This is a genomic window from Pseudonocardia sp. Ae717_Ps2, assembly GCF_001932475.1.
In the GTDB taxonomy this organism is placed as follows: Bacteria; Actinomycetota; Actinomycetes; order Mycobacteriales; family Pseudonocardiaceae; genus Pseudonocardia.
On record NZ_MCIS01000001.1, the window covers coordinates 1,290,682 to 1,404,150 of the forward strand.

Below are 113,469 nucleotides of genomic sequence, written 5' to 3' on the forward strand. Positions count from 1 at the left end.
GGACTCGAAGGCGAACCCGACCGCCCAGACGAGCACACCGAGCACGGTGACGGCGACCAGCCATCCCGTCGCCGCGCTGCCGTACTGGGCGAGCTGCACGGGCAGCGACACGACCCACATCACCGCACCCTGGGTGAGGTAGACGCGACGGCCGATCGCACCGCGCTCGCGCAGCTCCACGTACCGCCGGTCCTCCGGCTTCCCGTGGTTGCGCCGCGCGATGTGCCGGGCCAGCCGCCCGCCCCACACCGCGACGAGCACGACGACCAGGGCGCGCCGCCAGCCGTCGCCCGTCGGGTCGAGGGCCGTCGCGGTCACCGCGGTGACCAGCGCGACCCACACGAACCCGAGGCCCCAGACGACGTCGACGCCGTCGTGCCTGCCGCGCCGTACCCCGATCGCGTAGGCGAGGGCCATGAGCACGGCCACGGCGACGGCGGTGACGCCGAGGTTGACGGCCCACGCGGCCCAGGGGAACGGGTTCACGAGATCATGCTGTCGCGGCCGGCGACGGCGCGCCCGCCGGGGCGTGCCCGACGGCCGGGTCGAGCCCCAGGATCCCGGTGCGGCTGCGCGGCAGACCGGAGGTGCCGTCGGCGCCGGGGCGCACGGTCAGGATCTGGTGCACACCCATCCGGTTCTCCTCGAACGCCAGCGCCGCGCCGGCCAGGTACAGCAGCCAGATCCGCCACTGCTCCGCACCGATCATCCGGATCGCGATCTCGCGGTGGGCCTGCAGCGTCTCCAGCCACGGCCGGACCGTCCACACGTAGTGCTCGCGCAGCGAGTGCACGTCCACCACCTCGTGCCCGGCCTGCTCCAGGAACCCGAGGGTCTCGCCGAGCGGGCGCATGTACATGTCCGGCGCGACGTAGGCCTCCATGAACGCGCCGCCGCCGGGTGCGGTGTTCGCCCCGACCGAGCCGCGCGACATCTGCTGCAGCAGCAGGCGTCCGTGCGGGCGCAGCATGCGGTGCAGCTGCGCGGCGTAGACGCCGTAGTTCTCCTGGCCGACGTGCTCGCCCATCTCGATCGAGGCGACCGCGTCGAAGGGCTGGTCGGAGATCTCGCGGTAGTCCTGCAGCCTGATCTCCACCCGCTCGGACAGTCCAGCCCGGCGGACGCGCTCGACGCCGTAGTCGCGCTGCTGCGCCGACAGGGTCACCCCGGTGGCGTGCACGCCGTAGTGCTCCGCGGCGTGCACGAGCAGCGACGCCCAGCCGCAGCCGACGTCGAGCAGCCGCATCCCCGGCGCCAGGCCGAGCTTGCGGCAGATCAGGTCCAGCTTGTCGCGCTGGGCGTCGACGAGGGTGTAGTCGGGTCCCTCGTCGCGGGTCCAGTAGCCGCACGAGTACGCCATCTGCGGGTCGAGCAGGAAGGCGTAGAACTCGTTCGACAGGTCGTAGTGGTGGCTGATCGCGTCGCGGTCGCGGCGGCGGCTGTGCCGCCGCCCGCCCAGACGGGCCTCCGACGACGGCGGCCGCGGCGGCGGGCCGACGGCGCCGAGCCGGGCCGCGGTGCCCAGTGCCCCCAGCTTCTGACGCAGGTCGAGCCGCACGGCACCGGTGCCCGGCCGGGCGAGCGCCCAGAACCGGGACAGGCCGTCGGCGATGTCGCCGTCGAAGGACAGGTCGCCGGAGACGAACGCCCTGGCCAGGCCGAGCTCGCCCGGCGCCCACAGCAGCCGGCGCAGGGCCCGGCGCCGGTGGACGATCACCGTCGGCGGGGTCGGGTCGTCGGGCGTGCCGGTCCGCCCGGCCTCGCTGCCGTCCCAGGCACGCAGCCGCACCGGGAGCGGGGCGCGCAGGACGTCCTCCAGGAGCGAGGCGAGGCGCTCCGCGGGGGTGGTGGTCATGGGGCCTCGATTCAGCTCGATTCAGAAGGACGGGCGGCGCTGCAGCGAGAACTGGAAGACGTCGAGGTAGCCGACGCGGAAGCCCGCCTCGCAGTAGCCGAGGTAGAACTCCCACATCCGGCGGAACGTCTCGTCGAAGCCGAGCGCCTCGACCTCGTCCCACCGCTCGAGGAAGCGCGTGCGCCAGTGGCCCAGGGTGCGGGCGTAGTCGAAGCCGAGGCTGCGCCGCTCGGCGACGTGCAGGCCGCCGGTGTGGTCGGCGAGGTTCTGCTCGATCGCCTCGACCGACGGGATGATCCCGCCCGGGAAGACGTACTTGTGGATCCAGGTGTAGTCGTCGCGGGCGACCATCATCCGGTCGTGCGGCATGGTGATCGACTGCAGGCCGACCCGCCCGCCCGGCTTGAGCAGCCGGTCCAGCGCGGCGAAGTACGTCGGCCAGTACTCGACGCCGACGGCCTCGATCATCTCGACCGACACGACGGCGTCGTAGGAGCCCTGGGCCTCGCGGTAGTCGCGCAGCAGCACCTGCACCCGGTCGGCCACGCCCGCCTCGGCGAGCCGCGCCTCGGCGAGGGTCTTCTGCTCCTGCGAGATCGTCAGTGTGGTGACCCGGGCGCCGCGCTGCGCGGCCCGCGTCGCGAGCCCGCCCCAGCCCGTTCCGATCTCCAGCACGTGCATCCCGGCCCCGACGCCCGCCATGTCCAGGATGCCGTCGATCTTGCGTTCCTGGGCCAGGACGAGGTCGTCGGAGCCGTCGGCGAACCAGCCCGCGGAGTAGGACATGGTGTCGTCGAGGAACAGCGAGAACAGCTCGTTGGACAGGTCGTAGTGGCGGTGGATGTTCTCCCGCGACCCCTCCACCGAGTTGACCTCGGCGGTGGGCCGGCGGGCCTCGGCGAACCGGCGGCCCAGCCGCTGGAGCGCCGGTGGGATCAGCGTCGACAGCCGGGACGCGAACGGGGTCAGCAGACCGGGCAGGTCGCTGGTCGTCCAGTCACCCACCATGTAGGACTCGCCGAACCCGATCTTCGAGTCGGCGCCGAGCCGGTGGAAGAGCGCCGACGGCCGCTCGATCCGCATCACCGGGGAGTCCGGGCCGCCCGACCCGATGCGCTCCCCACCGGGGAACACCACCCGGACCGGCAGCGACCGGACGGCGTTGCGGAACAGCGACTCCGCGATCCTGGCCTTGACCGGGGCCACGGGCGGCGTCGCCAGCCCGGGCCACACTCCCTCGTTGGGGCGGGGGACGGCGTGGGTGCGGGGCCGGACGCCGCGCGCCCCGCCGGTCACCGGCACGGCGATCCCGTCGTGCTGCATCGTCATCGCGAGAGCCCTTCCTGAGGCAGATCCTGTACGGGGTGTTCGTCGGGCAGGCCCGCGCGGTTCTGTGGTGGACGGGCCGGTTTCGGCACGACCGGGAGCCGGGTCCACAGCGCGATGCCGTGCCGCCGGATCAGCGCCGCGGTCCGCTGGGTGACCAGCGGGCGCCGCAGCACCGTGCGCGCCACCTGCCGGGTGGTCGCGGGCCTGCGGGTCCCGGCCAGGGTGGCGACGAACGCGGGCGCGCCGTCCTGGTGCAGCGTGATCGCGATGCCGAGCCGGTCGCCGGGTTCGGGCAGGCGCATCGCGTAGTGGCCGTCGACGGTGAGGAACGGCGAGACGTAGAACTCCTTGTCCACGCTCGCCCGCCCCGACGGGTCGGGGTGCAGCAGGTAGCAGTGCCGTTCGCCGTAGGTGTTGTGCACCTCCGCGATCACGCAGGCGAGCGTGCCGTCGGCGCGGTGGCACCAGAACACCGAGATCGGATTGAACACGTAGCCGAGCACCCGGGCGTGGGCGAGCATCAGGACCCGGCCCCCGGCCAGGTCGATGCCGTGCGCGGCCAGGTAGGTGTCGACGTTCTCCCGGATCCCGCGACCGGGGTCGCCGAGGTGGTCGCGGGACTCGAAGCGGGCGAACGGGCGCAGCCAGAACGGCAGCCGCGGCAGCGCGTCGAGGTCGACGAGCCAGTAGTAGATCGGGTGCGAGAACGACGACTCCAGGTCGCGCCGGCGGGCGTGCCGCACCTCGGCGTCGTACAGCGCCGGGGTGCTCACCAGCTCACCCCGAGCGCGCGGGCGGCGCGTACCCCCGAGGCACAGCCGTCCTCGTGGAAGCCCCAGCCGTGGTAGGCGCCGGCGAAGGCGGTGACCGGGGTGTTCAGCTCCGGTAGGCGGCGCTGCGCGGCCACCGAGCCCGGCGTGTACACGGGGTGCTCGTAGGTCATCCGTGCGACGACGGCGTCCGGCGCGATCCGCCCGGCGCCGTTCAGCGTGACCACCCAGTCGTCGGGGTCGGTGAGGCGCATCAGCCGGTTCATGTCGTAGCTGACCAGCACCGGAGCCTGGGCGGAGTCGGCGCAGGCCGGCTTGAGGTAGTTCCACGACGCCCGGGCGCCGCCGCGGCGCGGCAGCAGCGAGGTGTCGTGGTGCAGCCAGGTCTCGTTGCGGGAGTAGGTGAACGCCCCCAGCACGGCCCGCTCGTCGGCGGTGGCGTCGTCGCCCAGGACCGCCAGCGCCTGGTCGGGGTGGGTGGCGAGCACGACGTGGTCGAACGCGGCGACGGTGTCGGAGTCGTCGCGGACCTCGACGCCCGCGGCCGAGCGCACGACCGAGCGGACCGGTGTCGCGGTGCGCACGGCCGGGAGCTGCTTGACGACGCGCTCGACGTAGGAGCGGGACCCGCCGGTGACCGTCCGCCACTGCGGCGAGCCGCCGATCCCGAGCATGCCGTGGTGGTCGAGGAAGGTGAACAGGTAGCGCGCCGGGTAGTCCAGCGACAGCGCCGCGCCCGCCGACCACACGCAGGACACCACCGGGATCATGAAGTGCTGGACGAAGTAGCGGGAGTAGCCACCGATCGCGAGGAACGCCCCGAGCGTCACGTCGCCGGCGGAGGACTCGGCCAGGACCCGGCGGGCGTGGCGGTGGAACCGGACGACCTCACCGAGCATCCGCAGGTAGGCCGGCCGGGCCAGGTTCGACGCCTGGGGGAACAGGCCACCCAGCTTGCGGGCACCGGCGTACTCCAGCCCGCAGCCGTCGCAGCGCACCGACATGGACATGTCGGAGTCCTGGGTGGCCACGCCCAGCTCGCCGAACAGCCGCAGCAGGTTCGGGTAGGTGCGGTCGTTGTGGACGATGAAACCCGAGTCCACGTGGGTCGTCCCCCCGTCCGACGAGGCCAGCTCGTGGGTGTGGGCGTGCCCGCCGGGGCGGTCGTCGGCCTCGTACAGCGTCACGTCGTGGCTGCGGGACAGCAGGTGGGCGGCCGTCAGACCGGACACCCCGCTGCCCACCACGGCAACGGTCGGACGCGCCTGCACTGCACTCACCTGTGGACTCCTTCGAGCGCGACCCGCAGCCCGGCCGGGGCGGGTTCCGCCATGGCGTTCGAGATGACCGGGTCCCGGGGTTCGGCCCCGAGCTCGCCGAGTGCGAAACGTCGCACCAGGGAGGTCCAGTCACCGGCGCGGCGGAGCATGGGGTGGCCGTCGCCGAGGACGTCGAAGCGGGCGACCCGGTCGGTCACCGACCGGGCGTGCAGGGCGTAGGCGTAGGACGCGGCGGGGTCGGTCATCCGGTCCCGGTCCCCGTGCGCGATCAGCACCGCGCGCCCGGCGAGCTGCTCGACCGGGTCGGATCCCTCCAGCCAGGGGGCGAGCCCGCACACCGCGACGACACCGGGCGCGCCCGCCGCCCGCAGCACCGCACGGCCACCCATCGAGTGCCCGACGAGCACGATCGGACGCCCCGGGTAGCGGCGGGCGAGCTCGTGGACGGCCCACTCGGCGTCGCGGTAGGCGTCCATGGCCGGGCCGTTCCAGCCCCGCACCCGGTAGCGCAGCAGGTGCACCGCGACGCCCGAGCCCAGCTCGGTCCGGTGGCCGCGCCCGCCGCGCTCCAGGGAGTGCGCGAACGGCAGCATGCGCAGCAGCGCCAGCCCGCGCCGGGCGGGGGCGGTGGAGTGCGACTTCCCACCGTGGGCGACGAGCACCACACCGGCGGGGTCGGGGTGGCGGTCGCCGGCGTTCTCCAGCCACGGACTCGGATCGGGCACGGGGCGCCTCGCAGGGGACGGGGTGCACGGGGCACCGGGACGGTCTCGGCGCGTGTTCGTCCGGCGGCCCGGTGGTGGCCGGTCGGTGGGACCGTCCTCACATCGGGTCGGCCCGGACACGGCCCGCGGCCGGTGCGTACCCGTCGACCCTAGATCGGGCCCCGGTACCTTGCTCGTCGAGACATCTCGGCGCGCGGGCCGCTCGAACGAGTGAGGTGCACATCACCTCGGGTGGTCACGGCGTGGGTGGGTAGGACCACGGACGCACCCGGCCGCGGGAGGCGCGAAGATGTGCGTGCGCCCGGGAGCCGGGCGCCGCGGACGGGCGGGGAGAGGACGACGACGATGGGCGTGCCACCGGAGCTGACGGTGTGGCAGAAGGTCGTGGCGACGGTGCGACGCCGGCGTCGCGGGTCGGGTTTCTGGTTCGGCCTCGCGATCGCGGTGATCTGGCCGTTCGTCGTCTTCGGGACCCGGCTGGGCTGGCGCGGTGCGGAGCACCTGCCGCGCACCGGCGGCGCCCTGCTGGTCGGCAACCACGTCTCGTTCTCCGACCCGATCTTCGACATCGCCTTCGGCACCGCGCACGGCCGGATCCCGCGGTTCCTGGCCAAGGGCGAGCTGTGGTCGGTGCCGGTGGTCAAGTGGGTGCTCGGCCACGGCGGGCACATTCCGGTGTACCGGTCGTCGAAGCGGGCGTCGGAGTCGTTCACCGGCTCGATCGACGCCCTGGAGCGCGGGGAGATCGTCGCGATCTACCCGGAGGGCACCTACACCCGTGACCCCGAGCACTGGCCGATGAAGCCGAAGAACGGCGTCGCCCGGATCGCGCTGCGCTCCGGCGTCCCGGTGATCCCGATGGCGAACTGGGGCACCCAGGACTTCCTGCCCGCCGACGGGAAGCCGGCGCCGTTCCCGCGCAAGCGCGTCACGGTCGCGCTCGGCCCGCCGGTGGACCTCTCGGAGTTCGTCGGGAAGCCGCTGACGAAGACCACCCTCGACGCGGCCACCGCGAAGATCATGGACGCGGTGACCGGGCTGCTGGAGGAGCTGCGCGGGGAGACCCGCCCGGCGACGCCCTACGACCCGCAGGCTCGGCCGCGTCCGGAATCACCGGGCGAGCCGGCGGACCCGGCGCAGCGGGCGGCGTCCTGACCCGGCCCCGCGGGTGGCATCTCGTTGGTAGCCTGATGGTATGAAGGCCTCCATCGACAATGCCGGGCGTCTGGTGATCCCGAAGCAGCTGCGGGACCGCCTCGGCCTGGTCCCGGGCGAGGTGGATGTCGAGGCCGACGGTGCGGACCTGAGGGTCCGTCCGGTCGCGCAGGACACCCTGGCGGAGGAGGACGGCTGGCTCCTGGTCCCGTCGTCGGGAACTCCTCTCACCGACGACGACGTGCAGCAGCTCCGTGACGCCGACCAGCGCTGACCCGCAGCTGCTCGTCGACACCAGTGTCGCGGTGGCGCTCAGTACCGCCGACCACGAGGCACGGGCGGCATGCCGATCCGTCGTCGAGGGACGACGGATCGGCCTGTCCGGTCACGCGGCGTTCGAGACGTTCTCGGTGCTCACCCGGCTCCCGGCGCCGAGCCGCCGCACCGTCGCCGCGGTCGCGACGCTGATCCGGCACAACTTCCCGCACACGGTCTTCCTGTCGCCCGCCGCGTCCGCGGAGCTGCTCGACCGGCTGGCGGGCACGGGGGTCTCCGGCGGGTCGGTCTACGACGCCCTGGTCGGTGGCTGCGCCGCGTACGCCGGGGTTCCCCTCGTGACCCGTGATCGTCGTGCGCTCGGCACCTACCGGGTGCTCGACGTCGACGTCGTCCTGGTGACCTGAGCCGTCAGATCTCCAGCCCCAGAAGGGCGTTCTCGATGACCTCGGGCAGCGCCGGGTGGATCCAGTACTGGCCGGTCGCGATCTCGGTGACGGTCTGGCCGAAGGCCATCGCCTGGATCAGCTGCTGGACCAGCGTCGATGCCTGCGGCCCGAGCAGGTGGGCGCCCAGCAGCCTGCCGGTGCCCTTCTCCGCGATCAGCTTGCAGATGCCGGTGCGGTCCTCCATGGCCCAGCCGTAGGCGACGTCGCCGACGTTCTGCACCTTGACCGCGATGTCGAACCCGGCGTCGCGGGCCTCGGCCTCGGTCAGGCCGACCGAGGCGATCTGCGGCTCGGTGAACACCGCGGCCGGGACGAGGTCGTGGTTGGTGGTGCGCAGGTCGTCCGGGTGCGCCAGGTTGTGACCGACGATCTTGGCCTCGTGGTTGGCCACGTGCTTGAGCTGGTGCGGGGAGCTCACGTCGCCCAGCGCCCACACCCCCGGGGCGGAGACGCTGCGCTGGTACTCGTCGACGGCGACCCGGCCGTCGGCGTGCACGGTCACGCCACCGCGGTCCAGATCCATCCGGTCGCCGTTGGGCACCCGGCCGGTGGCGACGAGCAGCGTGTCGGCGACGACGGTGGAGCCGTCGTCGAGGGTGATCTCGACCTCGCCGGGGCCACCGCTGCCGTCGCCGGACAGCGCGGTGACCTGGCGTCCCAGCCGGCAGTCCCAGCGGGCGGTGGCGATCTCGGTGAACCGGTCGGACAGCGTGTGGTCGAGGTGGCGCAGCAGCTTCGGCCCGCGGGCGATCACGGTGACCTCGGCGCCGAGCGCGGAGAACACGTGCGCGAACTCCGACGCGATGTAACCGCCGCCCAGGATGGCGAGCCGGCGCGGCACGTCGTCGACACGCATCACGGTGTCGGAGGTCTCGAACGGCACACCGGCCTCGGCGACCAGCGGCGGGATGCTCGGCCGCGACCCGGCGGCGATGACGATCCGGTCGCCGCTGACCGTGACGGTGCCGGAGCCGTCGGTGCGCTCGATGCCCAGCTCGCGCTCGCCGGTGAAGCGGGCGTGCCCGAAGTACACGGTGACGTTGGGGCTGCGGTCCACCCGGTAGGAGCGTCCGCCCTCGGAGATCGGGTCGATCCGCCCGAACACCCGGTCCCGGATGTCGGTCCAGCGGATCTTGTCGACGGTGCCGTCGACGCCGTAGGTGTGCGCGTGCCGGATGGTCTCGGCGACGTCCGCGGCGTAGACGTACATCTTCGTCGGGATGCAGCCGACGTTCAGGCAGGTCCCGCCGAACACCCCGTGCTCGACGAGCGCGACGTCGAGCCCGGCGAAGCGTTCGTCGAGGAAGGTGTTTCCGGAACCGGTGCCGATGACGACCAGATCATGGTGGGCCACGTCGCGAGGCTAACCGCTTCCGCGGGTCGGCGGCGTTCTGGTACCCCTCTGGAGATGACCGTCCCCACACCGGCCGCGGCGGCGGCCCCCACCCTGCACCGCGCCTGGGCCGCCGACCTCGACCCGGCCACGCTGTACGCGCTCCTCGCGCTGCGCACCGCGATCTTCGTCGTCGAGCAGGAGTGCCCCTACCAGGAGCTCGACGGGCGTGACCTCGAACCACGGACCCGGCACCACTGGCTGGCCGAGGGCGCGACGGTGGTCGCGACCCTGCGGCTGCTGGCCGAGCCCGGCGGGGTCATGCGGATCGGCCGGGTGTGCACCCGGGCCGAGGCGCGCGGGCGCGGGCTGGGGCACCGGCTGATGGACTCGGCGCTCGCCGAGGTCGGCGACCGCCCCTGCGTGCTCGACGCCCAAGAGGTCCAGCAGGTGTTCTACGCCCGGCACGGTTTCGTGCCGGCGGGGGAGCGGTTCGTCGAGGACGGCATCCCGCACGTCCCGATGGAGCGCCGTCGCTCCTGAGCGGGGCCCGGCCCGCGGCCCGTGTGCGCAGGTCCGGCGGGGACCGTGCGGCGCACGACCGGACGAGGGGCGTGCTCCGCGCGTCGCCGTCGCCGGGGCGCCGAGTGCGCGATACTCCCGCGCGTGCTCCGACCGAGGGTGCACGAGCGGACACGCTGGGAGAGGAAGGCGGAACGGATGAGCGAGGACCGACGGGGCGGCGACTCCCCGGCCTGGGGGCGGGTCGGACCGGCGGACCCGACGGCGGACCCGGCGACCCATCCGGCGCTGCGCACGCCCGACCCCACGGCCGAGCAGCCGACCGTGGCGGTGCCGGTGGAGGGCGGACCGGACTCCGAGGCCACCACCGAGAAGCGCGCGATCCCGCACACCCGCGCCGGCGGGCTGTGGGCCGCACTGATCCTCTCGGCGGTCGTGCTGATCTTCCTGCTGGTGTTCATCCTGCAGAACACCGAGCCGGTCGCGATCACCTTCCTGTGGATGACCGGGACCCTGCCGACCGGGGTGGCGCTGCTGTTCGCCGCGATCGCCGGGATCCTGCTGGTCGCCGTGCCCGGGACGGGCCGGATCCTGCAGCTGCGCCGGCAGGCGCGGCGGGGCTGACCCGCACGGGTCGCGGCCGGGTGAGGCGGCCGCGACCCGGGGGAGGTCAGCGCCGGCGGCGCGGCCGGTCGGAGCGCGCGGCCCCGCCCGCGGCCGGGCGACGGCGCGGGGTGGGCTTCGGCGGCTTGGCGACGATGATCGGCTCGCCGGATGGCTCCTGCGCACCGGTCACACGGACCAGGTCCGGGTGCCCCGGACGGACCGTCGAGACCTCCGTGGAGACCCCGGCCTGGCGGGTGAGCAGGTCCACCTCGGCTCGCTGCTCGGGCATCGCCAGCGTCACCACGACGCCGTCCTCCCCGGCCCGGGCGGTACGCCCGGCACGGTGCAGGTAGGCCTTGGGGTCGGCGGGCGGGTCGACGTGCACGACGAGCCCGACGTCGTCGATGTGGATGCCGCGGGCCGCGACGTCGGTCGCGACGAGGACCGGCACCGCGCCGGAGCGGAAGTCGTCGAGCGCGCGGTTGCGCTGGCTCTGCGAGCGGCCACCGTGCAGCGGCCCGGCGGCGACGCCCTCGCGACGCAGCACCCGCACCATCCGGTCGGCGCCGTGCTTGGTGCGCACGAACAGGATCGTCCGGCCCTCCCGGGCGGCGATCTCGGCGACGACGCGGGGCCGGTCGTCGCGGTCGACGACGAGCACGTGGTGCTCCATCGTCGCGACGCTGCCGGTCGGCGGGGCGACCGAGCGGGTCACCGGGTCGGTGAGGTGGCGCCGGACCAGGGTGTCGACGTCGCCGTCGAGGGTCGCGGAGAACAGCAGACGCTGCCCGTCGGCCGGGGTGCGGTCGAGGATCGCGCGGACCTGGGGCAGGAAGCCCATGTCGGCCATGCGGTCGGCCTCGTCCAGCGCGGTGATCGTGACCTCGGACAGGTCACAGGTGCGCTGCTGGAGGTGGTCGGACAGCCGGCCCGGGGTGGCGACCAGCAGGTCGATCCCGCGCCTGAGCTCGGCGACCTGCTTGTTCATCGACATCCCGCCGACGATGTCGGTCACCCGCAGGTCGACCGCCTTCGCCAGGGGCTTCAGTACCTCGACGACCTGGGTGGCGAGCTCGCGGGTCGGGACCAGCACCAGACCGCGCGGAGCGGTGGGGCGGGAGCGCTCCCCGGCCAGGCGGGCCAGCAGCGCGAGCCCGAAGGCGAGGGTCTTGCCGGACCCGGTCTGGCCGCGTCCGAGCAGGTCACGCCCGGCGAGGGTGTCGGGCAGCGTGGCCGCCTGCACCGGGAACGGGGCGGTGAAACCCTGCTCGGCCAGCGCCGTGGTCAGCCGCTCGGGCAGGCCCAGCGCGGCGAACGACGGCATGCCGTCCTCGGGCTCGACCCACTGCGGCTCCGGCTCGGCCTTCGGCGCGGCGACGGCGGCGCGGGCCGCGGCCGGACGGGACGCGGCGCCGCCATTGCCACCGCCACCGCCGCCGCGGCGTCCGCGGCGGGAGGCCGGACGGTCGCCGTTGCGCTGGGAGGACCGGGCGGGCCCGCGGTCGACGCGGCTGCCGTCCTGCAGGTGCTCGCGGCGCTCGGCGCGGTTGCCGGTGCCGCCGTCGCCGGAGCGCTCGCCCCGGGCGGTGCGCTCGCCGCGGGGAGCGCCGGAGCGCTCACCGCGGGCGGGGCCGCCGGTACGGGCGCCCCGGGCCGGACGTGCGGCGTCGCGGCGGTCGTCGTCCCGGGCGGGACGGTCGCGGCGGTCCTCGCCACGGAACTCGCCGCGGGTCTCGCTGCGGAACTCGGTGCGGCGGTCGTCGCGTCGGGTCGACCCGCGCTGGGCGCCGCCGTCTGCGGACGGCCCGGACGGGCGGGTGGCCCGCCGACGGGCGGGACGGTCGGTGGCGGTGCCGGCGTCGGACGACGGCGGGCGGAACTGCGGCCTGGTCAAGACAGGTCTCCTCGAGAACGTGGCACGTCCTGCGGAGACCTCGGGGGAGGTGTGCTCGGCCGACGGGCCCGGGCGCGGCAGGTGCGTCGTCGCGGTGCGCGCTCCGTGATGGAAGGGCTCGGCCCGGTGACAGAATGCCCGGGCGCTCGTCGATCGACACTACGCCCCGCGCCCGGCCCGGACGACGGCGGGACCTCCTCCGCCCGCCGGGATGCCGCCCGTGGTGTCCGGGCCGCACCCCGGCGACCGGGGTCGACCGTCAGCCGATCCGGGAGCGTTCCCGCAGGTCCGACAGCAGGTCGGCGGGGGCGGCCGGGTCCAGCCCGTGCGCGACGAACCACTCGCCGATGCGTCGCACGTCACGGTCGAGGAACTCCGGTCCCTGCGGGTTCCCGACGACGTCGACCACCTGCGGCAGGTCGATCAGCACCGCCCTGCCGCGGTGGACGAGCACGTTGTAGGCCGACAGGTCGCCGTGCGCCCACCCGAGATCGGCGAGCACCCCGAGGGCGTCGACGAGGTCGCCCCACAGCGCGGCCAGCTCGTCGGGGTCCGGGCGCAGCGCGGCGAGCCGGGGCGCGGCGCGCCCGTCGGCGGTGCCGAGGAACTCCAGCAGCACCTCGGTCCCGTCGACCGAGACGGGGTAGGGCACCGGCGCCCCCGCGCCGTGCAGCCGGGCGAGCGCGGCGAACTCCGCCGCCGCCCACTGCCCGGCGATGAGGTCGCGGCCCAGCACGGTGCGCCGCGCCATCGCGCGGGTCTCCCGGGAGCGCCGGACGCGGCGCCCCTCCAGGTAGCCGGCGTCGCGGTGGAACATGCGGTGTGCGGGGTCGCGGTAGCGCTTGGCGGCGAGCAGCACCCCGTCGTGGCCGGGGAGGCCGCGTTCGACGAGGTGCACGTCGGCCTCCTTGCCGGTCTTGAGCACCCCGCGCTCGTGGTCGACGGCGCCGGCGTCGGTCACCAGCCAGCCGGGGCGGGGGTGCGGACCGCGGGACCCGGCGGGCAGCCCGGTCCAGGTGGACCAGCGGTCGGCACCGCCGGGGATCTCGGCGGTGTCGGGGTCGTGCCCGGCACGGCCGTCCAGGTCGAGCGCGGCGGTGTCGGCGCGGCCGGGACGGGGGCGGGGCTCGTCGTCGTCATTGTGGTCGTCGAAGCGGCGGCGACGGCGGACGGGATCGGGACGGTCGGAGGAGTACACGTGCGGCTCCGGAGGCAGCGAGGGGTGCCGCGCGGAGCCGGTCCTCAGGGACCGGTCGTGCCGCGCGACGGGGACGGTGCGGTGGGGCGCGCGTTGCGCACCCGGACACGACGGACGGCCATCGGTACGCACCTCCCCGCTCGCACCGCGCGGTCCTGCCGCGCCACCGGTCCCTCCGGCCGGTCGTGACCCTGCCGGACGCCGCCCCGGCCCGCCACGGGTTTTCCGGGGTCCTCCGCGCCGCCGGCCGACGGCGGCCGCCACGCGTGCCGGCCGGGCCCGGCCGCACCGTCACGACCGCACCGTCACGGCCGCACCGTCACGGCCGGGCCGGCACGACAGCGCTGCCCGCGGTCACGACCGGGCCGTCACGACCGGGACCGTCACGACCGGGACCGGCACGACCGGGACCGGCACGACCGAGGGCCGGCACGGCGGGCGTGTCCCCGGCTCCGGGGCCGGGGTCAGGCCGGGATGACGAGATCGAGGTGGTTGCCGTCGCGTTCCACCAGGTGCCCCGCCCGCCGCGCGATCCGGGCCACCGCGCCGGCGTCGGCCGGCTCGGCCCGCGAGGTCGCCAGCAGCCGCGCCAGGCCGCCCTTGTGCGACTTGTTGTGGTGGCTGACCACCGAGCGCGACCCGTCCGGGCGCTGGGCCAGCACGTTCACCGTGACCGCGCCGGGGACCGTGCCGAGCGCGGCGTAGCCGCCCGAGCGCAGGTCGACGACGAGCTCGCCGTCGGCGATGCGCGCCAGCAGCGGGTCGAGCGCCGGGCGCCAGCGCGCCGCGAGCGTGCCGGAACCGGGCAGCTTCGAGCCCGCCGAGAGCCGGTAGGGCGGGATCGGGTCGTCGGCGGAGAGGAGCCCGAACAGCGCCGAGCACACGGCGAGCCGGGACCGGGCGCGGTCCCGGGTGGCGCGGGTGAAGGACCCGGCGTCGAGGGCGTCGTAGAGCACCCCGGTGTAGCGGTCCAGCGCCGGGAGGGTCGGGTTCGTGCGCAGCGCGGCGTTGCGGTCGATCTCGGCGTCCTGGCGCTGGGAGACCCCGAGCGCGGCACGCGCGGCCGGACGGTCGCCGGCCAGTGCGACGAGTTCGTCGCAGAGCTCCGTGCGGACGGGGCCGAGGTCGGCGTCGTGGGAGAGCGCGGTGAGGTCGAGCGGCGGGCCGTCGCCGCCGTCACGCTTGGTCTCCGAGGGCGGCAGCAGGACGAGCACGGCGCCACAGAGTAGTGATCACCGCGGACGGCCGTTGTGCCCGCCGGGGGACCGCACTACGTTCGGGTGTGTGACCTGCCTGGTGGCGCGCATCCACGTCGACTGCATGCGGATCACGAGCGCGTCCTGTCGCCCCTGTCGCTGACCCGCGCTCGTCCGAGGGCCCACGTACGCGTCCGCCCCGCCACAGTCCTGTAGCTACCCCTGTAGCCGCCGCGATCGACCGACCCGGGCACGGCCCGCCTCGGCACGCTCACACCGGCGGTCGACCCGAAGAGGAGTCCCACCGTGACCGACCCCGACATCACCGCCAACTGGTCGTTCGAGACCAAGCAGGTGCACGCCGGCGCCGCACCCGACCCGACCACCAACGCCCGGGCGACGCCGATCTACCAGACGACGTCCTACGTCTTCCGCGACACCGACCACGCCGCGAACCTGTTCGGGCTCGCCGAGTTCGGCAACATCTACACGCGGATCATGAACCCCACCCAGGACGTGCTGGAGCAGCGCGTCGCCGCGCTGGAGGGCGGGGCCGCGGCCCTGGCCGTCGCGTCCGGGCAGGCCGCGCAGGCACTGGCGATCCAGAACATCGCCGAGGCCGGGGACCACATCGTCTCCAGCGCCTCGCTCTACGGCGGCACCTACAACCAGTTCCACTACACCTTCCCGAAGCTGGGCATCGAGGTCACCTTCGTCGACGACCCGGACGACCTGGAGGAGTGGAAGGCCGCGATCCGGCCGAACACCAAGGCCCTCTACGGCGAGACGCTGGGCAACCCGCGCGGCAACATCCTCGACATCGCGGCCGTCGCCGGCGTCGCGCACTCCGCCGGGGTCCCGCTGATCGTCGACAACACCGTCCCGACCCCGTACCTGGTGCGGCCGATCGAGCACGGCGCCGACATCGTCGTCGAGTCCCTGACCAAGTTCCTCGGCGGCCACGGCACCTCGGTCGGCGGCATCATCGTCGACTCCGGGAAGTTCGACTGGGTCGCCAACAAGGACCGGTTCCCGGGCCTGACCAGCCCCGACCCGAGCTACCACGGCGCGGTGTTCACCGACGCCGTCGGCCCGATCGCCTACATCATCAAGGCCCGCGTGCAGCTGCTGCGCGACCTCGGCCCGGCGATCTCCCCGCAGAACGCGTTCCTGATCCTGCAGGGCATCGAGACGCTGTCGCTGCGCATCGACCGGCACAACCAGAACGCCCAGGCGCTGGCCGAGTGGCTGGAGGGTCGCGACGAGGTGGAGAAGGTCCACTACGCGGGCCTCCCGTCGAGCCCGTGGCACGAGCTGCAGAAGAAGTACCTGCCCAAGGGCGGCGGCGCGATCGTGGCGTTCGAGCTGCAGGGCGGGGTCGAGGCGGGCAAGAAGTTCGTCAACGCCCTCGAGCTGCACAGCCACCTCGCCAACATCGGCGACGTGCGCAGCCTGGTCATCCACCCGGCGTCGACCACGCACAGCCAGCTGTCGGCCGAGGAGCAGATCGCGTCCGGGGTCACCCCGGGCCTGGTCCGGCTCTCGGTCGGTCTGGAGGGCATCGAGGACCTCAAGGCCGACCTCGACGCCGGGTTCCGCGCCGCGAAGGGCGCATGAGCGCGGATCTGATTACCTGGTGTCCGTGAACGACATCGAGCCCCCTCCCGCCAGCGGTGCCTGGCGGGAGGGGGACGACCCCGGCCGCCGCCGGTTCCTCGACCTGCCGGCGCCGCTGAAGCTGGCGGCCGGCGGGGAGCTCCCCGGTGTACGACTGGCCTACGAGACCTGGGGCGAGCTCGCGCCGGACGGCTCCAACGCCGTCCTGGTTCTGCACGCCCTCACCGGCGACGCGCACCTGGAGGGCCCGGCCGGCCCCGGGCACCCGACGCCGGGCTGGTGGCCCGGGCTGATCGAGCCGGGCGGCCCGCTGGACCCGGCGCGCTGGTTCGTCGTGGCGCCGAACGCGGTCGGCGGCTGCCAGGGCAGCACCGGTCCGGCGTCGCGGGCCCCGGACGGCCGGACCTGGGGCAGCCGGTTCCCGACGGTCACCGTGCGGGACACCGTCGCCGCCGAGCAGTACCTGGCCGACGCGCTCGGCATCGACGCGTTCGCCTGCGTGATCGGCGGCTCGATGGGGTCCATGCGCTCCCTGGAGTGGGCGGCGACCGAGCCCGACCGGGTACGGCGGCTGTTCCTGCTCGCCGGGCCCGCGGCGTCGTCGGCGGACCAGATCGGCTGGGCGAGCCCGCAGATCCAGGCCATCACCTCCGACCCGCACTGGCACGGCGGCGACTACCACGACACGCCCGAGGGGCCGTGGCGCGGACTGGGCGTCGCCCGGCGGATCGCGCACCTGTCGTACCGGTCGGGCGTCGAGCTGGCGACCCGCTTCGGCCGGGACCCGCAGCCGGGTGAGGATCCGCTCGACGGCGGCCGCTACGCCGTGGAGTCCTACCTGGACCACCACGCGGACAAGCTGGTGCACCGCTTCGACGCCGCGTCCTACGTGCGGCTGACCCAGGCGATGAACCACCACGACGTGGGACGCGACCGGGGCGGGGTGGCGTCGGCGCTGTCGCGGGTGAGCGCCCGCACCTACGTCGCCGGTGTCACCTCCGACCGGCTGTACCCGCTCGCCGAGCAGCAGGAGCTGGCCGACGGGATCCCGCGCGCCGACCCGCTGAAGGTGATCGACTCCCCGTACGGGCACGACGGGTTCCTGGTGGAGACCCCGACGGTCGCCCGGATGCTCGGCGAGCTGCTGGACGAGGCGGTCTGAGCCGCTCGGGCCGGGGCGCGCGGGCCCACCCGTGCACCCCTGCCCGACGTGGGGCTCAGCCCAGGTTCTCGCCGTAGACGCGCTGCACCCGCATCGTCATCAGCACCCGCCGGTCCCGGACCATGACCTCGCGGTACTCGTCCCAGTCCGGGTGCTCCCCGGCGGCGGCCCGGTACCAGTCGACCAGTGCCTGCACGGCCGGTCCGTCGGGCGAGTCGTCGGGGCCGACGAGCTCGACCGGGCCCTCGGCCGTCGCCCACGAGCGGCCGTCGGCGCTCTCGACCGACAGCGCCGCCCGCGGGTCCCGCCGCAGGTTCGCGGTCTTCGCGCGCCCCTCGGTCATCGACACCTGCACCGTGCCCGCCGCCCGGTCGTAGTACGGCGTCACCGGCGACAGCTGGGGCATGCCACTGCGCTTGATCGTCGCGAGGACGCCCTGGCGTGCCCCCGCGAGCAGCTCGTGCTGTTCGTCTCCCATGCCCCGAGTCTGCCCGCTCCGGAACCGGGATGAGGAGCTCCGGGGTCCCTCGCTACCCTTCTGCAGGTGTTGACCCGGATGTCGTCGCTGTTCCTGCGCACCCTGCGTGAGGACCCGGCCGACGCGGAGGTGCCCAGCCACAAGCTGCTGGTCCGCGCCGGCTACGTCCGTCGCGTGGCCCCGGGCGTGTACTCCTGGCTCCCACTCGGCCTCACGGTGCTCCGCCGCATCGAGAACGTGGTGCGCGAGGAGATGAACGCCATGGGCGCCCAGGAGATCCAGTTCCCGGCGCTGCTGCCGCGCGAGCCCTACGAGGCGACGAACCGGTGGACCGAGTACGGCCCCAACCTGTTCCGCCTGCAGGACCGCAAGGGCGGTGACTACCTGCTCGGCCCGACCCACGAGGAGCTGTTCACCCTCACGGTCAAGGGCGAGTACTCGTCCTACAAGGACTACCCGGTCATCCTCTACCAGATCCAGAACAAGTACCGCGACGAGGAGCGGCCCCGCGCGGGGATCCTGCGCGGCCGCGAGTTCCTCATGAAGGACTCCTACTCGTTCGACCTCACCGACGAGGGCCTGTCCGAGTCCTACCGCAAGCACCGCGACGCCTACGTCAAGATCTTCGACCGGCTCGGGCTGCGCTACGTGATCGTGTCCGCGACCTCGGGCGCGATGGGCGGCTCGGCGTCGGAGGAGTTCCTGGCCGAGTCCGAGACCGGCGAGGACACCTTCGTCCGCGGCCCCGGCGGCTACGCGGCCAACGTCGAGGCCGTCACCACGCCCGCGCCCCCGGCGATCCCGCTCGAGGGGCTGCCCGCCGCGCAGGTGCACCACACCCCGGACACCCCGACCATCGCGTCGCTGGTGGACTTCCTCAACGCCAACACCGAGCGCACCTTCACCGCGGCCGACACGCTCAAGAACGTGCTGGTCAAGACACGGCAGCCGGGCGCGACCGAGTGGGAGCTGCTGGGGATCGGCGTTCCCGGGGACCGCGAGGTCGACATGAAGCGCATCGAGGCGTCGCTGGAGCCGGCCCAGGTCGAGCTGCTCGACGAGGCCGACTTCGCCCGGAACGCCTTCCTCGTCAAGGGCTACATCGGCCCGGGCGCGCTGGCCACGAACGGCGTCCGCTACCTCGTGGACCCGCGCGTCGTGACCGGCACCGCCTGGGTGACCGGCGCGGACAAGGCCGACCACCACGTCGTCGACCTCGTCGCGGGCCGGGACTTCACCCCGGACGGCACGATCGAGGCCGCCGAGGTCCGCGCCGGGGACCCGTCCCCGGACGGCACCGGGGTGCTGGAGGCCGCCCGCGGCATCGAGATCGGGCACATCTTCCAGCTCGGCCGCAAGTACGCCGACGCCTTCTCCCTCGACGCGCTCGGCCCGGACTCCAAGCCGGTCCGGATCACGATGGGCTCCTACGGCATCGGCGTCTCCCGGCTGGTCGCCGCGATCGCCGAGCAGTCCCACGACGACTCCGGCCTGGTGTGGCCGCGCTCGGTCGCGCCGTTCGACGTGCACGTCGTCGTCGCGGGCAAGTCCGCGGAGCTGCTGGAGGGCGGCGAGGCCGTCGCCGCCGAGCTGGAGGCCCAGGGCCTGTCGGTCGTCCTCGACGACCGCAAGGCGAGCCCCGGCGTGAAGTTCGCTGACGCCGAGCTGATCGGGGTCCCGACGATCGTCGTCGTCGGGCGGGGGCTCGCGGAGGGGAAGCTGGAACTCAAGGACCGGGCCACCGGCGAGCGGAGCGAGATCGACCGCGCCGGCGCCGCGGAGCTGGTCGCCGGGATCGTCCGCGGGGCCTGAGCCGCACCGCCGCCGCACGGAGCGGGTCCCTCGCCGGAGGGGCGCGCTCCGTGCGTTCCGGGGTCAGCCGGGGCGGACCGCCGAGGCGGCCAGGTCGGTGAGCGCGGAGCGGGGCACCGCGTCGCCGGGGCCGCCGCCCACGTCCGCCGCGACCACCAGCATCGCGACACCGACCGAGCCGTCGCGGGCCTGGGTCCGCGGCACCGCGAGCACCCCGACCGCGCCGTCGGTGCGCACGGTGGCCTCCACCCAGGTCCCCGGCTCGTCGTCGCCCGGGCGTGGCCCGGGCGGCCCGACCGCCACCTGCGGGGCCGAGCCGGCGTAGGCGGACTCCCCGGCGCCGCGGGCGAAGGCCTGCGCGGCCTGCTCGACGCTCGTCCCGGCCGGGACGGCGACGAGCGCCGCGGCGGCGACCCCGCGCGGTGCGGCGCCGACGGGGCAGTCGCCCGCGGCGAAGGGCGGGGCCTCGGCGAGCCGGGCGAACGGCACCCCGAAAACCTCCAGCGCGGGCGCCCCGGGTGCCGGAGCGGTCCATCCCGGCGGGGGCGTGACCGCGAACGCGGCGGGCTCCACGGCCGGGGGCGGGGCGGGCGCAGGGACGGCCGGGGTGGCCGGGCGGATGCCACCGAGCCCGGCCGCCGCGCCTGCCACGACCAGCACGGCGACGGCGGCGGCCAACGCGGGACGCAGCCGTCGCCCGGAACCGGGGGAGGGCCCGCCCTGCCGCGACGACATCGCGGCAGCCGGGCGGTCGGTCGTCGTCCGGCCGGAGGTCACCGGCGCAGCGTACGGCGCTGTCGTCCGACCCCGGCGCGGCGTTCCGACGGGCGGCGGGCCGCGGTCGCCCGGCGGTCCTGAGCAGGTGCCGCGGGGCCTCAGCCCGGCAGCAACGTCAGCCGCACCGACCGCGTCGGGTTGTCCACGTTGGTGTCGACCAGGCAGATCGACTGCCAGGTCCCCAGCGCGGGCCGGCCGTCGATCACCGGGACCGTCGTCGACGGCGGCACGAACGCGGGCAGCACGTGGTCGCGACCGTGCCCGGCGCTGCCGTGCCGGTGCCGCCAGCGGTCGTCGGCGGGCAGCAGCTCGCGCAGCTGCGCGAGCAGGTCGGAGTCGCTGCCCGCCCCGGTCTCGATGACCGCGATCCCGGCCGTCGCGTGCGGCACGAAGACGTTGAGCAGGCCGTCGTCGGCACCGCAGTCGGACAGGAAGCGTTCGATCCGGTGCGTCAGGTCCACGACCGTCTCCTCGGAACCGGTCCGGATCTCGATTAGCTCGCTGTACACACCCCGAGACAGTAGGACCGTCGGTACGGTCGGGCAGCGTGGACGACTCGGTCACCTTTGCCGGATGGGAACTGCCACACCGGCCCGGCTACCTGAACACCGCGAGCATCGGCATCCCGCCGCGACGGGCGTCGGCGGTGGTCGCCGACGTCGTGGCGCGGTGGGCCGTCGGCGGGACCTCGCCGAAGGACTTCGACGACGCCGTCGAGACGGCCCGTGCCGGGTTCGCCGCGATCACCGGGGTGCCGGCCGCCGACGTCGCACAGGGCGCCACGACGTCCGGTCTCATCGGTCCGCTCGCCGCGTCGGTGCCCGAGGGCACCCGGGTGCTCGTCGCCCGGGGCGAGTTCTCCTCGGTGACCCGGCCGTTCGCGGTGCAGGCCCACCGCGGGGTCCGGGTGACCGAGGTGCCGCTCGCCGAGCTGGCGGCACACGCCGCCGACCACGACCTCGTCGCGGTGTCGGTGGTGCAGTCCTCCGACGGCGCGATCGCCGACGTCGACGCGCTGCTCGCCGCCCGCGCCCGCAGCGGCGTGCGGCTGCTGTTCGACGTCACCCAGGCCGCCGGATGGCTCCCGCTGCGCATGCACGACGCCGACGCCGTCGTCGGGTCGGGGTACAAGTGGCTGCTCGCGCCGCGCGGCACCGCCTGGCTGGCCCGGCGGCCGTCCTGGGTCGACGGACCGCCCACCGGGGCGCGCTGGCCGGAGCCCACCCCGCACTCCGCGGGCTGGTACGGCACCCGGGACCGCTGGGGTGGTGGGCTCTACACCCCGGACCCGCCCGCACGGCCCGGACCGGCCGGGGGCGAGGAGGCCCCCGTCTGGTTCGCCCATGCCGGCGCCGCGGTGACGCTGCCGTGGCTGGCCTCGCTCGACCCCGAGGCACTGCGCGCGCACTGCGTCGGCCTCGCCGACGGCCTGCGCGAGCGCCTCGGGATGCCACCCGCCGGGTCGGCCATCGTGTCGGTGCGCGCCGAGGGTGCGGCCGACCGGCTGGCCGCGGCCGGGATCACCGCCGCCGTACGCGACGGAGCCGCCCGGCTGGCGTTCCACCTGTCGACCACCCTCGACGACGTCGAGGCGGCCGCCGCCGCGCTCCGTTGAGCGTTGCCGAGCGGCGCGCCCCTCAGCTCCGGCCGGGGAACACCGGCACGACGGGGGACCGCTCGGTGACCCCGCGCCAGTACGCGAGCCGGCCGGTGCACTCGACCATCGCCTTCAGCCCGGCCTCGCGCAGCGGGACCGACGACGACCGCTCGGTCACCGACCGCCACGCGGCGATCGCGTCGGTCTCGGCCGACACCAGCAGCGCCCCGGCCGACACGCCGTCGACGACGGGCTGCGGGGCCGCGTACGCCGGCTGCGCCGAGACCGGCCGCTGCCCGATGTCGGACAGGGTCTGGGTGATCTGGCCGCGCAGGGTGGTGTGGGCCTCGATGTCGCCGCGGGCCCGGGTCGCCCACTCCGGCGGGATGAACGCGAGCGCCATCTTGTACGCCCACAGGGCCGCGTGCTCGCAGGCGAGCGCCCGCTGCAGCGCGTCGACGGTGACCTGGGGGACCTGGGGCTCGTCGTCGGAGGACTGCCGCGGCAGCGGACCCGCGCTCATGCCGGGGCCCCGGTGAGGATCGCCGCGTAGGTGGCGCAGCAGGCGGCGACCTCGGCGACCAGCCCCACCTGCAGCGCCGAGGCGCGGGGGACGACCTCGCCCGCGCTGCGGGCCGACCCGGCGACGGCGTCGCGCACCGCGGCGAGGTCACCCGACGGTGGCGTCGCGGGGGAGGCGATCTGGCCCGGGGTGCGCCCGCCCGCCTGGTCCAGCGCGGCGGCGTGCTCCATCCGGGCCGCGCGCAGCGGCTCCAGCCGGCCCGCGAGCGACGGGTCGCCGGTCACCGCGGCGACGATCAGCGCGGCGTCGGAGCGGGCGGCGTCGGCGAGCGCGAGCAGGGCGTCCGAGGCGTCCTGGGTGCGTGTGGTCGCGCGGGAGCAGCCCGCCAGCGGCACCGTCGCGGCCACCGCGGCCGCGGTCACCAGCACCTGGCGTCGGGTCGGGCGGACACGGCGGGGGCCGGTCACCGACGACGGGACCGGCGACGACGGCGGCCCGGTCGGTGACATCCGGGGGGACACCCCGGGTGACACCCGGGACGACACGGATGGCTGGCGGTCGTTCACGTCGGGTCATGCTGCCAGCACGCGCCGGGCCGCGCGGCACCGACCGTGCCCGCACGGGCCGCGGACGACCGCCCGCCGGCGGGCCACCGACCGTCGGCCCGCCGGGCGGACGCGCTAGGCTCGTCGGCCGTCCCCACCGTCACCGGCACCGCTCGGTCCCGTCCGGACGCGTCGCGGTGTGCGGCGCCGCTGTCGGATGCCGTCCGCGAGCGTCCGACGTGCCCGCCCACCGGCGGTCGCGACACCACGATCGACCCCAACCGGAGCCCTGCCGACCGGTCGTCACCCCGGCAGGCCCCCCACACGAGGAGAGTCACCCGATGCGCAGTCCGGACCCCGCACAGCTGGCAGACCAGCTGCGCGGCGTGCTCGAGCCGGTGGTCCACGGGGCCGGGCTGGAGATCGACGCCGTGGAGGTCCGCTCCGCCGGGCGACGGCACTCGGTCAAGCTCGTCGTCGACCTGCCCGAGTCCTCGCCCGAGACCGGCATCGACCTCGACGTCATCGCCCGGCTCAGCCGTTCCGCGGCCGCCGAGCTGGACCCGCACGAGCACCTCATCGAGGGTTCGTACACGCTCGAGGTGACCTCGCCCGGGATCGACCGGCCGCTCACCGAGCCCCGGCACTGGCGGCGGGCCTACCTGCGCCTGGCGCGGCTCACGCTGACCGACGGCTCCGTCGTCGACGCCCGGGTCGGCCGGCTCGACGGCGACACGGTCGCCGTCGCGGTCCCCGGCCGGAAGTCCCCGGAGCGGCGCGACATCCCGCTCGCGGAGATCCGCCACGCCCAGGTGCAGGTCGAGTTCAAGCCCGCCCCGCCCGCGGAGACCGCACTGCTCGACCCGGACGCGCTGTCCGGCAGCACCGACGGGGCCGACGGGGCCCCCACGAACCACGACGGCCCTGACGGCCCTGACGGCCCTGACGGCCCTGAGGGCACTGCCCGCGACGAGGAGAACCGGTGAACGTCGACATCCCCGCGCTGCGCGCGATCGAGCGGGACAAGGAGATCCCGTTCGAGACGGTCCTCTCGGCCATCGAGACGGCGCTGCTCACCGCCTACAAGCACACCGACGGTCACCACCCGGACGCCCGCGTCGACATCGACCGCAAGAGCGGTGTGGTGCGGGTCATGGTCCGCGACGCCGCCGACGCGTCCGAGGACGGCACCCCCGGCCCGGAGTTCGACGACACCCCGGACGGCTTCGGCCGGATCGCGGCGACGACCGCCCGCCAGGTCATCCTGCAGCGGCTGCGCGACGCCGAGCACGAGCGCACCTACGGCGAGTTCTCCACCAAGGAGGGCGAGGTCGTCGCCGGCATCGTTCAGCGCGACGCGCGCGCCAACGCCCGCGGCGTCGTCGTGGTCGAGCTCTCCGGCGGCACCGAGGCCGTGCTGCCCGCCGCCGAGCAGGTGCCGGGCGAGGTCTACAAGCACGGCGACCGGATCCGCTGCTTCGTCATCGGTGTGAACCGCGGCCCGCGGGGCACCTCGATCACGCTCTCGCGGACCCACCCGAACCTGGTGCGCAAGCTGTTCGCCCTGGAGGTGCCCGAGATCGTCGACGGTTCCGTCGAGATCGTGTCGGTGGCCCGTGAGGCGGGGTTCCGCTCCAAGATCGCGGTGCGCTCGACCCGCTCCGGGCTCAACGCCAAGGGTGCCTGCATCGGTCCGATGGGCGCCCGGGTGCGCGGCGTGATGGGGGAGCTGGCCGGTGAGAAGATCGACATCATCGACTGGTCCGAGGACCCGGCCGAGTTCGTCGGGAACGCGCTCTCGCCGTCGAAGGTGGTGTCGGTGACGGTGCTCGACGAGCGCGCCCGGATCGCCCGCGTCGTCGTGCCGGACTTCCAGCTGTCGCTGGCGATCGGCAAGGAGGGGCAGAACGCCCGTCTGGCCGCCCGGCTCACCGGCTGGAAGATCGACATCCGCAGTGACGCCGACCCGCGCGACCCGGTCACGCCCGACGGCGGGCCGGCCGACCCCGCCGGAGAGCCGTCCTGACCGACGGAGATCAACAGCAGGGGTCGGGCGAGGGAATGCCCGACGACCGCCCTGCGCTACACTCGTCATCGGCCCGCGGTCGCGGACCGTCGCCCACGCACACCCGGTCGGTTCCGATCCGGACCTGTGTGGGGTGCCGGACCCGGGAACGGGCCGACGTACTGTTGCGGGTGGTCGTGGAGAACGGACGTTGCATTCCGGATCCGCGCCGCCGTCTCCCCGGACGGGGTGCCTGGTTGCACCTCTCGACGGGGTGCCTGGACAAGGCCGAGCGACGCTCGGCGTTCGCCCGGGCGTTACGCGTCCGTTCGGCACCGGACGTCACCGCCGTCAGGCGGTGGCTGCAGGAGTCGCACGACCCGCTGGGGCTCGGGAACCTCTCGGACCCGTCATCGGAAGAAAGCAAGGTCGACCAGTCATGAGCCAGCAGTGAAGATCGCACCATGAACGTGCTTCGACACTAGGTTCGAGGTCGAGCGGGATGCTGCCGCCCGGCCTCCGGTCAGGATGAGGAGAGCAGTGGCAGGCAAGGCCCGCGTGCACGAGCTCGCGAAAGAGCTCGGAATCAGCAGTAAGCAGGTCCTCAGCAAGCTGCAGGACCTCGGGGAGTACGTGAAGTCCCCCTCCTCCACCGTGGAGGCCCCGGTCGTGCGCAAGCTGCGCGACGCGATGGCCTCCGGTGGTGGCCCCGCCGGCGGCCAGCGCCGCGGTTCCGGCGCGCCCGGTGGCGGTCGTCCGCGTGCCGGTGGCTCCGGCGCCCCGTCGCCGTCGCGCCCGACCCCGGGTGCGGCCCCCAAGCCCGGCCCGCGTCCGGGTCCGCCGGCCCCCGCGACACCCACCCCGGGTGCCCCGTCGCCGTCGCAGCCCGCGGCGCGCACCGACGCCCCGAAGCCGGGACCGGCCGCGCCCAAGCCCGGCCCGCAGGCCCCGGCGGCTCCGGTTGCCCCGGCCGCCCAGACTCCCGCCGCGGCCGCCGAGGCCCCGGCCGCGCCGAAGCCCGCCTCGACCCCCCGTCCCGGTCAGGGCCAGGGCGGCCAGGGCGGTGGCGCCCCGCGTCCCTCGGGTCAGCCCGGTGAGCGTGGTGCCCGTCCGGGCCCGCGCCAGCCGCGCGTCGGCAACAACCCGTTCGGCGTCGGCCAGGGTTCGCCCAAGCCGGGCCCGCGTCCCGGTGCGCCGCAGCCCCAGCAGGGCGGTGGCCAGCAGGGCGGCCGTCCCGAGGCTCCCGCCGCGCGTTCCGGTGAGGCCCCGCCGCGTCCGCCCCGTCCGGGCGGCGCTCCGGGTGCGGGCGGTCCCCGTCCGAACCCGGGCAACATGCCTCCGCGGCCGAACCCGGGCATGATGCCCGCGCGTCCGGCTGCCGGTCGCCCCGGAGCCGGTGCCGGTGGCCGTGGTGGCCCCGGCGGCGGTCGTGGTGGCCCCGGTGCCGGTCGTGGTGGCCCCGGTGGCGGTCGTCCCGGTGGCGGTGGCGGCGGTTTCCGTCCCGGTGGTGGCGGTCCCGGTGGTCCGCCCCCGGCCGGTGGTGGATTCCGCGGTCGTCCCGGTGGTGGCGGTGCGCGTGGTCACGGCGGTGCCGCGGGTGCGTTCGGCCGTCCCGGCGGTCCGGCCCGCAAGGGTCGCAAGTCGAAGCGGCAGAAGCGCCAGGAGTACGACGCCATGGCCGCGCCCTCGGTGGGCGGCGTCCGCCTGCCCAAGGGCAACGGCGAGACGATCCGGCTGCCGCGTGGCGCGTCGCTGACCGACTTCGCCGAGAAGATCAACGCCAACCCGGCCTCGCTGGTACAGGTGTTGTTCCACCTCGGTGAGATGGTCACGGCCACCGCGTCGGTCTCGGACGAGGTCCTGGAGCTGCTCGGCCAGGAGATGAACTACCGCGTGCAGGTCGTCTCCCCCGAGGAGGAGGACCGTGCGCTGCTGGAGTCGTTCGACATCGAGTTCGGTGACCCGGGCGACGAGGACGCGCTCGAGGCCCGTCCGCCGGTCGTGACCGTCATGGGTCACGTCGACCACGGTAAGACGCGGCTGCTGGACACGGTCCGCAAGGCGAACGTCCGCGAGGGCGAGGCCGGCGGCATCACCCAGCACATCGGCGCCTACCAGGTCGCGGCCGAGCTCGAGGGCGAGGAGCGGCTCATCACGTTCATCGACACCCCGGGTCACGAGGCGTTCACCGCCATGCGTGCCCGTGGTGCGAAGTCCACCGACATCGCGGTCATCGTGGTGGCGGCGGACGACGGCGTGATGCCGCAGACCGTCGAGTCGATCAACCACGCCCAGGCGGCCGGTCTGCCGATCGTCGTCGCGGTCAACAAGATCGACGTCGAGGGTGCGAACCCGCAGAAGATCCGTCAGCAGCTCACCGAGTACAACCTGGTGGCCGAGGAGTACGGCGGCGACACCATGTTCGTCGACATCTCCGCGAAGCAGGGCACCAACATCGAGGCCCTGCTCGAGGCGATCCTGCTGACCGCCGACGCGGCGCTCGACCTGCGGGCCAACCCCGAGATGGAGGCGCAGGGCGTCACCATCGAGGGTCACCTGGACCGCGGTCGCGGCCCGGTGGCCACCGTGCTGGTCCAGCGCGGAACGCTCCGGGTCGGCGACTCGGTCGTGGCCGGCGACGCCTCCGGGCGTGTCCGGCGCATGGTCGACGAGCACGGCCAGGACGTCACCGAGGCGCTCCCGTCGCGCCCGGTGCAGGTCATCGGTCTGACGTCGGTGCCGGGTGCGGGCGACACGTTCCTCGTCGTGGACGAGGACCGGGTGGCCCGCCAGATCGCCGACCGGCGCCGCGCCCGCGAGCGCAACGCCGAGCTGGCGAGCCGTCGCAAGCGCGTCAGCCTGGAGGACCTGGACGCCGCGCTGAAGGAGACCAACACCCTCAACCTGATCATCAAGGGTGACAACTCGGGCACCGTCGAGGCGCTCGAGGAAGCCCTGATGAAGCTGGACGTGGGTGAGGAGGTCGAGCTGCGGGTCATCCACCGCGGCGTCGGCGGCATCACCGAGGGCGACATCAACCTCGCCATCGCGGACAACGTCATCGTCATGGGCTTCAACGTCCGTGCCGAGGGCAAGGCCACCGAGCTGGCCAACCGCGAGGGCGTCGAGATCCGCTACTACTCGGTGATCTACCAGGCGATCGACGAGATCGAGGCAGCCCTCAAGGGCATGCTCAAGCCGGAGTACGAGGAGGTCGAGCTGGGCCGCGCCGAGGTCCGCGACGTCTTCAAGTCCTCGAAGTTCGGCACGATCGCCGGTTGCCTGGTGATGAGTGGGGAGATCCGCCGGAACGCCCGGGCGCGCCTGCTGCGCGACTCGAAGGTGATCCACGAGAACCTCCCGATCTCGTCGCTGCGCCGGTTCAAGGACGACGTGGTCGAGGTCCGCGAGGGCTTCGAGTGCGGTCTGACGCTCGGTACCTACAGCGACATCAAGGTCGACGACGTCATCGAGACGTTCGAGATGCGGGAGAAGCCGCGCGACTAGCGGTTGACGAACGCGCTCCGACGGGGCGGCCGGTCACCGGCCGCCCCGTCGGCGTCAGTGGAGGTGTGTGTGTACGTCGGCTCCCTGGAGTGTGACGTCCTGCTCGGCGACGTCCGGTCGCTCAAGCAGAAGCGGTCGATGGTCCGTCCGCTGCTCGCCGAGCTGCGCCGGTTCGAGGTGGCTGCCGCCGAGGCCGGCCACCTGGACCTGCACCGGCGCGCGCTGATCGGGGTGAGCTGTGTGGCCGCCGACACGGGCCACGTGCACGCCCTGCTGGAGCGGTGCGAGCGACTCGTCGCCGCCCGTCCCGAGCTGGAGCTGCTGTCCGCGCGGACACGGCTGTTCGGCCCGGACGACGACTGACCGCCGCCCCGCTCGGGCGCGGCGCAACCCCGCGACCCGTGCCTAGACTCGGGCTCGCACGACCCGGTGGAAGGAGCAGGACATGGTCGACCAGGCCCGCGCCCGCAAGCTCGCGAAGCGGATCTCGCAGATCGTCGCGGAGGCCCTCGAGCACGAGGTGAAGGACCCGCGGCTGGCGATGGTGACGATCACCGACACCCGTGTCACCGGGGACCTGCGCGAGGCGACCGTGTTCTACACGGTCATGGGTGCCTCGCTGGAAGAGGAGCCGGACACCGCGGGCGCCGCCGCGGCGCTGCAGAGCGCGAGCGGAGTGCTCCGCAGCCGGGTGGGGCAGCAGACCGGGGTGCGGCACACGCCGAGCCTCGCGTTCGTGCTGGACGCGGTGCCGGACACGGCCCGCCGGATGGAGGAGCTGCTGGCGCGCACCCGCGCCTCCGACGAGGAGGTGGCCCGGCTGGCGGCCACGGCGTCCCCGGCGGGGGACCCGGATCCGTACAAGGCGCCGCGGGAGACCGACGACGAGTGACCGGCGTCGTGCACGAGACCGTCCCGGGCCCCGGTCCGGTCGATCCGGCCGGGGCCGCGGCAATCCTGCGCCGGGCCCGTGACGTGCTCGTGGTCGGGCACGTCCGGCCCGACGCGGACGCCGCGGGCAGCGCCCTGGCCCTGGCCACGGCGCTGCACCGCGCGGGCACCCCGGTCACCGTGTCGTTCGGTGGGCCGGACCAGGTGCCGGCCGCGCTGGTCGACAGCCTCGATCCCCACGGGCTCGTCGTCGCCTCGGTGGACGCGCCGCGCTCGCCGGACCTGCTGGTCTGCTGCGACATCTCCGCGGCCCGTCGGCTCGGGGACCTGGAGCCGGTGTTGGACACGGCCGGGTCGTCGCTGGCGGTGGACCACCACGCGTCGTTCGCGGCGTTCACGGACCGGTACCTCGTCGACCCGGGGGCCCCGGCGACGGTGACGCTCGTCCGGGAGGTGCTCGCCGAGCTGGGCACCCCGTTGGACGCGGTCCTCGCCCGGTCGCTGTTCGCGGGGCTCTACACCGACACAGGCGGTTTCCGGCGCGGCGGTTCGGACGCGCTCCGGCTGGGCGCCGAGCTCGTCGACGCCGGCGTCGAGCCCGCCCCGCTGCTGCGGGACATCGGGGGACCGGTGCCGTTCGCGTGGCTCGCGGCGCAGGCCACGGTGCTGGCCGGGGCCCATCGCGAACCGGGCGTCGCCGCCGGGGCGGACCTGGTGTGGGCCGCCGTCGACGTGGCGACCGCGGCCCGGTTCCGGGACCGCACGGTGACGCTGGTCGGGTCGCTGCAGGCCGCGGCCGGGGGCGGGGTCGCGGCGTTGCTGACCGAGACGGCGCCGGGTGAGTGGTCGGTGTCGCTGCGCGGCAGCGGTTCCCCGGACCTGTCCCGGGTGGCGACGGCGCTCGGTGGCGGTGGGCACGCCGGTGCGGCCGGGTTCGAGCGCGCCGGCACCCGCGACGGCATCCTGGCGCTGCTGCGTGCGGAGCTGGCCCGCTGAGAACGCCCGGTTGACCGGGTTCATCCCGGGTACACGGCCCCGACATCACGACCGGGTACACCTCGGGGCGGTCCGGCGTCACGGCGTCGGGGCACGTAGCGTGTCCCGCGAGACCAGGAGGTGTGCGGTGCGATCCGAGCCCGCTGCGGCCCGCGGGGGCGACAGTCACGGCAACGCGTCCAGCGGGTGGCCGGAGTTCCTCCGTGCCTGGCTGCGCAACCCGGCCCGGGTGGGTGCGGTGTGGCCGAGCTCGCCGCGGCTGTCGGCGAAGCTGGCCCGCATCGCGCCGGGGCACGGCGCCCCGGTCGTCGTCGAGCTGGGGCCGGGCACCGGCGCCGTCACCACGCAGGTCAGCAGGCGGCTGCCCCCGGAGGGGCGGCATCTCGCCGTCGAGCTCGACCCGGGCATGGCCCGCTACCTCCAGGAGCGCCACCCGGGCGTCGAGGTCGTGAACGGCGATGCCCGCAAGCTGGGGGCGCTGCTCGCCGAGCGGGACATCACCTCGGTCGACGCGGTGATCTCCGGGCTGCCCTGGTCGCTGTTCGACCGCGTGATGCAGCAGGAGATCCTCGACCAGGTCGTCGGGGCAGTGGGGGAGACCGGCGCGTTCGCGACGTTCGCCTACTCCCACACCCTGCCGATGCCCTCGGCGCGGCGGTTCAAGGCGACTCTGCACGACACGTTCGACGAGGTCGTGATGACCCGGACGGTGTGGCGCAACCTGCCGCCCGCGTTCTGCTTCCTCTGCCGCCGCCCTCGTCGGTGACCCGGCCCGCCCCTCTCGCGGGCGGGCCCCGTGACATCCTCCGGCTCGCCCTGCCCGCTCTCCCGGTGCTGGCGGCCGAGCCGCTGTTCCTGCTGGTCGACACGGCCGTCGTCGGACGGCTGGGTGGGCTGCCGCTGGCCTCGCTCGCCGTCGCGGCGGTGCTCTTCGCGCAGGTCACGACCCAGCTGACGTTCCTGTCCTACGGGACGACGGCGCGCGCGGCCCGGTTCTACGGCGCCGGGCGCCGCTCGGCCGCGGTGACCGAGGGAGTACAGGCGACCTGGCTGGCGCTGGGCGTCGGGCTGCTCGTCGTCGCGCTCGGACAGCTCGCCGCCGCACCGTTGGCGGGGCTGCTCGCCGGGGACCCGGCGATCGCCGAGGGCGCGGTCTCGTGGCTGCGCATCGCCCTGCTCGGTGCCCCGCTGGTCCTGGTGACGCTGGCCGGCAACGGGTGGATGCGCGGGGTGCAGGACACGCGTCGTCCGATGTGGATCGTGATCGGCGGCAACCTGCTGTCCGCGCTGCTCTGCCCGCTCCTGGTGCACGGGGCGGGGGACTGGGCGGGCTGGGGGCTCGAGGGCTCGGCGATCGCGAACGTCGCGGGGCAGGCCGTCGCGGCGTCGCTGTTCCTGCGGGCGCTGGTCGTCGAACGACGGCGCGCCCCCGCCGGTGACCCGGTCCGCTTCGCCCCGGACACCGCGGTCCTCCGCTCCCAGGCGACGATGGGCCGCGACCTGATCGTGCGGTCGCTGGGGTTCCAGGCCTGCTTCCTGTCCGCGACGGCGGTGGCCGCCCGGTTCGGGTCCGAGTCCGTCGCCGCGCACCAGATCGTGCTGCAGCTGTGGGTGTTCCAGTCCCTGGTGCTCGACGCGGTCGCGATCGCGGCGCAGTCGCTGGTCGGGGCCGCCCTCGGTGGTGCTGCCGGCGAGCAGGGTGCTGCCGGCGACCGTGCTGCTGACGACCGTTCTGCCGACGACCGCGCCGGGGGCGACCGTGCGGACACGGGTCCGGCGCGGGCGCTCGCCGCCCGGGTGACCCGTTACGGCCTCGTGCTCGGCTGCGGGTTCGGCGTGCTGTTCGCCGCGCTCTATCCCGTCCTGCCGCCGGTGTTCACCCGCGACGCGGCCGTCCTCGCGGCGATCCCCGCCGCGTGGTGGTTCTTCACCGCGCTGCAGCCGATCGCCGGGGTGGTGTTCGCCCTGGACGGTGTGCTGCTCGGCGCCGGTGACGCGGCCTTCCTGCGCACCACCACGCTGCTCGCCGCACTGGGCGGGTTCCTGCCGATGATCTGGCTGTCCCTGCTGTTCGGGTGGGGGCTGGCCGGGATCTGGACCGGGCTCGCCGCGTTCATGGTGGTCCGCCTGGTCGCGGTGGGGCTGCGGGCACGGTCGGGGCGCTGGGCGGTCCCGGGGGAGATCCGGGCCTGACCGTCCGACCTGCTGCACCCCGCGATGTGGCCCTCCCCGGGCTGCGGGCCCCGGTGGCTCGGTGGCCGGCCTGCTCGGCCCGCAGGAGATGTCCGCCCGGTCGCCGGGGTCGTCGGCCTCGGCCGGGCAGGACGAACGAGTCCGCACCCCTCCGTCGCCGCGACGGGGCCCGTTCGCCGCGGTGCGTGGAGCGACCCGTCGACGGAGTCCGGACGGCCGAGTGGCACACCAGGCACTCTGTGGTGGGGCCCGGAGGTATGTGACGTGCCACTCGGCGCCTCCGGGACGGGGCACCGGACGGGATGTGCCGGGCTGTGGTCGCGTTCCCCGCGGGCCGGGATCCGGTGGCGGCAGGTGGTCAGCCCCGGCCGGTGGCCGAGGTCTCCGGCCGGTGGCCCGGGGCGTCCGGCCGGTCCACCCGGGCGTCCGGGCGGTGTACCGGGGCGTCCGGCCGGTGTACCGGGGGGCCGGGGTCCTCCGGCGGTCCGGTGTCCCCGGGGGGCGCGGCCGGGAGCGGCAGCCGCACGGTGAACACGGCGCCGGTGCCGTCGTCGCGGGCACCGACCGTCACCGACCCGCCGAGGCGGCGGGCGATCCGGTCGACCAGCGCCAGCCCGATGCCGCGGGGGCGGCCGCCGGGCGTCGCACGGGTGCTGAACCCGAACGTGAACAGCTCGCGGGCGGTGTCGGGGGGCACCCCGGGGCCGCTGTCGGCGACCTCCAGGAGCAGCTCGCGGCCGTCGGGCCCGGTGCGCAGGACGACCGCGACCGACCGTTCCCCGGCGCGCCCGGTGACGACCTCGACCGCGTTGTCGACGAGGTTGCCGACCAGCGAGACCAGGTCGTTCGCGGCGAAGGGCAGCCGCAGCTCCGGCAGCACGTCGGGGTCGCAGGCGTCGGTGACGGAGAAGGTGACGTCGTGCTCGGAGGCCTGCCACGCCTTGTCGGCGAGCAGCGCGGCCAGGACCGGGTCGTACACCTCGGCCACGATCCGCGCGCCGGGCCCGCGGGTGCGGTCCAGCGCCGCGGTGCCGGCCGCCGCGGCGTCGGCGGTGTCGCCGAGCTCGATCAGGGTCAGCACGGTCTGCAGCCGGTTGCCGAACTCGTGCGCCTGCCCGGACAGCGCGGCGACGGTGTCGCGGGCCTCGTCGCGCTCGCGCAGCACCCCGGCCAGCTCGGTGCGGTCGCGCAGGGTGAACACCCGCGTCCCCGGGCCCGCGGCCGGCCCGGCGTGCCTGCTGTTGACCAGCAGCACCCGCTCCCCGGCCAGCGCGGCCCGGTCGCGCAGGTCCGAGCGCAGCCCGCTGGTGAGCACGGCCGCGACGGCCGGGTCCATGCCGAGCCCGGTGAGCGGCCGGCCCGGGACGGCGGGGTCGCCGGGGGAGTCGTGGTCGGGCAGGCCGAGCAGCCGCCGGGCCTCGGCGTTGACGACGACGAGCCGCCCGTCGCCGTCGACGACCAGCAGCCCCTCGCCGACGGCGTGCAGCACCGCCTCGTGGTGGGTGTAGGCGGCGGTGATGTCCTCGGGCTCCAGGCCCAGGGTCTGGCGACGCAGCCGCCGGGCCAGCACCACCGCCAGTCCCGAGCCCACGAGCACCGCGACCACGGCCGCGGCGAGGATGCCCGGCAGCCAGCGCAGCGCGAGATCGCTGATCCGGGTCTGCAGCACGCCGACGGACACGACCGCGGCGACCCGGCCGTCGACGAGCACCGGGGTGACGGTGCGGACCGAGGGGCCCAGGGTGCCGGTGTAGACCTCGGTGGAGGTGCGTCCGGCCAGTGCCGGGACGATGTTGCCCTGGTACGGCCGCCCGATCTCGTCGGGGTTGTAGTGGCTGTAGCGGATGCCCTGCGGGGACATGACGACGACGAAGCTGCTGTTCGTGGCCCGGCGGACGCGTTCGGCCACCGGCTGCAGCCGCCCGGCGAGGGTGGCGAGCCCGCCGCCCTCGCCGACCGCGGACACGACCTCGGGATCGGAGGCCAGCGACAGCGCGGTGGCGGTGGTGAGCCGCCCGGCGGCGTCGTGCTCCAGGCGGGTCGCACCGACGACACCCAGCGCGGCGAGCCCGCCGACGGTGAGCAGCACGGTGACGACCTGGAGCAGGAACAGCCGCCGCACCAGCCGCGACCGCCGCAGCGGTGGGGAGGAACGGAACGGCCGGCGCACGGGCCCAGCCTGCCACCGCGGGAGTGGCAGGGGGACCCGTGCACCGGCCGGGACGTCGGCACCCCCGCGGGCCTGCCGGCTCCGCGGGGGTGCGACGGTCATGGGAGGAGGACCCGCGCCGTGGTCAGGAGCCCGCGCCGACCTTCTCGCGGGAGCCGGACTCGGGCTTCTCGGCGCCCTCGGCGGCCTGCTCGATCTGCTCGTCGGCGGCACCGCCCCCGTGCGCGGCCTCCATGTCGGCCTCGACGAGCTTCGGGTCGTCCAGCACCGCGGCGAGCCGCTCGCGGTCGAGCTCGCCGTTCCAGCGGGCGACGACGAAGGTCGCCACGACGTTGCCGATCGCGTTGGTGAGCGCACGGCCCTCGGACATCATGCGGTCGATGCCGACGATCAGCGCGAGACCGACGACGATGGCCTCGGGGGTGAAGAACTCCCCGCCGAAGGCCTGCAGCGACGCGGCCAGGGTGACCAGGCCGGCGCCGGTGACGCCCGCGGCGCCCTTCGAGGTGAGCACCATGAGCACGGCCAGCGCGATCTGCGCGCCGATCGGCAGGTACTCGTTGCCCGCCTGGATGATGAACAGCGCACCCAGGGTCAGGTAGATGCAGGTGCCGTCGAGGTTGAACGAGTAGCCGGTCGGGATGACCATGCCGACGGTCTGCTTGGACGCACCGGCGGACTGCAGCTTGGTGAGGAAGCGCGGCAGCACCGACTCCGACGACGAGGTGCCGAGGATGATCAGCAGCTCGTCCTTGATGAGGCGGATGACCTTGAAGATGTTGATGCCTGCCATCCAGGACACCGCACCGAGGACGACGACGATGAAGAACAGGCAGGTGCCGTAGAAGACCAGCATCAGCTTGAGCAGGTTGATGAGCGACGCGCCGCCCATCTGGCCGACGGTGTAGGCCATGCCGCCGAACGCGGCGACCGGCGCGGCCCACATGATGATCTTGATGATGCCGAAGATGACCTGGGCGATGCCCTCGATGCCGCCGACCAGGCGGCTGCGCAGGGCCGGGTTCAGCGAGGAGATGGCGCAGGCGGCCAGGATGGCCAGCACCAGGACCTGCAGGACCGAGTTGTCCACGAACGGGCCGAAGAAGCTCTTCGGGAGCAGCGAGTCCTGGATGAACGGGATGACACCCGACTCCTGGGCCCCGGTCTCGAACTGTCCCTCGGCCCGGGTCAGCTCCGCTGCGCTCGGTTGCCCCTCGAAACCGGCACCCGGCTGGAAGACGTTGCCGGCGATGAGGCCGAGCGTCAGCGCGATCACCGTCATGATCAGGAAGTAGCCCATGGCCCGCGCGGCGAGCCCCCCGGCCCGGGCGAGGTTGCCCAGCGAGGCGATGCCGACGATGACGGTGCAGAAGATGACCGGGCCGATGATGACCTTGATCATCTGGACGAACGTGTCGGCGAGCCACTTCAGCTCACCGGCGAAGCCGGGAGCGAGGAACCCGACCGCGATGCCGGACGCGATGCCGACGAGCACCCAGAACCAGAGCTGGGTGTAGACCTTCTTCTTGGTCCGGGTGGGGGTGGTGGACCCCGTCCCGGACGAGCCGTCTGCGTTGGCGACCTCGGCCATGTCCGTCCTCCTCGACGTGTTCGGTGCGGACACGATGGAGCCGGGGCGTGTCGTGGGGCAACCGCGGGGGCACCGAGCTTGAGGAAGCTTTGAGGAATCGTGACTAGGGTGGGTCCGTGCGGGTGCTGCTGGTCGAGGACGACGCGGTCCTCGGCGACGCCCTGCGACGCAGCCTCGTCCGCCAGGGATACCCGACCGACCTCGTGACCAGCGGGTCCGCGGCCATCGCCGCCGTCGCCGAGCGGGAGCCCGACGTCGTGCTGCTCGACATGGGCCTGCCCGACCGCGACGGCATCGGCGTCTGCCGGGAGATCCGGGAGCGGTCCCGGGTGCCGATCCTCGCCATCACCGGCCGCGGCGACGTCGCGGCGCGGGTGCAGGGACTGCGCTCGGGCGCCGACGACTACCTGGTCAAGCCGGTCTCCACCGACGAGCTGGTGGCCAGGATCGAGGCCGTCCTGCGTCGTGCCACCGGCGCGGCGGTGGCCGCGACGGTGAGCGTCGGCGACGTCGTCGTCGACCTCGACCGGCGGGCGGTGACCGCGGCCGGCACCGAGGTCGCGCTGACCCGCAAGGAGTTCGACCTGCTCGCCGCGCTCGCCCGCCGGGAGGGAGCGGTGCTGCCGCGCACCGAGCTGCTGGAACAGGTGTGGGGGACCGCCGACGCGTCCGCGGCACGCACGCTGGAGGCGCACGTGGCGTCGCTGCGGTCGAAGCTGGGGGCCCGCGACGTCGTGGTGACGGTCCGTGGAGTCGGGTACCGGCTGGCGCGTTAGCGTCCCGGCGTGCCCGCACGCAACCCGCCCCCGCCGCCCGGCCTCGTGATCGTCGACAAGGACCGGGGCCCGACCAGCCACGACGTCGTCGGGAAGCTCCGCCGGATCATGGGCACCCGCAAGGTCGGCCACGCCGGGACGCTGGACCCGATGGCGACCGGGGTGCTGGTCGTCGGCATCGAGCGGGCCACCAAGCTGCTCGGGCACCTGTCGCTCGACACCAAGGCCTACACCGCGACCGTGCGGCTCGGGCAGGGCACCGACACCGACGACGCCGAGGGCACGCCCGTCGGCGAGCCCGTCCCGGTCGGGGCCGACGACGACGCCGTCCGCGCCGCCATGGCCGCGCTGACCGGGGAGATCATGCAGGTCCCCAGCGCGGTGTCCGCGGTGAAGATCGACGGAAAGCGCGCCTACCAGCGGGTCCGCGACGGCGAGACCGTCGAGATCCCGGCCCGCCCGGTCACCGTGTCGGCGTTCGAGCTGCTCGCGGTGCGCCGTGACGGCCCGTGGTGCGACCTCGACGTCGCCGTCGACTGCTCCTCGGGCACCTATGTCCGCGCGCTCGCCCGCGACCTCGGCACTGCGCTGGGCTCCGCCGGGCACCTGACCGCGCTGCGGCGCACCCGGGTCGGACCCTTCACCCTGGAGCACGCGCGCACCGTCGAGCAGCTCGAAGAGGAACCCGGGCTGTCGCTGGACCTCGCCGCGGCCGTCGCGACGGCGTTCCCGCGGGTCGACCTCGACGCCTCGGCCGCCACCGACGTGCGGTTCGGCAAGTCACTGCCGGCGGCCGGGATCGCGGGCACCTACGGGGTGTTCGCCCCGGACGGCGCCGCGCTGGCCCTGATGGCCGACCGCGGTGCCGCCGCCCGCCCGGTCGTCGTGCTCGCGCCGGCCGGCTGACCCTGCGGGCCGAGCGCGGTCGCCCGCTGCGCGGGACCCGGCCCGGTTCGCCTAGGCTCGCGCCCGTGCAGCGGTGGCGTGGTCTGGAGGCGGTTCCGCCCGGCTGGGGCCGGTGCGTCGTGACCGTCGGCGTGTTCGACGGGGTGCACCGTGGACACCGGCAGCTGATCTCCCGCGCGGTGGAACGGGCGCACGAGCGCGGCCTGCCCGCCGTCGTCGTGACGTTCGACCCGCACCCGGCCGAGCTGATCCGGCCCGGCACCCACCCGGCGCGGCTGTCCACACTCGACCGGCGGGCCGAGCTCGTGGCCGAGGTGGGCGCGGACGTCTTCTGTGTCATCCCGTTCACCGAGGCGCTGTCCCGGATGCCGCCCGCCGGGTTCGCGCACGAGGTGCTGGTCGACCGGCTGCACGCGGCCGTCGTCGTGGTGGGCAGCAACTTCACCTTCGGCCACCGGGCCGAGGGTGACGTCGGGACCCTCGCCGAGCTGGGCCGTCGCTTCGGGTTCGCCTGCGAGGCGCTCGACCTGGTCTCCGACCACGACGTGACCTTCTCCTCCACCTACATCCGGTCCTGCATCGACGCCGGGGCCGTCCGCGACGCCGCGCACGCGCTGGGCCGCTGGCACCGGGTGGACGGCGTGATCGTGCACGGCCACAAACGTGGCCGTGACCTGGGCTACCCGACCGCGAACGTCGCCACCCCGCCGCACACCGCGATCCCCGCCGACGGCGTCTACGCGGGCTGGTTCCGCATCGGCGACCGTCGTCTGATGGGGGCGATCTCGGTGGGGACCAACCCGACGTTCTCCGGGCGGGTGCGCACCGTCGAGGTCTACGTCCTCGACGTCGACGAGAACTTCTACGGCCACGAGGTCAGCGTCGAGTTCGTCGAGCGGCTGCGCGGCCAGGAGCACTACGACGGCGTCGAGGCGCTCGTCGCGCAGATGGGCCGCGACGTGGAGACCTGCCGCGAGATCCTCACCGCGGCCGGCGACGCCACCGGACCCGACTGGGTGCCGGATTAGGTGAAAACCCCCTGCCGGGGCCGAACGACCGCGCCAAACCGCGTGGTCACCGAGGCTGGCAGGCATGGACGACCCCCGCACCGTGGACCCGGTGGCGCAGGAGATCGCGCGCAACCGCGACCGCCAGAGCGCGATCTACGGCGAGCCCCTCGACGAACGCATCCGCCGGCTCACGACCGGCCTCGGCATCACCCAGGCCCGCCTCGCCGCCGCGATCGGGCTGAGCCCGGCGATGCTGTCCCAGCTGGCGGGCGGGCGCCGGGTCAAGATCGGGGACCCTGCGGTGCTGGGCCGGATGACCGCGCTGGACCGGCGGCTCGCGCACGGTCCGGTGCCCGAGGCCGAACGCGAGGTGCTGCTGGCCAGGGTCCGGCAGGAGCCGACGCCGGGTGCACCGACCGGTGCCTGCCGCTGCGCCGGGCAGGCACCCACGACCGGGCCGGCGGTGCCGCAGCCGCGACGGGCCCCGGCCGAGCCGACCGCGGAGGACGCGCTGCGCGGGGTGAGTGCGCCGGCCCGGCTCGTCGCGGCGGCGGCCGAGCTGGCCGCGGCGTTCCCGGAGATCGCCGAGGTGCTGCGCCGGGCCGCCGCCGGACGGCGCTGAGCCCGGCTGCCGACCCCGGGTGCGGACGCGGTGGGGTGACCCGCATCGGTGGCCGCGGTGGTCCACCGGGTCCCGCCGCGTGCCGGGACACCGGAGCACACAACGCCGGGACACCGGACCACACACCGGGGTGACGCGGGTCGGCGGCGGTCGGCGCACCCGTCGCTGGTACCGTTTCACCTCGGGTCCGGCTGCAGTCCGTGGCGGCCGCGACCGACTTCCTGCCGTCCCGCCGGTTCACCCGGGTTTCGTCGGACGTCACGGCCCCACGGACCGTCTCAAGGATGAAGGAGTTGAGCAGTGGCACTGACCACCGCCGAGAAGAAGAGCACGCTCGAGCAGTACGGCACCCACGCCACCGACACCGGGTCCCCCGAGGCCCAGGTCGCGCTGCTGACGCAGCGCATCGTCGGCCTGACCGAGCACCTGAAGCAGCACAAGCACGACCACCACAGCCGGCGCGGCCTGCTGCTGCTGGTCGGTCGTCGTCGCCGGCTGCTCAAGTACCTGCGCGAGGTCGACGTCGCCCGCTACCGCGCGCTGATCGAGAAGCTGGGTCTGCGCCGCTGACCCGCCTGGGGCGACCCGGCACCGGTTCCCGGTGCCGGGTCGTTCCGTAACACCGAGCGACACAACTGAACAGAGCCCGCCACGCGAGGCGACCGGACATCCGCCGGTCCTCGGTAGTGGCCCCCGGAGCGCGACGCGCGGCCGGGGGCTTCGATCGAAGACCGGCCCAGCAGGGGATCGAGCCGGCGCCACGGTGGTGGGGGTAGACGAAGACCACTCCCAACGACGAGGAGAACACCCCCGTATGACTGACGTCATCTCCGAGGACGGCGTGCACGAGAGCACCGCCGTCATCGACAACGGCACCTACGGCACCCGCACCGTCCGGTTCGAGACCGGCAGGCTCGCGCGCCAGGCTGCCGGGTCCGTCGTCGCGTACCTCGACGACGAGACCATGCTGCTGTCCGCCACGACCGCCTCGAAGCGGCCGAAGGACCAGTTCGACTTCTTCCCGCTCACGGTGGACGTCGAGGAGCGGATGTACGCCGCGGGCCGGATCCCCGGCTCGTTCTTCCGCCGCGAGGGCCGCCCGGGCACCGACGCGATCCTGACCTGCCGCCTCATCGACCGCCCGCTGCGCCCGTCCTTCGTGGACGGTCTGCGCAACGAGATCCAGGTCGTCGTGACGGTCATGTCGCTCGACCCGAAGGACCCCTACGACGTCGTGGCGATCAACGCCGCGTCGGCGTCCACCCAGCTCGCCGGCCTGCCGTTCTCCGGCCCGGTCGGCGGCGTCCGCGTCGCGCTCATCGCGAACGAGGCGGGCACCGACACCCAGTGGGTCGCCTTCCCGACCCACGACCAGCTCGACCGCGCCGCGTTCGACATGGTCGTCGCGGGCCGCATCGTGGGCGACGACGTCGCGATCATGATGGTCGAGGCCGAGGCCACCGAGAACACGATCGAGCTGATCGCGGGCGGCGCCACCGCCCCGACCGAGGGCGTCGTGGCCGACGGCCTCGAGGCCGCGAAGCCCTTCATCCGCTCGCTGTGCATCGCCCAGCAGCAGCTGGCCGACGTCGCCGCCAAGCCGACCGGCGACTACCCGGTGTTCCCGGCCTACCAGCCGGACGCCTTCGAGGCCGTCTCCGAGGCCGTCGAGCAGGAGCTGGCGCAGGCGCTGACCATCGCCGGCAAGCAGGAGCGCGAGACCCGCACCGACGAGATCAAGGCGTCGGTGCTCGAGAAGCTCGGCGAGCGCTTCGTCGGCCGCGAGTCCGAGCTCGGCAACGCGTTCCGCGCGCTGAACAAGAAGCTGGTCCGCCGCCGGATCCTGACCGACCAGGTCCGGATCGACGGCCGCGGCCTGACCGACATCCGGCCGCTGTCGGCCGAGGTCGAGGTCGTCCCGCGGGCGCACGGCTCGGCGCTGTTCGAGCGCGGCGAGACCCAGATCATGGGTGTCACCACGCTGAACATGCTCCGCATGGAGCAGCAGATCGACCAGCTGGGGCCGGAGACGCGCAAGCGCTACCTGCACCACTACAACTTCCCGCCGTACTCGACCGGTGAGACCGGTCGCGTCGGCTCGCCGAAGCGCCGCGAGATCGGCCACGGCGCGCTCGCCGAGCGGGCCCTGATCCCGGTCCTGCCGAACCGCGAGGAGTTCCCCTACGCGATCCGCCAGGTCTCCGAGGCCCTCGGCTCGAACGGCTCGACCTCGATGGGCTCGGTCTGCGCGTCCACGATGTCGCTGCTCAACGCCGGTGTGCCGCTGAAGGCGCCGGTCGCGGGCATCGCGATGGGCCTGGTGTCCGACGAGGTCGACGGCCAGACGCGCTACGTCGCGCTGACCGACATCCTCGGCGCCGAGGACGCCTTCGGCGACATGGACTTCAAGGTCGCCGGCACCAAGGAGTTCGTCACGGCGCTGCAGCTGGACACCAAGCTGGACGGCATCCCGTCCGAGGTGCTCGCCGCCGCGCTGAACCAGGCCAAGGACGCCCGCCTGACCATCCTCGAGGTGATCGGCGAGGCCATCGACGGCCCGGACGAGATGAGCAAGTACGCGCCGCGGGTCACCGCGGTGAAGGTCCCGGTCGACAAGATCGGCGAGGTCATCGGCCCGAAGGGCAAGATGATCAACTCGATCACCGAGAAGACCGGCGCCGACATCTCGATCGAGGACGACGGCACGATCTACGTCGGTGCGAACGACGGCCCCTCCGCGGAGGAGGCGATCGGCATGATCAACGCGATCGCCAACCCGCAGCTGCCGAAGGTCGGCGAGCGCTTCCTGGGCACGGTGGTCAAGGCCGCCGCGTTCGGTGCCTTCGTCTCGCTGGTCCCCGGCAAGGACGGCCTGGTCCACATCTCGAAGCTCGGCAACGGGAAGCGGATCAGCAAGGTCGAGGACGTCGTCAAGGTCGGCGACAAGCTGCGCGTCGAGGTCACCGACATCGACAACCGCGGCAAGATCTCGCTGATCCCGGTGGTCGACGAGTCCGCGGTCGCGGAGGCGCCCGCCGAGGGCGTCGTCGACGCCGAGGCTCCGGCCGAGGCCGCCGCCAACCCGAGCTGAACTGTTGGCATCTGAGAACGACCACGCGACGGCGGCCCGGGACTCCTCCCGGGCCGCCGCCCGTGTGTCCCCGCTCCCCGACGCCGACTCCGGTGACACCGTCCGCCGCAGCGATCTGCCCGGCGGGGTGCGGCTGGTCACCGAGGCCGTGCCCGGGGTCCGCTCGGTGGCACTCGGCATCTGGATCGGGATCGGCTCGGTCGACGAGACACCCGAGCAGGCCGGCGCCGCGCACTTCCTGGAACACCTGCTGTTCAAGGGCACCCGGCGGCGCACCGCGGCGGGCATCGCCGAGGAGATGGACGCCGTCGGCGGTGAGCTGAACGCGTTCACCGCCAAGGAGCACACCTGCTACTACGCCCACGTCCTCGACACCGATGTGGCGCTCGCGGTGGACGTGCTGGCCGACGTCGTCACCGACGCCGAGCTGGCGCACACCGACGTCGAGCTGGAACGCGGCGTAGTGCTCGAGGAGATCTCGATGCGCGACGACGACCCGGAGGACCTGCTCGGCGACCTGTTCGACGAGACCCTGTTCGGCGACCACCCGCTGGGGCGCCCGGTGATCGGCTCCGAGGAGTCGGTCCGGGCGATGAGCCGCGACACCCTGCACAGCTTCTGGCGCGGGCAGTACACGGCGCCGCGGATGGTCGTCGCCGCGGCCGGGAACCTCGACCACTCCCACGTCGCCGAGCTCGTGGCCGCCGCCCTCGGCGCGGCCGCGCGGCACCACGAGGGGGCCCGTCCGGTGCCCCCGCGCAGCGCCACAGGTGTCCGCCCGGTCCGCACCGGTGCCCTCGGGCTGCTCGACGACGAGTCAGAGCAGGCCCACGTGATGCTCGGCGTGCCCACCGCGGGCCGCGCCGGCCGCGGCCTCCCGGTGCTCGCCGTCCTCAACTCCGCCCTCGGCGGGCGGGGGGGGGGGGGGGGGGGGGGGGGCTGTCCTCGCGGCTGTTCCAGCAGGTCCGGGAGCAGCGCGGGCTGGCCTACCAGGTCTACTCCTCGACGGTGCGCTACGCCGACGCCGGCGCGCTGTCGGTGTACGCCGGATGCGCCCCCGAACGCCTCGGCGAGGTCGTCGCCGTGGTGCGCGACGTGCTCGGCGAGGTCGCGGCCGACGGACTGACCGAGGCCGAGGTCGTCCGTGCCCAGGGCGCCCTGCGCGGGGGACTGGTGCTGGGCTGCGAGGACACCGCGTCGCGGATGAACCGGCTCGGCCGCGCCGAGCTGGACCACGGGCGGCAGCGGTCGCTGGCCGACAGCCTCGCCCGCATCGACGCGGTCACCCCGGGCGAGGTCGCGGCGCTGGCCGCGGACCTGCTGGCCCAGCCGCTGACGGCGGCCGTCGTGGGGCCCTACGCCGACGTCGACGACCTCCCGGTCGCCCTGCGGGACCTGGCCTGACCCCACCCTTTCGGCCGCCTCGCCGGGCGGCTTCCTACGCACGAACGGGCCCCTCGTACGAACTTCCGTACGAGGGGCCCGTTTCGTGTGTCGAGGAGGCAGAGGCGGAGCCCCGGACCCGGTGCGGGTCCGGGGCTCCGTCGGTGTGGTGCGGGGTCGCTCAGGATCCGTTCTGCCAGCCGAGGGTCTCGGGCAGCGGGTTGAAGGCGAACAGGCTTGCGCCCCAGTTCGCGAGCCCGGGCTTGGTGGCCCAGATCGCGGGGCCCGAGTAGACCGGGAGCAGCCCGTACGTCGCGAATGCCTTCTTCTCCACCGCGTTCGCGGCGGCGTACTGCTCGTCGGCGGTCGGCAGGGTGTTGACCTTGCGCAGCTCCTCGTCGAGCGCGGCGGTGCCGGTGCCGGTGCCGGACTTGTTCAGCGTCGAGTCCGAGCAGTACTGCTGGCAGATGTAGGCGACGCCGTACGGGTCCGAGGACTTGAATCCGCTGAAGACCATGTCGAACTCCTTGTTCGCCATGACCTTCGAGAAGTCGGTCGAGGGTACGACGCGGACCTTGAGGTCGACGCCGATGTTCTTCAGCATGGCCACCATGGCACCCGAGGACGCCCGCTTGGTGGGGGTGTCTCCGGTCTGTACGTAGGTGAAGGTCAGTGGCTGACCGCCCTTGGTCCGGACGCCGTCCGGGCCGGCGACCCAGCCCGCGGCGTCGAGGCCCTGTTTCGCGCGCTCCGGGTCGAAGGCGACCGCGGCGGCGAGGTTGTCCTCGTAGCCCTTCTGGTAGGGCTGCAGCACCAACGACCCACCGGGGTCCTCGGTGTAGTCGAGCCCCTGGAACGCGATCTTGGCGAGCTGGGTTCGGTCGATGGCGTCGAACACCGCCTTGCGGACCGCGGGGTCCTTGAGGACCGGGGTGGTGCTGTTGAGCGTCAGCAGGAAGTTGGCCGGGGTCCCGGAGATGCGGATGTCGGCGTTCGGCACGCTGCGGGCCTGGGCGAGCAGGTCGGCGGTTTCCGCCTCGGCGGCGTCGATCTGCCCGTTGCGGAAGGCGTTGACCTTCGCCTGCGTCTCCATCTGCACCAGGGTGATGCGGTCGAGCTTGCCCTTCTTGCCCCACCACTTCGGGTTGCGCTCGAAGGTGAGCGTCGAGTTCTGCTTGTCGAAGTTCGACAGGACGTACGGGCCGGCGCCCCACTCGGGATGCGGGTTGTTCAGGTAACCCTTGTTGAAGACGTCCGGGGTGGCCGCCTTCGGGTGCAGCAGGTTGTTGAAGAGGCCCTGCCACCACGGGTTGGGCCCGTTGAAGGCGACGACGGCCTGCTTGTCGTCGGCACCGCGGGTCACCGAGGTGATCCGGTCGTAGCCGTCGGTGGAGTTCGGGATGAAGGCGCTGTCCTTGCCGTTGTTGGCCTTCCAGGTCGACTCGAAGGCCCGCCAGTCGATCGGCGTGCCGTCGTTGAAGACGGCCTTCGGGTTGATCGTGTAGGTGACGGTGGTCTTCCCGCCGTTGTCGACGGCGTCGGCCTTGGTCACGTAGTCCGGGTTGATCACCGGCTCACCGGTGGGGGTGAAGGTGATGACCATGGGGTTGTAGAAGCCCCAGGCCAGACGGGTGTCCGTCGTCATGTCGCCCTGGAACTGGTTGAACTGCGGGTTCAGGTCCGAGCGGAACGGCAGGGTGACCTGGCCGCCGTCCTTGACGTTCTCGTAGGGCTGGGCGTTGTACGACGGCGTCGTCGACAGCGACTCGGCCGTCTGCGCGGGCCCGCCGGAGCCACCTCCGCCACAGCCCGCCAGCACCAGGGCCAGCGCCGCGACGGCGGCGGTGGTCGCCCCGCGTCGGATGGGTCTGCGCATGTCTCTCCTTCGTTCGGTTCCCCGGTCGGGGTTGAGGTGGGTCAGCGGAAGTGGCAGGCGTTGCGGTGGTCGGAGTCTGCGTCGCTCGCGCCGTCCTTGACCAGGAGCTCGGGGGTCTCGCCGGCACAGCGCGAGCGCTCGTGCTCGGACAGCGTCCGGGCCAGCGGGCAGCGGCCCAGGAACGCGCAGCCCGGCGCGTCGTCGGTCGGGCTGGGCAGGTCCCCGGAGAGCACCACCCGCTGCCGGGTCCGTTCGACCTGCGGGTCCGGCACCGGGATCGCCGACAGCAGCGCCTGGGTGTAAGGGTGCTGCGGGTTGCCGAACACGTCGGCGACCGCGCCGGACTCCACGATCCGGCCCAGGTACATGACCGCGACCCGGTCCGCGACGTGCCGCACCACCGACAGGTCGTGCGCGACGAACAGGTAGCTCAGCCCCAGCTCGCGCTGCAGTGCGGTGAGCAGGTTCAGCACCCCGGCCTGCACCGAGACGTCGAGGGCGGACACCGGCTCGTCGAGCACCAGCAGCGACGGCTTCGTCGCCAGCGCGCGGGCGATCCCGATGCGCTGGCGCTGCCCGCCGGAGAACGCCGCCGGGAACCGGTCGACGTGCTCCGGGTCCAGACCGACCAGCGCCATCAGCTCGTCGACCCGGGTGGCGACCCGGTCCCGGTCGGTCCAGCCGGCCGCCCGCAGCGGTTCGGTGAGGATGTCGCCGACCGTCATGCGCGGGTCGAGCGCGCCCATCGGGTCCTGGAACACGATCTGGATCTCGCGACGCAGCGCGGCGATGTCGCTGCGGCCGCGCAGCGTGGCGACGTCGGTTCCGGCGATCTCGATCGTCCCGCTCTCCGGCGGGAGCAGGTTCATGATCTCCAGCAGCGTCGTGGTCTTGCCGCAGCCGGACTCGCCGACCAGGCCGAGGGTCTCACCGCGGCGGATGTCGAGGTCCACGTCGGCGACGGCGTGCACCGTGCCGACCCGGCGTCGCACCAGGGACCCCTTCATCAGGGGGAACGTCCTGCGCAGGTGGCTCACCGACAGCACCGCGGGACGGGTCTCGCGGTCGCCGGCGCGGTCGTCGTCGAGGAGGAGGTCCGGAACGGCGAACACGGGCTCGCCGTCGATCGCACCGTCGACGATCTCGCCGGTCCGCACGCAGGCGGCGGCGTGGCCGTCGCGACCCGGGACGGGCCGAAGCGGCGGCTCGGCGGTGCGGCAGGCGTCGACGGCGACCGGGCAGCGCGGCGCGAACGGGCAGCCCGTCGGCAGGTCGGTCGGTGCGGGCGGGCTGCCGGGCACCGGGACCAGCGGGCGCCGCTCGACGCTGTCGACGCGGGGGACCGCGCCGAGCAGACCGATCGTGTACGGCATCCGCGGCGCGGCGAACAGCTCGTCCACCGGGGCCGTCTCGACCGGGCGCCCGGCGTACATGACGAGCACGTCGTCGGCGACCCCGGCGACCACTCCCAGGTCGTGGGTGATCATGACGACGGCGGCGCCGGTCTCGTCACGCGCCACCTTCAGCACGTCGAGGATCTGTGCCTGCACGGTGACGTCCAGGGCGGTCGTCGGCTCGTCGGCGATGATCACCGACGGGTCGTTCGCGATCGCCATCGCGATCATCACGCGCTGACGCATGCCGCCCGAGAACTCGTGCGGGAAGGCGCGCACGCGTCGTCGAGGATCGGGGATGCCGACCAGGTCGAGCAGCTCGACCGCACGTTCGCGGGCCTTCGCGCGGCCGATGTCGCGGTGGATCTGCATGGCCTCGACGAGCTGGTCGCCGACGGTGAAGATCGGTGTCAGCGAGGACAGCGGGTCCTGGAAGACCATCCCGATGTCGTTGCCGCGGATCCCGGACAGCTCCTCGTCGGACAGTCCGACCAGCTCGCGGCCGGCCAGGGTGATCGAGCCCGTCACCGACGCCGTCTCGGGCAGCAGGCCCATCACGGCCAGCGAGGTCACCGACTTGCCGGATCCGGACTCGCCGACGATGCCGAGCGTGCGCCCGGGCAACAGGTCGAAGTCGACGCCGCGGACGGCCGCCACCCGGCCGGCCTCGGAGGGGAACGCGACGGTCAGGTCGCGCACGGACAGCACGGGGGCGTTCATGCGCTGCCTCCGGCCCGGGACGTCGGGTCGAGGGCGTCGCGCAGGCCGTCGCCGACGAACGCGAGCGACGCGGTCAGCAGCACCAGCAGCACCGACGGCACGATGAAGATCCACGGCGCGGTCGCCATCGACGAGCCGCCGTCGGCGAGCATCGTGCCCAGCGAGACGTCGGGGATCTGCACGCCGAACCCGATGAACGACAGCGCGGTCTCGCTCTGCACGGTGCTCGCCACGTTCAGGGTGAAGGTGACGATGAGCAGCGAGCCGATGTTCGGGATGAGGTGGCGGAAGACGATCCCCGGCCCGGACACCCCCATGAAGCGGGCGGCCGAGACGTACTCGCGTTCGCGCAGCGTCGTCGCGACGGTCCAGACCACGCGGGCGGTGGTCATCCAGCCCAGCAGGGTCAGGGCGACGATCAGGATCCGGTAGTCGCCCGACCCCCACTGGGAGGCCAGCGCCAGGATCAGGAACGACGGCACCACCATCAGGAAGTGGACGACCGTGAGCAGGACGCGCTCGCCGCGCCGGGCCCAGGTCCGCCCGCCGCCCAGGTAGGCCGCGCCCGCCCCGACCACCGCGGCGATCAGGGTGGTCAGCAGCGAGACCGTGACGGCGATGGTCAGTGAGCGCTGCAGGCCGTGCACGGCCTGGGCGTAGACGTCGTTACCGCCGGCCGTGGTGCCCAGCGGGTGGTCCAGCGACGGCGCCGCGGTCAGCGCCGCGAAGTCGACGTCGGTGTGGTCGTAGGGGGAGAGGAACCCGCCGACCAGGGAGAACAGCACCAGCAGACCGAAGACGACCAGACCTGCCATCGCGGGCCGGTTGCGCCGGTAGCGACGCCAGACCAGCGCGGCGCGGGCACCCCGGCGACGACGGGGTGCGCCCGGCCCCGGGGCGCCGTCGGCACCGTCGGAGACGGTGGGGGCGAGCTCGGGCATGTTCAGGCTCATGTCAGCCCACCCGCACCCTCGGGTCGAGGGCGACGACCGCGATGTCGGCGAGCATGGCGCCGACCGCCGTCGTCACCGCGCCGAACGCCGCCGTGGCGACGACGCCGTGGATGTCGTTGGTCGAGATGGTGCGGATGAAGTAGTCGCCCATGCCCTGCCAGGCGAAGGTCTTCTCGGTGATCACCGCACCGGTGAACAGCGCCGGGATCGCGAACGCCACCTGAGTCGCCACCGGGATCATCGAGCTGCGCAGCCCGTGACGCCGGATGGCCTGCCTGCGGGTCAGCCCCTTGGCCCGGGCGGTCCGCACGTAGTCGGAGTTGACCACGTCGAGCAGCATCGAGCGCTGCAGCAGGTGGTAACCCGCGTAGGAGATGATCAGCAGCGAGATCGTCGGCAGTACGAGGTGCTGGGCCCGGTCGACCAGCAGCGGCCAGAACCCGGTGACCCCGGGCGACTCGGACCCCGCGACGTAGAAGAGCGTCCCGCCGACACCCTGGTTGATCGCGATGGCGACGAACACGACCGCCAGCGCCGCGACCGCCGACGGGATGTTCAGGGTGAACACCGAGGTCAGCTGGGCGGCGCGGTCACCGAGCCGGTACTGGCGCTGGGCCGAGTAGACCCCGAGCGCCACCCCGATCACGATCGACAGCAGCAGCGAGAAGAACACCAGCTGCCCGGACACCACGACGCGGAACGCCACCTGCGCGTTCACCGGGTCGCCGATCGGGCTGGTGCCCCAGTCCCAGCGGGTCACGATCCCGGTGATCCAGATCCACCACCGCTCCAGGACCGGGACGTTCGAGTCCAGGTTGTACTGGCCCAGCGACCGGGCGATCTCCGCGTCGGTGCGCGGCGGTCGCAGCTGCAGGTAGTTGACCCGGGGGTCGAGGAAGGAGTTCGCGAGGAAGTAGACCAGGTTGGTCGCGACGACGATCATCGCGAGCCACCCGGCGCCCCTGCGCAGGAGGTACCGGAGCACGCTGCTCTTCTCTGTTCGTCCGCGGTGCGGTGGTGACCGGCAGCGCGCGGGTGGTGGGACGACCGCAGGTGAGCGGGTGTCACTGTTTCGGGTGACATCGAGGCTGGCACGCCAGTACCAGAAGTTGGTAGTCCCGGCTCACAGCGTTTACCCACTCGTGATGATGACACCCTCCCGGCACCGCGGGTTCGTCCGAGGGAACCGCCGGACCTGCTGGCAGGCTGGGCGCCATGACCGCCCTCGCCGTCGTCGCCGGCCTGATGATGCTCGTCGGACTGGCCGGGATCGTGCTGCCGGTCCTGCCCGGGCCGCTGCTGATCGTCGGCGGGGTCGCGGTCTGGGCGGTCCCGCGCGGCGATGCGGTCGGCTGGTGGGTGCTCGGCATCGCGGTGCTCGTCACCGTCGCCGGCCAGGTCGCGAAGTACCTGCTCCCGGGACGCCGGCTCAAGGCCGCCGGGGTCCCGACCCGCACCCTGTTCGCCGGGCTCGTGCTGGGCGTCGTCGGGTTCTTCGTCGTGCCGGTGGTCGGGCTGTTCCTCGGGTTCGTGCTCGGGGTCTGGCTGGCCGAGCTGGCCCGTCTGCCCGACGCCGCCACCGCCTGGCGCTCGGCACGCGAGGCGCTCACCGCCGTCGGCTGGAGCATCCTGATCGAGCTCGCCGCGGGGCTGGTCACGGTCGCGGTGTGGATCGGCGGCCTCGTCGTAGGGTGAGTCCTTCGGCGTGGACTGCCCGCTCGGCATGCCCGGATATCGTCAATTCGCATCATGTCCGACGTTCGGGGGGAGCGAACACTACGAGGGCGAAGACGCGAATCCCAGGACGAGGAGCAGCTCTCATGCCTGATGCTCACAAGAACTCCGTCGCCGAATACGTCAATCGACTCGTGACCGACGAGGCCTATGCGGAGGACATGCGCACCACCTTGAACAAGGTCGTGAGCGGCACGGCCACCACCGACGACCTGCGGCGCAAGATGGCGCTCGATCCGGCCGGACTCGGGAACCTCACCCAGGCGGCCGGGAATGAAGCCGAGTTCTCGACGACCGTCACGACGGCGACGACGTGCACGCTGACCAGCCCGACGACCGTGACGACCGCAACGCTGACGACGTTGACCGCGGTGCAGGAGGCGTAACGGGCGTGCACCTCGCTGACGACTGGCTGCGGGAGTCGTCGCGGACCTTCCCGTGCGAGCGGGGCGAGTGGCGATTCACCTCGCCGCCCGAGGACGCGGATCTTCCCCATGCCGGGTGGAAGATCCATGTCTCGGCCACGGTCATGACGGTGCCCGTGATCCTCGATCGGGTCGCGCAGATCGTGCGGGAGTACGGCGTCCTCGCGAAATGTCCGCGGACCCTCGCTGGAGTGGCCCGGCTGAACCAGGGAATAGGACCGACGTACTCTCAGATCGGCAAGATCTTCACCGTTTATCCGTCCTCCGACGAGGAGTTCGTCGCACTCGGGGACGCACTCGTCGCAGCCACCGAGGACTGCGATCATTGGCCCGCGGTCCCCTTCGAGAAGCAGCTGGCCGCGGGTCGTCCGGTCTTCTACCGGTACGGCGTCGTCGACCCCTCGGTCGACACGACGCTCGGGGCGTGCCACCTGAGGGGCCCCGACGGGCAGGTCGTGCCCGACCGTCGTTCCGACACGGAGCCTCCGGCGTGGGTGCGGGACCCGGTTGTGTGGCGGGCCCGGACGGTGCACCGACAGGAGGCGATGTCGTTCGTCGGGCTCCGGGCCGTCAGCCAGCGGGGTAAGGGCGGCGTCTACCTCGCGGTGGATCGCAATGCCGGTCGGCGCCACCTGTGCATCGCCAAGGAGGGGCGCAGGCACGGTGAGACCGACTTCGACGGTGTCGACGGCCGTCGACGGGGCCTCGACGAGGCGGATGCGCTCACGGCTCTGCGCGGACTGGGCTGCATGCCGGTCCTGACCGGCGTCGAGACCGCAGGTGGGCACGTCTACCTGAAGATGGAGCCGATCGCGGGTGTGGACGTCGCGCAGATGGTCCACGGACACGTTCCGGCACACACACTGCGTGCCATCGTGCTGCGCCTCGCCGAGTCCGTGCGGTCGGTACACACCCACGGCTGGATCTGGAACGACTGCAAGCCGGCCAACATCGTGGTCGGATCCCGGGGGCGGGTGCACCTTCTCGACTTCGAGGGCGCCTGTCCCATTGCGTCGCCGAGGCTCTCCGGCTATGCCTCGCCGGGCTACGAGCCGCCTCGTCCGCACGGCCGGGAACCGACCGCCGTGGAGGACGACGTGTTCGCCCTCGGCGTCGTCCTGCACGAGCTCTACGGCGGCCGGTTGGTACCGGGGGCCCACGGGGCTGCGTTGGTGGGGCGAGCGTGGCGGGCCTCGGCGGACCTGCAACGGCTGCTCCAGGCCATGCGGGACCGTCGGCGATGGCGGCGTCCATACCTGGTCGAGGTGATCGATCGCGTCCGCCGCGACCCGCTCCCGGCCTGCTGACGGCCGTGCGCCCGCCCGTGCCCGTGAGCACGGATCGGGCGCCCCCGGGGCGGTGTGGGACCGGCTCCGTGGCACCCCGGCTCCGCTGCCTAGACTCCCGACGGTCGGTGGGATCGGACGGAGTGAGGAGCGCGGGTGAGCGAGACGATCAAGGTGGCGGTCCTCGGCGCGAAGGGCCGGATGGGCAGCGAGGTGTGCCGGGCGGTCGAGGCCGCCGAGGACACCGAGCTGGTCGCCGCGCTGGACGCGGGCGACGACCTGTCCGCCCTCGACGGCGCCGACGTCGCCGTCGACTTCACCCACCCCGGCGCCGCGATCGCCAACATCCGCGAGTGCCTGGCGCGCGGGGTCGCCCCGGTCGTCGGGACCAGCGGCTTCGACGCCGCCAAGTTCGACGAGGTCCGCGCGATCCTCGACGAGCACGGCTCGGGCAGCGTGCTCGTCGCCCCGAACTTCGGGGTCGGCGCGGTGCTGATGATGCACTTCGCGGCGCAGGCCGCCCGCTTCTTCGACTCCGCCGAGGTCATCGAGCTGCACCACGCCGGCAAGGTCGACGCCCCGTCCGGCACCGCCGCGCGGACCGCGTCGGTGATCGGCGCGGCGCGGCGCGAGGCCGGTCTCGGCGAGGTTCCCGACGCCACCACCGACGACCCGCACGGCGCCCGTGGCGCGGTCGTCGAGGGCATCCACGTGCACGCGGTCCGGATGCCCGGGCTGATCGCGCACCAGGAGGTCGTCCTCGGCACCGACGGTGAGGTGTTCACCCTGCGCCACGACTCGATGAACCGGACCAGCTTCATGCCGGGCGTGCTGCTCGCGGTGCGTGCCGTACGCGAGCGCCCGGGGCTGACGATCGGGCTGGAGCCGCTGCTCGGGCTCGGATGAGTCCTCAGTCGACCAGGTGCAGGTCCAGCGTCCCGGCGTGGCGGACCTCGCGCAGCGTCGAGGATCCGGTGTCCAGCGTGCGCACCGCGCCGTCGGGCGCCCAGCCGGCGCGGCTGTAGAAGTTCCGTGAGGCGGTGTCGGCCTCGGGCACCCAGGTGCGCCCGGTGTCCGAGCCGGACGCCCGCAGCGCGGCCGCCACGGCGGCGAGCAGCCGCCCGCCGTGCCCGCGCCTGCCCCAGCGCGGCTCCACCAGCAGCGTGCTGACCTCGGCGATCGCCAGACCGTCGGCCCCGGCGTAGCGGGCGGCGGCGGCGAACCCGACGGTCTCGTCCCCCTCGACGGCGACGAACAGGTGGTAGCCGTCGCCGGCGTGCACGGCGTCGCTCCAGTGCGAGCGCGCGGCGTCCGAGGTGAGTCCCGCGAACGCCTCCTCGGGCAGCAGCCCGGCGTAGGCGGTGCGCCAGGTGCGGTCCTGGATCGCCATGATCGCGCCCACGTCGTCGTCGGTGGCGGGGCGGACGGTCGCGGTGGCCATGGGTCATGCCTACCGTGCGACCCCGCGGGCCACGTCACCGCCCGGGTCCACAGCGGGTCCACAGGGCGGTGCGATCCGGGGCCCATGTCCGGTTCCTACCGTCGTTCTCGTTCCGCACGACAGTCCCGCACGACGACGCACCGGAGGACCCGCCATGCCGCGCTACCAGGGCCGTGCCCTGCCCCGCCCCGCCGACGAGGTCGTCGACCAGGGTCTCGGGTTCGACCTCGGCACCCTGCTCAGCAGGCGCCGCATGCTGGCCGTGCTCGGCGTCGGCGCCGTCACCGCCGGGCTCGCGGCCTGCGGCACCGCGGCCCCGTCGGCGACGACCGCGACCTCGACCGGCGAGATCCCGGACGAGACGGCGGGCCCGTACCCCGGCGACGGCTCCAACGGCGCGAACGTGCTCACCGAGTCCGGGGTGGTGCGCAGCGACATCCGGTCGAGCTTCGGCACCGGCTCGGCGACCGCGGCCGGAGTGCCGATGACCCTGGAGCTCACGATCACCGACATGGCCGCCGCCGGCATGGCCGGTGCCGCGGTCTACGTCTGGCACTGCGACCGGGAAGGCCGGTACTCCCTGTACTCCGAGGGGCTGGAGGCCGAGAACTACCTGCGGGGGGTCCAGGTCGCCGGCAGCGACGGGGCGGTGCGCTTCACCAGCATCGTCCCGGCCTGCTATGACGGCCGCTGGCCGCACATCCACTTCGAGGTGTACCCCGCGCAGGCCGACATCACCGACGCCGGCAACGCGGTCGCCACCTCCCAGGTGGCCCTCCCGCAGGACGTGTGCGCCGCCGTCTACGCCACCGCCGGCTACGAGCAGTCGGTCACCAACCTGGCGAAGGTCTCGCTCGCCTCCGACAACGTCTTCGGCGACGACGGCGGGGCCCTGCAGCTCGCCACGGTCACCGGCGACCCGACCTCGGGCTACACGGTCGCGCTGACCGCAGCCGTCGACGTCACCACCCAGCCGGACGCGGGAGCCGCCCCGGGCGGTGGCCGGCCGGGTGCCGGTGGCCCCCCGCCCGGCAGCTGACCGGCCGGAGGTCACCCGACGCCGTGCCGGATCCTGTCGGTGCCCCGTGGCAGCATCCCGGCCGTGCGCACGATCTCCGCCGACGTCGCCCGTCGGACCTTCCTCGCGGCCCAGGGCTTCACCGATCCACGGCCGTCCGGGCCGGTCACCCGCCGCCACCTCGGCCGGGTGCTCGACCGGGTGAAGCTGCTCCAGCTCGACTCGGTCAACATCGCGGTGCGCGCGCACTACATGCCGCTGTTCAGCAGGCTCGGTGCCTACCCCACCGCCCTCCTCGACGACGCGGCCTGGTCACCGAGCGCGCGGCGACCGCGCCTGCTGGCGGAGACCTGGGCGCACGAGGCGAGTCTGGTCCCGGTCCAGGACATGCCGCTGCTCTCCCACGAGGCGCTGCCGCGGCGCTGGTGGAAGCACTACGGCCCGCTGCTGGAGAAGCACCCGTCCCTGGCGGGGGACATCCTCGACGTGGTGGCGGAGTCCGGGCCGCTGGGCGCCGGTGCGATCGAGAAGGCGCTCGCTCCGCACGGGCGGGCCGGTGAGGTGCGCCCGCGCCCGCCGGGGGCAACCTGGTGGGAGCGGTCGGAGGTCAAGCGGGTCTGCGAGTACCTGTTCGCCGTCGGCGAGCTGGCGGTCGGCACGCGTGTGCACTTCGAGCGCCGCTACGACCTGCCCTCGCGGGTGCTGCCGCCGGAGATCCTCGCGCTGCCCGCCCCCGACCCGGCCGACGCGGCGCGTGAGCTCGTCGCGCGGTCCGCCTCCGCACTGGGGGTCGGTACCGAGACCGACCTGCGCGACTACTACCGGCTCGGCCCGGAACGCACCCGCACCGCGATCGCCGAGCTGGTCGACGCGGGTGCCCTGGAGCCGGTGGGCGTGCGCGGCTGGGACCGGCCCGCCTACCGCGACCCGGCCGCCCGGGTGCCGCGCACGGTGATCGGGCGGGCGCTGCTGTGTCCGTTCGACCCGCTGGTCTGGGAGCGTGGCCGGACCGAGCGGATCTTCGGATTCCGCTACCGCATCGAGATCTACGTGCCGGAGCCGAAGCGGGAGTACGGCTACTACGTCTTCCCGTTCCTGCTCGACGGCGAGCTCGTCGGCCGGGTCGACCTCAAGGCCGACCGGGCGGCCGGCGTGCTGCGGGTGCCCGGGGCGTTCGCCGAGCCCGGGGCGACCGCCCCGCGCCCGCGGATCGCCGCCGAGCTGGCCGGTGAGCTCGCGACGATGGCGGGCTGGCTCGGGCTCGACGGCGTCGCCGTGGGGGAGCGGGGCGACCTGGCCGCGCAGCTGCGTGCCGAGGTCGCCGCCCGCTGACGGCTCAGGCGGGGTCGAGACGGAACACCGCGATCGCGTCCAGGTGCTCGGCGACCTGCTCCTCGGTGGCGTCGGCCGGTACCGGGAACGCCGCCAGGGCCCACGGCACGTCGAGCGCCCGCAGGTAGCCGACGACGGCCGCCGCGGCCTCGGCGCGGTCGGGCTCCACCGCCCGGTGCGGCTCGTCGCCCGCGGCGGAGCGGATCGCGCACTCCGGCGTCGCCCGCAGGTTGCGCACCCAGTCCCGCCCACCGGTGGGGGAGACCAGGTAGGTGGCACCGTCGTGCCCGACGACGCCGATCGGGGTGTCGCGCGGCTCCCCGCTGCGCCGCCCGCGGGTGCGCAGCACACGCAGTGCGTAGCCGCCGTCCGGGACGGGGGCCGGAGGCATCTGCAGGACCCGGGCGGTCATGGAGGCGTTCGTCGCGGCGATCTCGGTGCGGTCCACGGCGCCGATCCTGCGCCGGTATCTCGCTCACCGATCATCTCGACGAGCGAGATACCGAGTGTGGGTCAGACCGCCACGGAGGCGCGGGTCACCAGGACGTCACCGCTGCCGGTGCGCCCGGACAGCCGCACCGCCGGCGCCGTCGGCGGGGCGTCGTGGCGGACGTCGAGCTCGGAGCGGGCACGGCCCGACCCGGTCGACAGGTCCAGCTCGGCGGCGACACCGGAGTGCACCCCGACCCGGACCGACCCCGACCCGGTGCCGAGGCGGACGTCACCGGACACCGCATCGGCGACGACCACGTCCCCCGACCCCGAGCGCACCTCCAGGTCCGCCGTGAGCTCGCCGACACGGATGTCGCCGCTGCCCGTTCGGATGCGCGACGCGCCGCCGAGCGATCCGGCCTCGACCCCGCCGGAGCCGGCACGCAGGTGGGCCCGGCCGGAGCACGTGCCCAGGTCGATCGACCCCGCACCGGTGGTGACGTCGGCGTCGCCGTGCACCTCGGCGAGCCGGGCCGCACCGGACCCGGTCCGCACCGCGGCCCAGGACGCGCGGCCGGTCAGCTCGACCGAGGCCGCGCCGGTCCGTACCGCGGGCCGCGACCCGGCGGGCGCGGAGATGGTCACCACCAGCGGCACCGCGCCGAGGGCGGCGTCGTCCGGACCGCGCACCACCAGGCGTCGCGTCTCCGCCGACCACTCGACGGTGACGGCGTCGACGGCGTCGGCCGAGGGATCGCCGGTGGCCTCCCAGGGGGCACCGACGATCGGGTCGAACCCGCGCCCGGACCAGCCCGCCCCGGCCTGGGGGACGCCGGCGCGGCCGGTCATCGAGCTGCCGATCCAGTCCAGCAGCCCACCGAGGCCGCCGGACCAGGGCGCGGCGCTGCGGTCGGCGGTGATCTCCGCGCGCACCTCGTCGGCTCCCTCGACCAGGTCGATCCGGACCCGGCCTGCGCCGGTCGTCACCTCGATCTCGGCGGCACCGGCGCAGTCGAACCGCTCGCTGCGGGAGGGCGTGCCGGTGCCGGCGTCCCCGGTGCCCGCACCGCCGGGGGCCGTGTCGCCGGTCGACGAGTGGCCGGTCGGCGGGTGGCCGGCGTCGCCGTTGCTCGCACCGGTGGCGCCGGCGCCGGTGCCGTCGGTGTGGGCGCCGCCGTCGTGCGTGGCGTCAGCGCCGGCGTCGTCCGGCTCGACGGGGCCGGTCTGCTCGTCGCTCATCCCTGCACCCATCCCTTCAGGCTGCGCCCGTCGCGGTGCGGTCGGCCGGTGCGCCCCTCCGCGCCGGCCAGCGCCCCCTGGACGGCCTGGGACACCCAGGTGTTGAGCGAGACGCCCTGCGACTGGGCGGCCCGCTCGGCCTGGGCCTTGATCTGCTCGACGATGCGCAGGGTGACCCGGCTGATGTCACCGGCGTCGCCGGAGAACGGCGAGCCGCCGGTCGCCGGGCCTCCGGAGGAGGTCGGACCACCGGAGGCGGCGGTGCCGCCGAACGGGAAGCCGCCGAAAGGGGACGTCCCCTCGCCCGCCGGGGTGGGGTCCGGGGTGGGTGCGTGTCCGGGCTCCGGGTCGCCGCCGGACACCGACACGCGCACCTCCCGGCCGTGCAGGCGGACCTCGACAGAACGGTCGCCGAGCGCGGCGGTCGCCTCCGAGGCCAGGTCCGACAGTGCGTTCATGATCGCGAGCCGGGCTGCGGGCTCGATCGCGGAGCCGAGCAGTGCCGCGGTGCGGCGGGTCTGCTCGTCGCCCGCGGCCGCCGCGGCGGCGAGGTCGTCGCGCAGCTGCGCGACGTACGGCGTGAGGTCCATGACACCACTATGGCGTCACTGATGACATCACGCCACCGGTTCGTGGCGTCGGCCGCGACGTCGCAGCGTACCGGGGGTGCCGTGGCCGCCACCGTGGGTGCGGGCGCGGGGCCCGGCGGGTGCCGGGCACGCCGGTCGTTACCCTCGCGGCATGCCGGAGACCGCGCCGAAGACCGTCCCGCTGACCGTGCAGCTCGTCGCGAAGACCGAGTTCACCCCGCCCGCGGACGTCCCGTGGTCCACCGACGCCGACGGCGGCCAGGCGCTGGCCGAGTTCGCCGGCCGCGCCTGCTACCAGTCGTGGGGCAAGCCGAACCCGCGCACCGCGACCAACGCCGGCTACATCGCCCACATCCTCGAGGTCGGGCACCTCTCGGTCCTCGAGCACGGCTCGGTCAGCTTCTACCTGACCGGCATCTCGCGCTCGCTGACCCACGAGCTGATCCGGCACCGGCACTTCTCCTACTCCCAGCTCTCCCAGCGCTACGTCCCCGAGCGGGACGCCGCGATGGTCGAGCCGGACGTCATCGCCCAGGACCCGGAGCTGCACGAGCTGTTCCTGCAGGCCTCGGCCGACGCGCTCGCCTCCTACGAGAAGCTCCTCGAGGGGCTCGAGGCGCGCTTCGCCGACGTGCCGAACGGGACGCTGCGGCGCAAGCAGGCCCGTCAGGCCGCGCGGTCGGTGCTGCCGAACGCGACCGAGACCAAGATCGTCGTGACCGGGAACTACCGGGCGTGGCGGCACTTCATCGCGATGCGCGCCTCCGAGGCCGCCGACGTCGAGATCCGCAAGCTCGCCGTCGAGTGCCTGCGCCAGCTGCAGGCCGAGGTGCCGAACGTGTTCGCGGACTTCCAGATCCAGACCCTCGCCGACGGGACCGAGATCGCCTCCAGCCCGCTGGTCGCGGAAGGCTGAGCGAGGCTTGCCGAGCGAGCATCGGTGCTGAGCGAGGCTTGCCGAGCGGGCATCGGTGCTGAGCGAGGCTTGCCGAGCGAGAGCTCAGGCGAGGACGGCGTGCACCCGTCGTCACAGGTCCGGCAGGTCCCGCACGACGAACCCGCGTCCCTCCTTCTCCAGCAGGCCCTCGGCGACCAGTCGGGACAGCTCCCGGCTGGTCGTGACCCGGGTGAGTCCCACGAGCAGCCCCAGCTCGTCGACGGCGGGGCGGATCGACAGCCGGGCCACCTCGTCGAGCGCGATCTCGCCGTAGGCCTCCACGAGGTGGCCGAGCAGCAGGATGATCCGCTCGCGGGCGGGCAGTCCCTCGATGAGCACGTGCAGCTGCATGACCCGCTGTTTGTAGGCGATCCGACGGGTGATCTCGAGCAGGAGTTCCGGCTCGTCGCGGGCAGCGGTCAGCAGCGCGTCGCGGGTCACCGAGACGATCTCCGACGGCAGGGTGCAGACCGAGGCGAGGTGGCGGGGCCGTCCGTCGACGCAGGCCGCCTCGCCGAGGGTGGCGCCGGGCTCGGCGTAGGCCAGCGAGCGTTCCGAGCCGTCGGGACGGTGCAGGTAGATCCGCACCCGCCCGGAGACGACGAGGTGGAACCGCGACGACAGCTGGCCCTGGGTGTAGACGTGCTCGCCACGGGCGTAGTGGCGGGGGCTGCCCAGCTCCGCGATCCGGGCGGTCACCGAGGTCCACGGTGCGGTCAGGAACGGTGAGACCGGGTGGTCGTCGGGATCGGGTGCGGGCAGCGCCCGCACGGTGCCGTCCGGCCTCCGCGCCGCGCTGCTCATGGTCCCGCCTCCCGGCCGTCGCCGATGGTTCGTCCGGACGGTAGCGGGCCGGGGCGCCCGCGGGTAGGCGGACGGCCCGGACGCCGAGGGGTGCGTCCGGGCCGTCGGGTCCGGGGGTGCCGGCCGGCGGCCGCCGGCACCGGGTGGGTGCGGGGCGGCCCGCCCGGACGGGCCGCCCCGGTGGCCGGTCAGGCGGCCGCGAGCTGCGCGTCCTGCTCGGCGAGGGAGTCCGCGTCGGTCTGCGGCAGGGCCAGCGTGCAGAGCAGGCTGAGCAGCGAGACCGCCGAGAGCAGCAGGCCGATGCCGAGGCTGCCCAGCGTCGACGCGGCGAGTGCCGCGGCGAACAGCGGGACCACGCCGCCGCCGAACACGCCGGCGAGGTTGTAGGCGATCCCGGCGCCGGTGTAGCGGAAGCGGGTCGGGAACAGCTCCGGCAGCTGGGCGCCGATCGGCCCGTAGGCGATGCCGACGACGCCGAGCACCAGCGACAGGCCCAGCCCGAACGACCACACCGTCCCGATGTCGATGATCGGGAACGCGACCAGCCCGGCGGCGACCGAGGCGATGTTGCCGCCGACGACCATCTTCCGTCGCCCGACCCGGTCGGACAGGATCGCCGAGGCGATCGTCGTCAGGGCGAAGACGATGCCGCCGACGATGCCCATGGCCAGCACCGACGGGCGCGGCAGCTGCAGCTGCTGGGTGCCGTAGCTGGTCAGGTAGGTGACGCCGATGTAGAAGAAGGCGAACACCGCGGTGGTCGAGCCCGCCCCGAGGAGCACCGCGGCCGGCCGGGTGGTGAACACCTCGGTGATCGGGAGCTTCGTCGACACCGGGCCGCTGTTGCGGAAGCCCGCCGTCTCCTCCAGCGCGAGCCGCACGTAGAGCCCGACCGCGACGAGCAGCACCGAGCCGATGAACGGGATGCGCCAGCCCCAGGCCAGGAACGCCTCGTTGCTCATGGTCAGCGCGGTGACCAGGAAGGTCGCCGAAGCCAGCGCGAAGGCCACCGACGGGCCGAGCTGCGGGAACAGCGCGTACTTCCCGCGGGCCTTGGTCGGCGCGTTCTCCGCGGTGAGCAGGGTCGCCCCGGCCCACTCGCCGCCGACGGCGAGGCCCTGCAGGATGCGCAGCACCACGAGCAGGATCGGCGCCAGGACGCCGATCGTGCCGGTGGTGGGCAGCAGGCCGATCGCGAGCGTCGAGAAGCCCATCAGCAGGAGCGTGGTGACCAGCGTGCCCTTGCGGCCGAGGCGGTCGCCGAAGTGGCCGAACAGCACCGACCCGAACGGCCGCGCGACGAAGGCGACACCGAACGTGGCCAGCGCGAGTGCGGTACCGGCCGCCGCCCCGAGCTCGGGGAAGAAGACCTTGTTGAACACCAGGGCCGCGGCGGTCCCGTAGATGAAGAAGTCGTAGAACTCGATGACCGTGCCGGTCATGCTCGCGAGCGCGATCCGGCGCATCGACCGCGGTGGCTGCGTGGTGGCAGCGTTCGTCACGTGTGTTCTCCCCGTCGAGAAGCGATGAGTGGGACGGATCGGAGTATCCGTACACGGACGGGTGAGATCTGTATCACCAGCTACACAAGACGTGCGTTGCGTCGGATTTCTGTCGACCGTCGTCGCGGTGCGGTCGCGCACGTCCGGCACTACGTTGGGGACGGTGAGCCTCGCCACCGCCGAACGTGCCGCCCTCTGCGCCGAGTTCGAACGCTCCGGACCAGACCGACCGACGCTCTGCGAGGGCTGGAACGCCCGCGACCTGCTCACCCACCTGCTGGTCCGGGAGCGGCAGCCGTGGAGCGCCGGGGGGATCGTGCTGCCCGCCCTGTCGGCGATGACCGACAAGGCGATGGACGGCTACGCGTCCGCGGCCTGGCCGAACATGATCGACGACCTGCGCAAGGGCCCGCCCGCATGGTCGCCGTTCAAGGTCGGCAAGATCGACGAGATCGCCAACGGTGCCGAGTTCTTCGTCCACCACGAGGATCTGCGCCGCGGGGAGCCCGGCTGGGAGCCCCGCCCGTCCGACCCGGGGCGCGACGGGCAGCTGTGGAACCTGCTGCACACCCAGGCCAGGCTGCTGTTCCGGCGCAGCCCGGTGGGCGTGGTCCTGGCCCGCCCGGAGGGCGCGACCCAGGTCGTCGCGACCGGGTTCGGCGTGGTCACGGTGACCGGCGAGCCCGCCGAGCTGGTGCTGCACGCCTTCGGTCGGGACGCGGCGCGGGTCGAGGTGACCGGTCTGCCCGCCGACGTGGAGGCCTACCGCGGCGCACCGACCGGGATCTGACCGGGATCCGTCGGTACCGGGCGGTACCGTCACCAGTCATGAGCACCGGTCCCGATCCCGCCCCCGGCGGGCAGCAGCACCCGCCGCGCCGACCGTTCGGCGAGGTGCTGACCGCGATGGTCACGCCGTTCGACGCCGACGGCGAGCTGGACCTGGCCAAGGCCGAGGAGCTGGCGACCCACCTGGTGGACCTCGGCAACGACGGGCTCGTCGTCAACGGCACCACCGGCGAGGGCCCGACCACGTCGGACACCGAGAAGTCCGAGCTGATCCGCGCGGTCGTGTCCGCGGTGGGGGATCGGGCGACGATCGTCGCCGGGGCCGGTACGTACGACACCGCGCACTCGATCGAGCTGGCCCGCAGCGCGGAGCGCGCCGGTGCGCACGGGCTGCTCGTGGTCACGCCGTACTACTCCCGGCCGCCGCAGGAGGGCCTGCTCGCGCACTTCACCGCGGTCGCCGACGCGGGCGACCTGCCGGTGATGCTCTACGACATCCCGCCGCGCAGCGTCATCGGCATCGACGTCGACACCTTCCAGCGCCTGGCGCAGAACCCCCGCATCGTCGCGGTGAAGGACGCCCGCAACGACCTGCGCGTCGGCACCGAGGTGCTGGCCACCACCACGCTCGCCTACTACTCCGGCGACGACCCGGTGAACCTGCCGTGGCTCTCGGTCGGGGCGGTCGGCTTCGTCAGCGTGATCGGCCACGTCGTCGCCGACCGGCTGCGCGCCATGATCGACGCCTACCACGCCGGTGAGCACCAGCGGGCCCGCGCGCTGCACTACGCGATGCTCCCGGTGATCCGCGGGATGGGTCGGGTCGGTGGCGCGGTGTTCGCCAAGACCGCGCTGCGCCTGCGGGGCATCGACGTCGGTGACACCCGGCTGCCGCTGCCGCCCGCCAGCGAGGACCAGATCGCCGCGATCGCCGGGGACCTCGCCGTCGCCGGGGTGGCGCTCGACCCGCAGGCCCGCCCGAACCTCCCGCTGTACCAGCCGGGCCACGGCGCCCTGGGCGGCCGCACCGCGGCGGACCTCGGCGCCGAGGTCGCCTACCACCGGACGTAGGTCCCCCGGTCGCCGTCGCGCGCCCGGCCCGACCCGCGGCGCCGCGACCCGACCCCCTGACACGAACCCGAGAACACGAACCCATGTGAGGCACGAACCCCTGTGAGTCCCCAGCGCAACGACCGACGCAACCGGCCCGGCCGGTCGCTCTCCGCGCCGCCGGAGCACATCGAGCGTCCGGAGCTCCCGGACGGCCCGCCACCCGCCCTCGCGCAGGGCGGCCTGCGCGTCTACGCGCTCGGCGGCATCGGTGAGGTCGGTCGCAACATGACCGTCTTCGAGTACGAGGGCCGGCTGCTCATCGTCGACTGCGGCGTGCTGTTCCCCTCTGACTCCGAGCCGGGCATCGACCTGATCCTGCCCGACTTCCGCACCATCGAGGACCGCCTCGACGACATCGACGCGCTCGTGCTCACCCACGGCCACGAGGACCACATCGGTGCCGTGCCGTGGCTGCTGCGGATGCGCCCGGACATCCCGGTCGTCGGGTCCCGGTTCACGCTCGCCCTGGTCGCGGCGAAGTGCAAGGAGCACCGCCTGACCCCGCACCTGCAGGAGATCCGCGAGGGCGACCGCGTCTCCCACGGCGGGTGGGACTGCGAGTACTTCGCGGTCAACCACTCGATCCCCGACGCCGTCGCCGTCGCTGTCCGCACGCCAGCCGGGCTGCTGCTGCACACCGGTGACATCAAGCTCGACCAGCTCCCGCTCGACGGGCGGCTCACCGACCTGGGCGGGTTCTCCCGGCTGGGCGAGGAGGGCGTCGACCTGTTCCTGGTCGACTCCACCAACGCCGAGGTGCCGGGCTTCGTCACCCCCGAGGCCGACATCGGGCCCGTCATCTCCGACCTGGTCCGCCGGGCGCCGTCGCGCATCATCCTGGCCTGCTTCGCCAGCCACGTGCACCGTGTCCAGCAGGTGCTCGACGCCGCGCAGGCCCACGGCCGCAAGGTGTGCCTGACCGGACGATCCATGGTCCGCAACATGGGCCTGGCCGACGACCACTCGCTGCTGAACATCCCGCCGGGGCTGCTCGTCGACATCGACGAGGCGATGCGCCTGCCCGACGAGAAACTGGTCCTCGTCTCCACCGGATCGCAGGGTGAGCCGCTCGCCGCGCTGTCCCGGATGGCGCGCGGGGACCACCGCAGCATCACGATCCGCCCGGACGACACGATCATCCTGGCCAGCTCGCTGATCCCCGGCAACGAGACCGCCGTCTTCGGCGTGATCAACGGGCTGACCCGGCTCGGCGCCACCGTGGTGCACCAGGGCAACGCCAAGGTGCACGTCTCCGGGCACGCCCCGGCCGGCGAGCTGCTGTTCCTCTACAACGCGGTGCGCCCGTCGAACGTCATGCCGGTGCACGGGGAGTGGCGCCACCTGCGGGCCAACGCCGCGCTCGCGCGTCGCACGGGGGTGCCGGAGGAGTCGGTGGTCATCGCGGAGAACGGCGTGGTCGTCGACCTCGTCGACGGCCGTGCGGCGATCACCGGCCGGGTCGAGGTCGGCCAGGTCTACGTCGACGGGCTGTCGGTCGGCGATGTGGGGGAGACCACGCTCGGTGACCGCATCGCGCTCGGCGAGGGCGGTTTCATCGCGATCAACGTGGCGATCGACCACAAGACCGGCCGCGCGCTGTCGCGCCCGACGCTGTCCGGGCGCGGGTTCTCCGACGACCCGAAGGCGCTCGACGCCGCCCAGGCGCTGGTCGAGGACGAGCTGTCCCGGCTGGAGAACGAGGGCGTCACCGACCCGCACCGGATCGCCCAGGGCGTGCGGCGCGTGGTCGGCCGCTGGGTGTCCGACACCTACCGTCGCCGCCCCATGATCGTCCCCACGGTCATCGCGGTGTGAGCGTGTGGAGGGGTCGTCGACCCCTCCACAGCCGCGTCGGTCCCCGGTTCGATCACCGAACCGGGCTACCGTGTGTGACATGGCAGGACGCACGGGCACGGGCAGGACCACCACGACTGCGGCCGCGGGCCGCGGCTCGGGGCGGTCGGGCTCGCGTGCGTCCACCGCCCGCAGGCGTCCGTCGGCAGGCCGGAGGCCGCCGGCCCGGCGCCAGGGCCCCGACCTGGTCGACCGCGGGATCGACGCGGTCGGCCGGGGGGTGGCCAAGACCGTCCGCGCCTCCGGGCGCGCGGTCGGGCGCACCCGCGAGATCGACCCCGCGCACCGCCGCGACGGCATCGGGTTCGGCATGCTCGTGCTCGCCGTCATCGCCGCCGCCGGGCTGTGGTGGCAGGCCGGCGGCTCGGTCGGCTACTGGTTCACCTTCCTCGTGCAGGCGGTGATGGGGCAGGCCGGCGTCGCGCTGCCGGCGATCCTGCTGGGCATCGGCATCGTGCTGGTCACCACCGAGGGGCACCCGGAGGCCCGGCCGCGGATCGTGACCGGCAGCCTGCTGCTCGCCCTCGGCGTGCTCGGGTTGGTGCACCTGGGCGCCGGAGCGCCCGCCGAGCCCGACGCCTGGCGCGGCGCGGGCGGCGCGCTCGGCTACGTCGCGGGGACCCCGCTGAAGGCCGGGCTCAGCCTGTGGACGGCCGTCCCCGTTCTCGTCCTGCTGACCCTCTACTCGGTGCTGCTGGTCACCGGGATCCCGGTGCGGGAGCTGCCGGACCGTGTCCGCAGGCTCACCGGGCAGCTGCCGCCCGAGCAGGACGGCGAGGGCGAGTCCGGCGCGGACCGCCCGCGCACGGTGGCCGACGCCGTCGCCGAGCGGGAGAGCCGTGCCGAGGACGCCGACCAGACCCCGAAGCGGCGTCGCCCGGCGCGGCGCAGGCAGGGGGCCGCGGAGGCCGACGCGTTCCGGGTGGAGGAGGGCGAGCACGCCCCGGCCCCGGTGGACCCGTCGCTGCCCGGTGCCCCGGAGGAGGACGTCCCCGCCGCCGTCCCCGCGGCCGCCGCGCCGCCGGCGAAGAAGCCGCGCAAGCCCGTCGTCGAGACGCCGCAGGTGGCCGACGAGCCGATCGAGGGCGAGCAGCTCTCGATGGCGATCCGCCAGCCGCAGTCCGACACCGAGTACATCCTTCCGCCGGCGGACACCCTGGAGTCCGGCCCGCCGCCGAAGTCCCGCAGCTCCGCCAACGACGCGATGATCGAGGCGATCACCGGGGTCCTCGACCAGTTCAACGTCGACGCCCAGGTCACCGGCTTCACCCGCGGCCCGACGGTCACCCGCTACGAGATCGAGCTCGGCCCGGCGGTGAAGGTCGAGAAGATCACCCAGCTGCAGCGCAACCTCGCCTACGCCGTCGCCAACGACAACGTGCGGCTCCTCGCGCCGATCCCCGGCAAGTCCGCCGTCGGCATCGAGGTGCCCAACACCGACCGCGAGATGGTCCGCCTCGGCGACGTCCTGCGCTCGGGCAACGCCCGCGCCGAGCAGCACCCGATGGGCATCGGCCTGGGCAAGGACATCGAGGGCCACTACCTCGTCGCGAACCTGGCGAAGATGCCGCACCTGCTGGTCGCGGGCTCCACCGGCTCCGGCAAGTCCAGCTTCGTCAACTCGATGCTGGTGTCGCTGCTGACCCGGGCCACGCCGGACGAGGTCCGGATGATCCTCATCGACCCGAAGATGGTCGAGCTGACGCCCTACGAGGGCATCCCGCACCTGATCACGCCCATCATCACCCAGCCGAAGAAGGCCGCCGCGGCGCTGGCCTGGCTGGTGGAGGAGATGGAGCAGCGCTACCAGGACATGCAGGCCAACCGGGTCCGGCACGTCGACGACTTCAACCGCAAGGTCCGCACCGGGGAGATCACCGCCCCGCCCGGATCGGAGCGGGTGTACCGGCCCTACCCGTACATCATGTGCATCGTCGACGAGCTCGCCGACCTCATGATGACCGCCCCGCGCGACGTCGAGGACGCGATCGTCCGGATCACCCAGAAGGCGCGTGCGGCCGGGATCCACCTGATCCTGGCGACCCAGCGGCCGTCGGTGGACGTCGTCACCGGTCTGATCAAGACCAACGTCCCGTCCCGGCTGGCGTTCGCGACGTCGTCACTGACCGACAGCCGGGTCATCCTCGACCAGCCGGGCGCGGAGAAGCTGATCGGCATGGGCGACGCGCTCTACCTGCCGATGGGCGCCGGCAAGCCGGTCCGCATGCAGGGCGCCTTCGTCGACGACGACGAGATCTCCAAGGTCGTCGCGTTCACCAAGGAGCAGGCCGAGCCCAGCTACACCGAGGGCGTCACCGCGCAGAAGGCCGGCGAGAAGAAGGAGATCGACGCCGACATCGGCGACGATCTCGACCTGCTGCTGCAGGCCACTGAGCTGATCGTCACCTCGCAGTTCGGGTCGACGTCGATGCTGCAGCGCAAGCTGCGGGTCGGGTTCGCGAAGGCGGGCCGGCTGATGGACCTGCTGGAGACCCGCAACATCGTCGGGCCCTCGGAGGGCTCGAAGGCCCGCGACGTGCTGGTCAAGCCGGACGAGCTGGAGGGCGCGCTCCTCCTGATCCGGGGCGGCGGGACCGCCGACGGCGGCGAGGTCGCCGCCGACGACGAGTGACCCCCCGCCGGGTGACGGTCTCGGGCGGTGATGATCCCGACACCGCCGGTGATCGACATTTCGGGCTCACGGCTTAACGGGACGGTCACGTTCGTGCCACAGTGGCCTCGGGTCGCCGTCCGGTGATCGCACGTCGTGCTGCCCGTCGACGCCGGGCAGGGGAGGTACTGGCTGGTGTTCTGGAGGAAGAAGGACCGTCGTCGCCCGGCGCGGGGCACCACCGACCGGCACGCCCTCGTCCCGATTCCGCTGACCGGCGGGGTGCTGTCCGGCCAGGTCCGCGACCAGCAGGGCGGTGCGCTGGCCGGCACCGAGGTGTCCGTGATGGACCCCGCGGACCGGCGTGCCGTGTACGTCGAGACCGACCCGTTCGGCCGGTTCGCCGCGTCGCTGATGCCCGGCCGGTACCGGGTGCGGGTCGAGGCGGGCGGCTACCAGCAGGTCACCGACGTCGTCGAGGTGTCCTGGGGCGAGCACGCCGACATGGGCCACATCGTCCTCGGTGAGGACCCGGCGCTGCGCCCGCCGCGGCCCGGTGTCTTCGTCATCGACGGCGACCACAGCTCGGTCCGCTTCGTCGCCCGGCACATCGGGATGTCCAAGGTGTACGGCCGGTTCAACCGGTTCCAGGGGCAGATCCGGATCGCCGAGCCGTTCGAGGAGTCCTCGGTGGACGTCGTGATCGACGCGGCCAACGTCGCCGCCCGCGACACCCACCTGCGCTCCGCCGACTTCCTCGACGTCGAGCGCTTCCCCGAGCTGCGCTTCTCCAGCGTGCGCTTCGCCGCGCACGGCGGGAACCGGTGGACGGTGGACGGCGACCTGACCCTGCACGGCCTGACCAGCGACGTCTCGCTGGACACCACCTTCCTGGGCTCGGCGGAGTGGAACGGCGACCGGGTCGGTGCGATCGCCACCACCCAGCTGCACCGGGAGCACTACACGCTCAACTGGCAGCAGACCATCGCCAAGGGCCTGCCGGTGGTCGGGTCGACGATCCGGATCCAGCTCGACGTGCAGGCGGTCCGGCAGTCCTGACCCCGCACGGCTCGGTACTCGAGGCTCGGTACTCCGCGCTCAGTACTCGGGGAGCGTGAGGGCCGTCGCGGCGGTCGCGGCCCAGTGCTCGACGAGCCCGGGCGCGGCGGCGTCCGGGGCGGTGAGGTCCCGGACCCGCGCGGCGTTGGTCAGCGCGAGCTCCTGGTTGGCCTCCACCCAGTCGCGCATCCGCCGTTCGTGGGCGGCGGCCGCCGGTCCGGGATCGCCGCCGGAGCACGCGAGCTCCCCGGCCAGCACGTAGGCGCCGACCACGGCGAGCGTGGTGCCCTGACCGGACAGCAGCGTGGGGCACCAGGCGGCGTCGCCGAGGAGCGCGACCGGACCGCGCGACCAGGTCGGCAGCCGGACCTGGGTGATCGGGGTGAGGTACAGGTCCTCGGCGCGGTCCATCCCCGCGAGCAGCTCGGGCAGCCACCAGCCCCCGCCGGCGAAAAGCCGTGTCACCAGCGCGCGCTGCGCCCCGAGGTCGCGGTGGTGGTAGGTGGCGTCCGGGTCGGAGAAGCCGAGCATCACCCGGACCTCGGTGTCGTCGCGGGCGGTGTAGAGCCCGGCCATCGCGTCCGGCCGCTGGAGGAACACCTGCCAGCGGCTCAGCCCGAAGGTGTTGGGCAGGGTGAACACGGCGACGTGCTGGCCGAGGGGGACCAGCCGGCCGTCGTCGTCGGGGCCGAGAGCCAGGCGCCGGACGCCGGAGTGCTGGCCGTCGGCGCCCACCACGAGGTCGTAGTGCTCCTCGGTGCCGGAGGCGAAGCGCACCCGGGCCCCGCCCGCCGGGTCCGGATCGAGCGCGACGACCCGGTCGCCCCACCGGTGCTCGACGCCGTCGAGCGCGCCGGTGAGCAGCGCGGCGAGGTCGTCGCGGAGGATCTCGACGTCGTCGCTCGCGACCGGCCCCCCGGTGAGTGTCACCTCGGTGCTGCGGAAGACCTCGGTGCCGTCCTCGTCGACCAGGGACATGCCGTCCATCGCGGTGCGGGCGGCGCGCAGTGCGGCTCCGAGCCCCATCCGGTCGACGACGGTCAGCGCGGGCCCCCGGACGTCGACGGCCTGCCCGCCGGGCCGCGGCCTCGGCGCCGACTCGACGACGACCGGGTGGAACCCGTGCCGGCGCAGCCACCACGCGAGCGTCGTCCCTGCGATACCGGCCCCGCTGATCAGGATGTCGGTCATGTGTCCTCCTCGGTACGGTGTACGCATCGACGATGCCGCTGCGAGCTGGGATGACGGGTGTCGTGTAGCGGCACAGGTGGTACAGGGAGGTGGCCGGTGGACGGTTCGCCCACGGATCGGGTCGCGGCCGCGGTGCGTGCCCGTGTCGAGTCGGGGGATCTGCGGCCCGGGGACCGCGCGCCGTCGGTGCGCGCGCTGGTGGCCGAGCACGGTGTCGCGATGTCCACCGCGGCCCGGGCGCTGTCCCGGCTGCGCGAGGAGGGTCTGCTGCGGACGACGGCGCGGGTCGGGTCGGTGGTGGCGGAACGGGCCACGCCTGCGGGCACCGCTCCGCCACCGGACACGGCCCGGCTGGTGCGGACCGCGATCGGCATCGCCGACGACGAGGGCCTGGCCGCGCTGTCCATGCGGCGCCTCGCCGGGGCGTTCGGCGTGCCGACGATGTCGCTGTACCGGCTGGTGCGCAGCCGGGACGAGCTGCTGCTGGCGATGCTCGAGACGGTCTTCGCCGAGCTGGTGCTGCCCCCGGCCGACGGGCCGTGGCGGGCCCGGCTGGAGGGCGCTGCGCACGCCCAGTGGCGGGTGCACCGGCGGCACCCGTGGCTGGCGCGGGTGCTGTCGCTGTCCCGGCCGCAGGCGCTGCCGTCGCTGCTGCGCTTCGCCGAGTTCGAGCTGGCCGCGCTGGAGGAGGTCGTCGCGGACCCGGTGGAGCGGTTCGACCTGCACCTGGCGCTGACCGGATTCGTGCGGGGGATGGCGCTGACCCTGGCCGCGGAGCAGGAGGCGCAGGCCGACACCGGCGTCGACGCCGACACCTGGTCCGAGCACGACCCGGGGCTGCGGGCCGCGCTGCGCCGTCACGGCGGGCCCGCGCTGCGCCGGGTCGGCGACTACCCGTACGACCTGCAGCGGGTGTTCGACACCGGGATCGCCCGGCTCCTCGACGGGATCAGCTGAACCCCTGCTGCCGCCACGCCTCGTAGACGGCGACGGCGGCGGCGTTGGCCAGGTTCAGCGAGCGGTTCGACGGCCGCATCGGCAGCGCCACCGTGCCCGTCACCCAGTCCGCCGCCGCGACCTCGGGCGGGAGTCCGGTCGACTCGCGGCCGAACAGCAGCACGTCCCCGCAGGAGTCGGCGACGTCGGTGTAGCGGACCGGCGCACCCGGCACGAACGCGAACACCCGCGCCCCGGCGGCCCGCACCCAGCCGGCGAACGCGGCCGTGTCGTCGTGCACGACGATCTCGGCGAGATCGGCGTAGTCGAGCCCGGCCCGGCGCACCGAGCGTTCGTCGAGGGAGAAGCCGAGCGGCCGGACCAGGTGCAGCTCGGCGCCGGTGTTCGCGGCGAGCCGGATCGCGTTGCCGGTGTTCGGCGGGATCTCCGGGGTGTGCAGGGCGAGGCGGACCACGCGCTACTCGTACCAGGTGCCCGCGCTCCAGTGGCTCCCGTCCGGGTCGGCGATCTCGAACAGACGGCTGCCGTACTCGGCGTCGAAGGGCGCGTGCACGACGGTGGCCCCGGTCGCGACGGCGCGGGCGAACAGGGCGTCCGGGTCGTCGCAGACCAGGTGGACGGCGGCGCCGCCCGGCGGGCGGCACCCGTCGTGGGTGGGGCCGAGCATCACGCCGCCGGGGGCGCCGGTCGACCCGGGGCGTACCAGCTCGGCGTGGACGATGGCGCCGTCGTCGCCGGTGTGGACGGCACGCTCGGTGAAGTCCAGCGCCGAGGTCAGGAACGTGACCAGGGCGCGTGGGTCGGGGCTGGACAGGCTGGGCCAGAGGCCGGGCAGGTCGCTCATGAGGACGAGGGTGCCGAGGCCGCGCGGGCCGGTCGTGGACGAATCGGAGCCGCCGGCGCGACCCGCTCGGCCCGCCAGCTCAGCGCGGTCGTCCCCGCGAGCTCGCGGAAGTCGCGGGCCAGGTGCTGCTGGTCGCTGTAGCCGCAGGTCGCGGCCAGCTTGGCGAGTGGGGGAGCCGACGGGCGGCGCAGCAGCGTGCACGCCCGCTCGAACCGGATGACCCGTGCCGCGGCCTTCGTCGCGAGCCCGGTCTCGCGTCGCAGCCGTTCACCGAGGTGGCGTGGCGACCAGCCGACCTCCCCGGCGACGTCGGCGACACGCGCCGTCCCGCCGCTGCGGACCAGCAGCTCCCAGGCGTGCACGACCTCCGGCGCCGGCTCGCCGGGGCCGTCCCGGGCGTCGGCGACGCGGCACAGCGCGGCGTCGAGCAGTGCGCACCGCCCGGCCCACCCCGGCTCGGCGCGCAGTCGGTCGAGCAGGGTGTCCAGGTCGGGGAGGAGCAGCGCGAGGTCGACGACGTCGCCGGCCAGCTCGCCGGCGGGCAGCCCGAGCAGCGTGCGGGCGCCGCGCCAGGTCATCTCCAGCTGCATCCCGGACTGCGGGGCGCCGGCGGCGAGCAGCGCGGGCGCGGTGTGCAGACCGGCCGCCGATGCGGTGAACCGGCCCGGGCCGCGTCGCGGGTCCGGAGCCGCGAGCAGGTCGACCGTGCCGTCCAGGCAGAGCACGACGGTCAGGTGGGCGCTCGACACGCCCTGGTGCGTCCCCGCCGGACCCGCGGGCGAGGACCAGCACCAGATCCCGGAGACCAGCGGGCGCAGACGTGCGGAGGGACGCCAGCGCCGGGCCCCGTCGGACATGCGGGCCAGGGTAGCGGCGCGGGCGGGGTCAGAGCGTGAGCAGCATCCGCACGTTGCCCAGGGTGTTCGGCTTGACGTGGGCGAGGTCGAGGAACTCGGCGACGCCGGCGTCGTAGCTGCGCAGCATGGCCGCGAACACCTCGGCCGACACCGGCGTCCCGTCGATCTCGGCGAAGCCGTGCCGGGCGAAGAACTGCTTCTCGAAGGTGAGCACGAACAGCCGCTCCAGGCCCAGCTCGCGCGCGCCGTCGATCAGCGCGGAGACGATCCGGTGCCCCACCCCGCGACCCAGCACCGACGGCGACACCGCCACCGTGCGGATCTCGCCCAGGTCCTCCCACAGCACGTGCAGCGCGCCGCAGCCGACGACCACGCCGTCGACCTCGGCGACCAGGAACTCCGGGACCGCCTCGTAGAGGGTGACGGTCTCCTTGGCCAGCAGGACGGTGCCCGCGTACTCGTCGACGAGCTCACGGATCCGGCGGACGTCGCGGGTGTGGGCGCGGCGGACGATCACGTCGGGGACCGGGGCGGACACGGGGTCGGGCACGGCAGGAGAGCCTAGACCGGGGTCGCCGACGGCGCCGTCTACCCTGGTATTCGTGGCTTCCCCCGAGACTGCGCCCCGGCGCGCCGCCCTGCTGACCCTGGGCTGCGCGCGCAACGAGGTCGACTCCGAGGAGCTCGCCGGTCGTCTGGCCGGGTCCGGCTGGGAACTGGTCGACGCCGAGGACGGCAGCCCCGACGTCATCGTCGTCAACACCTGCGGGTTCGTGGAGCAGGCGAAGAAGGACTCGATCGACACGGTGCTGGCCGCGGCGGACGTGGCACGGCCCGCCGGGGCGAAGGTCGTCGCGGTCGGGTGCCTGGCCGAGCGCTACGGCGCCGAGCTCGCCGCCGACCTCCCCGAGGCCGACGCGGTGCTCGGCTTCGACGCCTACCCCGAGCTCGCCGAGCGGCTCGGCGACGTCCTGGGCGGGCACGCCCCGGCCCCGCACGTCCCCACCGACCGTCGCAAGCTCCTCCCCATCTCGCCGGCGGAGCGCCCGGCCGCGACCGCGGACGTCTCGGTCCCCGGCCACGACTGGGTGCCCGACATCGCGCGCACCCGCCTGTCCGGCGGGCCGGTGGCCTCGCTCAAGCTGGCCTCGGGCTGCGACCGCCGCTGCGCGTTCTGCGCGATCCCGAGCTTCCGCGGCAGCTTCGTGTCCCGCCCGCCGGCCGACGTGCTCGGCGAGGCGGCCTGGCTCGCCCGGCAGGACGTGCGCGAGCTCGTGCTGGTCAGCGAGAACTCCACCAGCTACGGCAAGGACCTCCCCGGCGGCACCCGCGCGCTGGTCGACCTGCTCCCGCAGCTCGCCGCGATCGAGGGCGTCGAACGGATCCGGGTCGCCTACCTGCAGCCCGCCGAGCTCCGGCCCGACCTGCTGCGCGTCATCGCGACCACGCCGGGCGTCGCGCCGTACTTCGACCTGTCGTTCCAGCACGCGTCGGCGCGGGTGCTGCGCCGGATGCGCCGGTTCGGGTCGCGCACCGACTTCCTCGACCTCTGCGAGCGCATCCGCGCGCTGGCGCCGGAGGCCGGGATCCGCTCCAACGTCATCGTCGGGTTCCCCGGCGAGACCGAGGAGGACCTCGCCGAGCTGGAGGCGTTCCTGGCCGGCGCCCGGCTCGACGCCGTCGGGGTGTTCGGCTACTCCGACGAGGACGGCACCGAGGCCGAGGGCTACGACGGCCACGTCGATCCGGCCGAGGTCAGGGCCCGCGTCGCGCGGATCTCGGCGCTGGTCGACGAGCTGATGGAGCAGCGTGCCGAGGAGCGCATCGGCACCGAGGTCGTCGTGCTGGTCGAGTCCGCCGAGGGCGACGAGGACGACTGCACCGGTCGTGCCGCCCACCAGGGCCCCGACGCCGACGGCGAGTGCACCGTCGTCGCGGCGGCGCAGGACGGCCCCGAGCCGGACTCGCTGCGTCCCGGTGACCTCGTCCGCTGCCGCGTCGTGGACACCGAGGGCGTCGACCTGCTGGTGGAGGCCCTCGAGCTGATCGACCCGAACGCACCGGCCGCCGCCGTCCCGGCGGCCTCCGCGGCCGGATGAGCTCGCACCCGGCCGGGGGCGCCGCCGGAGTCGGCGACCCGCCCCTGCTGAACATCGCGAACGCGCTGACGGTCCTGCGGCTGCTGCTCGTCCCGGTGTTCGTGGTCGCGCTGTTCGTCGGCGGCGGCGAGGACGTGGTGTGGCGGCTGGTCGCGTTCGCGGTGTTCGTCGTCGCGGCGGCCACCGACCGGCTCGACGGCCAGCTGGCCCGCAGCCGGGGGCTCGTCACCTGGTTCGGCGCACTGGTCGACCCGATCGCCGACAAGGCCCTGATGGGCGCGGCCCTGATCGGGCTGTCGATCCTCGGTGTGCTGCCCTGGTGGGTGACGATCGTGATCGTCGTCCGCGAGCTGGGCATCACCGTGCTGCGCTTCGTCGTCATCCGCCGGCACGGCGTCATCCCGGCCAGCCGCGGCGGCAAGGCCAAGACCGTCGCCCAGACGGTCGCGATCGGGCTGTTCCTGCTGCCGCTGCCCGAGCTGCTGGGCCCCGGCACCACCGCCGCGACCGCCGTGCTCGTGCTCCAGTGGGCGGTGATGGCCGTCGCGCTGGTGCTCACCGTGGTGACCGGCGCCGACTACGTCCGCAAGGCCGTCCGGCCCCGGGCCGCCTGACCTGCGGGGACGATCCGGCGCCCGTGCGGCGTTGAGGTGTTCGCCGTGGGCGTACAGCGTCACGGCGCGGAGGAACCGGAGAAGTCGGTACGGTGAGACATCACCGGATGTCCGGGGAGCAGTCGAGGAGGGCACATGCTGCTGCGGGAAGCGATCGGCAGTGGGCTGCGTGAGGTGCGCACGGCGCGCCGGCGCACGCTGCGCGACATCTCGCGGGCCGCGCGGGTGAGCCTCGGGTACCTCTCCGAGGTCGAGCGCGGGCGCAAGGAGCCCTCCAGCGAGCTGCTCGCGGCGATCTGCGAGGCACTCGGGGTCTCCGTGCCGGACCTGCTGACCACCGTCGCCGCCGAGATGGCGACGGCGACCTCCGCCGCGGCCGCGAGCCGCCGTGACGACGTGCTCGTCCCGATCGGGCAGCGTCACGCCGAGCTGCGGCTGGCCGGCCGGCCGGGTTCCGTGGTCGCCGCACCGGCGTCCTCGGGCGGCCCGGTGGCCTCGGCCGCCTGATCGCACCGCCGACCCCGGCCGACCGCTCCTGCGCGGTAGGGTGCGGGCAGACCGGCAGCGATGCCAGGATGGACAGGGCCGGAGGCCCGGTTCCGACCACGGGGGGAACGCGGGGTCGGTCCGGGGTCCGCACGCCCGCCGTGGTGGCGGGCACGGTCGCGAGCGAACGCAGGCGGAGGACGCGCAGAGATGGCCAACGGATTCACCAAGTTCTTCAGCTATCTGTCGGCCCTGTTCTCGTCGAAGGTCGACGAGCACGCCGACCCGAAGGTGCAGATCCAGCAGGCCATCGAGGACGCCCAGCGCCAGCACCAGCAGCTGTCGCAGCAGGCCGCCGCGGTGATCGGCAACCAGCGTCAGCTGGAGATGAAGCTGAACCGGCAGCTGGGTGAGATCGAGAAGCTGCAGTCGTCGGCGCGGCAGGCACTCGTGCTGGCCGACCAGGCCCGCTCCCAGGGCGACGAGCAGAAGGCCCAGCAGTACGAGCAGTCGGCGCAGACCTTCGCGACCCAGCTGGTGACCGCGGAGCAGGGCGTCGAGGACCTCAAGACGCTGCACGACCAGTCGATCGGTGCCGCCGCCCAGGCCAAGCAGGCCGTCGAGCGGAACTCGATGATGCTGCAGCAGAAGATCGCCGAGCGCACCAAGCTGCTCAGCCAGCTCGAGCAGGCCAAGATGCAGGAGCAGGCCGCGAAGTCGCTGCAGCAGATGAGCGAGCTGTCCGCGCCGCGCAACGCGCCCTCGCTCGACGAGGTCCGCGACAAGATCGAGAAGCGGTACGCCACCGCGCTCGGGTCCGCGGAGCTGGCCCAGAACTCGGTGCAGGGCCGGATGCTGGAGGTCCAGCAGTCGACCACCGACATGGCCGGCATGTCGCGGCTGGAGCAGATCCGGGCGTCGATGTCCGGGGCGCCGATCGCCGGTGGCCAGCAGGCCCCGCAGGTCGGCCAGGGCGAGGCGACCCAGCAGCTGCCGTCCTCGCCGGCACCGGCCCAGCAGCAGAACACCCAGAACCAGCAGCAGCCCGGCACCGCCTGAGCCGCTCAGCCGTTCCACACCGTCCGCCGCGGTCCCGATCCCGGGGTCGCGGCGGACGTGTGTCCGGGCCCGCCCGGGCCGGTCGATGCGGCTCCGGGCCTGCTCCGGCCGTCGGTCGCGACGTGGCCGACGTGGTCAGGGCGTGCGGGCCGCGCCGGGCGGCGGCCGCCCGGGTGCGCCGCGGCGCGGGCCGGTGCCGCGGCGCACCGGGCGCGGCGACGGCCCGGCCTGGCAGCGCGGGCACCAGTAGGTGACCCGGGCCCGGTGGTCGTCGCCCTGGTCGGCGGTCCGGATGCGGGTGCCGCAGCGGCGGCACGGCCGCCCGGCCCGTTCGAACACCCAGTGCGCCTCGCCCGCGGCCAGCGAGCCGGTAGTGGTCTGCTCCGGGCGGTCCTTGTTCGACGACAGCAGCCGCCGCGACAGGTCGATGACCCCGGGCAGGTCGGGTACGTCGCGGACCGGCACCCACGGGGTGAGTCCGAGCAGGAAGCAGATGTCGTTGCGGTAGAGGTTGCCGAGGCCGGCCATGACCCGCTGTTCGAGCAGCACCAGCCCGAGCGGGTGGTCGGCGCGGGCGGTCATCCGGCGCAGCGCCTCGGCGTCGTGGGCGGGCCCCCAGGCCGGGTCGAGCAGGTCGGGTCCGAGATGCCCGACGAGGGTGTGCTCGTCGTCGGTCGGGAGCAGCTCCAGGTCGTGCAGGGCGAACCCGACGGCGACCCGGTCGGCGGTCGCCAGCACCGCGCGCGCCTCGTGGGCGACCCGGCGCCAGCGCATCCCGGGCCGGTACAGGTGCCAGGAGCCGTCCATCCGGAAGTGGCTGTGCAGGCTGCGGCCGTCGTCGAAACGGGTGAACAGGTGCTTGCCGACGGAGACGACGCCGGTGACGGTCAGCCCGGCCAGGTCGTGCTCGACCAGCCGCGGGTGGCGCAGCTCGCCGCGCAGCAGCTCGTGCCGGGCCAGCGCGGCGTGCAGCCGCTTGCCGGCCAGGTACACGGTGTCTCCCTCGGGCACGATCGCGACGCTACCCGGGCCGGCCGGACCCGGCCCGGGCTCGGCGGACGACCCGGCCGGGCCCGGGCGCCCGGCTGGGTCGACGGCTGGGTCGACGGCTCAGTCGAGCACGAGTGTCCGCAGCTGCGGCCACACCTGCGACCACGGATGCGTCATGCCCTCGCCCAGCCAGATGCGGTTGCCGTCGCCGAGGTCGGCGACCGGCCGCAGCGCCACCCCGGTGGGCGCGAGCAGGCCGGGGTCCTTCCCGAGGAAGATCACGACGTCCTGGTCGTCCGGGGGCGGGTCGAAGTAGCCGTAGCTGCGGTTGCCGCTGTACCCGGGGGGCAGGCCCAGCGCGGGGTCGGCGGTGTCGACGTAGGCGGCGAAGATGTAGGAGTCGCCCACCACGACCGCACGGTCGCGCCGGTCCGGGGGCAGCCCGTCGCGCACCCGGGCGACCTCGGTGACGATCCGCTCCGGCACGGCGGGGTCGGCCGCGGCGACGCTCGCGGACAGCATCGCCGTGGCGAGGGCGACCGACAGCACCCCCGCGGGCCACGCCATCCAGGACCACCGTCGTCGCCCGGCCTCGCGCCGCTGCTGGAACCACACCGCACCGAGCGCGGCGACGGCGCCGTGCAGCCCGCAGAGGTAGTAGGCGCGCCCGACGGTCACCGCGAACACGACCCACAGCAGCAGGAAGGTGACCGCCACGAAGCGGTAGGGCCGCAGCCGCGGCGCCGTGAACGCCGCGACCGCGCCGACCACCACGAGCACCGTGCCGAGCAGGCCCGCCAGCAGCAGCATCGCCACCGCGTTCGGGCCCGGCCCGCCGAACAGGATCGACTCCTGCGCGACGACCGCGGTCATCCGCAGCTGCGGCCAGCCGTGCACGGCCTGCCACACCAGCGTCGGCGACGCGATCAGCGCCCCGACCAGCGCGGCCCACCAGAACGCCGGCCGGCGCAGCATCGCCCGCGGCCCGGCCACGCCGATCGCGACCACCAGCACCGCGCCGAGCAGGATCACCTGGAACTTCGTGAGCGCGGCCAGGCCGAGCAGCGGCCCGACGGCGAGGAGCAGCCGGTCGTCGCGGACCCGGGTCCAGCGGACCAGCAGCCACAGCAGCAGCGCCCACTGCAGCGGTTCGAGCGAGTACGGCGTCACGAAGTGCCCGAACATCGTCACCCACAGCCCGGTGGCCTGGGCGAGCGCGGTGAGCACCTGGGCCCTGCGGTCCCCGCCCAGCTCGCGGGCGATCAGCGCCGCGACGACGACCGCGCCGGCCGTCGACAGGGACGGCACGATCCGCAGCACCCCGTTCACCCCCGGCGCGAGGGCGTCGGCGAGCCCGGCCAGTGCCGGCGCGACCGGCGGCTGGTCGGCCGATCCCCAGTCCAGGTGGTGACGCCCGATCGCGAGCATCAGCGCCTCGTCGAACCAGTGCCCGCGGCCCAGCGCCCCCATCACGAGGTGGACGGCGGCCACCACCGCGGCGACGATCCCCACGGGCAGCCGCGCGAGCGGAGGGACGGCCGCGGGTGCGGCGTCGGAGTCCCGGACCGTGGTCGACGACGTCATGTGTCCCCCCGAGCGACGACGTGGGCGCCGTCGGTCCCGGGCCCGGCGCCATCAGACCCCGGCGGGTCCCTCCGGCGCAGCGGGCATCGGGTGGTCGACGATCGACTTCGGTCTACCGGCGGCCCATCCTCGGGTCAGCCGCGCGGGGCGCTGCGGGCGATCCGGAGCGCCCACAGCACCAGCGGGACCTGCAGCGGCAGCCGCCCCCAGCCGATTGCCCGGTACAGCGGAGCCTTGCGGTTCCAGTGCAGCGCCATCGACACGTTCGCCGGGAACACCGCCGCGAACAGCGCGGCCGCGGCCCAGCCGCCCGCACGCCGGGTCCGCGGAAGCGCGACCGCCGCGGCGACGGCACCCTCGGCGAGCCCGGAGGCGTAGGTCCAGAACCGGGGCTCACCGGGCAGGCTGCGCGGCACGATCGAGTCGAACGGCTCGGGCCGCACCGCGTGCAGGACGGCGGCGGTGCCGAGCAGCCCCGCGAGCCCGACGGCGAGGCGCCGGTCGCGGGACGGGGTGGTGGGGGAGCGACGGATCATGACCGGGATGGTGCCACCCGGCCGGGCGGTCAGCCGATCGGCGCCGGGAGCCGGTCGACCTCGTAGGTCAGGCCGATCGTGTCGCCGGTGGCGGGGTCGTGCAGCTCCACCCGCCAGGCGTCGGCGAACTGGTCGACCCCCGCCTTCATCGCGACGGTCCCCGACAGCAGGACGGTGCCGGGCACCAGCCAGCCGCGCTCGCGCAGCACCTCGACCCAGTAGGCGGGCGGCAGCAGGGCTGCCAGCGTCGCGTCCTGCACGAGCGCCTCGGTGCCGTCGTGGTCGCCGCCGTGACGGACCCACGCGCGCAGGGTGATGTCGTCGAGCCGGTCGGCGACCTCCGAGAGCCGCCAGGCCTTGCGCCCCAGGACGTCGAGACCGGCGTTCTTGCTCCAGGCCACACCGTGCACCTCCAGCGCGCGGTCGGTGTGGTCGCACGCGACGGTCAGCAGCGGGTCGGTGACGTCGTCGCCGACGACCAGTGCCCACTCCGCCTCGCCGGAGGTCCGGTCGTGCTGGGCGGGGACCCGGTCGGTCTGCGACGCCAGGTACGGCGAGACCGGGTACAGCGCGGGCACCGTGTCCGGGGCGGGCACACCCAGCTCGGCCAGCTCGGCGACGTGCGCGGCGACCTCCTCCTGGGCGCGGCCGGCGTAGCCGGCGTTGAAGACCCGGTGGACCTCCACCGAGCGGGTGTCGCCGTCGGGCAGGGTCAGCTCGAGCGTCACGGGGGACCTCCGTCAGATGTGTACGTCGCGTTACCGATGCGCACGAGGGTTGCGCACACACTGTGTATACAGCAAGTATGAGCCTCGTCCACCCCACCGCCCCGACCCCGGGAGCCCGCGATGACCTCGCCCTCCGCCTCCTCGTCACCACCGGTCGACCGCCGTGACCTGCGCAAGGCCTTCGTCGCGAGCCTCACCGGCACCTCGCTCGAGTGGTACGACTTCGCCGTCTACTCCGCGGCGGCCGCGCTGGTGTTCCCGGTGCTGTTCTTCCCGGCCGCGGACCCGGTGACCGGTCTGCTGCTCGCGTTCTCCACCTACGCCGTCGGCTACGTCTCGCGCCCGCTCGGCGGTGTCGTGTTCGGCAGGCTCGGCGACGTCATCGGCCGCAAGCAGGTCCTGGTCATCACGCTCGTGCTGATCGGCGTCGCGACGTTCCTCATCGGGCTGCTGCCGACCTACGGCACGATCGGCGTCGCGGCACCGATCCTGCTGGTGCTGCTGCGCTTCGCCCAGGGCGTCGGCGTCGGCGGGAGTGGGGCGGCGCGGTCCTGCTCTCCAGCGAGTTCGGCGAGCCGCGCCGGCGCGGGTTCTGGGCCTCGGCCGCCCAGGTCGGGCCGCCCGCGGGGAACCTGCTGTCCAACGGCGTCCTGGCCCTGCTCACCCTGCTGCTGACCGACCAGCAGTTCCTGGACTGGGGCTGGCGGCTGGCGTTCCTGCTGTCGGCGGTGCTGGTGGCGTTCGGGCTGTGGATCCGGCTCAAGCTGGAGGACACCCCGGTCTTCCGCGCGATCGCCGAGTCCGGTGACCGGCCGTCGGCGCCGGTGCGCGAGGTGTTCACCGCCGAACGCCGCCCGCTGCTCGCCGGGATCCTCAGCCGGATCGGTCCGGACGTCAGCTACGCCCTGTTCACCGTCTTCGTGCTGACCTTCGCCACCACCCACCTCGGATTCTCCCGGTCGGAGGTGCTCGGCGCGATCCTGATCGGCTCGGCGCTGCAGCTGCCCGCGATCCCGCTGGCCGGGGCGCTCACCGACCGGTTCAACCGGCGCCTGGTCTACGGCGTCGCCGCGGTCGGGGGAGCGGTGTGGCCGTTCGTCTTCTTCCCGATGATCGCGGGCGGCTCGTTCGCGCTGCTCGTCGTCGGCATCGTGGTCGGGCTCGGCCTGCACTCGTTCATGTACGGGCCGCAGGCCGCGTTCGTCACCGAGCAGTTCTCACCGCGGCTGCGCTACACCGGCAGCTCGCTGGCCTACACCATCGCCGGCGTGGTCGGGGGCGCCGTCGCGCCGCTGGCGTTCACCGCGCTGTCCGGCGGGTCGGGGAACTGGGTGCCGGTCGCGGCCTACCTGGCCATCGCCTGCGCGCTGACCGTCGTCGGGCTGGTCATCGGTCGCGACCCGGACCACGACGAGGACGAGGCCTACCTCGCCCTCACGCCCTGAGCAGCACGCGCAGGGTGAGCTGCAGGTGCTCGTCGATCGCCTCCGCCGCCGCGTCCGGGTCGTCGCCGGCCAGCGCCGCGACGATCCGGTCGTGCTCGGCACAGACCGCCTGCCGCCGGTCCTCGGTCCGGAACAGCGCGGTCACGCCCACCCGGCGCTGGCGCACCCGCAGCCCGGCGTAGGTCCGCGAGAGCAGCGCGTTCCCGGTGGCGTCGACGAGCGCCTGGTGGAAGACCATGTCGAGCTCGATGAACTCGGCCGGGTCCCCGCCGGCACCGGCGAGCTCGCGCTGCCGGTCCAGGGCAGCGTTCATCGCCTCGAACGGCACACCGTCGGCGCCCATCGCCGCGCGCGCCGCGTGCTTCTCCAGGACCCCGCGCAGCTCCATCAGCTCGGAGATCTGCCGGCCGGTCAGCGGCGGCACGTAGGCGCCGCGACCGGGCAGCATCTCGACCAGGCCGTCGGCCACGAGCAGCAGCAACGCCTCACGGACCGGGGTTCGCGACACCCCGATCCGGCCGGCGAGCTCGTTCTCGTTGAGGAACGTGCCCTGCACCCGCGGGTCCACCAGGACGGTCTCGCGCAGGTAGTGCAACGCGCGGTCGCGACCGGACTCCCGTGACGTCGGCATACGACACGTATACACCGAACCACCCCAGGAGACGCCATGCGGATCGCCCTCGTCCAGATCGCCGCCACCACCGACCCGGCGGAGAACCTCACCCTGGTCGCCGACGGCGTCGCCGGTGCGGCCGCCCGGGGCGCGCGGCTGGTCGTGTTCCCCGAGGCCACCCAGTGCCGCTTCGGCGTGCCGCTCGGCCCGGTCGCCGAGCCCCTCGACGGCCCCTGGGCGTCCCGCGTCCGCGAGATCGCCGCCGGTGCGGGGGTCACCGTGGTCGCCGGGATGTTCACCCCCGCCGACGACGGCCGCGTCCGCAACACCCTGCTCGTCACCGGCCCGGGCGTCGAGGAGCACTACGACAAGATCCACCTGTTCGACGCGTTCGGGTTCGCCGAGTCCGACACGGTCGCCCCGGGGGACCGGCCGGTCACGGTCACCGTCGACGGGGTGACGGTCGGCCTCGCGACCTGCTACGACCTGCGGTTCGCGGGCCTGTTCCAGACCCTCGGCGACGCCGGTGCGCAGGTCGTCCTCGTGCCCGCGTCCTGGGGCGCGGGGCCGGGCAAGCGGGAGCAGTGGGAGCTGCTGGTGCGCGCCAGGGCCCTCGACACGACGGCCTTCGTGGCTGCCTGCGACCAGGCGGACCCGGAGGCGGCGGGGCGCCCGGTCCCCGGTGGCGCCCCGACCGGGATCGGGGCGAGCACGGTCGCCGGCCCGACCGGCTCGGTCGTCGCGGCGCTGGACGCCGCACCGGGGACCCTGGTGGTGGACCTGGACCTCGACGCGGTCACCGCGGCCCGCCGGGCGATCCCGGTCCTGGCCAACCGGCGGTACTGACCCGGGGTGCGCGGTGTCGCCGGTCAGGCCCGCAGCCGCAGCCCCTTCGGCGTCACCCGGAACCCGGCCTCGGTGAGCACCTCCGACAGCGCCGAGGCCAGCGAGTCCTGTCCGTCGGCGCGCTCGACGGCGAGCGATCCCAGCCAGCCCTCGTGCACCGCCCCGGCGAGCGACTCGGCCCCGGCGCGCAGCTCGTCACGGTCCTCGGTGAACGACAGCAGCGACTTCCCGCCGCGTTCGACGTAGAGCGCTGGCGCCCCGTCGACGAGGGTGACCAGGGCGCCTGCCTTGCGACCGGGGCGGTGCCGGGTCTCGCCGGTCGTGTCCGGCCACGGCAGGGCGGCGCCGTAGGGCTGGGCGGGGTCGGTGGCGGCGAGCACCACCCGGGACAGGTCGCGCCACGCCTCCCGCGGCGCCTGCGGGCGGCGGCCGGCGCCCCCGTCGAACTCGGCGTGGCGACCCGCGCCGCCGAGCCCGCCCAGGCCGCCGCGCAGGTCGTCGGGCACCCCTGCGTACGGGTCGTCGGTCCCGGGGGAGCCGGACGCGTCACCGACGAGGTCGCCAGGCAGCGGGTCCCCGTCCCCGGCGTCACCGGCGGACCCGGTGGGATCCGGATGGCCGTCGTGCGGGGCGTGGCCGCCGGGCTCCGAGAGGTCGTCGGGGTCGGGGACGGACGGGCCGGGACGGTCGGCGGGGTCGGCGATGACCGCCCCGGGACCGGCGCCGAGGCGGCGCGGGCCGGTCTGCGGGGAGGTGGAGGGGGCGTCGAAGGTGCCGGCGAGGGCCCGGACCCGGTCGATCGCACCCGGTACCGCGAACTGCGCCGCGCCCAGCCCCTCGACGATGTAGCCGCGTCGGCACCGGCCGGACTCCTCCATCGCCCGGAGCACCTTGTAGACCGCGGCGAACCCGCCCGTGACCCGCTCGGTGCCCAGCGCGCCCCGGGTCAGCACGCCGTGACGCTCCAGGAACGCCTCCGCCGCAGCGTGCGCACGGCGGGTCGGGTCGGGCTCGCGCGGCACCGCCACCGACCAGCGCCCGCCGACCGACGGCGGCCCGGTCCGGCTGGGCATCGACGGCCGCCCCGCACGCAGCTGTGCGTAGCGTCCGCGGGCCGGTCGCCGCGCCGTGCGATGCGCCCCGCCCTGCCGCCCGGAGGCGCCCCGTCGTGAGCCGCCCCCGGACAGCCGGGCCCGCAGCGGGCCGAGCGTGTCGTTGGTGAGCGCACCCGCCCAGACCAGGTCCCAGACGGCGGCGACGACGTCGTCGTCGGAGGGGGCCGGCTCGCCCTGCTCGGTCAGCAGGACCCCGGCCCGGGTCGCGAGCTCGCGGAAGAACAACGCACCGCCCCCGGAATCGGGCGCCGCCCCCGGGTCGGTCAGCGCGGCCGGGTCGGTCAGCCCGAGCGCGGCCAGCACCGCGGTGTGCAGCGGGGTGCCCGCGGTGTCGAGGTCCGGGGCGGGCAGCAGCAGGTCCGCCACGTCGGCCGGGGCCAGCGCGAGCCAGCCGTCCTGCCCGGACAGCGCGCCGCACCCGACCCAGGTCACCTCACCGGCGGCGGTCAGCTCGTCGAGCAGCGCGGGGGTGTAGCCCGGCAGCCGGGCGGGCAGCACCAGCGACTCGACCGCGCTCGCCGGCAGCGGCGCCCCGGCGAGCTGCTCGACCACACCGAGCACGTCCTCCGCGCCCGGTGCACGGCGCACCCGGCCGCGCCGCTCGGAGCCCGACCGCACCTGCACGCCCTGCCACTGCGGCAGGAACCGCCCCAGCGCCCGCTGCTCGACGGGCTCGACCTCGTGGCGCAGCTTCGCAAGCGACGCGCGCCGCAGCCGGCGCAGCACCTCGGCGTCGCAGTACTCCGGCTCACCGCCGGACCCGGCGGGCACCGAGGCCTGCGGCCGCAGCTCGCCCTTCATCAGCCGCCCGGTGCCGGTGAGCCGTTCCAGCACCCCGGCGACCACGGCCACTCCCAGTCCGAAGCGACGGGCGAGCTCGGCGGCGGTGAACGGTCCGTGCGTACGTGCCCAGCGCAGCACGAGGTCCCCGAGCGGGTCGGGCACCGGCTCGGTGAAGGCCTCCGGCACCCCGACCGGCAGCGCCGTGCCCAGCGCGTCCCGGATGCGCCCGGCGTCCTCGATCGCGATGAAGCGCTCCTCACCGGCGATCCGCACCCGCAGCGCCCGGCGGTCGCGCTCCAGCTGCTCCAGCCACGCCGGGTCGACGCCGCGGGCCCGCGCGTCGGCCTCGGACAGGTCACCGACGAAGCGGAGCAGGTCCGCGGCACCCTCCACGTCACGGGCGTGCCGCTCCGGGTCGGTGCGCTGCAGCTGCCCCTCGATCTCGGCCAGCATCTCCGGGTCGAGCAGCTCCCGGATCGCCTCGGAGCCGAGCAGCTCCGCCAGCAGTGTCGAGTCCAGCGACAGGGCGGCCGCGCGCCGCTCGGCCAGCGGCGCGTCGGCCTCGTAGAGGAACATCCCGACGTAGCCGAACAGCAGGCTGCGCGCGAACGGCGACGGCTGCGCGGACTCGACCTCGACGACCTTGACCCGGCGCGCGGCGACGTCGCCCATCAGCTCGCGGAGCCCGGGCAGGTCGTAGACGTCCTGCACGCACTCCCGCATCGCCTCCAGGGTGATCGGGAACTGCTCGAACTTGCCCGCCACGCCCAGCAGCTGTGCCGAGCGCTGGCGCTGCTGCCACAGCGGGCTGCGGCGGCGCGGGTCGCGGCGGGGCAGCAGCAGCGCCCGCGCGGCGCACTCCCGGAACCGGGAGGCGTAGAGCGCCGAGTTCCCCAGCTCCGCGACGACGATCTGCTCGATCTCGCCCGGTTCCAGCAGCACGTCCTCCGCGTTCGGGACGACCTCGGTGCCGTTGTCGTCGACCGCGTCCGGCAGGCGCAGCACGATCCCGTCGTCCGCGCCCGACGCGCTCACCTCGACCCCGCGTCGCTCCCGCATCCGGGCCGCGATCGCCAGTGCCCACGGCCCGTTGACCTGAGCACCGAACGGCGAGTGCACGACGAGACGCCAGTCGCCCAGCTCGTCGCGGAACCGCTCCACCAGGATCGTGCGGTCGCTCGGCACGTGCCGGGTCGCCTCACGCTGCTCGCGCAGATAGGACAGCAGGTTGTCGCAGGCCCACGCGTCGAGCCCGGCCGCGGTGGCGCGCTCGCGGGCCTCGGCGTCGGCCAGCCCGGACATCTCGCGCACGAACGCGCCGACCGCCCGGCCCAGCTCCAGCGGCCGCCCGATCGACTCGCCCTTCCAGAACGGCATCCGGGCGGGCACCCCCGGCGCCGGGGTGACGATCACGCGGTCGTGGGTGATGTCCTCGACCCGCCACGACGAGGTCCCCAGCAGGAACGTGTCCCCGACGCGGGACTCGTAGACCATCTCCTCGTCGAGCTCACCGACCCGCGACCCGGCGCCGTCCGCGCCGCCCGGGGTCATCACGGTGAACAGGCCGCGGTCGGGGATGGTGCCGCCGGAGGTGACGGCCAGGCGCTGCGCGCCCGGGCGCCCGCGCAGCTCGTCGGTGACCCGGTCCCAGGTGATGCGGGCGCGCAGCTCGCCGAACTCCTCGGACGGGTAGCGCCCGGCCAGCATGTCGAGCACCGAGTGCAGCGCGGAGTCCGGCAGTGCTGCGAACGGGGCCGCCCGACGGATCGTCGCGGCCAGGTCGGACAGCTGCCACGGCTCCATCGCGACCATCGCGACGATCTGCTGGGCCAGGACGTCGAGCGGGTTCCGGGGATAGCGGGTGGACTCGATCGACCCGGTCGTCATCCGTTCGGCGACGACGGCGCAGGACACGAGGTCCCCGCGGTACTTCGGGAACACGACACCCTCGGACACCGCGCCCACCTGGTGCCCGGCGCGCCCGACCCGCTGCAGCCCGGACGCGACCGACGGCGGTGCCTCGACCTGCACGACCAGGTCGACCGCGCCCATGTCGATGCCCAGCTCCAGGCTGGACGTCGCAACGACGCACGGCAGCACGCCGGACTTCAGCTCCTCCTCGACCAGGGTCCGCTGGTCGCGCGACATCGAGCCGTGGTGGGCCTTGGCGACCGTCGGTGCGACCCCGCCGCCCACCCCGGACTGCCCGACCGCCTCGGCAGGGAACGCGCCCGGCGCGGTGTCGAGGTCGGCGGCCTCCTCCAGTGCGGTCTCCTCCAGTGCGGCCGCCTCCTGCTCGGCGGCGAGCTCGTTGAGCCGGGAGGTCAGCCGCTCGGCGAGCCGGCGGGAGTTGGAGAACACGATCGTCGACCGGTGCTCGCGCACCAGGCCGAGCAGCCGCTCCTCGACGGCGGGCCAGATCGAGGGCCTGCGTGCGGTGCCCGCGGCGGACCCGACGACCTCCTCGTCGGTGCTGCCCGGCGCGGGCCGCTCGTCGAGCGCGGCCAGGTCGGGCACCGGGACCTGGACCTCGACCCGGATCGTCTTGGGGATCGTGGGCTGCACGACCTCGACCGGGCGCGTACCGGACAGGAACGTCGAGACCTCGTCGACCGGGCGCACGGTCGCCGAGAGCCCGATCCGCTGCGGGGTGGCCTCGGTGATCTCCTCGAGCCGTTCCAGCGACACCGCCAGGTGCGCCCCCCGCTTCGTGCCGGCGACGGCGTGCACCTCGTCGAGGATCACGGTCGTCACCCCGCGCAGCGACTCCCGCGCGGCCGAGGTGAGCAGGAGGAACAGCGACTCCGGAGTGGTCACCAGCACGTCCGGCGGGGTGCGCTGGAACTGGCGCCGCTCGTCGGCCGGGGTGTCGCCGGTGCGCATCCCGACGGTGATGTCCGGCACCGGCTCGTCGAGCCGCTGCGCGGCCTGGCGGATGCCGGTCAGCGGCGAGCGGAGGTTGCGCTGCACGTCGACGGCGAGGGCCTTGAGCGGGGAGACGTAGAGGACCCGGCAGCGGTGCTTGCGTTCGGCGGGCGGTGGCGTCGCCGCGAGCCGGTCGAGCGCCCAGAGGAACGCGGCCAGGGTCTTGCCGGACCCGGTCGGCGCGACGACGAGGGCGTTGCGCCCGGCCTGTGCCGCGGACCAGGCGCCCTCCTGGGCCGCGGTGGGCGCGGCGAAGGCCCCCTCGAACCACTGGCGGGTGGCGGGGGAGAAGCCCTCGAGTGCGGTCACGCCGACCATCATGCGGGTGGGGTCCGACAGTCACCCGCCGAGCACCCGCCGAGCTCCCGTCGGACCGGGCGTGACCTGCGAGGTCAGCGGGCGGCGTCGGCCCTGGTACGGGGCCAGACCTCCGCGGCGTCCTCGGCCGGGAACTCCGCGACGACCGCCGCGACCGTCCAGACCATCGACGCCAGGAAGTCCACGCCCAGGGCGTCGACGTAGTGCGAGGTCTCGCGGGCGTCGGCCGGGTCGACGAGCGGGGCGATGGTGTAGCGCGCCCGGGCCGCGTAGCGCGGGCCCAGGTTCTGCCCGATCCAGGCCAGTGCCCGCTCGGAGCGGTCGTCGTGGTCGACCAGCGCGGCGCGGGCGGCGTCGTACCAGTCGGCCAGCACCAGGAAGGCCAGCGACCAGCCGGGCGGCGTGGTGTCCGGCGGCACGTCCCGGTCGACCGCGGTCAGCCGGCGCACGGCGAACCGGGCCGGATCGGGCCCCGGCGCGGCGAGCGTCTCGCGGACCGCCCCGGCCAGCACGTCGGACACCATGCGGTAGGCGTTCCGCAGCTCCGCGTCGTCCGCGCCCGCCGACCTGCGTGCGTTCGGGGTCGTCCCCGCCATGTCCACCGTCCTCCGCTCGTGTGGCCGGGCCGGAGCGTAACGCCCTGGCGCACGGCGGCCGTCGCACGGCAGCATCCGTCCGTGACCGCCGCACCCGACGCCGTCTCCCCGCCCCAGAACCCCGCGCAGCCCCGGCTGCTGACGGTTCTCGCGATGGTGCAGGTGCTCGGTGGACGTGGCGATGAACCTGGCCGGTGCCGCCGCCGGAATCGTGGCCGGGGTGCTCGTGACGGTGTCGTCCTACGCGCTGCTCGGCGCGGTGGCGGTCGTGGTGACGGTGCCGTTCCTGCTGGTGGCGGTGCGTTCGGCCGGTGCGGGACGCCCGGCGGCCGGCTGAGCGAGACCCTCAGCGACGGCGCTGGTGGAGCCACCAGCGCACCAGCACGACCAGTGCGGACAGCAGCGCGAGCAGGGACACGATCTGCCACGCCAGTGGCGAGCCGATGCCGGTCGTCGCGAGGACCTCGTCGGCGACGTCGACCGGGACGGTGGCGAGCAGTTCGGACATATCACCCAGGCTACCTGCTCCGGGGCGTCATCGGGCGGACGCCGCACGGAACGGGTGACCCGTCTACCCTCGCGGACGTGCGACTGAGCCACTTCCGGGAACTGATGGAGGGCGAGTTCGGGCCGGTGCGGGCGGCGTCGCTGTCCCGCGACCACGTCTTCTCCGAGCTCGGCGGCCGGACCGTCGAGCAGGCGATCGAGGCCGGCGTCGACCTGCGCCGGATCTGGCGCGCGGTGTGCGCGGCCTACGAGGTCCCACCCGCACGGCGGTAGCGGCGTTCCGGGCGGTCGTGCTGACCGCTCGGCTCCCGTGGGCGCCCGGTCGGCGTGTCGCGGTGTCGGATCGAACGCGTGTTCGTCTACGGTTCCGGCAGGGCTTGCGGTACCGGTCCTGCGGCGTGGTGCCGGACGAGTTGTCCACAGGCGCCGATCCGGGCCCGAAACTGTCAGGGGTACCCCATACCGTTGTGGTGTGCCTCCCCGAAAGACACCAGCAGGACCCGACCGTCGACCACCAGCGAGGAGTCAAGAGATGTCCGCTCCGGACCGCGGCAAGGCGCTCGAACTCGCCCTCGCCCAGATCGAGAAGAACCACGGCAAGGGATCGGTGATGCGCCTGGGCGACCAGGCCCGCGTCCCGATCAGTGCCATCTCCACGGGCTCCATCGCGCTCGACGTCGCGCTCGGCGTCGGGGGCATCCCGCGCGGCCGGGTCGTCGAGATCTACGGCCCGGAGTCCAGCGGTAAGACCACGGTCGCGCTGCACTGCGTGGCGAGCGCGCAGGCCGCGGGCGGTGTCGCCGCGTTCATCGACGCCGAGCACGCGCTCGACCCGGAGTACGCCAAGGCGCTCGGTGTCGACACCGACGACCTGCTGGTCTCCCAGCCGGACACCGGTGAGCAGGCGCTGGAGATCGCGGACATGCTGATCCGCTCCGGCGCGCTCGACATCATCGTCATCGACTCGGTGGCCGCGCTCGTGCCGCGTGCCGAGATCGAGGGCGAGATGGGTGACAGCCACGTCGGTCTGCAGGCCCGGCTGATGAGCCAGGCGCTGCGGAAGATCACCGGTGCCCTCAGCAACTCCGGCACCACGGCGATCTTCATCAACCAGCTGCGCGAGAAGATCGGCGTGATGTTCGGGTCCCCGGAGACCACGACCGGTGGTAAGGCGCTGAAGTTCTACGCGTCGGTCCGCATGGACATCCGCCGCATCGAGACGCTGAAGGACGGAACCGACATGGTCGGCAGCCGGACCCGGGTCAAGGTCGTGAAGAACAAGGTGGCCCCGCCGTTCAAGCAGGCGGAGTTCGACGTGCTCTACGGCGTCGGCATCTCCAAGGAGGGTTCGCTGATCGACGTGGGCGTCGAGCAGGGGATCATCCGCAAGTCCGGCGCCTGGTACACCTACGAGGGCGACCAGATGGGGCAGGGCAAGGAGAACGCCCGCAAGTTCCTCAAGGAGAACCCGGACGTCGCCGCCGAGGTCGAGAAGCGCATCAAGGAGAAGCTGGGGATCGGCGCGGTCGTCGACGCCGAGGAGACCAGCCCGGTCGAGCCCCTCCCGGCCCCGGTCGACTTCTGAGCGTGACCGGCGACCACGACGGGTCCGGAGGCACGTCCGGACGGGACGGTGCGGAGCCGACCGGGCCCCGCACCGTCCCGCTCGACGACCTGTTCGGCGTGACCCCGTCGGGTGCCGACGCACCGGATCCGCCTGCGATCCGGACCGTCGATCCGACCGGCGACGAGCCGGGGGAGCCCGCTGCGGAGCCCTCGTCCGTCCCCGGGTGGGACACGAGTCCGCATCAGGTCTCCTTCGCGACGCTCAGCGGCACCGACGGGTCCCCCCCGACGATCACCGACCCGTCGGCGGCCCGGCCGACGGATCCGGCGGCCGACGCTGCGACGGACGGGGTGGCGGAGCCCGCCCCGGTCCGCAGGCTGACCTTCGACGACCCCGCCCCCGGCCCCGCTGCGGGCAGCGGCACGGACGGTGGTGGCGACGGATCCGGCGCGCCCCGCGTGGTCTCGTTCGAGGAGCTCTCGGGACGGGGCACACACCGCGGCGGAGCCCGCCGCGACCGTGCGACCCCCCGCCGGCGCCCGACCACCGCAGCGGCCGTGACCGGTGCGGGTACCGCGGCGGCCACGACCACTCCGCACGCCGCGGCCGACCTGTCCCGGAGCACCGGACCTGCTGGGCCGGGCACCGAAGCGACGGGCACCGAGAAGACGGGCGCCGCCTCCCGTGGCCGTCGTCGCGGCGAGGGTCGTGGCCGGGGGAGCCGCCGGAGCGAGGAGCGCACCCCGCGCGTCGAGACACCGCAGGAGCAGGAGAGCCGCGCCCGCGACATCTGCCTGCGCCTGCTCACCGACCGCGCCCGCACGGTCAAGGAACTCGGCGACGCGCTGCGCCGCAAGGAGATCCCCGACGAGGTCGCGCACCGCGTCCTCGAGCGGTTCGACGAGGTCGGCCTCGTCGACGACCAGGCCTTCGCCGAACAGTGGGTCCGGTCCCGGCACCGTCACCGCGGCCTCGGCAAGCGGGCGATCGCGATGGAGCTGCACCGCAAGGGCGTCGACCGCGAGATCGCCGACGAGGCACTCACCGGCATCGACGACGCCTCCGAACGTGACCGGGCCCGTGAGCTCGTCGTGCGGCGGTTGCGGAGCCTGCCCGTCGGGAGCCGCGAGGAGCGGCAGTCCAGTGCCCGCAAGCTGGTCGGCATGCTCGCGCGCAAGGGCTACGGCCCCGGGGTCGCCTACGGGGTGGTCAAGGAGGAGATCGCCGCCGCCGGTGCGGACGCCGACGAGCTGGGTGAGGCCCCGCCCGAGGACTGACCCGTCCCCGGCGGGACCCGCCGGCCGGTCACGACCGCAGGTACCAGGCGAACCAGTCGCGCATCGTCGGCGTGAGGTAGTGGGTCGGCGGCACCTGCTCGGCCGGGAACAGCGAGAACCCCTGCGGGGCGTGCCCGGGCCGGTCGTGGAAGTAGGTCCCGCTGACCCAGGCCGGGTTGATGTCCAGCTCCATGCCGCGGACCACCCCCGCGTCGGCGAGCAGCCTGCCCAGCGTGCACACCGACAGGGCCGGCCCGGCGACGTAGACCTCGGTGCCGTCGGCGGTCACGCCGAACCCGGAACGGTGGACGAACGCGTTCTGTCCGATCGTGCTGCCCCACTCCGCGGTGCCGCCCGTGGCGCACGTCGGGTTCACCGCGCCGTCGTCGACGAGCGGGAGCAGGTTCTGCCGCACGCTCGCGACGTCCGGTCCCATCCCGACCTCGGTACCCCAGGCCCCGACGTCGGCCCGGCCGTCGGTGTGCAGGACCAGGCTGGCCTTGCCGGGCAGCAGCGGCGCGACCGTACGGCCCTCGGCGTAGTAGCCGTTGTGACTGGGGTCGGACAGCTTGAACCCGCCGTTGAACGCCACCGCCACCCCGTCACCGGCCCGTCCGGCCAGCGACGTCGACGCACGCCAGTGCCCGGCCGGCTCGCCGACGCCCGGATGCAGGGTGCCCCGCACCAGCGCGGGATCCATCCGCAGCACCCCGGCGAGGTAGGAGGTGTGGGTGTCGTCGACCCGCAGGGTGGTCACCTGCACCGCGGGCCGCCCGTGGTCGGCGACCACGGTCTGCCACACGCCCTCCCCGGGCAGCGGAGCACCGGCCGCGACCGGGGCGAGCGGCGGTGTCGTCGCCGGGTCGGGCAGCGCACCCGGAGCCCGCGGGATCCCACCGGCCGGGGTACCGCCCTCGGACGGCGCGTCCGCGGCGTACTGGAGCTTTTCCAGACCGGTCACCAGCCAGTTCAGCCCGTGGTCGCGGGCCCACTCGGCGGTCGCCTCGATCGGACCGGTCCCGGGGGGCGCGGCCAGGGTCACCGCGCCGATCCCGGCCCCCGCGCCGCCGAGCAGCACCACGAGCACCGCCAGGGCCGCGCCCGCCCGGCGCCGACGCCGGCGTCGCCGCGAGGGCCCCGACGCCGGAGCGATCTCGACGGTGGTCTCGACCGCGCTCATCGCCGCACCGCCGGATCCGGGGTGGCCCCGTCCCGCCCGCCGGTGGCCCCCGCCGTCGTACCCGGGGCCACGGCCCCCGGCGGGACCAGCGTCTCCAGCACCATGCGCCGTCGTCCTCCTGCGTCGTGGCGGCATGATCCGCCGCCGCGGTGGAGCCTTCCGGTCGTTGCGCAGAGCAACCCCAGAGAACGCTGAGCGATCACTGAGAGTCGGCGACCGGGCCACGGCGCGGAGAACCGGCCCTGCGTGCCGATCGGTGGTGTGCAGTGGGCGATTGCGTGCATAAGATGCCCGCCGAGCCGCAGTTCGTGATCCATGAACGGCGCGAGGTGTCGATCCCGGGAGGGTGTTCGTGAGGATCCGAGGACGAGTGGCCGGGGCCGCGCTGGCGGTGACGGCGCTGTTCGCAGTGGCGGGCTGCGGCGGGGGAGACGGTGACGGCGGGACCGCCGCCCAGCCGAGCGGGCAGGCGCAGGGCGGCACGCTGACGGTGTTCGCCGCGGCGTCGCTGACCGGCACCTTCGGTGACCTGGAGAAGAAGTTCGAGGCCGCCAACCCCGGCACCGACGTGGTGTTCAACTTCGCCGGGTCCTCGGCCCTGGCCCAGCAGATCAACCAGGGCGCCCCGGCCGACGTGTTCGCCTCGGCCGACCAGAACAACATGACCAAGGTGACCGACGCGGGCAACGCCCAGGGGCAGCCCGAGGTCTTCGCCACCAACACCCTGCAGATCGCGGTCGCGCCGCAGAACCCGAAGCGGATCGCGTCGCTGCAGGACCTGACGAAGCCGGACCTGCGGACGGTGGTCTGCGCCCCGCAGGTGCCGTGCGGCTCGGCGACGGAGAAGGTCGAGCAGGCCGCCGGCGTGGACATCAGGCCGGTCTCCGAGGAGCAGGACGTCAAGTCGGTGCTGCAGAAGGTCACCACCGGCAACGCCGACGCCGGGCTCGTCTACCGGACCGACGTCACCGCGTCCGGCGGGCAGGCGCAGGGGGTCGACATCCCGCAGGCGTCGCAGGCGGTCAACGAGTACCCGATCGTCGTCCTGAAGAACACGAGGAACGCCGAGCTGGCGCAGAAGTGGGTGCAGTTCGTGAACGGCGACGAGGGCCGTCAGGTCCTCGGGGCGGCCGGCTTCGGCGCCCCGTGACCCCGGGTCAGGGCGCGGGGACCGACACCCGTCCCACGAGCCAGGGGTAGGAGTCCGCCAGCGCCTGGGAGAACAGGTCGAAGTCGTGCCCACCCCCGGGCACGATCACCAGCCGGTTCTCCACACCGGCCCGGGTCGCCACCGCCGACAGGGTGCGTGCGGCGGCGGCCGGGTCGGTGTCGGCGTCGCCCGCCTCGAACCAGCCGGCGATCCCGGGGGCGCGGTTCGCGGCCAGCAGCGTCGCCGGGTCGTGCGCGGCGAACGCGGCCTGCGACCCGCCGAACAGCTCGGCGACGGTGTCCGGGACCCCGCCGTTGGAATCCCCGACCCGAGGGCCGAGCAGCCCGGCGTAGTCGCCGAACGTGGCGAAGACCGTGGGGTGGCGCAGTGCCAGCATCACCGCGCAGCTGCCGCCCTCGGACAGTCCCGCGACCGCCCACGCCGGTCCCGGTGGCCGGGTCCCGAACAGCCTGCTCACCACCCGCGGCACGTCGCGGGTCAGGTAGGTCTCGACCTTCGCGGTCGGGGAGTCGACGCACTCGGAGTCCGCGGTGTAGGTGCCGTTGACGTCGGGCATCACCAGGATCGGCGCGACCCCGTGGTGCTGGGCGGCCCAGGCATCGGCGACGTCGGCGGCGCCCCCGGAGTCCACCCAGTCCACCGGACGTCCGGGGGTCCCGTGCAGCAGCACGATCACCGGCAGCTGCGGCCGGGGTCGCTGGTACCAGGCGGGCGGCACCCACACGACCGCGGGCCGGGCCGCGAAGTGCGACGCCGTCCCCGGGATGGGGACCTCCACGACCTGACCGGTCGCCGGGACCTTCCGGCTCAGCAGCAGCTGCGCGACCCCGATCCCCTCGGCCGGTCCGGTCCCGGCCACGTCACCGACGGTCCGGAGGTAGTCCAGCGCGGCGTTCACCCCGACCAGGGTGTTCGCCAGCAGCACCACCGCGACGACGCCCGTCGCGCCCAGCCGGGCGAGGATCCGCAGCGACCGGTGCCGGGACCGCCCGGCCCGCCGCCCCCCCCAGGACGACCAGCACGAGGACCACCACTCCGGCGCGGACGAACCCCGTCACGAACGGCCACGTGGTGATCGGGACCGCGTCGATCCCGGTGGTGCCGGCGTCCATGGACGGTTCTCCTCGTGTCGTGCCCGCGAGATCATCCCGTGCCGCCGTGAGGCCCGGGTGAGAACCCGGTGAGGATCCGCTGAGTTCACCGTCCCGACGGGTGATGCCGGTCCGGTCGCCGCGGACGTGGCGTCGACGATCACAGGGCAGCCGGTGAGAGGCCGGCCGGTGGGCAGAGCAGCCGGTGAGGGGCCGGGCGGGAACCGACCGCCCTCAGCGCGGCGCGCCGTGCCAGCGCCACCGGACGGGGGCGGGCACACCGCGCCACGACGCCCGGCCGGTGTGGTGGAGCAGCGCCCCGGCCGGGTCGTCGCCCGCGTCGACGCCGGGCCACAGCCGGGCGAGCACGTCCCGGCACGGCTCCGGGGGCAGCGTCCACCCCGGGGCGGTCGTGCGGGTGATGTCGTGGGTGTGCACCAGGACCTCGACGACGCCCATCGCCGCGAACCCGGCCGCGTCCGCGTCGCCGAACGGGTGCCAGCCGCGCACCCCCGGCGGCGCGGTCCGGACGGCCGCGGCGAGCATCGCCCCGCCCGTCGCGACGACCTGCAGCAGCCCGGCGGTGCCGACGCCCTCGGGCACCACGATCTCGAACGGCGGGTAGCGGTCGGAGGGGGCGAGCGCCACCTGGGCCGCGTAGCCGAACAGGTCGTCCGCGACGTGCACCGCGGTGTCCCGGCACGACCACTCCAGCGGTCCGGCCGGGGCGGACCAGCCGTCGTCGGGCACCGGCTCCAGGGCCCGGACCAGGACCGCCACCGCGTCCTCGACGTCCTCCGCGCGCATCGGTGCAGCGTGCCCTGCGGGCGGCCGCCCGGGCCAGCGCATTAGGATTCCGCGGTGGCCCACGAGGACGAACGCATCGCACTGCTGCTCGACTACGAGAACCTCGCGATCGGCGCCCGCGACGGGCTCGGGGTCGTGCCGTTCGACTTCGGCCCGGTGGCCGACGCGCTCGCCGAGCGCGGGCGGGTCGTCGTCCGCCGCGCCTACGCCGACTGGTCCTCCTTCGACGAGGACCGCCGCCTGATGGCCCGCGCCCAGGTCGAGCTCATCGAGATCCCGCAGCGGATCGGCGGCTCCCGCAAGAACGCGGCGGACATCAAGCTCGCCGTCGACGCGATAGAGCTCGCCTACGAGCGGGGGTTCATCACCACCTTCGCCATCGGCACCGGCGACTCCGACTTCACCCCGCTCATGCACAAGCTGCGTGAGCTGGACAAGCGCGTCATCGGGATCGGCGTGCAGTCCTCGACCTCGGCGCTGCTGCCGCCCGCCTGCGACGAGTTCCTGTTCTACGACCGGCTCCCCGGTGTCGAGCCGACCCAGGCGCCCGCGCCGCCGCGTCGTCGCCGGGGGAGCCCCCGCCCCGCACCGGCTCCGGCCGCGGGACCGGTCCCGACGCCCGCCCCGGTCGCGACCCCGGAGCCGGAACCGGTCCCGGTCGTCCCGCCGGACCCGTTCGACGTCACCTTCTCCGACGGCAGCGACGACACCGCCACCACCGGGGCCGAGGAGCGCGACCTCGCGGGCCTCGTCGTCAGCACCCTCGGCGGGCTGACCCGCCAGGCCGACGGTCCGGTCCTGGCGTCCCGGCTCAAGCGCGCGATCCTGCGCAAGGACCCGACCTTCGACGAGTCCGACCACGGGTTCCGCGGCTTCGGCGAGCTGCTGCGCCACCTGCAGGACCGCGGCGCGGTCACGCTGACCACCGGTGCGGCGCAGGGCGACCCCGAGGTGGCGCTGCCCGACGACCCGGACGCCGACCACGACGCGTTCGCGCTGCTCGTCGACGTGGTGCGGGAGATCGCCGCGGCCGGGGACCCGCCGCAGCTGTCCGGGCTGAAGAACCAGCTCCGGAAGCGGGTGCCGGACTTCTCCGAGAAGCGCTACGGCTTCGGCAGCTTCCTGTCCTTCGCGAAGGCGGCCCGCGCCCGGGATCTCATCGAGATGGAGTGGAGCGACGACACCGGCGACTACGTGCTGCGCCCGACGTCCTGACCACACACGACGGTGCCCCCGCCGACGAGGTCGGCGGGGGCACCGTCGTGGTACTGCGGGGACTCAGCGGCCGGTGGCCTTGTGGGTCCCGCGCTGGAACAGCTTGCCCGCGCGCGCGGTGACCGCACCGGTCACGCCGAACGCGGTGGCGACCGCCCCGGCGGCGACGCGGCTGGTGAACCGGATCGGGTTCAGCGGCTTGTAGACGCGCAGGGCGAAGTCGTCGAGCTGCGAGGCGGCACGCTCACCGTTCTCGTACAGCCTGCGGGCCAGGCGGGCCCCCTGGTCGTCGAGGTCGTCCTCGACGCGAGCGCTCACCCGTGCGGCCCGGTCCGCGGTGCGCACCGCGGACTCGGCGCCCTGGTCGGCGACGGCCTTGACGGTCTCGGCGGATCGCTCCGCGGACGCCCGGGCCTCGCCGGCGACCTGCTTGCCGGTCCGCTCGGCGGTGCCGGCGAGCTGCTCACCGGTGGCCTTGGCCGCCCGGGCCGCGGCCTTGCCGGCGTTCTTCGGGGCCTTGCCGTTCGTGTTGACCTTGCGCGCCTCGGCGGCCACCGTGTCGGCGCCCTCCTTGACTGCGTCGGCGGCCTTCGAAACGCCGTCACCGGTCTCGCCGGCGACCTTCTTGGCGGTCGTCCGGGTGTCGGAGCCGATCGAGTCGGCGGCCTTCCCGGTCGTGTCCGCGGCCTTCGACGCGGTGTCCTTGACCGCGGCGGCGGTGGCGCCCGCGGCGGCTTTCGTGGCGGTGCCGGCGTCGGCGTCGGGCTCGATGGAGCGGCGCTCGCGCACCGAGCCGTCGGTACCGTGGACGACGAGGTTGCCGCCGCCGTCGTTGGCGATGATCTCCACCGCCCGGGTGATGGCCTCGGCCTGGGTGCTCGTACGGGCACTCGGGCGTCGGGCGTCTTCCTTCTCGACGGTCCAGCCGTCGTCGACCGGCTTGACGTGGCGGTCGGCCATGGCGGGTTCCTCCCCTGTACGGGACTGACTGGGCGAACCGGGGTATCCGGAACGGTCTTCTCCCGTTGGGCATGCCCGACGATCGCTGAGCGTAAACGCAGGTCAGCGATGCGTGGTGAGCGTCTCGTTCCGTCGCGTGACCGCGATCACGGCAGCCAGGGCGCCGAGGACGAGGGGCGTGACGACGAGTACCCCGCCGTGCAGGACGAAGGCTTGGGTGAGCGCCGCACCGATCATCAGCAGGACGAGCCCGGTGGCGGCCGGGGCGGCGAGGCGCGGGATGCACAGCCCGATCCCGCCGGCCAGTTCGAGGAAGGCGACGACGTAGCGCAGCCACTGGCCGAGGCCGATCCCGTCGAAGATCGCGACGGCGAACGGGTCGCCCCAGAACTTCGGCAGGGCAGAGGCCAGGACGAAGAACAGTCCGAGCAGGATCTGGAGCACCCACAGTGCGCGGTGCGCGGCGACCGGCATGCGGCGGGTGGGGGAGGGGGTGGTCATGGTGCCTCCGTGAGCACGGCCCCGGCGGCTCCGGGGCGCTCACCACCTATGACCGGCGGGCCCCGGCGATCTCATCGGTCGCGCGGGCGGGGACTACACCACCGGGCATCGGGCCCGCGGCGCGTGGCCGCGGTACCCGATGACCCGATGGTGCCCGGCATCGACAGGGGCTCCCGGTTCTGCAGATGCCGGTCACGGGGTTCAACGCCCGACCTGCCGTCGGGTTGTGGGTGCAGTGGTCCTTGTCTTGCCCGCCACCGTGAGCGGCGCCGCGCCCGCGACGGGCGGGAGCAGCTCGCGGTGGGCGTCCGATGAGGAGCAGTGCGTCACGACCGCCGGTAGAAGACCGGCGACGGACGGAGTGACGCAGGCCATACTGGTCACATGCGTGATGAGCGGTGGCGGGTCGAGGTCGGTACGGAGAACGCGGCGTGGCTGGCGACGGAGTGCCGCACCGCGTTGCTGGCCCGGGAGTACCGGCCGGTCGACGTGGGCGACGGCGTCGTCGAGTTCGACCGGCTCGCGCTCGGCGCGATCCGCGAGCTCGGCGAGGAGGAGGACGGCTACATCTCCGACGACGCCGAGGGCGTGCGGATCTGGATCGGCGACGACGCCTTCGAGCTGATCCGCATGGACTGACCGGACGGACATCCGGACGGACGCCCCGACATACACCCGGACACACGCGAGGGGCCCGGCCGGTGCGGCCGGGCCCCTCGGGGTGCGTACGACGTCAGGCGATCTGCCGGTCACCCGGGTTGATCGGGCGGGGCAGGACGGAGCGGCCGGTGAGCCACTCGTCCACACCCGCTGCCGCGGAGCGGCCCTCGGCGATGGCCCACACGATCAGCGACTGGCCGCGGCCGATGTCACCGGCGACGAACACGCCGTCGACCGAGGACATGTAGCGCTCGTCGCGGGCGACGTTGCCGCGCTCGTCGAGGTCGACCTGGAGGTCGTTCAGCAGGGCGCCCTTCTCCGGGCCGACGAAGCCCATCGCGAGCAGCACCAGCTGCGCCGGGAGCTCCCGCTCGGTGCCCTCGACGGGCTCGAAGCCGGACTCCCCGCGCTTCACCTCGACGATCCGGATGCCGGCGAGCTTGCCGTCGGCGTCCTTCACGAACTCGGTCGTGTTGACCGAGAACAGCCGCTCGCCGCCCTCCTCGTGGGCCGAGGAGACGCGGTAGACCATGGGGTAGGTCGGCCACGGCATGTTCTCGGTGCGGTGCTCCGGCGGGGTCGGCATGATCTCCAGCTGGGTCACCGAGCGCGCACCCTGACGGTGCGAGGTGCCCAGGCAGTCGGCGCCGGTGTCACCGCCGCCGATGATCACGACGTCCTTGCCCTCGGCGGAGATGGGCGGTGCGTCGAGGTCGCCCTGCTGCACGTGGTTGGCCCACGGCAGGAACTCCATCGCCTGGTAGACGCCCTCGGCGTCGCGGCCCTCGGCGGGCAGGTCGCGCCACGCCGTCGCGCCGCCGGCGAGGACGACCGCGTCGAAGTCGGCGCGCAGCTGCTCGACGGTGATGTCGGTGCCGACGTCGACCGAGGCCCGGAAGTGGGTGCCCTCGGCGACCATCTGCTCCAGGCGCCGGTCCAGGCGCGCCTTCTCCATCTTGAACTCGGGGATGCCGTAGCGCAGCAGCCCGCCGATGCGGTCGGCCCGCTCGAACACGACGACGTCGTGCCCGACCCGGGTCAGCTGCTGGGCGGCGGCCAGCCCGGCCGGCCCGGACCCGACGACGGCGACCTTCTTCCCGGTCTTCACCTCCGGGACCATCGGGGGCACCCAGCCCTCGTCCCACGCCTTGTCGATGATCTCGATCTCGACCTGCTTGATCGTGACCGCGTCGTCGTTGATGGCGAGCACGCACGCCGCCTCGCACGGGGCGGGGCACAGCGTCCCGGTGAACTCCGGGAAGTTGTTCGTGGCGTGCAGCCGCTCGATCGCCTCGCGCCAGTCCCGGCGGTAGACCAGGTCGTTCCACTCGGGGATGAGGTTCCCCAGCGGACAGCCCTGGTGACAGAACGGGATGCCGCAGTTCATGCAGCGCCCGGCCTGCTTCTCGAGGGTCTGCTTCGGGAAGTCCTCGTAGACCTCGCGCCAGTCCATCAGCCGCAGGTCCACCGGCCGCCGGGTCGGCGTCTGCCGGGGAGTGGTCATGAAGCCCTTGGGGTCACCCATGAGCAGCCTCCATGATCGCCTGGTTGACATCGCGGCCCTCGCGCTCGGCGTTCTCCGTCGCGAGCAGCACGCGCTTGTAGTCCTTGGGCATGACCTTGCCGAACCGCTCGACCGCGTTGTCCCAGTCGGTGAGCAGCGCGTGCGCCACCGCGGAGCCGGTCTCGGCGTGGTGCCGCTCGACGAGGTCGTGCACGATCGACCGGTCCTCGTCCGCGAGCGGGTCGAGGTCGACCATCTCCGGGTTGACCCGGTTGCGGTCGACGTCGAGCAGGTAGGCGACGCCACCGGACATGCCGGCGGCGAAGTTCCGCCCGGTCCGCCCGAGGACGACGACCCGGCCACCGGTCATGTACTCGCAGCCGTGGTCACCGACGCCCTCGACGACGGCCACCGCACCCGAGTTCCGGACGCAGAACCGCTCGCCGACGACACCGCGGATGAACATCTCGCCCGAGGTCGCGCCGTAGCCGATCACGTTGCCGGCGATGACGTTCTCCTCGGCGGGGAACGGCGACGACGGGTCCGGCCGCAGGGTCAGCCGGCCACCGGACAGCCCCTTGCCGAAGTAGTCGTTGGTGTCGCCCACCAGCCGCAGCGTGATGCCCTTGGGCACGAACGCACCGAAGCTCTGGCCGGCCGAGCCGGTCAGCGTGATGTCGATCGTGTCGTCGGGCAGGCCCTTGCCGCCGTGTGCCCGGGTCAGCTCGGACCCGAGCATCGTGCCGACGGTGCGGTTGACGTTGCGCACCGGCAGGTCCAGCCGGACCCGGTCGCCGTTGCGCAGTGCGCCCTCGGCCAGCTGGATCATGGTGTTGTCCAGCGCCTTGTCCAGGCCGTGGTCCTGCTCGCGGGTCCGCTTGCGCGGCGCGTCGTCCGGCACGTCGGCGATCTTGAAGATCGGCGAGAGGTCCAGGTGCTTGGACTTCCAGTGCTGGGCCGCGGTGTCGACGTCGAGCACGTCGGCCCGGCCGATCGCCTCGTCGAGCGAGCGGAAGCCCAGCTCGGCGAGGATCTCGCGAACCTCCTGCGCGACGAACCGCATGAAGTTCACGACGTACTCGGCCTTGCCGTTGAACTTCTTGCGCAGCTCCGGGTTCTGCGTCGCGACGCCGACCGGACAGGTGTCGAGGTGACAGACGCGCATCATGATGCAGCCCGACACGACCAGCGGGGCGGTCGCGAAGCCGTACTCCTCGGCGCCGAGCAGCGCCGCGATGACGACGTCACGGCCGGTCTTGAGCTGGCCGTCGGCCTGCACCGTGATCCGGTCGCGCAGCCCGTTGGCCATCAGCGTCTGCTGGGTCTCGGCCAGGCCGAGCTCCCAGGGGCCGCCGGCGTGCTTGATCGAGGACAGCGGCGAGGCGCCGGTGCCGCCGTCGTGGCCCGAGATCAGCACGACGTCGGAGTGCGCCTTGGACACACCGGCCGCCACGGTCCCGACGCCGACCTGGGACACCAGCTTCACGTGGATGCGGGCCCGCGGGTTGGCGTTCTTCAGGTCGTGGATGAGCTGCTTGATGTCCTCGATCGAGTAGATGTCGTGGTGCGGCGGCGGCGAGATGAGGCCGACGCCCGGCGTCGAGTACCGAGTGGTCGCGATCCACGGGTAGACCTTGCTGCCGGGCAGCTGACCGCCCTCACCGGGCTTGGCGCCCTGGGCGATCTTGATCTGGATGTCGTCGGCGTTGACCAGGTACTCGGAGGTGACGCCGAACCGGCCGGACGCCGCCTGCTTGACCGCACTGCGCCGCGAGTCGCCGTTGGGGTCCGGGGTGAAGCGGTCCGGGTCCTCGCCGCCCTCACCGGTGTTGGACCGGCCGCCGATGCGGTTCATCGCGATCGCCAGGGTCTCGTGCATCTCCTGGGAGATCGAGCCGTAGGAGATCGCGCCGGTCGCGAACCGGGTCATGATCGACTCGATCGACTCGACCTCGTCGATCGACACGGGCTCGCGCCCGTCCTTGAAGCGGAACAGGCCGCGCAGCGTCATCAGCCGCTTCGCCTGGTCGTCGACGGCCTTCGTGTACTCCTTGAAGACCTCGTACTTCCCGGCCCGGGTGGAGTGCTGCAGCTTGAAGACGGTCTGCGGGTTGAACAGGTGCAGCTCGCCCTCGCGGCGCCACTGGTACTCGCCGCCGACCGGCAGCGCCCGGTGCGAGGCACGGACGTCGTCGGCGGGGTAGGCGCGCCGGTGGTGGGCCAGGACCTCCTCGGCGAGGACGTCGAAGCCGACGCCGCCGATCCGCGACGCGGTGCCGCGGAAGGCCGCGTCGATGACCTCGGAGCCCAGGCCGACGGCCTCGAAGATCTGCGCACCGGTGTAGGACGCGACCGTCGAGACGCCCATCTTCGACATGGTCTTGCGGACACCCTTGCCGAGCGCCTTGACCAGGTTCTTCGCCGCGGTCGGGCCGTCGACGCCGGGGATGTCGCCGCGCTCGGCGAGGTCCTCGACCGTGGCCATCGCCAGGTACGGGTTCACCGCGGAGGCGCCGTAGCCCAGCAGCAGCGCGATGTGGTGGACCTCGCGGGCGTCCGCGGACTCCACGACCAGCCCGACCCGGGTACGCGAGCGCTCCCGGACCAGGTGGTGGTGCACGGTGCCGGTGAGCAGCAGCGACGGGATCGGCGCGTGCTCGGCGTCCACCCCGCGCTGGGACAGCACGATCAGGCGGGCCCCGTTCTCGATCGCGCGGGACACCTCCTGCTTGATCTCGGCCAGCCGCGAGAGCATGCCCTTGCCGCCGTCGCGGGCGGTGAAGGTGCCGCGGACGACGTGCGAGGCGAAGCCGGGGAACTCCCCGTCGTCGTTGATGTGGACGATCTTCGCCAGGTCGTCGTTGGTCAGCACCGGGAACGGCACGACGATGGTCCGACAGTGCGCCGGCGTCGCGTCGAGCAGGTTCTGCTCCGGCCCGAGCTGGCTGAACAGCGAGGTGACGAGCTCCTCGCGGATCGCGTCCAGCGGCGGGTTGGTGACCTGGGCGAACAGCTGGATGAAGTAGTCGTAGAGCTGGCGCGGGCGCTCGGCGATCGCGGCGAGCGGCGCGTCGTTGCCCATCGAGCCGATCGGCTCGGCCCCGGACACCGCCATCGGGCGGAGCAGGACGTTGAGCTCCTCCTCGGTGTAGCCGAGGGCCTGCTGGCGCAGGTTGAGCGTCTCGTGGGTCGGGGTCTCGCGGGTACGGGCGGGCAGCTCGTCGAGCCGGATCAGGCCGGCGTGCAGCCAGTCGGCGTACGGGTGCTCGGCCGCCAGCGCGCCCTTCACCTCGTCGTCGTCGACGATCTTGCCGAGCTCGGTGTCGATGAGGAACATCCGGCCCGGCTCGAGGCGGCCCTTGCGGACGACCTTGTCGGGCGCGACGTCCAGCACGCCGACCTCGGAGGCGAGCACGACCAGGCCGTCCTCGGTGACCCAGTAGCGGGCCGGGCGCAGGCCGTTGCGGTCGAGGACCGCACCGATCCGGGTGCCGTCGGTGAACGCCACCAGGGCCGGTCCGTCCCACGGCTCCATCAGGGTGGAGTGGTACTCGTAGAACGCCCGCCGGGCGGGGTCCAGCTCGGTGTTGTGCTCCCAGGCCTCCGGGATCATCATCAGCACCGCGTGCGGCAGGCTGCGACCGGACAGGTGCAGCAGCTCCAGGACCTCGTCGAAGGTGGCCGAGTCCGACGCGTCCGGGGTGACGATCGGGGTCAGCCGCGACAGGTCGCCGGGCAGGTTCGCGGACTCCAGCAGCGACTCGCGGGCCGCCATCCAGTTCCGGTTGCCGCGCAGCGTGTTGATCTCACCGTTGTGCGCCACGTAGCGGAACGGGTGCGCCAGCGGCCACGCCGGGAACGTGTTCGTCGAGAAGCGCGAGTGCACGATCGCCAGCGCGGAGGTCACGCGCTCGTCGTTCAGGTCGGGGTAGAACGCCGCGACCTGCGGCTCGGCGAGCATGCCCTTGTAGATGACGGTGCGCGGCGACAGCGACGGGAAGTAGGTCTCGGTGTCGTGCTCGACCCGCTTCCGGAAGCAGAACGCGCGGCGCTCCAGGTCGATGCCGGCGGGCGCGCTCTCCGGGGCGTCCCCGGTCAGCTCCACGCCACCGACGAACAGCTGCCGGAAGCCCGGCATGGCGTTCCGGGCGATGGAGCCCAGGTCCGCGGCGTCGGGGTCGGTCGGGAGCTCGCGCCACCCGAGGACCGTGAGGTCCTCCTCGGCGGCGAGCGCGTCGATCCGCTCGATCGCCGCGGCGGCCTCGGCCTCGTCACGCGGCAGCATCGCGATGCCGGTGGCGTAGGCGCCCTCCGCGGGCAGGTCGAAGTCGGTGACCTCGCGGTAGAACGCGTCCGGGACCTGGATCAGGATCCCGGCACCGTCACCGGTGTTGTACTCGGCGCCACGTGCACCGCGGTGCTCCAGTCGCAGCAGGGCCTCGATGGCCTTCTGCACGATGGCGTGGCTGCGCTTGCCGGTGACGTCGGCCAACATGGCCACACCGCAGGCGTCGTGCTCGTGATCGGCGGCGTAGAGCCCACCGGGCGAGGGGCGACGCGTCTGGTCACTGATCGCGGCCAACTGCTCCTCCTGTCGTCTCGGTGCACCTGGAGCCACCCGCATCGGACGACCCGGACAGGCAAGCTCGCTGCGGTCCGAAAAGGGTTCTCAGAGTACAGCGCGCAGCCCGAGTGGGACGTGCGACGAGGGCCGTTCAGGTGCACCGTGCCGCCGGGTGGGTGACCGGCGGACGGAATCTTCCTCCGGGCACGCCGAGCGGCCGGGCGCTGACTTCCAGTACCCGGCCGTTCCTGCGGCACGGTTCGACCGCACACCCCGGCGAGTGCGGTCTGGCGAGTGCACAGAGTCGCACGTCGCAACCGTGGTGCGCTACTGAGAGCGGCCCACCTGTCCCGTGATGTGGATCGCTGACCATGCGAGCAGGTCAACGTTGCCGTCCCGTGTCCGGACGGTGAGCCGAGCGTGACCATCCGTCGGGAAGTGCCGTCTACTGCGTGGGATCGCCGTGCGGGAGCGGGTCGTTACGCGCCGCGTCCCGGGAACCGGGGGAGACTGGGCGCGATGAACGCGTCGCCGCACACGCCCGCCGCCGGGCCGCCGCCGTCCTCACCCGACCGGGTGTCCGACGAACGGGTCGCCGCGGTGCTCGCCGATGTCGCCACGATCGGTCCCTGGTTCGCGGTGGCGACGCCCGCCGCGTCCGGCACCGTCCGGTGGGACGCGCTCTACGCCGCGCCCGTGGTCGGTGGCCCGGACCCGCTCGGCCGGCGGATCGACGAGGTCACCACCGCGCTCGGCGGGGACCGGCGGGTCGGGGCATCGGTCGCGGTGATGGGGCTCGCGGCGCGGATCGTGTCCATGCCCTTCGCGGCCGTGGCCCTGCACGGTGTCCTCCCGTCGCTCGGGGAGCTGCGCCGGGACCCGGGCGCAGCCGACCCGTGGGCGGCCGCCCTGCCCGCCGGGACCACCGGCATCGCCACCCCGGACGTCGCCGTCGACCCGGCGGGCGCCGCGGACCTGCTCGCCCGGGAGCTCGCCGACGCCCATCTGGAGCCGCTGTACGCCGCCGTCGCCGTCCGCGCCGCGGTGTCGCCGCGGGTGCTGCGCGGCAACGTGGTGTCCTCGATCGGCGGGGCGGCGCGGGTCATGGAGGCCGTGCGGCGCCCGGACCGGCGTCGGTACCTGGCCCTGCTCGACGCGCTCGTCGACCACCCGGTGCTGCGCGGGCCGTTGCCCTCGGGGGCGACCGGGCGCCTGCTCCGTCTCGACGACACCGACCCGGACACCGAGTGGGCGTTCCGGCGCCGCTCCTGCTGCCTCTACGTCCGCGCCCCCGGCGGCGGGACCTGCGGCGACTGCGTGCTCGCCGGCCGCGCCTGACCGGGACACCGCACCGCCCCCGGACACCGCCCCCCGGCACCGCCCCGTCCTCCGGCGCGGCCCGGCAGCGCCCCGGGTCGCAGGCAGCGCAGGCGGCGCAGGCGTGCCAGGGCGGCGCCGGGCGGAGCTCAGGCCGGCAGCACGATGTCGGCGACGGTGACCCGCACCCGGGCGTCGAGGCCGCACACCGTCGCGACCTCCTCGGCCACCTCCCGGCGCACCCGTTCGGCCAGCTCGGCGCAGTTCGTGCCGAACCGCACACCCACCGTCACCCGGATCTCGGCCTCGTGCCCGTGCACCGACGCGACCAGGCCCTGCACCCGCAGCTCCTCGGGCACCGGGTCGCGGGGCAGCCAGTCCGCGGCCAGTCCCAGCAGGGTGTGCGCGACGTCGCCCATCAGCGCCACGACCCCCGGGACCCGCCGGACCCGTCGCGCCGCCACCCGCGCGACGGCCAGGTCGGAGACGGACACCGTCGTCGGCCCGCTCATGCCGGCTCCTCCCAGAGGTCCTCGACGAGGATGTCCACCCCGGCGATCGGCACGCCGAGCGTGCGGTCCCCGGCCGAGATCATCATCTGCCGGACGCGGGCGGTGACCGACGCGAGGTCGACGCCGAACCGCGCGGCGACCGTCACCCGCACCCACACCGCGGGCGGGCCGTCCGCGGAACCGTCCGGGTCGCGGAGCTGCTCGATCCGGCAGCGGCGGGCCCGCAGCCCGTCCATCGTGTCCACGACGTGGCGCAGCGCCGCCTCGGCGGTTGGCCTGCCGAGCCACGCGTCCGGGCCGAGGGTGAGCAGCTCGTGCGGGCGCAGGTCCGCGACGACCGCGCCCATCACCTGTTCCAGCACCGACGGCGGCGGCCGCAGCGGCTCGGCCGCCATCCTCGCCACCAGCCCGCCGAGCCGGTCGTGGTCGGCGCGTGCGCGCACGCAGTGCGGACAGGTCAGCTCGTGCTCGTCGAGCACGCCCTCCTCCGCGTGGTCCCAGACGTCGGCGGCGTCCCGGCCGCAGGCCAGCGGCTCGACGCGGTCCGCCCCGGTCCTCCCTACCGCCATGCCCGCATCCTCTCCGCCAGTGCTCCGCGCGCCCGGTGGATCCGGCCGCGGACGGCGGTCTCGCCCGCCCCGGTGATCTGGGAGATCTCGCTGTAGCCCAGCCCCTCCAGCTCCCGCAGCACCCACGCCGTGCGCTGATCCTCCGGCAGCGACGCGACCGCCCGCGACAGTGCCGCCATCTCCGCGTCGACCTCGGCGGCCCGCTCCGGGGTGGGGGAGCGGTCGTCGGCCGGCGCGCCCGGACCGTCGTCGGTCGGGAGCGGGTCGGTCCGTCGTCTCCGCCGTGCCAGTGCGGTGCAGCGGTGGGTGACGATCCGGTACATCCAGGTGGAGAAGGCCGCCTCGCCGCGGAAGGTGCCGATCCGCCGCCAGGCGTCGATGAGCGCGTCCTGCAGGGCGTCCTCGGCGTCGGTGGCGTCGCCGAGGACCCGGACCGCGACCCGGAACAGGGCGTTCTGGTGGCGGCGGGCCAGCTCCTCGAACGCGCCGACGTCGCCGTCCTGGGCCCGGACGACCAGCGTGGTCTCGTCCAGCTCGGCCCGCGACGGCACCCGTGCCGGCTGTGCCGACGGCACGTCAGGGCTCGGTGGTCGGGCGGCCGGTGGGCCGCTGACCTGCGCGTTCACCATGGACGGCCCCGTCGGGGTGTGAGCGGTGGAAGGTGGGGGTAGTCCCCACTCGTCGAGGACGGTAGCGACCGGCGGGCACCCCCGCCCGCCGGACACGCGACCGGGAAGCAGGTGAGTTCCATGGGTCTCGGAGACAAGATCAGCAACAAGGCCGAGGAGCTGGGTGGCAAGGCCAAGGAGGCCACCGGCGAGGCGACCGACGACAAGGACCTGCAGGCCGAGGGCAAGGCCGACCAGGCCACCGGCAACCTGAAGCAGGCCGGCGAGAAGCTCAAGGACACCTTCAAGAGCTGACCCGCGCACCACGACGGCGGCGGCACCCCACAGCGGGGTGCCGCCGCCGTCGTCTGTCGCTAAGGTCCGGCCCCGTGACCGACCCCGCCGCAGGACCCGGCCCGCAGGCCGTCGCGGACGCCGTGCTGGCCCACCCCTCGGTGCTGCGCCTCGACGGCGGCCCGTTCGGCGCGATCGCGTCGTACCTGCCCGGGCACCGGGTCCAGGGTGTGCGGCTGGCCGACCCGGTCGAGATCGCCGTCGTCCTCCGGCTGGGCAGGCCCTTCGCGGAGGTCGCCGACGAGGTCGCCGACCGGGTCCGCGCCGTCCTCGGTGACGACACCCTGGCCGTGGACGTGACCGTCGCCGGCGTCGGTGCGGCCGGCGGTGTCGAGGGCCCCGCCGCACCGTGACCCGCGCCCGGGCCGTCGCACGGTGACCGGGCTCGCCTAGACTCGCGCGAGCCCCGCCGTCACCGGGCGCGTCCCACGTACCCGGCGGCCGGTGGCACGGGACGCCCGGCGCGAGAGCCGGGATCGTCCGGCGCCGGCGGGCGGGGCCACCGACCGGGGGCCGCGCGAGCCGCGGCCCGATGCATCACTCGTACCGCCCCAAGGAGTTCCACCGTGAAGAGCACCGTCGAGCACCTCAGCCCGACGCGCGTCCGGATCAACGTCGAGGTGCCGTTCGACGAGCTCAAGCCCGACTTCGACCGCGCGTACAAGAAGATCGCCCAGCAGGTCCGCATCCCCGGCTTCCGCCCGGGCAAGGCGCCGGCCCGCATCCTGGAGGCCCGGATCGGCCGTGGCCCCGTCCTGGACGAGGTCGTGAACGCCGCGATCCCGGTGAAGTACCAGGAGGCCGTGGTGACGTCCGAGGACGTCAAGCCGATCGGCCGGCCCGACATCGAGGTCACCGAGATCGCCGACGGCGAGCGCATCGCGTTCACCGCCGAGGTCGACGTCCGCCCCGAGATCACCCTCCCCGACCTGGACGGCCTGACCGTCGAGGTCGACGAGACCGAGGTGACCGAGGACGAGGTCACCGAGCAGCTCGACCAGCTGCGCGCCCGGTTCGGCACCCTGGCCGGTGTCGACCGCCCGGCGCAGAAGGGCGACTACGTCCAGATCGACCTCTCCGCCGCCGTCGACGGCACGCCGATCGAGGAGGCCACCACGACCGGCTTCTCCTACGAGGTCGGCCAGGGCGGTCTCATCGACGGCATCGACGAGGCCCTCGAGGGCATGTCGGCCGGCGAGGAGAAGACCTTCACCTCGAAGCTGGTCGCCGGCGAGCACGCGGACTCCGACGCGGAGATCACCGTCAAGGTGACCACCGTGAAGGAGCGCAACCTCCCCGACGCCGACGACGAGTTCGCCCAGCTGGCGTCGGAGTTCGACACCCTCGACGAGCTGACCGAGAACCTGCGCGAGCGCCTGGGCCGGTCCAAGCGGATGGAGCAGGCCGCGCAGGCCCGCGACCGTCTCCTGGACAAGCTCGTCGAGGACACCGAGGTGCCGCTGCCGGAGTCGGTCGTCGCGGCCGAGGTCGAGACCCGCACCCACGACGCGGTGCACGCCTTCGACCACGACGAGGACAAGTTCGGCGAGTTCCTCTCCTCGCAGGACAAGACCCGCGAGCAGTTCGACACCGAGACGCGCGAGGAGGCCGAGAAGGCCGTCCGCTACCGCCTCGTGCTCGACACCCTGGCCGACCGCGAGGAGATCTCGGTCGGGGACCAGGAGCTCACCGAGCGGATCATGTACCAGGCCCAGCAGTACGGCATGGCCCCCGAGCAGTTCGTCCAGCAGATCCAGCAGGCCGGCCAGCTCGGCGTGATCTACCAGGACGTGCGCCGCTCCAAGGCGCTGATCACCGCCGTGCGCGCGGCGACCGTCACCCTCCCGGGTGGCGAGGTCGTCGACCTGTCCGACCTGCTCGGGCCGGACGAGGACGAGACCACCGTCGAGGAGGTCCCCGCGACCGATGTGGACGGTGCCGCCGACACCGCCGACGAGGCCGCCGACACCGCCGACACCACCGCGGAGACCACCAGCGACGAGGCCTCCGACAAGGCCTCCGACAAGGCCGACGCGAAGGCCTGACCGGCCGTCGTCACCCGGCCTCGCACGACGTGCCGTGCGCTGTCGGCGAACATCGGGCGTCGTTCCCTACGCGGGGCCCCCGCTCCGCGTAGGGTCGGCCCCGAACCGGTCCCCACCGGACCGTGAACGGGTTCGCAAGACCCGACACCGGAGAACCGAGAGCGATCCAGAGGAAGACTCCGGGACCCCCTCCCACGGCGTCCGCGCCGCGGGAGCGGGCCCGACTTCGGAAAGCAGGGTGAAGTGAGCCAGCAGGACACCGGCCCGTCCGCGGGCCGCGGCACCGGGCCGCAGATGCGGTCCGGCATCAGCGCTATGTCGCTGTCCGACTCCGTGTACGACCGCCTGCTCCAGCAGCGCATCATCGTGCTCGGTCAGCAGGTGGACGCGGAGATCTCGAACCGCATCGCGGCGCAGATGCTGCTGCTCGCGGCCGAGGACCCGGACAAGGACATCGAGCTCTACATCAACTCGCCCGGTGGCTCGGTCACCGACGGCATGGCCATCTTCGACACGATGAACCTGATCCCGTGCGACGTGGCGACCACGGCGATGGGCATGGCCGCGTCGATGGGGCAGTTCCTGCTGTCGGCGGGCACCCCGGGCAAGCGCTCGGCGCTGCCGCACGCGCGGATCATGATGCACCAGCCGTCCGCCGGCGTCGGCGGCACGGAAGCCGACATCACCATCCAGGCCGAGCAGTTCCGCCGCACCAAGCGGGAGATGGCGGAGCTGATCGCCCAGCACACCGGTCAGTCGGTCGAGACCATCGAGCGTGACTCCGACCGCGACCGCTGGTTCTCCGCGCAGGAGGCCAAGGACTACGGCTTCGTCGACCACGTCGTCACGCACGCGGGCCGGATCGGCGAGCAGAACGGGAGCGCCCAGTGAGCACCTTCGACCCGCGCCACCCGGAGTCGATGACCGACCTGCGCGGCCCCGGCGGCTGGGCGCCGGACCCGGCCCGTTCCCGGTACGTGCTCCCGTCGTACGTGGAGCGCACCAGCTACGGGGTCAAGGAGTCGAACCCGTACAACAAGCTCTTCGAGGAGCGCATCATCTTCCTCGGTGAGCAGATCAACGACACCTCGGCGAACGACACCATGGCCCAGCTGCTGGTGCTCG

At 74.0% G+C, this 113,469-nt stretch carries 105 protein-coding genes and 2 pseudogenes (2 of these 107 cut by a window edge); 57 read left to right on the forward strand and 50 right to left on the reverse strand.

Features of this window, described 5'->3' with window-relative positions; translation table 11 throughout:
- The 6 genes in view from Ae717Ps2_RS06250 to Ae717Ps2_RS06275 are tightly spaced (at most 21 nt apart) and all read right to left on the reverse strand, a layout consistent with a single transcriptional unit that may run on beyond the window.
- Positions 1-486, reverse strand: partial view of a DUF1295 domain-containing protein gene (locus tag Ae717Ps2_RS06250; protein WP_075307571.1) — the 5' portion only. It extends 315 nt beyond the left edge of the window; the window shows 486 of its 801 coding nt (coding positions 1-486); it begins with the start codon at positions 484-486; the stop codon falls past the left edge of the window.
- A gap of 4 nt (positions 487-490) precedes the next feature.
- Positions 491-1,855, reverse strand: coding sequence for a cyclopropane-fatty-acyl-phospholipid synthase family protein (locus Ae717Ps2_RS06255; protein WP_020622020.1), 1,365 nt, complete (start codon positions 1,853-1,855; stop codon positions 491-493).
- Positions 1,856-1,876: 21 nt separating this feature from the next.
- The gene (locus Ae717Ps2_RS06260) at positions 1,877-3,184 is read right to left on the reverse strand and encodes a cyclopropane-fatty-acyl-phospholipid synthase family protein (RefSeq protein WP_083695711.1); all 1,308 of its coding nucleotides are present in this window, start codon (positions 3,182-3,184) and stop codon (positions 1,877-1,879) included.
- Complete coding sequence (locus tag Ae717Ps2_RS06265; RefSeq protein ID WP_075307569.1) at positions 3,181-3,957, reverse strand: DUF1365 domain-containing protein; 777 nt, start codon at positions 3,955-3,957, stop codon at positions 3,181-3,183. The genes Ae717Ps2_RS06260 and Ae717Ps2_RS06265 overlap by 4 nt, the downstream gene beginning before the upstream one ends.
- On the reverse strand, positions 3,954-5,225 hold the full coding sequence (locus Ae717Ps2_RS06270; protein WP_020622017.1) for an NAD(P)/FAD-dependent oxidoreductase: 1,272 nt from the start codon (positions 5,223-5,225) through the stop codon (positions 3,954-3,956). Before Ae717Ps2_RS06270 ends, Ae717Ps2_RS06265 begins: the two co-directional genes overlap by 4 nt.
- Positions 5,226-5,230: 5 nt before the next feature.
- A complete protein-coding gene (locus Ae717Ps2_RS06275) occupies positions 5,231-5,959 on the reverse strand; it encodes an alpha/beta hydrolase (RefSeq protein ID WP_020622016.1) in 729 nt (242 codons plus the stop codon).
- Between the two features lie 345 nt (positions 5,960-6,304).
- Between Ae717Ps2_RS06275 and Ae717Ps2_RS06280 the strand changes: the two genes are divergently transcribed.
- From Ae717Ps2_RS06280 to Ae717Ps2_RS06290, 3 genes are read left to right on the forward strand one after another with little or no spacing between them, the layout of a single operon-like run.
- Entirely contained in the window at positions 6,305-7,114 is an 810-nt protein-coding gene (locus tag Ae717Ps2_RS06280; protein ID WP_170917089.1) for a 1-acyl-sn-glycerol-3-phosphate acyltransferase, read from the forward strand.
- A 40-nt stretch (positions 7,115-7,154) separates the two neighbouring features.
- Positions 7,155-7,388, forward strand: a complete 234-nt coding sequence (locus Ae717Ps2_RS06285; RefSeq protein WP_020622013.1) for an AbrB/MazE/SpoVT family DNA-binding domain-containing protein — start codon at positions 7,155-7,157, stop codon at positions 7,386-7,388.
- Positions 7,369-7,797 carry a type II toxin-antitoxin system VapC family toxin gene (locus Ae717Ps2_RS06290; RefSeq protein ID WP_020622012.1) on the forward strand — a complete coding sequence of 143 codons (429 nt, stop codon included), beginning with the start codon at positions 7,369-7,371 and terminating at the stop codon, positions 7,795-7,797. The genes Ae717Ps2_RS06285 and Ae717Ps2_RS06290 overlap by 20 nt, the downstream gene beginning before the upstream one ends.
- A gap of 4 nt (positions 7,798-7,801) precedes the next feature.
- On the opposite strand, the gene Ae717Ps2_RS06295 is transcribed toward Ae717Ps2_RS06290, so the two are convergent.
- Positions 7,802-9,193, reverse strand: a complete 1,392-nt coding sequence (locus tag Ae717Ps2_RS06295) for a mycothione reductase (RefSeq protein ID WP_075307565.1) — start codon at positions 9,191-9,193, stop codon at positions 7,802-7,804.
- 54 nt (positions 9,194-9,247) lie between these two features.
- On the opposite strand from Ae717Ps2_RS06295, the gene Ae717Ps2_RS06300 reads away from it, so the two are divergent.
- Positions 9,248-9,715, forward strand: coding sequence for a GNAT family N-acetyltransferase (locus tag Ae717Ps2_RS06300; RefSeq protein ID WP_075307563.1), 468 nt, complete (start codon positions 9,248-9,250; stop codon positions 9,713-9,715).
- Between the two features lie 177 nt (positions 9,716-9,892).
- On the forward strand, positions 9,893-10,318 hold the full coding sequence (locus Ae717Ps2_RS38875) for a lipopolysaccharide assembly LapA domain-containing protein (RefSeq protein ID WP_083695713.1): 426 nt from the start codon (positions 9,893-9,895) through the stop codon (positions 10,316-10,318).
- A gap of 46 nt (positions 10,319-10,364) precedes the next feature.
- Here Ae717Ps2_RS38875 and Ae717Ps2_RS06310 read toward each other — a convergent pair whose 3' ends face one another.
- The 3 genes from Ae717Ps2_RS06310 to yaaA all read right to left on the reverse strand — a co-directional run bounded on the left by Ae717Ps2_RS06310 (position 10,365) and on the right by yaaA (position 14,606).
- On the reverse strand, positions 10,365-12,194 hold the full coding sequence (locus Ae717Ps2_RS06310) for a DEAD/DEAH box helicase (RefSeq protein WP_369804825.1): 1,830 nt from the start codon (positions 12,192-12,194) through the stop codon (positions 10,365-10,367).
- Between the two features lie 259 nt (positions 12,195-12,453).
- Positions 12,454-13,392, reverse strand: coding sequence for an RIO1 family regulatory kinase/ATPase (locus Ae717Ps2_RS06315; RefSeq protein WP_083695715.1), 939 nt, complete (start codon positions 13,390-13,392; stop codon positions 12,454-12,456).
- A 464-nt stretch (positions 13,393-13,856) separates the two neighbouring features.
- Positions 13,857-14,606 (reverse strand): peroxide stress protein YaaA, encoded by a 750-nt coding sequence (gene yaaA / locus Ae717Ps2_RS06320; RefSeq protein WP_075333128.1) that lies wholly within the window; start codon positions 14,604-14,606, stop codon positions 13,857-13,859.
- Between the two features lie 288 nt (positions 14,607-14,894).
- On the opposite strand from yaaA, the gene Ae717Ps2_RS06330 reads away from it, so the two are divergent.
- A complete protein-coding gene (locus Ae717Ps2_RS06330) occupies positions 14,895-16,205 on the forward strand; it encodes a bifunctional o-acetylhomoserine/o-acetylserine sulfhydrylase (RefSeq protein WP_020624377.1) in 1,311 nt (436 codons plus the stop codon).
- Positions 16,206-16,230: 25 nt separating this feature from the next.
- Positions 16,231-17,367 (forward strand): homoserine O-acetyltransferase, encoded by a 1,137-nt coding sequence (locus Ae717Ps2_RS06335; RefSeq protein ID WP_075312116.1) that lies wholly within the window; start codon positions 16,231-16,233, stop codon positions 17,365-17,367.
- A gap of 55 nt (positions 17,368-17,422) precedes the next feature.
- On the opposite strand, the gene Ae717Ps2_RS06340 is transcribed toward Ae717Ps2_RS06335, so the two are convergent.
- A complete protein-coding gene (locus Ae717Ps2_RS06340) occupies positions 17,423-17,845 on the reverse strand; it encodes a PPOX class F420-dependent oxidoreductase (protein ID WP_060711411.1) in 423 nt (140 codons plus the stop codon).
- A gap of 66 nt (positions 17,846-17,911) precedes the next feature.
- On the opposite strand from Ae717Ps2_RS06340, the gene Ae717Ps2_RS06345 reads away from it, so the two are divergent.
- A complete protein-coding gene (locus tag Ae717Ps2_RS06345; RefSeq protein ID WP_075333129.1) occupies positions 17,912-19,657 on the forward strand; it encodes a proline--tRNA ligase in 1,746 nt (581 codons plus the stop codon).
- 63 nt (positions 19,658-19,720) lie between these two features.
- Here the strand turns inward: Ae717Ps2_RS06345 and Ae717Ps2_RS06350 are convergent, their stop codons facing one another.
- Both Ae717Ps2_RS06350 and Ae717Ps2_RS06355 read right to left on the reverse strand, forming a co-directional pair.
- Positions 19,721-20,434, reverse strand: a complete 714-nt coding sequence (locus Ae717Ps2_RS06350) for a hypothetical protein (protein WP_075333130.1) — start codon at positions 20,432-20,434, stop codon at positions 19,721-19,723.
- 98 nt (positions 20,435-20,532) lie between these two features.
- Positions 20,533-20,943: a secondary thiamine-phosphate synthase enzyme YjbQ gene (locus Ae717Ps2_RS06355; protein ID WP_075307553.1), complete on the reverse strand. Its 411-nt coding sequence runs from the start codon at positions 20,941-20,943 to the stop codon at positions 20,533-20,535.
- A 38-nt stretch (positions 20,944-20,981) separates the two neighbouring features.
- On the opposite strand from Ae717Ps2_RS06355, the gene Ae717Ps2_RS06360 reads away from it, so the two are divergent.
- Positions 20,982-22,049, forward strand: a complete 1,068-nt coding sequence (locus Ae717Ps2_RS06360; RefSeq protein WP_075307551.1) for an aminotransferase class V-fold PLP-dependent enzyme — start codon at positions 20,982-20,984, stop codon at positions 22,047-22,049.
- 22 nt (positions 22,050-22,071) lie between these two features.
- On the opposite strand, the gene Ae717Ps2_RS06365 is transcribed toward Ae717Ps2_RS06360, so the two are convergent.
- Positions 22,072-22,554 (reverse strand): ferritin-like domain-containing protein, encoded by a 483-nt coding sequence (locus tag Ae717Ps2_RS06365; RefSeq protein ID WP_060711415.1) that lies wholly within the window; start codon positions 22,552-22,554, stop codon positions 22,072-22,074.
- The gene (locus tag Ae717Ps2_RS35975) at positions 22,551-23,063 is read right to left on the reverse strand and encodes a hypothetical protein (protein ID WP_139318778.1); all 513 of its coding nucleotides are present in this window, start codon (positions 23,061-23,063) and stop codon (positions 22,551-22,553) included. Before Ae717Ps2_RS35975 ends, Ae717Ps2_RS06365 begins: the two co-directional genes overlap by 4 nt.
- Before the next feature lie 377 nt (positions 23,064-23,440).
- Here Ae717Ps2_RS35975 and rimP point away from each other — a divergent pair, with 377 nt between their 5' ends.
- From rimP to Ae717Ps2_RS06420, 9 genes are all read left to right on the forward strand, one after another.
- A complete protein-coding gene (gene rimP / locus Ae717Ps2_RS06380; RefSeq protein ID WP_083702550.1) occupies positions 23,441-24,085 on the forward strand; it encodes a ribosome maturation factor RimP in 645 nt (214 codons plus the stop codon).
- A complete protein-coding gene (gene nusA / locus Ae717Ps2_RS06385) occupies positions 24,082-25,125 on the forward strand; it encodes a transcription termination factor NusA (protein ID WP_020628120.1) in 1,044 nt (347 codons plus the stop codon). The genes rimP and nusA overlap by 4 nt, the downstream gene beginning before the upstream one ends.
- Before the next feature lie 35 nt (positions 25,126-25,160).
- Entirely contained in the window at positions 25,161-25,547 is a 387-nt protein-coding gene (locus tag Ae717Ps2_RS06390) for a YlxR family protein (protein WP_083695718.1), read from the forward strand.
- 97 nt (positions 25,548-25,644) lie between these two features.
- Positions 25,645-28,611 carry a translation initiation factor IF-2 gene (gene infB / locus Ae717Ps2_RS06395; protein ID WP_075307545.1) on the forward strand — a complete coding sequence of 989 codons (2,967 nt, stop codon included), beginning with the start codon at positions 25,645-25,647 and terminating at the stop codon, positions 28,609-28,611.
- 69 nt (positions 28,612-28,680) lie between these two features.
- A complete protein-coding gene (locus Ae717Ps2_RS06400; RefSeq protein ID WP_075307543.1) occupies positions 28,681-28,974 on the forward strand; it encodes a DUF503 domain-containing protein in 294 nt (97 codons plus the stop codon).
- Between the two features lie 82 nt (positions 28,975-29,056).
- Positions 29,057-29,503, forward strand: coding sequence for a 30S ribosome-binding factor RbfA (gene rbfA / locus Ae717Ps2_RS06405; protein ID WP_020623264.1), 447 nt, complete (start codon positions 29,057-29,059; stop codon positions 29,501-29,503).
- A complete protein-coding gene (locus Ae717Ps2_RS06410; RefSeq protein WP_083695720.1) occupies positions 29,500-30,498 on the forward strand; it encodes a bifunctional oligoribonuclease/PAP phosphatase NrnA in 999 nt (332 codons plus the stop codon). The genes rbfA and Ae717Ps2_RS06410 overlap by 4 nt, the downstream gene beginning before the upstream one ends.
- A 127-nt stretch (positions 30,499-30,625) precedes the next feature.
- The gene (locus tag Ae717Ps2_RS06415) at positions 30,626-31,264 is read left to right on the forward strand and encodes a class I SAM-dependent methyltransferase (protein ID WP_020623266.1); all 639 of its coding nucleotides are present in this window, start codon (positions 30,626-30,628) and stop codon (positions 31,262-31,264) included.
- Complete coding sequence (locus Ae717Ps2_RS06420) at positions 31,261-32,691, forward strand: MATE family efflux transporter (protein WP_075333131.1); 1,431 nt, start codon at positions 31,261-31,263, stop codon at positions 32,689-32,691. Before Ae717Ps2_RS06415 ends, Ae717Ps2_RS06420 begins: the two co-directional genes overlap by 4 nt.
- 358 nt (positions 32,692-33,049) lie before the next feature.
- Here Ae717Ps2_RS06420 and Ae717Ps2_RS06425 read toward each other — a convergent pair whose 3' ends face one another.
- Both Ae717Ps2_RS06425 and Ae717Ps2_RS06430 read right to left on the reverse strand, forming a co-directional pair.
- A complete protein-coding gene (locus tag Ae717Ps2_RS06425) occupies positions 33,050-34,861 on the reverse strand; it encodes an ATP-binding protein (protein ID WP_158071464.1) in 1,812 nt (603 codons plus the stop codon).
- Between the two features lie 124 nt (positions 34,862-34,985).
- The gene (locus Ae717Ps2_RS06430; protein WP_075307537.1) at positions 34,986-36,452 is read right to left on the reverse strand and encodes a cation:dicarboxylate symporter family transporter; all 1,467 of its coding nucleotides are present in this window, start codon (positions 36,450-36,452) and stop codon (positions 34,986-34,988) included.
- 116 nt (positions 36,453-36,568) lie between these two features.
- Between Ae717Ps2_RS06430 and Ae717Ps2_RS06435 the strand changes: the two genes are divergently transcribed.
- The 7 genes and pseudogenes from Ae717Ps2_RS06435 (at position 36,569) to Ae717Ps2_RS06465 (ending at position 44,261) form a co-directional block, all read left to right on the forward strand.
- Entirely contained in the window at positions 36,569-37,228 is a 660-nt protein-coding gene (locus Ae717Ps2_RS06435; protein WP_075307535.1) for a response regulator transcription factor, read from the forward strand.
- Positions 37,229-37,237: 9 nt separating this feature from the next.
- Positions 37,238-38,134, forward strand: coding sequence for a tRNA pseudouridine(55) synthase TruB (gene truB, locus Ae717Ps2_RS06440; RefSeq protein WP_075307533.1), 897 nt, complete (start codon positions 37,238-37,240; stop codon positions 38,132-38,134).
- A gap of 65 nt (positions 38,135-38,199) precedes the next feature.
- Positions 38,200-39,162: a bifunctional riboflavin kinase/FAD synthetase gene (locus Ae717Ps2_RS06445; RefSeq protein ID WP_075333133.1), complete on the forward strand. Its 963-nt coding sequence runs from the start codon at positions 38,200-38,202 to the stop codon at positions 39,160-39,162.
- Positions 39,163-39,226: 64 nt separating this feature from the next.
- Positions 39,227-39,766, forward strand: coding sequence for a helix-turn-helix domain-containing protein (locus tag Ae717Ps2_RS06450; protein ID WP_083695722.1), 540 nt, complete (start codon positions 39,227-39,229; stop codon positions 39,764-39,766).
- A gap of 300 nt (positions 39,767-40,066) precedes the next feature.
- Positions 40,067-40,336 carry a 30S ribosomal protein S15 gene (rpsO, locus tag Ae717Ps2_RS06455; protein WP_020621572.1) on the forward strand — a complete coding sequence of 90 codons (270 nt, stop codon included), beginning with the start codon at positions 40,067-40,069 and terminating at the stop codon, positions 40,334-40,336.
- Positions 40,337-40,580: 244 nt separating this feature from the next.
- Positions 40,581-42,857, forward strand: a complete 2,277-nt coding sequence (locus Ae717Ps2_RS06460) for a polyribonucleotide nucleotidyltransferase (RefSeq protein ID WP_075307529.1) — start codon at positions 40,581-40,583, stop codon at positions 42,855-42,857.
- 64 nt (positions 42,858-42,921) lie between these two features.
- A pseudogene (locus Ae717Ps2_RS06465) lies at positions 42,922-44,261 on the forward strand (M16 family metallopeptidase).
- Between the two features lie 160 nt (positions 44,262-44,421).
- Here Ae717Ps2_RS06465 and Ae717Ps2_RS06470 read toward each other — a convergent pair.
- From Ae717Ps2_RS06470 to Ae717Ps2_RS06485, 4 genes are read right to left on the reverse strand one after another with little or no spacing between them, the layout of a single operon-like run.
- Positions 44,422-46,116: an ABC transporter family substrate-binding protein gene (locus Ae717Ps2_RS06470; protein ID WP_075333134.1), complete on the reverse strand. Its 1,695-nt coding sequence runs from the start codon at positions 46,114-46,116 to the stop codon at positions 44,422-44,424.
- A gap of 41 nt (positions 46,117-46,157) precedes the next feature.
- Positions 46,158-48,230: an ABC transporter ATP-binding protein gene (locus Ae717Ps2_RS06475; RefSeq protein WP_075307523.1), complete on the reverse strand. Its 2,073-nt coding sequence runs from the start codon at positions 48,228-48,230 to the stop codon at positions 46,158-46,160.
- Positions 48,227-49,183 (reverse strand): ABC transporter permease, encoded by a 957-nt coding sequence (locus Ae717Ps2_RS06480; RefSeq protein WP_060712828.1) that lies wholly within the window; start codon positions 49,181-49,183, stop codon positions 48,227-48,229. The genes Ae717Ps2_RS06475 and Ae717Ps2_RS06480 overlap by 4 nt, the downstream gene beginning before the upstream one ends.
- Position 49,184: 1 nt before the next feature.
- Entirely contained in the window at positions 49,185-50,168 is a 984-nt protein-coding gene (locus Ae717Ps2_RS06485; RefSeq protein ID WP_020627872.1) for an ABC transporter permease, read from the reverse strand.
- A gap of 230 nt (positions 50,169-50,398) precedes the next feature.
- Between Ae717Ps2_RS06485 and Ae717Ps2_RS06490 the strand changes: the two genes are divergently transcribed.
- The 4 genes from Ae717Ps2_RS06490 to dapB all read left to right on the forward strand — a co-directional run bounded on the left by Ae717Ps2_RS06490 (position 50,399) and on the right by dapB (position 53,534).
- Complete coding sequence (locus Ae717Ps2_RS06490; RefSeq protein ID WP_020627871.1) at positions 50,399-50,878, forward strand: DUF456 domain-containing protein; 480 nt, start codon at positions 50,399-50,401, stop codon at positions 50,876-50,878.
- A gap of 125 nt (positions 50,879-51,003) precedes the next feature.
- Entirely contained in the window at positions 51,004-51,303 is a 300-nt protein-coding gene (locus Ae717Ps2_RS06495) for a hypothetical protein (RefSeq protein WP_139320213.1), read from the forward strand.
- 5 nt (positions 51,304-51,308) lie between these two features.
- Positions 51,309-52,649, forward strand: a complete 1,341-nt coding sequence (locus Ae717Ps2_RS06500) for a hypothetical protein (RefSeq protein WP_075333135.1) — start codon at positions 51,309-51,311, stop codon at positions 52,647-52,649.
- Positions 52,650-52,784: 135 nt separating this feature from the next.
- Positions 52,785-53,534: a 4-hydroxy-tetrahydrodipicolinate reductase gene (gene dapB / locus Ae717Ps2_RS06505; RefSeq protein ID WP_075333136.1), complete on the forward strand. Its 750-nt coding sequence runs from the start codon at positions 52,785-52,787 to the stop codon at positions 53,532-53,534.
- A gap of 4 nt (positions 53,535-53,538) precedes the next feature.
- On the opposite strand, the gene Ae717Ps2_RS06510 is transcribed toward dapB, so the two are convergent.
- Positions 53,539-54,069, reverse strand: coding sequence for a GNAT family N-acetyltransferase (locus Ae717Ps2_RS06510; protein ID WP_075333137.1), 531 nt, complete (start codon positions 54,067-54,069; stop codon positions 53,539-53,541).
- A gap of 154 nt (positions 54,070-54,223) precedes the next feature.
- Between Ae717Ps2_RS06510 and Ae717Ps2_RS06515 the strand changes: the two genes are divergently transcribed.
- Together Ae717Ps2_RS06515 and Ae717Ps2_RS06520 are read left to right on the forward strand one after the other, a co-directional pair.
- Positions 54,224-55,108, forward strand: coding sequence for a 3,4-dioxygenase subunit beta (locus Ae717Ps2_RS06515; RefSeq protein WP_075311242.1), 885 nt, complete (start codon positions 54,224-54,226; stop codon positions 55,106-55,108).
- A gap of 63 nt (positions 55,109-55,171) precedes the next feature.
- On the forward strand, positions 55,172-56,419 hold the full coding sequence (locus Ae717Ps2_RS06520; RefSeq protein ID WP_075313014.1) for a winged helix-turn-helix domain-containing protein: 1,248 nt from the start codon (positions 55,172-55,174) through the stop codon (positions 56,417-56,419).
- 4 nt (positions 56,420-56,423) lie between these two features.
- Here the strand turns inward: Ae717Ps2_RS06520 and Ae717Ps2_RS06525 are convergent, their stop codons facing one another.
- The 3 genes from Ae717Ps2_RS06525 to Ae717Ps2_RS06535 all read right to left on the reverse strand — a co-directional run bounded on the left by Ae717Ps2_RS06525 (position 56,424) and on the right by Ae717Ps2_RS06535 (position 58,680).
- Positions 56,424-56,867 (reverse strand): nitroreductase family deazaflavin-dependent oxidoreductase, encoded by a 444-nt coding sequence (locus tag Ae717Ps2_RS06525; RefSeq protein WP_139318968.1) that lies wholly within the window; start codon positions 56,865-56,867, stop codon positions 56,424-56,426.
- 65 nt (positions 56,868-56,932) lie between these two features.
- Entirely contained in the window at positions 56,933-58,090 is a 1,158-nt protein-coding gene (locus Ae717Ps2_RS06530; RefSeq protein ID WP_083702281.1) for a DUF4097 family beta strand repeat-containing protein, read from the reverse strand.
- A complete protein-coding gene (locus Ae717Ps2_RS06535; RefSeq protein WP_075311244.1) occupies positions 58,087-58,680 on the reverse strand; it encodes a toxin-antitoxin system HicB family antitoxin in 594 nt (197 codons plus the stop codon). Before Ae717Ps2_RS06535 ends, Ae717Ps2_RS06530 begins: the two co-directional genes overlap by 4 nt.
- Positions 58,681-58,831: 151 nt before the next feature.
- On the opposite strand from Ae717Ps2_RS06535, the gene thyX reads away from it, so the two are divergent.
- A complete protein-coding gene (gene thyX, locus Ae717Ps2_RS06540; RefSeq protein ID WP_020627863.1) occupies positions 58,832-59,596 on the forward strand; it encodes an FAD-dependent thymidylate synthase in 765 nt (254 codons plus the stop codon).
- Between the two features lie 111 nt (positions 59,597-59,707).
- Here the strand turns inward: thyX and Ae717Ps2_RS06545 are convergent, their stop codons facing one another.
- The gene (locus tag Ae717Ps2_RS06545) at positions 59,708-60,421 is read right to left on the reverse strand and encodes a Crp/Fnr family transcriptional regulator (RefSeq protein ID WP_075333138.1); all 714 of its coding nucleotides are present in this window, start codon (positions 60,419-60,421) and stop codon (positions 59,708-59,710) included.
- A gap of 188 nt (positions 60,422-60,609) precedes the next feature.
- Positions 60,610-61,923: an MFS transporter gene (locus Ae717Ps2_RS06550; protein WP_083695124.1), complete on the reverse strand. Its 1,314-nt coding sequence runs from the start codon at positions 61,921-61,923 to the stop codon at positions 60,610-60,612.
- Positions 61,924-62,086: 163 nt separating this feature from the next.
- On the opposite strand from Ae717Ps2_RS06550, the gene Ae717Ps2_RS06555 reads away from it, so the two are divergent.
- From Ae717Ps2_RS06555 to Ae717Ps2_RS06575, 5 genes are all read left to right on the forward strand, one after another.
- Positions 62,087-62,713, forward strand: coding sequence for a TIGR03085 family metal-binding protein (locus Ae717Ps2_RS06555; protein ID WP_060712821.1), 627 nt, complete (start codon positions 62,087-62,089; stop codon positions 62,711-62,713).
- 38 nt (positions 62,714-62,751) lie between these two features.
- Positions 62,752-63,783, forward strand: coding sequence for a 4-hydroxy-tetrahydrodipicolinate synthase (dapA, locus tag Ae717Ps2_RS06560; RefSeq protein ID WP_020623227.1), 1,032 nt, complete (start codon positions 62,752-62,754; stop codon positions 63,781-63,783).
- A gap of 168 nt (positions 63,784-63,951) precedes the next feature.
- Positions 63,952-65,640: a ribonuclease J gene (locus tag Ae717Ps2_RS06565; protein WP_043277545.1), complete on the forward strand. Its 1,689-nt coding sequence runs from the start codon at positions 63,952-63,954 to the stop codon at positions 65,638-65,640.
- A gap of 79 nt (positions 65,641-65,719) precedes the next feature.
- The gene (locus Ae717Ps2_RS06570) at positions 65,720-68,311 is read left to right on the forward strand and encodes a DNA translocase FtsK (RefSeq protein WP_083702282.1); all 2,592 of its coding nucleotides are present in this window, start codon (positions 65,720-65,722) and stop codon (positions 68,309-68,311) included.
- 135 nt (positions 68,312-68,446) lie between these two features.
- Positions 68,447-69,349, forward strand: a complete 903-nt coding sequence (locus Ae717Ps2_RS06575) for a YceI family protein (protein ID WP_233147469.1) — start codon at positions 68,447-68,449, stop codon at positions 69,347-69,349.
- 39 nt (positions 69,350-69,388) lie between these two features.
- Here the strand turns inward: Ae717Ps2_RS06575 and Ae717Ps2_RS06580 are convergent, their stop codons facing one another.
- On the reverse strand, positions 69,389-70,540 hold the full coding sequence (locus Ae717Ps2_RS06580) for an FAD-dependent monooxygenase (RefSeq protein ID WP_075311250.1): 1,152 nt from the start codon (positions 70,538-70,540) through the stop codon (positions 69,389-69,391).
- A 96-nt stretch (positions 70,541-70,636) separates the two neighbouring features.
- Here Ae717Ps2_RS06580 and Ae717Ps2_RS06585 point away from each other — a divergent pair, with 96 nt between their 5' ends.
- Positions 70,637-71,497 (forward strand): GntR family transcriptional regulator, encoded by an 861-nt coding sequence (locus tag Ae717Ps2_RS06585; protein WP_075311252.1) that lies wholly within the window; start codon positions 70,637-70,639, stop codon positions 71,495-71,497.
- Here Ae717Ps2_RS06585 and Ae717Ps2_RS06590 read toward each other — a convergent pair.
- From Ae717Ps2_RS06590 to Ae717Ps2_RS06605, 4 genes are read right to left on the reverse strand one after another with little or no spacing between them, the layout of a single operon-like run.
- Positions 71,490-71,951: a tRNA (cytidine(34)-2'-O)-methyltransferase gene (locus tag Ae717Ps2_RS06590; RefSeq protein ID WP_075333140.1), complete on the reverse strand. Its 462-nt coding sequence runs from the start codon at positions 71,949-71,951 to the stop codon at positions 71,490-71,492. The genes Ae717Ps2_RS06585 and Ae717Ps2_RS06590 overlap by 8 nt on opposite strands.
- 3 nt (positions 71,952-71,954) lie before the next feature.
- Positions 71,955-72,341, reverse strand: coding sequence for a VOC family protein (locus tag Ae717Ps2_RS06595; RefSeq protein ID WP_075333141.1), 387 nt, complete (start codon positions 72,339-72,341; stop codon positions 71,955-71,957).
- Positions 72,338-73,198, reverse strand: coding sequence for a helix-turn-helix transcriptional regulator (locus tag Ae717Ps2_RS06600; protein ID WP_083695119.1), 861 nt, complete (start codon positions 73,196-73,198; stop codon positions 72,338-72,340). Before Ae717Ps2_RS06600 ends, Ae717Ps2_RS06595 begins: the two co-directional genes overlap by 4 nt.
- Positions 73,199-73,226: 28 nt before the next feature.
- On the reverse strand, positions 73,227-73,748 hold the full coding sequence (locus Ae717Ps2_RS06605) for an amino-acid N-acetyltransferase (RefSeq protein ID WP_233147470.1): 522 nt from the start codon (positions 73,746-73,748) through the stop codon (positions 73,227-73,229).
- 52 nt (positions 73,749-73,800) lie between these two features.
- Between Ae717Ps2_RS06605 and rimO the strand changes: the two genes are divergently transcribed.
- From rimO to Ae717Ps2_RS06625, 4 genes are all read left to right on the forward strand, one after another.
- Complete coding sequence (gene rimO / locus Ae717Ps2_RS06610) at positions 73,801-75,297, forward strand: 30S ribosomal protein S12 methylthiotransferase RimO (protein WP_083695117.1); 1,497 nt, start codon at positions 73,801-73,803, stop codon at positions 75,295-75,297.
- Entirely contained in the window at positions 75,294-75,911 is a 618-nt protein-coding gene (gene pgsA, locus Ae717Ps2_RS06615; protein WP_020623216.1) for a CDP-diacylglycerol--glycerol-3-phosphate 3-phosphatidyltransferase, read from the forward strand. The genes rimO and pgsA overlap by 4 nt, the downstream gene beginning before the upstream one ends.
- Before the next feature lie 135 nt (positions 75,912-76,046).
- Entirely contained in the window at positions 76,047-76,418 is a 372-nt protein-coding gene (locus tag Ae717Ps2_RS06620) for a helix-turn-helix domain-containing protein (RefSeq protein WP_020623215.1), read from the forward strand.
- 189 nt (positions 76,419-76,607) lie between these two features.
- Entirely contained in the window at positions 76,608-77,456 is an 849-nt protein-coding gene (locus Ae717Ps2_RS06625; RefSeq protein ID WP_075311258.1) for a PspA/IM30 family protein, read from the forward strand.
- A 135-nt stretch (positions 77,457-77,591) separates the two neighbouring features.
- On the opposite strand, the gene Ae717Ps2_RS06630 is transcribed toward Ae717Ps2_RS06625, so the two are convergent.
- From Ae717Ps2_RS06630 to Ae717Ps2_RS06645, 4 genes are all read right to left on the reverse strand, one after another.
- Complete coding sequence (locus Ae717Ps2_RS06630; protein WP_075311260.1) at positions 77,592-78,467, reverse strand: DNA-formamidopyrimidine glycosylase family protein; 876 nt, start codon at positions 78,465-78,467, stop codon at positions 77,592-77,594.
- Positions 78,468-78,566: 99 nt separating this feature from the next.
- On the reverse strand, positions 78,567-80,030 hold the full coding sequence (locus Ae717Ps2_RS06635; RefSeq protein ID WP_075311262.1) for a glycosyltransferase family 39 protein: 1,464 nt from the start codon (positions 80,028-80,030) through the stop codon (positions 78,567-78,569).
- 134 nt (positions 80,031-80,164) lie between these two features.
- Positions 80,165-80,566, reverse strand: a complete 402-nt coding sequence (locus Ae717Ps2_RS06640; protein WP_075311264.1) for a MauE/DoxX family redox-associated membrane protein — start codon at positions 80,564-80,566, stop codon at positions 80,165-80,167.
- Between the two features lie 29 nt (positions 80,567-80,595).
- Positions 80,596-81,294 (reverse strand): DUF2848 domain-containing protein, encoded by a 699-nt coding sequence (locus Ae717Ps2_RS06645; protein WP_020622815.1) that lies wholly within the window; start codon positions 81,292-81,294, stop codon positions 80,596-80,598.
- Positions 81,295-81,414: 120 nt separating this feature from the next.
- On the opposite strand from Ae717Ps2_RS06645, the pseudogene Ae717Ps2_RS06650 reads away from it, so the two are divergent.
- Positions 81,415-82,739: pseudogene (locus tag Ae717Ps2_RS06650) on the forward strand (MFS transporter).
- Here the strand turns inward: Ae717Ps2_RS06650 and Ae717Ps2_RS06655 are convergent.
- Positions 82,729-83,370, reverse strand: a complete 642-nt coding sequence (locus tag Ae717Ps2_RS06655) for a GntR family transcriptional regulator (protein WP_020622813.1) — start codon at positions 83,368-83,370, stop codon at positions 82,729-82,731. The pseudogene Ae717Ps2_RS06650 and the gene Ae717Ps2_RS06655 overlap by 11 nt on opposite strands.
- Before the next feature lie 36 nt (positions 83,371-83,406).
- Between Ae717Ps2_RS06655 and Ae717Ps2_RS06660 the strand changes: the two genes are divergently transcribed.
- Complete coding sequence (locus Ae717Ps2_RS06660) at positions 83,407-84,198, forward strand: carbon-nitrogen hydrolase family protein (RefSeq protein ID WP_075311266.1); 792 nt, start codon at positions 83,407-83,409, stop codon at positions 84,196-84,198.
- Positions 84,199-84,221: 23 nt separating this feature from the next.
- Here Ae717Ps2_RS06660 and Ae717Ps2_RS06670 read toward each other — a convergent pair whose 3' ends face one another.
- Both Ae717Ps2_RS06670 and Ae717Ps2_RS06675 read right to left on the reverse strand, forming a co-directional pair.
- Positions 84,222-89,339, reverse strand: a complete 5,118-nt coding sequence (locus Ae717Ps2_RS06670; protein ID WP_369804867.1) for an ATP-dependent helicase — start codon at positions 89,337-89,339, stop codon at positions 84,222-84,224.
- Between the two features lie 74 nt (positions 89,340-89,413).
- Positions 89,414-89,935, reverse strand: coding sequence for a hypothetical protein (locus tag Ae717Ps2_RS06675; protein WP_075311270.1), 522 nt, complete (start codon positions 89,933-89,935; stop codon positions 89,414-89,416).
- Between the two features lie 169 nt (positions 89,936-90,104).
- Between Ae717Ps2_RS06675 and Ae717Ps2_RS37230 the strand changes: the two genes are divergently transcribed.
- A complete protein-coding gene (locus tag Ae717Ps2_RS37230) occupies positions 90,105-90,272 on the forward strand; it encodes a hypothetical protein (RefSeq protein ID WP_158071465.1) in 168 nt (55 codons plus the stop codon).
- A gap of 9 nt (positions 90,273-90,281) precedes the next feature.
- Here the strand turns inward: Ae717Ps2_RS37230 and Ae717Ps2_RS38110 are convergent, their stop codons facing one another.
- On the reverse strand, positions 90,282-90,443 hold the full coding sequence (locus tag Ae717Ps2_RS38110; protein WP_020624151.1) for a hypothetical protein: 162 nt from the start codon (positions 90,441-90,443) through the stop codon (positions 90,282-90,284).
- 77 nt (positions 90,444-90,520) lie between these two features.
- On the opposite strand from Ae717Ps2_RS38110, the gene Ae717Ps2_RS06680 reads away from it, so the two are divergent.
- The 3 genes from Ae717Ps2_RS06680 to Ae717Ps2_RS40245 all read left to right on the forward strand — a co-directional run bounded on the left by Ae717Ps2_RS06680 (position 90,521) and on the right by Ae717Ps2_RS40245 (position 93,286).
- Complete coding sequence (locus tag Ae717Ps2_RS06680; RefSeq protein WP_043278601.1) at positions 90,521-90,715, forward strand: DUF3046 domain-containing protein; 195 nt, start codon at positions 90,521-90,523, stop codon at positions 90,713-90,715.
- Positions 90,716-90,974: 259 nt separating this feature from the next.
- Positions 90,975-92,027 (forward strand): recombinase RecA, encoded by a 1,053-nt coding sequence (recA, locus tag Ae717Ps2_RS06685; RefSeq protein ID WP_020624149.1) that lies wholly within the window; start codon positions 90,975-90,977, stop codon positions 92,025-92,027.
- Positions 92,028-92,029: 2 nt separating this feature from the next.
- Positions 92,030-93,286: a regulatory protein RecX gene (locus Ae717Ps2_RS40245; protein WP_075311271.1), complete on the forward strand. Its 1,257-nt coding sequence runs from the start codon at positions 92,030-92,032 to the stop codon at positions 93,284-93,286.
- A 28-nt stretch (positions 93,287-93,314) separates the two neighbouring features.
- Here Ae717Ps2_RS40245 and Ae717Ps2_RS06695 read toward each other — a convergent pair whose 3' ends face one another.
- Complete coding sequence (locus tag Ae717Ps2_RS06695) at positions 93,315-94,466, reverse strand: hypothetical protein (RefSeq protein WP_075311272.1); 1,152 nt, start codon at positions 94,464-94,466, stop codon at positions 93,315-93,317.
- Positions 94,467-94,818: 352 nt separating this feature from the next.
- Between Ae717Ps2_RS06695 and modA the strand changes: the two genes are divergently transcribed.
- A complete protein-coding gene (modA, locus tag Ae717Ps2_RS06700) occupies positions 94,819-95,616 on the forward strand; it encodes a molybdate ABC transporter substrate-binding protein (protein WP_075313024.1) in 798 nt (265 codons plus the stop codon).
- A gap of 7 nt (positions 95,617-95,623) precedes the next feature.
- On the opposite strand, the gene Ae717Ps2_RS06705 is transcribed toward modA, so the two are convergent.
- Both Ae717Ps2_RS06705 and Ae717Ps2_RS06710 read right to left on the reverse strand, forming a co-directional pair.
- A complete protein-coding gene (locus Ae717Ps2_RS06705; protein WP_233147471.1) occupies positions 95,624-96,562 on the reverse strand; it encodes an alpha/beta hydrolase family protein in 939 nt (312 codons plus the stop codon).
- A gap of 400 nt (positions 96,563-96,962) precedes the next feature.
- Entirely contained in the window at positions 96,963-97,535 is a 573-nt protein-coding gene (locus Ae717Ps2_RS06710) for a maleylpyruvate isomerase N-terminal domain-containing protein (RefSeq protein ID WP_043278606.1), read from the reverse strand.
- Positions 97,536-97,589: 54 nt separating this feature from the next.
- On the opposite strand from Ae717Ps2_RS06710, the gene Ae717Ps2_RS06715 reads away from it, so the two are divergent.
- Positions 97,590-98,750, forward strand: coding sequence for a PIN domain-containing protein (locus Ae717Ps2_RS06715; protein ID WP_020624143.1), 1,161 nt, complete (start codon positions 97,590-97,592; stop codon positions 98,748-98,750).
- A gap of 63 nt (positions 98,751-98,813) precedes the next feature.
- Here the strand turns inward: Ae717Ps2_RS06715 and Ae717Ps2_RS38120 are convergent, their stop codons facing one another.
- Positions 98,814-99,710 (reverse strand): DUF2188 domain-containing protein, encoded by an 897-nt coding sequence (locus Ae717Ps2_RS38120; protein ID WP_020624142.1) that lies wholly within the window; start codon positions 99,708-99,710, stop codon positions 98,814-98,816.
- 102 nt (positions 99,711-99,812) lie between these two features.
- Positions 99,813-100,211: a DoxX family protein gene (locus tag Ae717Ps2_RS06725; protein WP_075311274.1), complete on the reverse strand. Its 399-nt coding sequence runs from the start codon at positions 100,209-100,211 to the stop codon at positions 99,813-99,815.
- Positions 100,212-100,595: 384 nt separating this feature from the next.
- Between Ae717Ps2_RS06725 and Ae717Ps2_RS06730 the strand changes: the two genes are divergently transcribed.
- A complete protein-coding gene (locus Ae717Ps2_RS06730; protein ID WP_020624140.1) occupies positions 100,596-100,850 on the forward strand; it encodes a hypothetical protein in 255 nt (84 codons plus the stop codon).
- A gap of 94 nt (positions 100,851-100,944) precedes the next feature.
- Here Ae717Ps2_RS06730 and Ae717Ps2_RS06735 read toward each other — a convergent pair whose 3' ends face one another.
- Complete coding sequence (locus tag Ae717Ps2_RS06735; RefSeq protein ID WP_020624139.1) at positions 100,945-102,396, reverse strand: glutamate synthase subunit beta; 1,452 nt, start codon at positions 102,394-102,396, stop codon at positions 100,945-100,947.
- Complete coding sequence (gene gltB, locus Ae717Ps2_RS06740) at positions 102,389-106,870, reverse strand: glutamate synthase large subunit (RefSeq protein ID WP_369804868.1); 4,482 nt, start codon at positions 106,868-106,870, stop codon at positions 102,389-102,391. The genes Ae717Ps2_RS06735 and gltB overlap by 8 nt, the downstream gene beginning before the upstream one ends.
- A gap of 588 nt (positions 106,871-107,458) precedes the next feature.
- Here gltB and Ae717Ps2_RS06745 point away from each other — a divergent pair.
- Positions 107,459-108,277, forward strand: coding sequence for a (2Fe-2S)-binding protein (locus Ae717Ps2_RS06745; RefSeq protein ID WP_075311275.1), 819 nt, complete (start codon positions 107,459-107,461; stop codon positions 108,275-108,277).
- 128 nt (positions 108,278-108,405) lie between these two features.
- On the opposite strand, the gene Ae717Ps2_RS06750 is transcribed toward Ae717Ps2_RS06745, so the two are convergent.
- From Ae717Ps2_RS06750 to Ae717Ps2_RS06760, 3 genes are read right to left on the reverse strand one after another with little or no spacing between them, the layout of a single operon-like run.
- Positions 108,406-108,768: an Asp23/Gls24 family envelope stress response protein gene (locus tag Ae717Ps2_RS06750; RefSeq protein ID WP_075311276.1), complete on the reverse strand. Its 363-nt coding sequence runs from the start codon at positions 108,766-108,768 to the stop codon at positions 108,406-108,408.
- Positions 108,765-109,337 carry a hypothetical protein gene (locus Ae717Ps2_RS06755; protein WP_020625708.1) on the reverse strand — a complete coding sequence of 191 codons (573 nt, stop codon included), beginning with the start codon at positions 109,335-109,337 and terminating at the stop codon, positions 108,765-108,767. Before Ae717Ps2_RS06755 ends, Ae717Ps2_RS06750 begins: the two co-directional genes overlap by 4 nt.
- Positions 109,328-109,912 (reverse strand): RNA polymerase sigma factor, encoded by a 585-nt coding sequence (locus Ae717Ps2_RS06760; protein ID WP_233147472.1) that lies wholly within the window; start codon positions 109,910-109,912, stop codon positions 109,328-109,330. Before Ae717Ps2_RS06760 ends, Ae717Ps2_RS06755 begins: the two co-directional genes overlap by 10 nt.
- 174 nt (positions 109,913-110,086) lie before the next feature.
- Between Ae717Ps2_RS06760 and Ae717Ps2_RS06765 the strand changes: the two genes are divergently transcribed.
- The 5 genes from Ae717Ps2_RS06765 to Ae717Ps2_RS06785 all read left to right on the forward strand — a co-directional run.
- Positions 110,087-110,260 carry a CsbD family protein gene (locus tag Ae717Ps2_RS06765; RefSeq protein WP_020625706.1) on the forward strand — a complete coding sequence of 58 codons (174 nt, stop codon included), beginning with the start codon at positions 110,087-110,089 and terminating at the stop codon, positions 110,258-110,260.
- A 74-nt stretch (positions 110,261-110,334) separates the two neighbouring features.
- Positions 110,335-110,652, forward strand: coding sequence for a hypothetical protein (locus tag Ae717Ps2_RS06770; RefSeq protein WP_075311278.1), 318 nt, complete (start codon positions 110,335-110,337; stop codon positions 110,650-110,652).
- A gap of 213 nt (positions 110,653-110,865) precedes the next feature.
- Positions 110,866-112,344 (forward strand): trigger factor, encoded by a 1,479-nt coding sequence (tig, locus tag Ae717Ps2_RS06775; protein ID WP_075311279.1) that lies wholly within the window; start codon positions 110,866-110,868, stop codon positions 112,342-112,344.
- A gap of 294 nt (positions 112,345-112,638) precedes the next feature.
- Positions 112,639-113,235, forward strand: a complete 597-nt coding sequence (locus Ae717Ps2_RS06780) for an ATP-dependent Clp protease proteolytic subunit (protein ID WP_043280209.1) — start codon at positions 112,639-112,641, stop codon at positions 113,233-113,235.
- A gap of 29 nt (positions 113,236-113,264) precedes the next feature.
- On the forward strand, positions 113,265-113,469 hold the beginning of the coding sequence (locus tag Ae717Ps2_RS06785) for an ATP-dependent Clp protease proteolytic subunit (RefSeq protein ID WP_051050275.1). It continues 458 nt past the right edge of the window; the window shows 205 of its 663 coding nt (coding positions 1-205); it begins with the start codon at positions 113,265-113,267; its stop codon lies off the right edge, out of view.

Bases quoted from the DNA above. Each gene is read 5' to 3' on its own strand.
- Ae717Ps2_RS06255 (WP_020622020.1), bottom strand. From the start codon at position 1,855: ATGACCACCACCCCCGCGGAGCGCCTCGCCTCGCTCCTGGAGGACGTC.
- Ae717Ps2_RS06260 (WP_083695711.1), bottom strand. From the start codon at position 3,184: ATGACGATGCAGCACGACGGGATCGCCGTGCCGGTGACCGGCGGGGCG.
- Ae717Ps2_RS06280 (WP_170917089.1), top strand. From the start codon at position 6,305: ATGGGCGTGCCACCGGAGCTGACGGTGTGGCAGAAGGTCGTGGCGACG.
- Ae717Ps2_RS06285 (WP_020622013.1), top strand. From the start codon at position 7,155: ATGAAGGCCTCCATCGACAATGCCGGGCGTCTGGTGATCCCGAAGCAG.
- Ae717Ps2_RS06300 (WP_075307563.1), top strand. From the start codon at position 9,248: ATGACCGTCCCCACACCGGCCGCGGCGGCGGCCCCCACCCTGCACCGC.
- Ae717Ps2_RS38875 (WP_083695713.1), top strand. From the start codon at position 9,893: ATGAGCGAGGACCGACGGGGCGGCGACTCCCCGGCCTGGGGGCGGGTC.
- Ae717Ps2_RS06340 (WP_060711411.1), bottom strand. From the start codon at position 17,845: ATGGGAGACGAACAGCACGAGCTGCTCGCGGGGGCACGCCAGGGCGTC.
- Ae717Ps2_RS06365 (WP_060711415.1), bottom strand. From the start codon at position 22,554: ATGAGCGCGGGTCCGCTGCCGCGGCAGTCCTCCGACGACGAGCCCCAG.
- Ae717Ps2_RS35975 (WP_139318778.1), bottom strand. From the start codon at position 23,063: ATGTCACCGACCGGGCCGCCGTCGTCGCCGGTCCCGTCGTCGGTGACC.
- rimP (WP_083702550.1), top strand. From the start codon at position 23,441: ATGCGCAGTCCGGACCCCGCACAGCTGGCAGACCAGCTGCGCGGCGTG.
- Ae717Ps2_RS06390 (WP_083695718.1), top strand. From the start codon at position 25,161: ATGCCCGACGACCGCCCTGCGCTACACTCGTCATCGGCCCGCGGTCGC.
- rbfA (WP_020623264.1), top strand. From the start codon at position 29,057: ATGGTCGACCAGGCCCGCGCCCGCAAGCTCGCGAAGCGGATCTCGCAG.
- Ae717Ps2_RS06430 (WP_075307537.1), bottom strand. From the start codon at position 36,452: ATGGCCGAGGTCGCCAACGCAGACGGCTCGTCCGGGACGGGGTCCACC.
- Ae717Ps2_RS06450 (WP_083695722.1), top strand. From the start codon at position 39,227: ATGGACGACCCCCGCACCGTGGACCCGGTGGCGCAGGAGATCGCGCGC.
- Ae717Ps2_RS06460 (WP_075307529.1), top strand. From the start codon at position 40,581: ATGACTGACGTCATCTCCGAGGACGGCGTGCACGAGAGCACCGCCGTC.
- Ae717Ps2_RS06470 (WP_075333134.1), bottom strand. From the start codon at position 46,116: ATGCGCAGACCCATCCGACGCGGGGCGACCACCGCCGCCGTCGCGGCG.
- Ae717Ps2_RS06475 (WP_075307523.1), bottom strand. From the start codon at position 48,230: ATGAACGCCCCCGTGCTGTCCGTGCGCGACCTGACCGTCGCGTTCCCC.
- Ae717Ps2_RS06480 (WP_060712828.1), bottom strand. From the start codon at position 49,183: ATGAGCCTGAACATGCCCGAGCTCGCCCCCACCGTCTCCGACGGTGCC.
- Ae717Ps2_RS06490 (WP_020627871.1), top strand. From the start codon at position 50,399: ATGACCGCCCTCGCCGTCGTCGCCGGCCTGATGATGCTCGTCGGACTG.
- Ae717Ps2_RS06495 (WP_139320213.1), top strand. From the start codon at position 51,004: ATGCCTGATGCTCACAAGAACTCCGTCGCCGAATACGTCAATCGACTC.
- Ae717Ps2_RS06510 (WP_075333137.1), bottom strand. From the start codon at position 54,069: ATGGCCACCGCGACCGTCCGCCCCGCCACCGACGACGACGTGGGCGCG.
- Ae717Ps2_RS06515 (WP_075311242.1), top strand. From the start codon at position 54,224: ATGCCGCGCTACCAGGGCCGTGCCCTGCCCCGCCCCGCCGACGAGGTC.
- Ae717Ps2_RS06530 (WP_083702281.1), bottom strand. From the start codon at position 58,090: ATGAGCGACGAGCAGACCGGCCCCGTCGAGCCGGACGACGCCGGCGCT.
- Ae717Ps2_RS06535 (WP_075311244.1), bottom strand. From the start codon at position 58,680: ATGGACCTCACGCCGTACGTCGCGCAGCTGCGCGACGACCTCGCCGCC.
- thyX (WP_020627863.1), top strand. From the start codon at position 58,832: ATGCCGGAGACCGCGCCGAAGACCGTCCCGCTGACCGTGCAGCTCGTC.
- Ae717Ps2_RS06545 (WP_075333138.1), bottom strand. From the start codon at position 60,421: ATGAGCAGCGCGGCGCGGAGGCCGGACGGCACCGTGCGGGCGCTGCCC.
- dapA (WP_020623227.1), top strand. From the start codon at position 62,752: ATGAGCACCGGTCCCGATCCCGCCCCCGGCGGGCAGCAGCACCCGCCG.
- Ae717Ps2_RS06570 (WP_083702282.1), top strand. From the start codon at position 65,720: ATGGCAGGACGCACGGGCACGGGCAGGACCACCACGACTGCGGCCGCG.
- Ae717Ps2_RS06580 (WP_075311250.1), bottom strand. From the start codon at position 70,540: ATGACCGACATCCTGATCAGCGGGGCCGGTATCGCAGGGACGACGCTC.
- Ae717Ps2_RS06595 (WP_075333141.1), bottom strand. From the start codon at position 72,341: ATGAGCGACCTGCCCGGCCTCTGGCCCAGCCTGTCCAGCCCCGACCCA.
- Ae717Ps2_RS06600 (WP_083695119.1), bottom strand. From the start codon at position 73,198: ATGTCCGACGGGGCCCGGCGCTGGCGTCCCTCCGCACGTCTGCGCCCG.
- pgsA (WP_020623216.1), top strand. From the start codon at position 75,294: ATGAGCTCGCACCCGGCCGGGGGCGCCGCCGGAGTCGGCGACCCGCCC.
- Ae717Ps2_RS06620 (WP_020623215.1), top strand. From the start codon at position 76,047: ATGCTGCTGCGGGAAGCGATCGGCAGTGGGCTGCGTGAGGTGCGCACG.
- Ae717Ps2_RS06625 (WP_075311258.1), top strand. From the start codon at position 76,608: ATGGCCAACGGATTCACCAAGTTCTTCAGCTATCTGTCGGCCCTGTTC.
- Ae717Ps2_RS06635 (WP_075311262.1), bottom strand. From the start codon at position 80,030: ATGACGTCGTCGACCACGGTCCGGGACTCCGACGCCGCACCCGCGGCC.
- Ae717Ps2_RS06640 (WP_075311264.1), bottom strand. From the start codon at position 80,566: ATGATCCGTCGCTCCCCCACCACCCCGTCCCGCGACCGGCGCCTCGCC.
- Ae717Ps2_RS06655 (WP_020622813.1), bottom strand. From the start codon at position 83,370: ATGCCGACGTCACGGGAGTCCGGTCGCGACCGCGCGTTGCACTACCTG.
- Ae717Ps2_RS06660 (WP_075311266.1), top strand. From the start codon at position 83,407: ATGCGGATCGCCCTCGTCCAGATCGCCGCCACCACCGACCCGGCGGAG.
- Ae717Ps2_RS06670 (WP_369804867.1), bottom strand. From the start codon at position 89,339: ATGGTCGGCGTGACCGCACTCGAGGGCTTCTCCCCCGCCACCCGCCAG.
- Ae717Ps2_RS06675 (WP_075311270.1), bottom strand. From the start codon at position 89,935: ATGGCGGGGACGACCCCGAACGCACGCAGGTCGGCGGGCGCGGACGAC.
- Ae717Ps2_RS38110 (WP_020624151.1), bottom strand. From the start codon at position 90,443: ATGTCCGAACTGCTCGCCACCGTCCCGGTCGACGTCGCCGACGAGGTC.
- recA (WP_020624149.1), top strand. From the start codon at position 90,975: ATGTCCGCTCCGGACCGCGGCAAGGCGCTCGAACTCGCCCTCGCCCAG.
- Ae717Ps2_RS06695 (WP_075311272.1), bottom strand. From the start codon at position 94,466: ATGAGCGCGGTCGAGACCACCGTCGAGATCGCTCCGGCGTCGGGGCCC.
- Ae717Ps2_RS06710 (WP_043278606.1), bottom strand. From the start codon at position 97,535: ATGCGCGCGGAGGACGTCGAGGACGCGGTGGCGGTCCTGGTCCGGGCC.
- Ae717Ps2_RS38120 (WP_020624142.1), bottom strand. From the start codon at position 99,710: ATGGCCGACCGCCACGTCAAGCCGGTCGACGACGGCTGGACCGTCGAG.
- Ae717Ps2_RS06725 (WP_075311274.1), bottom strand. From the start codon at position 100,211: ATGACCACCCCCTCCCCCACCCGCCGCATGCCGGTCGCCGCGCACCGC.
- Ae717Ps2_RS06730 (WP_020624140.1), top strand. From the start codon at position 100,596: ATGCGTGATGAGCGGTGGCGGGTCGAGGTCGGTACGGAGAACGCGGCG.
- Ae717Ps2_RS06735 (WP_020624139.1), bottom strand. From the start codon at position 102,396: ATGGGTGACCCCAAGGGCTTCATGACCACTCCCCGGCAGACGCCGACC.
- gltB (WP_369804868.1), bottom strand. From the start codon at position 106,870: ATGTTGGCCGACGTCACCGGCAAGCGCAGCCACGCCATCGTGCAGAAG.
- Ae717Ps2_RS06745 (WP_075311275.1), top strand. From the start codon at position 107,459: ATGAACGCGTCGCCGCACACGCCCGCCGCCGGGCCGCCGCCGTCCTCA.
- Ae717Ps2_RS06750 (WP_075311276.1), bottom strand. From the start codon at position 108,768: ATGAGCGGGCCGACGACGGTGTCCGTCTCCGACCTGGCCGTCGCGCGG.
- Ae717Ps2_RS06755 (WP_020625708.1), bottom strand. From the start codon at position 109,337: ATGGCGGTAGGGAGGACCGGGGCGGACCGCGTCGAGCCGCTGGCCTGC.
- Ae717Ps2_RS06765 (WP_020625706.1), top strand. From the start codon at position 110,087: ATGGGTCTCGGAGACAAGATCAGCAACAAGGCCGAGGAGCTGGGTGGC.
- Ae717Ps2_RS06780 (WP_043280209.1), top strand. From the start codon at position 112,639: ATGCGGTCCGGCATCAGCGCTATGTCGCTGTCCGACTCCGTGTACGAC.